Annotated in this window: 101 protein-coding genes, 1 tRNA gene and 1 pseudogene (2 of these 103 cut by a window edge); 63 read left to right on the forward strand and 40 right to left on the reverse strand. The window is 66.5% G+C overall.

Annotation, left to right across the window (positions count from 1 at the left end; genetic code table 11):
* From rsmB to AC5P9L_RS04040, 3 genes are all read left to right on the forward strand, one after another.
* Nucleotides 1-185, forward strand: the 3' end of a protein-coding gene (gene rsmB, locus AC5P9L_RS04030; RefSeq protein ID WP_133050273.1) for a 16S rRNA (cytosine(967)-C(5))-methyltransferase RsmB. Its footprint begins 1,147 nt before the window's first position; 185 of the gene's 1,332 nt are visible here — the last part of the coding sequence; the start codon falls outside the window, past its left edge; it ends in the stop codon at nt 183-185.
* 23 nt (nt 186-208) lie between these two features.
* Nucleotides 209-1,930: an ArnT family glycosyltransferase gene (locus tag AC5P9L_RS04035; protein WP_133050274.1), complete on the forward strand. Its 1,722-nt coding sequence runs from the start codon at nt 209-211 to the stop codon at nt 1,928-1,930.
* Nucleotides 1,931-2,062: 132 nt separating this feature from the next.
* Nucleotides 2,063-3,337: an O-antigen ligase family protein gene (locus AC5P9L_RS04040; protein WP_199801545.1), complete on the forward strand. Its 1,275-nt coding sequence runs from the start codon at nt 2,063-2,065 to the stop codon at nt 3,335-3,337.
* On the opposite strand, the gene AC5P9L_RS04045 is transcribed toward AC5P9L_RS04040, so the two are convergent.
* Both AC5P9L_RS04045 and AC5P9L_RS04050 read right to left on the reverse strand, forming a co-directional pair.
* Nucleotides 3,310-4,431 carry a glycosyltransferase family 4 protein gene (locus AC5P9L_RS04045; protein WP_133050275.1) on the reverse strand — a complete coding sequence of 374 codons (1,122 nt, stop codon included), beginning with the start codon at nt 4,429-4,431 and terminating at the stop codon, nt 3,310-3,312. The two genes, AC5P9L_RS04040 and AC5P9L_RS04045, sit on opposite strands and share 28 nt — an antisense overlap.
* Nucleotides 4,432-4,474: 43 nt before the next feature.
* Complete coding sequence (locus AC5P9L_RS04050; protein WP_005414597.1) at nt 4,475-5,293, reverse strand: glycosyltransferase family 2 protein; 819 nt, start codon at nt 5,291-5,293, stop codon at nt 4,475-4,477.
* On the opposite strand from AC5P9L_RS04050, the gene AC5P9L_RS04055 reads away from it, so the two are divergent.
* On the forward strand, nt 5,292-6,350 hold the full coding sequence (locus AC5P9L_RS04055) for a CDP-glycerol glycerophosphotransferase family protein (RefSeq protein WP_088431972.1): 1,059 nt from the start codon (nt 5,292-5,294) through the stop codon (nt 6,348-6,350). The two genes, AC5P9L_RS04050 and AC5P9L_RS04055, sit on opposite strands and share 2 nt — an antisense overlap.
* A 114-nt stretch (nt 6,351-6,464) precedes the next feature.
* Here AC5P9L_RS04055 and AC5P9L_RS04060 read toward each other — a convergent pair whose 3' ends face one another.
* From AC5P9L_RS04060 to AC5P9L_RS04075, 4 genes are all read right to left on the reverse strand, one after another.
* Complete coding sequence (locus AC5P9L_RS04060; RefSeq protein WP_165711080.1) at nt 6,465-8,003, reverse strand: PH domain-containing protein; 1,539 nt, start codon at nt 8,001-8,003, stop codon at nt 6,465-6,467.
* Nucleotides 8,000-8,500, reverse strand: a complete 501-nt coding sequence (locus tag AC5P9L_RS04065; protein ID WP_005411183.1) for a PH domain-containing protein — start codon at nt 8,498-8,500, stop codon at nt 8,000-8,002. Before AC5P9L_RS04065 ends, AC5P9L_RS04060 begins: the two co-directional genes overlap by 4 nt.
* A gap of 75 nt (nt 8,501-8,575) precedes the next feature.
* Nucleotides 8,576-9,712 (reverse strand): GTP cyclohydrolase II RibA, encoded by a 1,137-nt coding sequence (ribA, locus tag AC5P9L_RS04070; RefSeq protein ID WP_033834003.1) that lies wholly within the window; start codon nt 9,710-9,712, stop codon nt 8,576-8,578.
* A gap of 65 nt (nt 9,713-9,777) precedes the next feature.
* Nucleotides 9,778-10,698 (reverse strand): lauroyl acyltransferase, encoded by a 921-nt coding sequence (locus AC5P9L_RS04075; protein WP_005411181.1) that lies wholly within the window; start codon nt 10,696-10,698, stop codon nt 9,778-9,780.
* A 61-nt stretch (nt 10,699-10,759) separates the two neighbouring features.
* Between AC5P9L_RS04075 and dtd the strand changes: the two genes are divergently transcribed.
* The 5 genes from dtd to AC5P9L_RS04100 all read left to right on the forward strand — a co-directional run bounded on the left by dtd (nt 10,760) and on the right by AC5P9L_RS04100 (nt 16,236).
* Nucleotides 10,760-11,200, forward strand: coding sequence for a D-aminoacyl-tRNA deacylase (gene dtd / locus AC5P9L_RS04080; protein ID WP_005411180.1), 441 nt, complete (start codon nt 10,760-10,762; stop codon nt 11,198-11,200).
* An 89-nt stretch (nt 11,201-11,289) separates the two neighbouring features.
* Entirely contained in the window at nt 11,290-13,143 is a 1,854-nt protein-coding gene (gene rpoD, locus AC5P9L_RS04085; RefSeq protein ID WP_005411179.1) for an RNA polymerase sigma factor RpoD, read from the forward strand.
* Nucleotides 13,144-13,591: 448 nt separating this feature from the next.
* Nucleotides 13,592-13,667: transfer RNA gene (locus AC5P9L_RS04090), tRNA-Ile, on the forward strand.
* A gap of 90 nt (nt 13,668-13,757) precedes the next feature.
* Nucleotides 13,758-14,399 (forward strand): hypothetical protein, encoded by a 642-nt coding sequence (locus tag AC5P9L_RS04095; protein WP_111188971.1) that lies wholly within the window; start codon nt 13,758-13,760, stop codon nt 14,397-14,399.
* Between the two features lie 61 nt (nt 14,400-14,460).
* Entirely contained in the window at nt 14,461-16,236 is a 1,776-nt protein-coding gene (locus tag AC5P9L_RS04100; RefSeq protein WP_495230541.1) for a serine hydrolase domain-containing protein, read from the forward strand.
* Nucleotides 16,237-16,252: 16 nt separating this feature from the next.
* Here AC5P9L_RS04100 and AC5P9L_RS04105 read toward each other — a convergent pair whose 3' ends face one another.
* Complete coding sequence (locus AC5P9L_RS04105; protein WP_005411176.1) at nt 16,253-16,645, reverse strand: DoxX family protein; 393 nt, start codon at nt 16,643-16,645, stop codon at nt 16,253-16,255.
* 118 nt (nt 16,646-16,763) lie between these two features.
* On the opposite strand from AC5P9L_RS04105, the gene AC5P9L_RS04110 reads away from it, so the two are divergent.
* A complete protein-coding gene (locus AC5P9L_RS04110; protein WP_005411175.1) occupies nt 16,764-17,183 on the forward strand; it encodes an H-NS histone family protein in 420 nt (139 codons plus the stop codon).
* A 49-nt stretch (nt 17,184-17,232) separates the two neighbouring features.
* Nucleotides 17,233-17,640, forward strand: coding sequence for a hypothetical protein (locus tag AC5P9L_RS04115; protein ID WP_005411174.1), 408 nt, complete (start codon nt 17,233-17,235; stop codon nt 17,638-17,640).
* Nucleotides 17,641-17,663: 23 nt separating this feature from the next.
* Here AC5P9L_RS04115 and AC5P9L_RS04120 read toward each other — a convergent pair whose 3' ends face one another.
* Nucleotides 17,664-18,305, reverse strand: coding sequence for a glutathione S-transferase family protein (locus AC5P9L_RS04120; protein WP_024957910.1), 642 nt, complete (start codon nt 18,303-18,305; stop codon nt 17,664-17,666).
* An 85-nt stretch (nt 18,306-18,390) separates the two neighbouring features.
* Complete coding sequence (locus AC5P9L_RS04125) at nt 18,391-19,194, reverse strand: AraC family transcriptional regulator (RefSeq protein WP_133050292.1); 804 nt, start codon at nt 19,192-19,194, stop codon at nt 18,391-18,393.
* 7 nt (nt 19,195-19,201) lie between these two features.
* Between AC5P9L_RS04125 and AC5P9L_RS04130 the strand changes: the two genes are divergently transcribed.
* Complete coding sequence (locus AC5P9L_RS04130; protein ID WP_172961848.1) at nt 19,202-20,152, forward strand: DMT family transporter; 951 nt, start codon at nt 19,202-19,204, stop codon at nt 20,150-20,152.
* Nucleotides 20,153-20,179: 27 nt separating this feature from the next.
* Here the strand turns inward: AC5P9L_RS04130 and AC5P9L_RS04135 are convergent, their stop codons facing one another.
* Together AC5P9L_RS04135 and AC5P9L_RS04140 are read right to left on the reverse strand one after the other, a co-directional pair.
* Nucleotides 20,180-21,208: a hypothetical protein gene (locus AC5P9L_RS04135; RefSeq protein ID WP_005411170.1), complete on the reverse strand. Its 1,029-nt coding sequence runs from the start codon at nt 21,206-21,208 to the stop codon at nt 20,180-20,182.
* Nucleotides 21,209-21,468: 260 nt separating this feature from the next.
* Nucleotides 21,469-24,303 (reverse strand): TonB-dependent receptor, encoded by a 2,835-nt coding sequence (locus AC5P9L_RS04140; RefSeq protein ID WP_052504352.1) that lies wholly within the window; start codon nt 24,301-24,303, stop codon nt 21,469-21,471.
* A 554-nt stretch (nt 24,304-24,857) separates the two neighbouring features.
* Here AC5P9L_RS04140 and AC5P9L_RS04145 point away from each other — a divergent pair.
* The 4 genes from AC5P9L_RS04145 (at nt 24,858) to AC5P9L_RS04160 (ending at nt 28,991) form a co-directional block, all read left to right on the forward strand.
* Nucleotides 24,858-25,310, forward strand: a complete 453-nt coding sequence (locus AC5P9L_RS04145; RefSeq protein ID WP_005411167.1) for a PA2169 family four-helix-bundle protein — start codon at nt 24,858-24,860, stop codon at nt 25,308-25,310.
* Nucleotides 25,311-25,655: 345 nt separating this feature from the next.
* Entirely contained in the window at nt 25,656-28,157 is a 2,502-nt protein-coding gene (locus tag AC5P9L_RS04150; RefSeq protein ID WP_233489876.1) for an RHS repeat domain-containing protein, read from the forward strand.
* Nucleotides 28,158-28,223: 66 nt separating this feature from the next.
* Nucleotides 28,224-28,604 (forward strand): hypothetical protein, encoded by a 381-nt coding sequence (locus tag AC5P9L_RS04155; RefSeq protein ID WP_005411165.1) that lies wholly within the window; start codon nt 28,224-28,226, stop codon nt 28,602-28,604.
* A 24-nt stretch (nt 28,605-28,628) separates the two neighbouring features.
* Nucleotides 28,629-28,991: a hypothetical protein gene (locus tag AC5P9L_RS04160; protein WP_032967009.1), complete on the forward strand. Its 363-nt coding sequence runs from the start codon at nt 28,629-28,631 to the stop codon at nt 28,989-28,991.
* Nucleotides 28,992-29,107: 116 nt separating this feature from the next.
* Here the strand turns inward: AC5P9L_RS04160 and AC5P9L_RS04165 are convergent, their stop codons facing one another.
* Nucleotides 29,108-32,464 (reverse strand): autotransporter domain-containing protein, encoded by a 3,357-nt coding sequence (locus AC5P9L_RS04165; RefSeq protein ID WP_043034585.1) that lies wholly within the window; start codon nt 32,462-32,464, stop codon nt 29,108-29,110.
* 188 nt (nt 32,465-32,652) lie between these two features.
* Between AC5P9L_RS04165 and AC5P9L_RS04170 the strand changes: the two genes are divergently transcribed.
* Both AC5P9L_RS04170 and AC5P9L_RS04175 read left to right on the forward strand, forming a co-directional pair.
* Nucleotides 32,653-32,853 carry a hypothetical protein gene (locus tag AC5P9L_RS04170; RefSeq protein ID WP_005411162.1) on the forward strand — a complete coding sequence of 67 codons (201 nt, stop codon included), beginning with the start codon at nt 32,653-32,655 and terminating at the stop codon, nt 32,851-32,853.
* Between the two features lie 157 nt (nt 32,854-33,010).
* Nucleotides 33,011-33,361, forward strand: coding sequence for a VOC family protein (locus tag AC5P9L_RS04175; RefSeq protein ID WP_005411161.1), 351 nt, complete (start codon nt 33,011-33,013; stop codon nt 33,359-33,361).
* A 15-nt stretch (nt 33,362-33,376) separates the two neighbouring features.
* Here the strand turns inward: AC5P9L_RS04175 and AC5P9L_RS04180 are convergent, their stop codons facing one another.
* Nucleotides 33,377-34,006 (reverse strand): TetR/AcrR family transcriptional regulator, encoded by a 630-nt coding sequence (locus tag AC5P9L_RS04180; RefSeq protein WP_005414565.1) that lies wholly within the window; start codon nt 34,004-34,006, stop codon nt 33,377-33,379.
* A gap of 126 nt (nt 34,007-34,132) precedes the next feature.
* Between AC5P9L_RS04180 and AC5P9L_RS04185 the strand changes: the two genes are divergently transcribed.
* Nucleotides 34,133-35,605, forward strand: coding sequence for an MFS transporter (locus AC5P9L_RS04185; protein ID WP_043034586.1), 1,473 nt, complete (start codon nt 34,133-34,135; stop codon nt 35,603-35,605).
* A gap of 10 nt (nt 35,606-35,615) precedes the next feature.
* Here the strand turns inward: AC5P9L_RS04185 and AC5P9L_RS04190 are convergent, their stop codons facing one another.
* Nucleotides 35,616-35,921, reverse strand: a complete 306-nt coding sequence (locus AC5P9L_RS04190) for a KGG domain-containing protein (protein WP_005411158.1) — start codon at nt 35,919-35,921, stop codon at nt 35,616-35,618.
* Nucleotides 35,922-36,042: 121 nt separating this feature from the next.
* Between AC5P9L_RS04190 and AC5P9L_RS04195 the strand changes: the two are divergent.
* The 3 genes and pseudogenes from AC5P9L_RS04195 to AC5P9L_RS04205 all read left to right on the forward strand — a co-directional run.
* A pseudogene (locus AC5P9L_RS04195) lies at nt 36,043-36,323 on the forward strand (S41 family peptidase); the annotation flags it as partial.
* A 98-nt stretch (nt 36,324-36,421) separates the two neighbouring features.
* Nucleotides 36,422-37,315: an NAD-dependent epimerase/dehydratase family protein gene (locus tag AC5P9L_RS04200; RefSeq protein ID WP_043034587.1), complete on the forward strand. Its 894-nt coding sequence runs from the start codon at nt 36,422-36,424 to the stop codon at nt 37,313-37,315.
* Nucleotides 37,316-37,524: 209 nt separating this feature from the next.
* A complete protein-coding gene (locus tag AC5P9L_RS04205) occupies nt 37,525-40,056 on the forward strand; it encodes a methyl-accepting chemotaxis protein (protein ID WP_043034588.1) in 2,532 nt (843 codons plus the stop codon).
* Nucleotides 40,057-40,133: 77 nt separating this feature from the next.
* Here AC5P9L_RS04205 and AC5P9L_RS04210 read toward each other — a convergent pair whose 3' ends face one another.
* Entirely contained in the window at nt 40,134-40,520 is a 387-nt protein-coding gene (locus AC5P9L_RS04210) for a DUF2628 domain-containing protein (RefSeq protein WP_024957921.1), read from the reverse strand.
* Nucleotides 40,521-40,736: 216 nt separating this feature from the next.
* Between AC5P9L_RS04210 and AC5P9L_RS04215 the strand changes: the two genes are divergently transcribed.
* Nucleotides 40,737-40,910: a hypothetical protein gene (locus AC5P9L_RS04215; RefSeq protein ID WP_005411154.1), complete on the forward strand. Its 174-nt coding sequence runs from the start codon at nt 40,737-40,739 to the stop codon at nt 40,908-40,910.
* A gap of 60 nt (nt 40,911-40,970) precedes the next feature.
* On the opposite strand, the gene AC5P9L_RS04220 is transcribed toward AC5P9L_RS04215, so the two are convergent.
* Nucleotides 40,971-43,016 carry a TonB-dependent receptor domain-containing protein gene (locus AC5P9L_RS04220; RefSeq protein ID WP_495230542.1) on the reverse strand — a complete coding sequence of 682 codons (2,046 nt, stop codon included), beginning with the start codon at nt 43,014-43,016 and terminating at the stop codon, nt 40,971-40,973.
* A gap of 495 nt (nt 43,017-43,511) precedes the next feature.
* On the opposite strand from AC5P9L_RS04220, the gene mdoH reads away from it, so the two are divergent.
* The 5 genes from mdoH to hemC all read left to right on the forward strand — a co-directional run bounded on the left by mdoH (nt 43,512) and on the right by hemC (nt 49,421).
* A complete protein-coding gene (gene mdoH / locus AC5P9L_RS04225) occupies nt 43,512-45,437 on the forward strand; it encodes a glucans biosynthesis glucosyltransferase MdoH (protein ID WP_005414555.1) in 1,926 nt (641 codons plus the stop codon).
* Nucleotides 45,438-45,487: 50 nt separating this feature from the next.
* Entirely contained in the window at nt 45,488-46,147 is a 660-nt protein-coding gene (locus AC5P9L_RS04230; protein ID WP_012481332.1) for an alpha/beta hydrolase, read from the forward strand.
* Between the two features lie 3 nt (nt 46,148-46,150).
* On the forward strand, nt 46,151-47,194 hold the full coding sequence (locus AC5P9L_RS04235; RefSeq protein WP_024957924.1) for a sensor histidine kinase: 1,044 nt from the start codon (nt 46,151-46,153) through the stop codon (nt 47,192-47,194).
* 10 nt (nt 47,195-47,204) lie between these two features.
* Entirely contained in the window at nt 47,205-47,936 is a 732-nt protein-coding gene (locus tag AC5P9L_RS04240; RefSeq protein ID WP_012481330.1) for a LytR/AlgR family response regulator transcription factor, read from the forward strand.
* A gap of 573 nt (nt 47,937-48,509) precedes the next feature.
* On the forward strand, nt 48,510-49,421 hold the full coding sequence (gene hemC, locus AC5P9L_RS04245; RefSeq protein ID WP_012481329.1) for a hydroxymethylbilane synthase: 912 nt from the start codon (nt 48,510-48,512) through the stop codon (nt 49,419-49,421).
* A gap of 115 nt (nt 49,422-49,536) precedes the next feature.
* On the opposite strand, the gene AC5P9L_RS04250 is transcribed toward hemC, so the two are convergent.
* Both AC5P9L_RS04250 and AC5P9L_RS04255 read right to left on the reverse strand, forming a co-directional pair.
* Complete coding sequence (locus AC5P9L_RS04250) at nt 49,537-50,313, reverse strand: DUF481 domain-containing protein (RefSeq protein WP_005411146.1); 777 nt, start codon at nt 50,311-50,313, stop codon at nt 49,537-49,539.
* Nucleotides 50,314-50,419: 106 nt separating this feature from the next.
* A complete protein-coding gene (locus tag AC5P9L_RS04255) occupies nt 50,420-51,022 on the reverse strand; it encodes a LolA-like protein (protein ID WP_049397489.1) in 603 nt (200 codons plus the stop codon).
* 81 nt (nt 51,023-51,103) lie between these two features.
* Between AC5P9L_RS04255 and AC5P9L_RS04260 the strand changes: the two genes are divergently transcribed.
* Both AC5P9L_RS04260 and AC5P9L_RS04265 read left to right on the forward strand, forming a co-directional pair.
* The gene (locus AC5P9L_RS04260; protein ID WP_005411144.1) at nt 51,104-52,075 is read left to right on the forward strand and encodes a helix-turn-helix transcriptional regulator; all 972 of its coding nucleotides are present in this window, start codon (nt 51,104-51,106) and stop codon (nt 52,073-52,075) included.
* A gap of 26 nt (nt 52,076-52,101) precedes the next feature.
* Nucleotides 52,102-52,896 (forward strand): MetQ/NlpA family ABC transporter substrate-binding protein, encoded by a 795-nt coding sequence (locus AC5P9L_RS04265; RefSeq protein WP_012481327.1) that lies wholly within the window; start codon nt 52,102-52,104, stop codon nt 52,894-52,896.
* Nucleotides 52,897-53,002: 106 nt separating this feature from the next.
* On the opposite strand, the gene glpK is transcribed toward AC5P9L_RS04265, so the two are convergent.
* From glpK to AC5P9L_RS04280, 3 genes are all read right to left on the reverse strand, one after another.
* Nucleotides 53,003-54,502, reverse strand: a complete 1,500-nt coding sequence (glpK, locus tag AC5P9L_RS04270; protein ID WP_171968443.1) for a glycerol kinase GlpK — start codon at nt 54,500-54,502, stop codon at nt 53,003-53,005.
* 105 nt (nt 54,503-54,607) lie between these two features.
* Nucleotides 54,608-56,113, reverse strand: a complete 1,506-nt coding sequence (gene glpD / locus AC5P9L_RS04275) for a glycerol-3-phosphate dehydrogenase (protein ID WP_279915972.1) — start codon at nt 56,111-56,113, stop codon at nt 54,608-54,610.
* A gap of 188 nt (nt 56,114-56,301) precedes the next feature.
* Nucleotides 56,302-56,937, reverse strand: coding sequence for an OmpW/AlkL family protein (locus AC5P9L_RS04280; protein ID WP_005411140.1), 636 nt, complete (start codon nt 56,935-56,937; stop codon nt 56,302-56,304).
* 186 nt (nt 56,938-57,123) lie between these two features.
* Between AC5P9L_RS04280 and AC5P9L_RS04285 the strand changes: the two genes are divergently transcribed.
* The 3 genes from AC5P9L_RS04285 (at nt 57,124) to lpdA (ending at nt 61,460) form a co-directional block, all read left to right on the forward strand.
* Nucleotides 57,124-57,639 (forward strand): DNA-deoxyinosine glycosylase, encoded by a 516-nt coding sequence (locus AC5P9L_RS04285; RefSeq protein ID WP_005411139.1) that lies wholly within the window; start codon nt 57,124-57,126, stop codon nt 57,637-57,639.
* Between the two features lie 167 nt (nt 57,640-57,806).
* Nucleotides 57,807-59,531: a dihydrolipoyllysine-residue acetyltransferase gene (gene aceF / locus AC5P9L_RS04290; protein ID WP_171968441.1), complete on the forward strand. Its 1,725-nt coding sequence runs from the start codon at nt 57,807-57,809 to the stop codon at nt 59,529-59,531.
* Between the two features lie 108 nt (nt 59,532-59,639).
* A complete protein-coding gene (gene lpdA, locus AC5P9L_RS04295) occupies nt 59,640-61,460 on the forward strand; it encodes a dihydrolipoyl dehydrogenase (RefSeq protein ID WP_171968440.1) in 1,821 nt (606 codons plus the stop codon).
* Between the two features lie 454 nt (nt 61,461-61,914).
* On the opposite strand, the gene AC5P9L_RS04300 is transcribed toward lpdA, so the two are convergent.
* A complete protein-coding gene (locus AC5P9L_RS04300) occupies nt 61,915-62,733 on the reverse strand; it encodes a hypothetical protein (protein ID WP_032965966.1) in 819 nt (272 codons plus the stop codon).
* A gap of 457 nt (nt 62,734-63,190) precedes the next feature.
* On the opposite strand from AC5P9L_RS04300, the gene AC5P9L_RS04305 reads away from it, so the two are divergent.
* The 9 genes from AC5P9L_RS04305 (at nt 63,191) to AC5P9L_RS04345 (ending at nt 70,407) form a co-directional block, all read left to right on the forward strand.
* On the forward strand, nt 63,191-63,556 hold the full coding sequence (locus AC5P9L_RS04305) for a hypothetical protein (protein WP_006394654.1): 366 nt from the start codon (nt 63,191-63,193) through the stop codon (nt 63,554-63,556).
* A gap of 31 nt (nt 63,557-63,587) precedes the next feature.
* Nucleotides 63,588-64,388: a F0F1 ATP synthase subunit A gene (atpB, locus tag AC5P9L_RS04310; RefSeq protein WP_005411134.1), complete on the forward strand. Its 801-nt coding sequence runs from the start codon at nt 63,588-63,590 to the stop codon at nt 64,386-64,388.
* Between the two features lie 73 nt (nt 64,389-64,461).
* Entirely contained in the window at nt 64,462-64,767 is a 306-nt protein-coding gene (gene atpE, locus AC5P9L_RS04315) for a F0F1 ATP synthase subunit C (RefSeq protein ID WP_005411133.1), read from the forward strand.
* Nucleotides 64,768-64,873: 106 nt separating this feature from the next.
* Nucleotides 64,874-65,344 (forward strand): F0F1 ATP synthase subunit B, encoded by a 471-nt coding sequence (locus tag AC5P9L_RS04320; RefSeq protein WP_005419512.1) that lies wholly within the window; start codon nt 64,874-64,876, stop codon nt 65,342-65,344.
* A 2-nt stretch (nt 65,345-65,346) separates the two neighbouring features.
* Entirely contained in the window at nt 65,347-65,874 is a 528-nt protein-coding gene (locus AC5P9L_RS04325; RefSeq protein ID WP_171968439.1) for a F0F1 ATP synthase subunit delta, read from the forward strand.
* 44 nt (nt 65,875-65,918) lie between these two features.
* On the forward strand, nt 65,919-67,466 hold the full coding sequence (atpA, locus tag AC5P9L_RS04330) for a F0F1 ATP synthase subunit alpha (protein ID WP_005411130.1): 1,548 nt from the start codon (nt 65,919-65,921) through the stop codon (nt 67,464-67,466).
* A gap of 97 nt (nt 67,467-67,563) precedes the next feature.
* A complete protein-coding gene (gene atpG / locus AC5P9L_RS04335) occupies nt 67,564-68,427 on the forward strand; it encodes a F0F1 ATP synthase subunit gamma (RefSeq protein WP_005411129.1) in 864 nt (287 codons plus the stop codon).
* A gap of 37 nt (nt 68,428-68,464) precedes the next feature.
* A complete protein-coding gene (atpD, locus tag AC5P9L_RS04340) occupies nt 68,465-69,871 on the forward strand; it encodes a F0F1 ATP synthase subunit beta (protein ID WP_005411128.1) in 1,407 nt (468 codons plus the stop codon).
* Between the two features lie 113 nt (nt 69,872-69,984).
* A complete protein-coding gene (locus tag AC5P9L_RS04345; protein ID WP_005411127.1) occupies nt 69,985-70,407 on the forward strand; it encodes a F0F1 ATP synthase subunit epsilon in 423 nt (140 codons plus the stop codon).
* A 323-nt stretch (nt 70,408-70,730) separates the two neighbouring features.
* Here the strand turns inward: AC5P9L_RS04345 and AC5P9L_RS04350 are convergent, their stop codons facing one another.
* A complete protein-coding gene (locus tag AC5P9L_RS04350; RefSeq protein WP_114618233.1) occupies nt 70,731-71,114 on the reverse strand; it encodes a GtrA family protein in 384 nt (127 codons plus the stop codon).
* Nucleotides 71,115-71,198: 84 nt separating this feature from the next.
* On the opposite strand from AC5P9L_RS04350, the gene glmU reads away from it, so the two are divergent.
* On the forward strand, nt 71,199-72,566 hold the full coding sequence (gene glmU, locus AC5P9L_RS04355; RefSeq protein ID WP_111172865.1) for a bifunctional UDP-N-acetylglucosamine diphosphorylase/glucosamine-1-phosphate N-acetyltransferase GlmU: 1,368 nt from the start codon (nt 71,199-71,201) through the stop codon (nt 72,564-72,566).
* On the forward strand, nt 72,535-73,068 hold the full coding sequence (locus AC5P9L_RS04360; protein WP_111196809.1) for a GNAT family N-acetyltransferase: 534 nt from the start codon (nt 72,535-72,537) through the stop codon (nt 73,066-73,068). Before glmU ends, AC5P9L_RS04360 begins: the two co-directional genes overlap by 32 nt.
* Nucleotides 73,069-73,124: 56 nt before the next feature.
* Here AC5P9L_RS04360 and AC5P9L_RS04365 read toward each other — a convergent pair whose 3' ends face one another.
* From AC5P9L_RS04365 to AC5P9L_RS04395, 7 genes are all read right to left on the reverse strand, one after another.
* Nucleotides 73,125-74,477, reverse strand: coding sequence for a sensor histidine kinase (locus AC5P9L_RS04365; protein WP_005414539.1), 1,353 nt, complete (start codon nt 74,475-74,477; stop codon nt 73,125-73,127).
* On the reverse strand, nt 74,474-75,820 hold the full coding sequence (locus AC5P9L_RS04370; protein WP_111196812.1) for a sigma-54-dependent transcriptional regulator: 1,347 nt from the start codon (nt 75,818-75,820) through the stop codon (nt 74,474-74,476). The genes AC5P9L_RS04365 and AC5P9L_RS04370 overlap by 4 nt, the downstream gene beginning before the upstream one ends.
* A gap of 123 nt (nt 75,821-75,943) precedes the next feature.
* Nucleotides 75,944-76,321, reverse strand: a complete 378-nt coding sequence (locus tag AC5P9L_RS04375) for a PDZ domain-containing protein (RefSeq protein ID WP_024957071.1) — start codon at nt 76,319-76,321, stop codon at nt 75,944-75,946.
* Nucleotides 76,322-76,337: 16 nt separating this feature from the next.
* The gene (locus AC5P9L_RS04380) at nt 76,338-77,555 is read right to left on the reverse strand and encodes an ABC transporter permease (protein ID WP_005411120.1); all 1,218 of its coding nucleotides are present in this window, start codon (nt 77,553-77,555) and stop codon (nt 76,338-76,340) included.
* A gap of 20 nt (nt 77,556-77,575) precedes the next feature.
* Nucleotides 77,576-78,874: an ABC transporter permease gene (locus AC5P9L_RS04385; protein ID WP_005411119.1), complete on the reverse strand. Its 1,299-nt coding sequence runs from the start codon at nt 78,872-78,874 to the stop codon at nt 77,576-77,578.
* A 10-nt stretch (nt 78,875-78,884) separates the two neighbouring features.
* Nucleotides 78,885-79,610, reverse strand: coding sequence for an ABC transporter ATP-binding protein (locus AC5P9L_RS04390; protein ID WP_005411118.1), 726 nt, complete (start codon nt 79,608-79,610; stop codon nt 78,885-78,887).
* Nucleotides 79,611-79,638: 28 nt separating this feature from the next.
* Nucleotides 79,639-80,916, reverse strand: coding sequence for an efflux RND transporter periplasmic adaptor subunit (locus AC5P9L_RS04395; protein ID WP_227860085.1), 1,278 nt, complete (start codon nt 80,914-80,916; stop codon nt 79,639-79,641).
* Between the two features lie 203 nt (nt 80,917-81,119).
* Between AC5P9L_RS04395 and glmS the strand changes: the two genes are divergently transcribed.
* Nucleotides 81,120-82,958, forward strand: a complete 1,839-nt coding sequence (gene glmS / locus AC5P9L_RS04400) for a glutamine--fructose-6-phosphate transaminase (isomerizing) (RefSeq protein WP_106550946.1) — start codon at nt 81,120-81,122, stop codon at nt 82,956-82,958.
* 447 nt (nt 82,959-83,405) lie between these two features.
* Complete coding sequence (locus AC5P9L_RS04405; RefSeq protein WP_005411115.1) at nt 83,406-83,837, forward strand: CBS domain-containing protein; 432 nt, start codon at nt 83,406-83,408, stop codon at nt 83,835-83,837.
* A gap of 67 nt (nt 83,838-83,904) precedes the next feature.
* On the opposite strand, the gene AC5P9L_RS04410 is transcribed toward AC5P9L_RS04405, so the two are convergent.
* A complete protein-coding gene (locus AC5P9L_RS04410; RefSeq protein ID WP_164225395.1) occupies nt 83,905-84,333 on the reverse strand; it encodes a VOC family protein in 429 nt (142 codons plus the stop codon).
* 94 nt (nt 84,334-84,427) lie between these two features.
* Complete coding sequence (gloA, locus tag AC5P9L_RS04415) at nt 84,428-84,946, reverse strand: lactoylglutathione lyase (RefSeq protein ID WP_005414533.1); 519 nt, start codon at nt 84,944-84,946, stop codon at nt 84,428-84,430.
* 126 nt (nt 84,947-85,072) lie between these two features.
* Here gloA and AC5P9L_RS04420 point away from each other — a divergent pair, with 126 nt between their 5' ends.
* On the forward strand, nt 85,073-86,185 hold the full coding sequence (locus AC5P9L_RS04420; protein WP_005411112.1) for a PLP-dependent cysteine synthase family protein: 1,113 nt from the start codon (nt 85,073-85,075) through the stop codon (nt 86,183-86,185).
* A 138-nt stretch (nt 86,186-86,323) separates the two neighbouring features.
* Here the strand turns inward: AC5P9L_RS04420 and AC5P9L_RS04425 are convergent, their stop codons facing one another.
* Nucleotides 86,324-86,728 (reverse strand): hypothetical protein, encoded by a 405-nt coding sequence (locus tag AC5P9L_RS04425; RefSeq protein ID WP_049461475.1) that lies wholly within the window; start codon nt 86,726-86,728, stop codon nt 86,324-86,326.
* Nucleotides 86,729-86,898: 170 nt separating this feature from the next.
* Here AC5P9L_RS04425 and AC5P9L_RS04430 point away from each other — a divergent pair, with 170 nt between their 5' ends.
* The gene (locus AC5P9L_RS04430) at nt 86,899-88,929 is read left to right on the forward strand and encodes a M3 family metallopeptidase (RefSeq protein ID WP_043035531.1); all 2,031 of its coding nucleotides are present in this window, start codon (nt 86,899-86,901) and stop codon (nt 88,927-88,929) included.
* A gap of 103 nt (nt 88,930-89,032) precedes the next feature.
* On the opposite strand, the gene AC5P9L_RS04435 is transcribed toward AC5P9L_RS04430, so the two are convergent.
* From AC5P9L_RS04435 to AC5P9L_RS04445, 3 genes are all read right to left on the reverse strand, one after another.
* A complete protein-coding gene (locus tag AC5P9L_RS04435; RefSeq protein WP_012481308.1) occupies nt 89,033-89,836 on the reverse strand; it encodes an SDR family oxidoreductase in 804 nt (267 codons plus the stop codon).
* Nucleotides 89,833-90,399 carry a DUF1415 domain-containing protein gene (locus AC5P9L_RS04440; RefSeq protein WP_164225394.1) on the reverse strand — a complete coding sequence of 189 codons (567 nt, stop codon included), beginning with the start codon at nt 90,397-90,399 and terminating at the stop codon, nt 89,833-89,835. The genes AC5P9L_RS04435 and AC5P9L_RS04440 overlap by 4 nt, the downstream gene beginning before the upstream one ends.
* A 101-nt stretch (nt 90,400-90,500) precedes the next feature.
* A complete protein-coding gene (locus tag AC5P9L_RS04445; protein ID WP_005411107.1) occupies nt 90,501-90,983 on the reverse strand; it encodes a YajQ family cyclic di-GMP-binding protein in 483 nt (160 codons plus the stop codon).
* 126 nt (nt 90,984-91,109) lie between these two features.
* Here AC5P9L_RS04445 and AC5P9L_RS04450 point away from each other — a divergent pair, with 126 nt between their 5' ends.
* From AC5P9L_RS04450 to AC5P9L_RS04460, 3 genes are all read left to right on the forward strand, one after another.
* Nucleotides 91,110-92,006: a DMT family transporter gene (locus AC5P9L_RS04450; RefSeq protein WP_076739054.1), complete on the forward strand. Its 897-nt coding sequence runs from the start codon at nt 91,110-91,112 to the stop codon at nt 92,004-92,006.
* A 201-nt stretch (nt 92,007-92,207) separates the two neighbouring features.
* Nucleotides 92,208-93,215, forward strand: coding sequence for a methionine ABC transporter ATP-binding protein (locus AC5P9L_RS04455; RefSeq protein WP_005411105.1), 1,008 nt, complete (start codon nt 92,208-92,210; stop codon nt 93,213-93,215).
* On the forward strand, nt 93,212-93,901 hold the full coding sequence (locus AC5P9L_RS04460; RefSeq protein ID WP_005411104.1) for a methionine ABC transporter permease: 690 nt from the start codon (nt 93,212-93,214) through the stop codon (nt 93,899-93,901). Before AC5P9L_RS04455 ends, AC5P9L_RS04460 begins: the two co-directional genes overlap by 4 nt.
* A gap of 70 nt (nt 93,902-93,971) precedes the next feature.
* On the opposite strand, the gene AC5P9L_RS04465 is transcribed toward AC5P9L_RS04460, so the two are convergent.
* Complete coding sequence (locus AC5P9L_RS04465) at nt 93,972-94,574, reverse strand: lipocalin family protein (protein ID WP_005411103.1); 603 nt, start codon at nt 94,572-94,574, stop codon at nt 93,972-93,974.
* Between the two features lie 128 nt (nt 94,575-94,702).
* On the opposite strand from AC5P9L_RS04465, the gene AC5P9L_RS04470 reads away from it, so the two are divergent.
* Nucleotides 94,703-95,023 carry a hypothetical protein gene (locus AC5P9L_RS04470; RefSeq protein ID WP_076739052.1) on the forward strand — a complete coding sequence of 107 codons (321 nt, stop codon included), beginning with the start codon at nt 94,703-94,705 and terminating at the stop codon, nt 95,021-95,023.
* 69 nt (nt 95,024-95,092) lie between these two features.
* Nucleotides 95,093-97,189, forward strand: coding sequence for a prolyl oligopeptidase family serine peptidase (locus AC5P9L_RS04475; protein WP_076739051.1), 2,097 nt, complete (start codon nt 95,093-95,095; stop codon nt 97,187-97,189).
* A 127-nt stretch (nt 97,190-97,316) separates the two neighbouring features.
* On the opposite strand, the gene AC5P9L_RS04480 is transcribed toward AC5P9L_RS04475, so the two are convergent.
* Nucleotides 97,317-98,510: a pyridoxal phosphate-dependent aminotransferase gene (locus AC5P9L_RS04480; protein WP_172476267.1), complete on the reverse strand. Its 1,194-nt coding sequence runs from the start codon at nt 98,508-98,510 to the stop codon at nt 97,317-97,319.
* A 220-nt stretch (nt 98,511-98,730) separates the two neighbouring features.
* Between AC5P9L_RS04480 and AC5P9L_RS04485 the strand changes: the two genes are divergently transcribed.
* From AC5P9L_RS04485 to hslU, 8 genes are all read left to right on the forward strand, one after another.
* Nucleotides 98,731-100,842 carry a S9 family peptidase gene (locus AC5P9L_RS04485; protein ID WP_076739049.1) on the forward strand — a complete coding sequence of 704 codons (2,112 nt, stop codon included), beginning with the start codon at nt 98,731-98,733 and terminating at the stop codon, nt 100,840-100,842.
* 54 nt (nt 100,843-100,896) lie between these two features.
* Nucleotides 100,897-101,322, forward strand: coding sequence for a YbaN family protein (locus AC5P9L_RS04490; protein WP_100438140.1), 426 nt, complete (start codon nt 100,897-100,899; stop codon nt 101,320-101,322).
* 82 nt (nt 101,323-101,404) lie between these two features.
* Nucleotides 101,405-101,677, forward strand: coding sequence for an LPS translocon maturation chaperone LptM (lptM, locus tag AC5P9L_RS04495; protein WP_005411097.1), 273 nt, complete (start codon nt 101,405-101,407; stop codon nt 101,675-101,677).
* A complete protein-coding gene (gene dapF, locus AC5P9L_RS04500; RefSeq protein ID WP_005411096.1) occupies nt 101,670-102,521 on the forward strand; it encodes a diaminopimelate epimerase in 852 nt (283 codons plus the stop codon). Before lptM ends, dapF begins: the two co-directional genes overlap by 8 nt.
* Entirely contained in the window at nt 102,518-103,192 is a 675-nt protein-coding gene (locus tag AC5P9L_RS04505; RefSeq protein ID WP_005411095.1) for a DUF484 family protein, read from the forward strand. The genes dapF and AC5P9L_RS04505 overlap by 4 nt, the downstream gene beginning before the upstream one ends.
* A gap of 13 nt (nt 103,193-103,205) precedes the next feature.
* Nucleotides 103,206-104,102, forward strand: a complete 897-nt coding sequence (xerC, locus tag AC5P9L_RS04510; protein WP_005411094.1) for a tyrosine recombinase XerC — start codon at nt 103,206-103,208, stop codon at nt 104,100-104,102.
* 85 nt (nt 104,103-104,187) lie between these two features.
* Entirely contained in the window at nt 104,188-104,739 is a 552-nt protein-coding gene (gene hslV / locus AC5P9L_RS04515; RefSeq protein ID WP_005411093.1) for an ATP-dependent protease subunit HslV, read from the forward strand.
* Between the two features lie 103 nt (nt 104,740-104,842).
* Nucleotides 104,843-106,216 carry an ATP-dependent protease ATPase subunit HslU gene (gene hslU / locus AC5P9L_RS04520; protein ID WP_005414521.1) on the forward strand — a complete coding sequence of 458 codons (1,374 nt, stop codon included), beginning with the start codon at nt 104,843-104,845 and terminating at the stop codon, nt 106,214-106,216.
* 96 nt (nt 106,217-106,312) lie between these two features.
* Here the strand turns inward: hslU and AC5P9L_RS04525 are convergent, their stop codons facing one another.
* The gene (locus tag AC5P9L_RS04525) at nt 106,313-107,305 is read right to left on the reverse strand and encodes a Gfo/Idh/MocA family protein (protein ID WP_495230543.1); all 993 of its coding nucleotides are present in this window, start codon (nt 107,303-107,305) and stop codon (nt 106,313-106,315) included.
* Nucleotides 107,306-107,350: 45 nt separating this feature from the next.
* Nucleotides 107,351-108,010, reverse strand: coding sequence for an efflux transporter SmeDEF transcriptional repressor SmeT (gene smeT / locus AC5P9L_RS04530; protein ID WP_005411090.1), 660 nt, complete (start codon nt 108,008-108,010; stop codon nt 107,351-107,353).
* Between the two features lie 224 nt (nt 108,011-108,234).
* Here smeT and smeD point away from each other — a divergent pair, with 224 nt between their 5' ends.
* Nucleotides 108,235-109,419 carry a multidrug efflux RND transporter periplasmic adaptor subunit SmeD gene (gene smeD, locus AC5P9L_RS04535; RefSeq protein ID WP_164225391.1) on the forward strand — a complete coding sequence of 395 codons (1,185 nt, stop codon included), beginning with the start codon at nt 108,235-108,237 and terminating at the stop codon, nt 109,417-109,419.
* 12 nt (nt 109,420-109,431) lie between these two features.
* Nucleotides 109,432-112,519, forward strand: the 5' portion of a protein-coding gene (smeE, locus tag AC5P9L_RS04540) for a multidrug efflux RND transporter permease subunit SmeE (protein ID WP_005411088.1). The gene runs 35 nt beyond the window's last position; the window shows 3,088 of its 3,123 coding nt (coding positions 1-3,088); the start codon lies at nt 109,432-109,434; the stop codon falls past the right edge of the window.

Genomic DNA, 112,519 nt, shown 5'->3' on the forward strand with positions numbered 1-112,519 from the left:
GTTCGATCCTGCGCGCCGAGAACATCGATCAGGTGCGTGCGTTCCTGAAGTGGCATCCGAACGCGGTGGCGCAGCCGCTGGGCGATGCGTTCGGCGTGGATTGCGAAGGCGTGGCACGCCAGCGACTGCCTGGTGACAACGATGCTGACGGTTTCTTCTACGCGCGTCTGATAAAAGCAGCCTGACCCCCGCTGCCGTTTCGAGTCCCATGCTGAAGACCCACGCGTCGCGCCAGACGTGGTTGTTCGTGGTGGTGGCCCTGCTGGTGCTGGGGGCCGGGCTCGGTCTCCGCGATCCGTGGCCCTCTGACGAACCACGCTTCGCGCTGGTGGCCAGGCAGATGGTCGACAGCGGTTACTGGTTGTTCCCGCATCGCGGTACCGAGCTGTATTCGGACAAGCCGCCGATGCTGATGTGGTGGCAGGCCTCGCTGTATGGCCTGGTTGGCCACTGGCGCGTGGCCTTCCTGCTGCCCTCGCTGCTGGCCGCATTGGGCACGCTGTGGTGCGTGGTCGATCTGGGGCGCCGGCTGTGGACGCGGCAGGTCGGGCTCTGCGCGGGGTGGGCACTGCTGTTCGCGCTGCAGTTCACCTTCCAGGCGAAGAAGGCGCAGATCGATCCGCTGCTGGTGCTGTTCATCACCCTGGCCAACTATGGCCTGCTGCGCCACCTGCTGCTGGGCCCGGCCTGGCGCTGGTGGTGGCTGGGCTGGTTCTTTGCCGGTATCGGGGTGATCACCAAGGGCGTGGGCATGCTGGCGCTGCTGATGATCGTGCCGGCGGCCATCGCTGCAGCCCTGCAGTGGCCCCGTGTTTCCCTGCACGCGCGCGATGGCCGCTTCTGGCTGGCACCGCTGGCCTTCCTGCTGGCGATATCGCTGTGGCTGGCGCCGATGCTGCTGGCCGCGCTGGGCACCGGATCGGACGAGTACCGCGGCTACATCAACGACATCCTGGTGCGGCAGACGGCCCGCCGCTACACGCAGTCCTGGGACCATCACCAGCCGTGGTGGTACTTCTTCGGCGTCATGCCAACGATGTGGATACCCGCGTTCCTGGCGCTGCCATGGGCGATCCCGGCGTGGCGGCGGCGCCTGTGCCGCCGCGATCCACGCTACCTGCTGCCGCTGGCGTGGTGGTTGCTGGTCGTGCTGTTCTTCTCGATTCCCCAGGGCAAGCGTGATGTCTACATCCTGCCGGCGCTGCCGATGTTCTGCCTGGCGCTGGCGCCGCTGCTGCCCGGGCTGCTGAAGCGGCGCGATGTGCAGCGCGTGCTGGGAGGGTTTGCCGCGTTGCTGGCACTGGGATTGAGCCTGGTCGGGGCGCTCGCGTTGCTGGGTGATCCGCGCTTCGAGGTGAACCTTGCCCATGGACGCGGATTGACGCCGGGCGCGACCGATGCACTGGCGTGGACGATCCTGGCGATGGGGCTCTGGGGTGGCTTGAGCCTGGTGGTGACCGGCTGGCGTCGAAGCCATGTGGCGCTGCTATCGACCCTGGCCGTGGCCTGGGTGCTTTACGGCCTGTTCGGCTACCCGTTGCTGAATGATTCAAGCTCTGCGCGTGGTCTGATGCGTGACGTCGGCGCGCGTCTCGGGCCCGGCGCGGAACTGGGGCTGGTGGCCTGGAAGGAACAGAATCTGCTGATGGCGGACCGCCGCGCGGCGACCTTTGGATTCGAGAACCGCTGGCATGAACAGCTGCAGGCGGCCGTGCGCTGGCAGCGCTTGTCCCCCCGGCATCGCTGGTTGCTGGTGAATGACGATGCCATGCAGGAGTGCATTGATCGTTCGCAGGCGCAGATGGCCGGCATATCCAACCGCCGTCGCTGGTGGCTGGTTCCCGCCGGGGCGGTGTCCGGGGCCTGCGTGCCTGACCTGAAGGAGCTCGAGCGCGAGTACCGGCTGCAGGGGCCACCGGATGCGGACTGAACGAATGAGCGGCGGACATGGCCAGTCTGCCTCAACCAGCGGCCTGCTCTGTCCTAGAATGAGGGCCGCTCCCGGCACCGCGCCGGTCTATCGCCATCGACCTGCCGACCGCACCACGTGACCCCGCTTTCCTTGCCTACTTCCCGCACGACGGGCTTCCTGGCCGGCGCCTACGCCGTGGTGCTGGGGGCGTTGCCGACGCTGCTGATGATCACCATGGAGGGCGGCAGCGCGGGGTTCTACCTGGCGATCCTGCTGTCGATCGTCCTGCTGCTGGTGCCCTCGGCCGCTCCGCGCCTGCTGCCCGGTTCCGCCCGGCGCTATGCATGGATGGGCATCGGCATGGGCGTGATGCTGGTCGGCGTGCTGATCAGCCTGGGCGTGCATGGCATCTGGAAGGGATCGGAGGTCGAAAAGGCCGCACGCCTGTTGTCGATGCTGCTGATCCTGTTCGCCGCGCTGCGGGTGCCGCGCAGGATCCTTGCGCGGGCGATGCTGGGCACCCTGCCTGCGGTGTGGTCGGCAGCAGCCATCATTGGCTGGTTGGCGCTGGAGACCGGCGTGCGGCCTGCCACCCAGCAGTTCAATGCGGTGACCTACGGCGACCTGACCCTGTTGTTCGGTGTGCTGAGCCTGATGTCGCTGGGCCTGCCGGTAACCCGTTTCACCCGCATCGAAGCCACGCTGAAGCTGCTGACCGGCATCCTTGGCCTGGTCGCATTCCTGTGGACGCAGACCCGCGGTGGCCTGCTGGCGATTCCCTGCTTCCTGCTGATCGGCCTGCTGGTGATGGGGCGCCGGCTTGGCCGGATGAAGATCCTGCTGGGCCTGGTACTCGCGGCCGGCGTCGGCATCGTCGCCACCCATGATGGTGCGTTGCGCGATCGCATCGATGCGGGCGTGAGCGAGTATGGCGATTGCAGTGCCGACCACCTGGCAGATACCTCGGTCTGCATCCGCCTTCAGTTGTGGACCGCGGCTGGCTACATGATCCGCGAGCAGCCGGTGTTCGGTGTCGGTGGTGGCGACCGCTTCCGCCAGGAACTGGAACGACTTGCCGGACAGGGAAAGGTGTCGGCGATGGTCGCGCGTGATTTCGGCGAGACCCACAACGACCTGCTGTATTTCCTGGCCACCTACGGCGTGCTGGGGGGACTTGGCCTGGTACTGGTGTACGTGGCCCCGGCGCTGGTGTTCGTGCCACGCCTGTGGCGTGGCGACGAACGGTCGCGGTTGCATGCCGCGGCAGGGTTGAGCATCTGCGTGGCATTCGCCGTCTTCGGGGTTACCGAAATGATGCTGCGTGACATGCGGACCGCCTCGTTCTATGCCGCCTGGGTTGCCCTGCTGCTGGCCCTGTCCGAGCCGCGCCGGTCAGATCAGGCTGAGGCCAGCACCGCTTCGTAGCTGGCCAGGGTCGCCCCGGCGAAGGTCTGCAGGCCGAACTCACGCTCTGCATGGCGGCGGGCGGCCATGCCCATCGCCGTCAGCGCCTGGCGTTGTTCATACATCGCCTGCACCTGTGCGGCGATGGCGGCCACGTTGCGGGTGGGCACGACCCAGCCGTCGACTCCCTGCTCGATGTTTTCCGGCAGCCCCGCGTAGTCGCTGACCAGCATCGGCCTGGCGCTGGCCATCATTTCGCGGCAGGCGAAGGAAATTGTCTCGATGTCGTTGGACAGCACGAAGCCGACATCGCCGGCGGCGATCAGTGGGCGCGTATCGGCCAGCAGTCCGGTGAAGTGGACCTGCGCGGCGACATCGCCGAGGGCCTGCACCTGCGCGCGTTGCTGCGCGTTGGGCAGGTGACCTGCGACCGCCATGTGTACGTGCGGCCGGATCGCGTCGGGGAGCAGGGCAATGGCCTGCGCAAGGTCGATCCAGCCCTTGTAGTCATCGGTGCCGGCGTTGCTGACCAGCAGCAGCGCATCCGGATCCTGCGTCCATTGCTGCCGCATTGCCTGGCCGGCGTCGACCGGCAGCGGCGCGAAGCGGTCCAGGTCGACGCCGTTGCGGACCACATCGATCGGGCAGCGCCGGTACGGGCCCTGCTCCAGCAGGCGCCCGGTGTGTGCCGAAACCGCAATCACGCGGTCGGTGGCCCAGCGGGCCCTGAAGGCATTGCCAAGCGTACGGGTGGGCTTGCTGTTGTGCTTGGTCAGGATGATCGGCGGGCGGCGCATGCCGAGCAGTCCCTGCATCACGAAGCGGTGATCACGAGCACCGTTGACGTGGACCAGGTCGATGCCCTCGTCCCGCACCAGCAGGCGCAGCGCATGCTGTTCGGCCAGTTGTCGTGGCAAGGTCGGCAGGCCGCTGCCAAAGGCCATCGGCAGCGGGGTGGCGATTCCTTCCTCGGCCACCGTGCGCAGCAGGCGGCTGTCGGCGGGGGCTGCGACATGGAGCGTGTGCTGGCCATGCAGGGCGCGCGCCAGGGACACGATGTACGTGGTGTGGCCGCCACCGTCGCCATAGTGGAAGTTGGTGTACAGGATTTTCATGGGGGATCTTCAGGCAACGCGCGGCAAGTGTGACACAGCCGGCTCAGGGCCGTTCCACAGGGGCTGGAGGATCGGCCACCGCCTGGCCGTTGCCCAGCATCCAGAGCATGATGGTCTTCTGCCGTACGTAGTTGGCGCGCACATAGGCATAGACCAGGCCGTGCCAGCCGTCGCGGAAGCCGCCGCGGAACAGGAAGCCACGCCAGAACCGCCAGGCCGGCGCCAGCACCAGCTTGCCCAGCGTGGCGCGCTTGCCACGCGCGAACTCGTGCTCGGCCATCATCCGCGCATACTTCTCGGTCTTGGCCAGCTGCTGCTGCAACGATCGATAGGGATAGTGGATGAGATCGCCGCGCAGGGTGCCGACGCTGCCGTCGACGCTGGCCGCCTCGTGGATCTCGCGCTTGCCGCGCCAGCCGCCCTGGCGGCGGTCGAACAGGCGCATCACCCGGTCCGGGTAGGCATTGCCGTGGCGCAGGAACCTGCCAAAGTACTCAGACAGGCGGGCGAAGCGGTAGCCGGCGTGGCCGGCGAAGCCGCCGTCACGGGCCTGTTCGATGGCCGCACGCAGCTCGGGGCTGATGCGCTCGTCGGCATCCAGGCACAGTACCCAGTCGTGGCTGGCCTGCTCGACGCAGAACGCCTTCTGGCTGCGGAAGCCCTCGAACCGACGCTGCAGCACGCGGGCACCGGCAGCCTCGGCGATGGCCACGGTCGCATCGGTGGACTGCGAGTCCACCACCACGATCTCATCGCAGAAGGCCAGCGAGGCCAGGCAGTCGCCGATGCGCCCGGCCTCGTTGAACGCGATAATGCACGCCGAGATGCGAGGCCGTTCGATGGGAGCGGTCGTGGAGGACATGATGGCCGGGTACCTGTTGTTTGCGACGGAGCGCTATGCGCTGCCTATTCTCGCCCCGTTGGCGCAGGCGTTGCACGCGTCCGGGCAGGAGGTTGCGGCCTGGTTAGAAGGCGGCGCGGCCGGCAGCAGCCTGCCGGGGGTGGCCAACGTCGGCCTGAAGCAGGCACTGGCAATGCGCCCGCGGGCGGTGTTCAGCGCGGCCAATTGGGTGCCGACCTTCCTTTCGGGGGCCAAGGTGCAGCTGTTCCATGGCTTCAACGTGGAAAAGCGCGACAGCGCGCGCGGCCACTTCCGGGTGCGCGGCATGTTCGACCTGTACTGCACGCAGGGGCCGGCCACCACCACACCGTTCCGCGAGATCGCGGCCCAGCAGGGCCATTTCGCGGTGGCCGAGACCGGCTGGCCGAAGCTGGACCCGCTGTTCCGCGATGACGGTGGCGAGAGCGCCGCACTGCGCGCGCCGGCCGGCGATCGCCCGGTGATCCTGTTTGGTTCCACCTTCACCGAGCGGCTGAGTGCGGCACCGCACCTGCATGCGCAGATCGCCGCCGATATCGCTGCCGGTGGACGTTACTGGCTGCTGACCCTGCATCCCAAATGTCCGCCGGAACTGTTCGAGCGCTACCGCGCGCTGGCCGGTGCCAATGCCCGCTTCATCGAGCCGGAGCAGGTGATGGCCGCGCAGCGCGCCGCCGATGTGCTGGTGTCGGACACCTCGTCGATCGTTTCGGAGTTCATCGTCCAGCACAAGCCGGTGGTGACCTTCCGCAACCGCGTGCCGAAGCCGCACATGATTGATTTCGACGACCCGGCACAGCTGCCGGCGATGCTGCAGCGCGCGCTGCATCCGGATGCCGCGCTGCAGGCGGAAATCGTGCGTTACGCCGATGCCATCCATCCGTACCGCGACGGCCTGTCCAGCGAGCGGGTAATCGCGGCCACCGAGGATTTCCTGTCCGGTGAAATGGGTGCGCTGCGCCGCAAGCCTCTCGGCAGCTGGGTGCGCGATCTGCAGATCCGAAGGGACCTGGGCTATTGGGGCCCCTCGCAGCGATGATGCCTCGCTGACCCTGCTTTCGGTCGTGCCGGCCGCTGGCCGGCAAACCGGGGGATGTGCAGTTGCCGGCCAGCGGCCGGCACGACCTGATTCAGGCCGGGATCCGACCCCGCATCACCAGCGCAGTTTGCGCCGCGCCAGCGTGGCCGCCAGTTGATCCATCGCCTGCTGTGCCTGTGCCTGCGGCAGATGGTGCAGGGTGAGTGCCACGTCGCCATGCGCACCGGCGGTGTCCAGTTGCAGGCTGCTGGTGCCCAGCACCTTGTCCAGCGGTGAACGCTGCAGGCGCAGGCCCTGCACCTTGTCCAGCTCGGCCCAGCGCCACCAGCGTTTCCACCAGCCGCCGCGCACGGCCACATAGTGCTCGTCCAGATACCAGCCCATGCGTGCCATCTGCCGGTGTGCGACCAACAACGCGACCGGCAGCCAGGCCAGCACGACCAGGCCCCATGGGCCCCAGCGCCAGTACGCGGCGGCGGCCAGCAGCGGCACCAGCAGCAGCGCGCCCAGGCACAGCCGCCACCAGCCACGTTGCGGGATGGACTGCCATTGCGCCGGTGGCCAGTGCAGCTGGGGGAGCAGGTGCTGCACCAATTGCGTGCAATGCTCGCGGGTTGCCAGCGGCGCCAGTTCGCGCAGGGCGCGGTCCTCATCACGCGAAGGGCCACCGGCGGCACTGTCGATGCGCAGCTGGCGCAGCCCGAACCAGCGCTGCAGGGTGCCTTCGCGCAGCGTCCAGGCCTGGATGCGGCGACGTGCCACGCTGCTGCGGGTGCGGCTGAGCATCCCGGCCGACACCGTCAGGCGGCGGTCCTGCTCGACGAGGGTGAAGCCGTGGTAACGCAACAGGGTCAGCACCACTGACAGCACGCGCAGCGCCAGCCATCCCAGCAGCAGGGCCGCCGCCGCTAGCAGCAACGCGCCGGTCACGCCGGGATGCAGGTGGCTGGCATAGCCGAAGGCCTCGCGGCCGCCGCGCTGGATGGCATCGTCCATCACCGGCCGCGGCACTGTCTGGAACAGGACGCCGAACGCGGCGACTGCCAGTGCCCAGCCGCGGTTGGAGAGCAGTCCCATGCGCACCACGTCCCAGCTGGACAGTCGCAGCAGTACGCGTTCGCTGTCGACGTCGGCAATGGGCGGTGCATCGACGGCGTCGTTGGCCTGCGGCGCCTGCCCGCGCTGGCGGACCAGCCGTTCCAGCGCCAGTGCCTGGTCCAGCTTCAGCACCCGCATCTCCGCTTCAGGGCGCACACCGCCGGCCGATTCCAGGCGCAGCTCGGCCACGCCGAACAGGCGGTGCAGCGGGTTCTGTCGCACTTCCACGTTGTGGATGCGGGCGAACGGGATCTCGCGGCGGTTGCGCGCCAACAGGCCACTGCGCACGGTGATCGCATCGCTGCCGATGCGGTAGCGGTAGCTGAGGTACTGCAGCACCGACACCAGGACCAGGGCGGCAATTGCCGTCAGCGGAATCAGCTGCGCCCACATCGGATCGCGGTCGCCGCGCTGGCCGAACACCAGCAGCGCGACCAGTGGCAGGAAGTAGTGGCGCAGCTGCATCAGCAGCACGAACAGCCACGACCACGGGTGCAGGCGGTGGTCCTCGGTACCGGCGGGCGGCGGTGCAGGCAGGGGCGGCGGCAGGCTCACAGGGCGTCGGCGTCCTGGTCGAGCTGGTGGGACAGGGTGTCGCGCAGGCGCTCGGCATCCGCCTCGTCCAGGCCGCTCACGGTCACCGCGCTCATGCGGGTGCCGGCGGTGTGCACGATCAGCGTGGCCAGGCCGGCACGGCGCTCCAGCGGGCCCCGGCGCAGATCGAGATGCTGCACTCGCGAAAGCGGGATGCGCGTCTCCAGCTGCCACATGAGGTCGCGGCGCAGGCCCAGGCCCTGTGCGTCCAGCCGCCAACGGGTGCGGACCAGGCGTCGACGGCCCAGCCACGCACCAAAAGCCACACCCATCAGCAGCCCGGCTGCAGCGGTCCACAGGCCACCGGGCAGATCGAAGAACCACGCCGCCGCCGCCAGTGGCAGGCCCGGGACGAACAGGCCGCCAAAGGCACCTTCCAGTGCGGCCAGGCGGGCTGCGCGTTGCGGCAGTGACTGCCAGTCGGTGGCGGGTGGTGCAGGAATCGTGGCGTCGGTCACGCGGGCTCCGTCAGGCAGCAGGGCGGGCGGTAGCGGCCGTGGCCGCACCGCGCAGACGGTAGCAGGTCGGCTGCGTTACTGGGCAGCCTGGATCAACGCATCGACATCCAGCAGGTGGCCGGCACGGTCGGCCTTGGTGCGCAGGTAGTTCTCGTTCTCGGCAGTGATCTCGCCGGTGACCGGAATGCAGTCCAGCACTTCGATGCCGGCATTGCGCAGGCGCTGTGCCTTGGTCGGGTTGTTGCTGAGCAGCGCCACGCGCGAAATGCCCAGGCCACGCAGCATCGCCACCGCGCTGCCGTAGCGCCGCTCGTCGGCACCGAAGCCCAGCTGCGCATCGGCGTCGATGGTATCCAGGCCGTCGTGCTGGTAGCCATAGGCGCGCATCTTGGCGGCGATGCCGGTGCCGCGGCCCTCCTGGTCCAGGTACAGCAGCACGCCACCACCCAGGTCCTTCAGCTTGCGCAGGCCACGCCGCAGCTGGTCGCCGCAGTCGCACTTGAGTGAACCGAACAGATCGCCGGTCAGGCACGAAGAATGCACGCGTACCGGCACCACTGCCGACAGGTCCGGCTCGCCGACGATGATCGCGACCTGGTCGCGCTGCGCCACGCCGCCGCGGAAGACTGCAAAGGTGGTCATGCCGACGTCGCGCAGCGGAACCGGCGAACGCGCCACCAGTTCGTAGTCGTGGGCCGCATGTGCTGCGCCTTCGGCCAGGTCGCACAGGGCCACCTCGGCCGCACCGTCGAAAGTGTGGTCATCGACGTCCAGGCGCACCGCGACCATCGCTGGCAGCAGCAGACCCAGGCGGGCAAGCTCCACCGCGCCGGCATCGAAGGCGTCGCCGGCGCTCCAGCTTTCGGGCATCGGCCCGGGTTCGCGCAGGTAGCCCAGCGAGGGCAGGGCCTCGAAGGCCACGCCGCTCAGCGGCAGGCGCGCGCCCTGTGGTGCCTCCACGCCGAGCACGCGGGCGCGGGTGGCGGTCAGGAACAGGTAATGGCGCTCGCGGGCGGCAGCGGCGAAGGCGGCGAAGCTGCTGGTCGTGGCGCTGTCCAGCGCGATCACCGCCAGGCGCTGGCCCTGGCCATCGTGGAGCAGCACCGGGCGACCGGCGCGCAGTTCGGCCACCGCGCGTTCGCAGCGGATCGCGGCCGGGTCGCCGAACAGGGAAGAAGCAGCAGGCATGGCAGGACCGGGGGAGGCGGACATCGCAGTCTCTATGGGGGCGCCGGCGTCGTATTCAACGTGGTGCGGCCAGTGGTCGCAGGCGGCCGTCAGTGGGGGTGTTCCTCAGTTGCGTACGGGTCTTCCTCGCTACTGCCCGGTGGCCGCAGCGTATAGCGCTTGTAGGTCCACTGGTACTGCGCCGGGTCGCGGCGGGCGATGCGTTCGATGCCGGCGTTGAGGGCGGTGGCCGCCACCAGCGGGTCCGGATCGGCCACGGCCGGGTCGGTCGGCTCGATGTGCAGCGCGAACTCCATGTCCGGCCCGATGCGTTCGCACCAGCCATAGAGCACGGTGGCACCCGTGCGTTCGGCCAGCCGGTTGACCAGGGTCATGGTCAGCGCCTGCACGCCGAAGAACGGCACGAACACGCCGTCGCCGGCCTTGGGCTGCTGGTCGGGCAGGATGCCGGTGGCGCCGCCGTCCTTGAGCACCTTGAACAGCTGGCGCACGGCCGGGCCTTCGGCGCGCACTTGCTGTACGTTCTGGCCGCCGCGCACCAGCTGCAGGAAGGCATCGCTGGCCTCGTCCTCCGGCGGCTTGTAGACGATGGCGATCTGCCCGCGCGAGGCCAGCCACTGGTTCAGCAGCTCCCAGTTGCCGAAGTGTGGCGCGGCCACGATCACGCCCTTGCCGCTGGCCAGGGCGGCGTCGTACAGGGCCTCGCCATGGCGCTGCTTCAGGTGCAGGCGCAGGTTGTCGGCCGGCGCCTGGCTCCACAGCCGCAGGGTTTCGATGGCCTGCAGCGCGGTGGAGCGCAGCAGATCACGGTGCAGGCGGTCGCGCGCGGCGCCATCCAGTTCCGGGTAGGCCAGTTCCAGGTTGCGCCGGGTGACGCGGCTCTCACGGGCATTGAGGGCGATCCACGCCCACGCCAGGGCGCGCGCGAACGCCCGCAGCAGCGGCCAGGGCAGGCGGGCGAACAGGGTGGTGGCGCGGTAGACCAGCCGGGCTTTGCGTTGCGGATTCATCGGCGCCAGTTTAGCCAAGGGCGCTGCTATCGTGGCCGGCCCTGTTCATTGGAAGCCCACGATGCTCGTCCTGATCCAGCGTGTCAGCCAGGCCGCCGTCCATGTCGACGATGAGGCCGTGGGGCAGATCGGCCCTGGCCTGTTGGCCCTGGTCGGCATGGAGCCGGGCGATACCGAGGCCCAGTTGCGGCGGATGGCCGAGCGCCTGCTGGGCTACCGGGTATTCGCCGACGAGGCCGGGAAGATGAACCGCTCGCTGCGCGATACCGGCGGCGGCCTGCTGCTGGTCAGCCAGTTCACCCTGGCCGCCGACACCCGTTCGGGCATGCGGCCGAGCTTCACCACGGCCGCGCCGCCGGAAGAGGCTGAACGCGGGTTCAACCGTTTTGTTGAGATCTGTCGTGAAAATCACGCGCCAGGGGTGGAAACGGGCCGATTTGGTGCCCATATGGTCGTCAGCCTGGTCAATGACGGTCCCGTGACCTTCCTTCTCCGGCCCTGAGCCTGCGGGACCACCGCCCGGCAGGCAGGGCCCCGGGCTGGTATAATGCTACGTTCCCTATTTCTCCCTGCCGGTGGCGCGAGCACTACATGGCCAACGAACGTCCTGCCCAATCCGAAATCAAGCAACTGATCAGCAAGGGCCTGGAACAGGGCTACCTGACCTACGCCGAAGTCAATGACCATCTGCCGGACGACATGGTCGACCCGGAACAGATCGAAGACATCATCGGCATGATCAACGGCATGGGCATCGATGTCCATGAAGTTGCGCCGGATGTGGAAACCCTGCTTCTCAACGATGGCAACACCGGCAACCGCGAAGTCGATGACACCGCGGCTGAAGAAGCTGCCGCCGCGCTGAGCGCGCTCGACACCGAAGGTGGCCGTACCACCGACCCGGTGCGCATGTACATGCGCGAAATGGGCACCGTCGAGCTGCTGACCCGCGAAGGCGAAATCGCCATCGCCAAGCGCATCGAGGAAGGCCTTTCGCAGGTCCAGGCGGCCCTGGGCCAGTTCCCGGTTTCGGTCGAGTCGCTGCTGAACGACTACGAAGCCCACAAGGAAGGCAAGAAGCGCCTGGCCGAAGTGATCGTCGGCTTCAACGACCTGGTCGACGAAGAGCCGGCGCCGCCGGCGGTCGCTGCCGATGACAGCGCCGATGCGGACGCCGAAGGCGACGAGGACGAGGACGACGATGTCGACGGTGGCGATGAAGAAGCCGCACCGACCGGTCCGGATCCGGAGGAAGTCGCCGCGCGCATGCAGGCGCTGAGCGATGCCTTCAACGCCTTCAAGAAGGCCGCGACCAAGGGCGACAAGAAGAACCTGCCGCGCCTGCGCGAAGAAATGTCGGCGGTGTTCGTCACCCTGAAGCTGCCGCTGCCGCTGACCGACGTGCTGACCAAGCAGCTGCGCGACACCATGGCATCGATCAAGGCCCATGAGCGCCGCGTGCTGAACCTGGCGACCGTTACCGCCCGCATGCCGCGCAAGGACTTCATCCGTTCCTGGGAAGGCAACCAGACCAACCTGGAGTGGGTGGAAGACGCGCTGAAGCGCAAGCAGAAGTGGTCCTCGGCGCTGCGCGAAGTGAAGGACCAGATCATTGCCGAACAGCAGGCGACGATCGACATCGAGACGCTGACCCAGCTGGACCTGGAAGAGCTGAAGGAAATCAGCCGTGCCATGGCCTACGGTGAAGCCAAGGCGCGCAAGGCCAAGAAGGAAATGGTCGAGGCCAACCTGCGCCTGGTCATCTCCATCGCCAAGAAGTACACCAACCGTGGCCTGCAGTTCCTCGACCTGATCCAGGAAGGCAACATCGGCCTGATGAAGGCCGTGGACAAGTTCGAGTACCGCCGCGGTTACAAGTTCTCGACCTACGCCACCTGGTGGATCCGCCAGGCGATCACCCGCTCGATCGCCGACCAGGCACGCACCATCCGTATTCCGGTGCACATGATCGAGACGATCAACAAGTTGAACCGCATTTCCCGCCAGATGCTCCAGCAGTACGGCCGCGAGGCTACGCCGGAGGAGCTGGCCAAGGAAATGGACATGCCGGAAGACAAGATCCGCAAGGTGATGAAGATCGCCAAGGAGCCGATCTCGATGGAAACCCCGATCGGCGACGACGAGGATTCCCATCTGGGCGACTTCATCGAGGACACCAACGTGGAGTCCCCGATCGAGAACACCACCAACATCAATCTGTCTGAAACCGTGCGCGACGTGCTGGCCGGCCTCACCCCGAGGGAAGCCAAGGTACTGCGCATGCGCTTCGGCATCGACATGAACACCGACCACACGCTGGAAGAGGTCGGCAAGCAGTTCGACGTGACCCGCGAGCGCATCCGCCAGATCGAAGCGAAGGCCCTGCGCAAGCTGCGTCACCCGAGCCGCTCGGAGCAGCTGCGCAGCTTCCTGGATATCGATTGATTTCCAGCGGCTGTTGAAGCGTTGAGAGAAACCCCGCCTGGTGCGGGGTTTTTCTTTTTGGGGTGTGTGTGCTTTCTGTAGAGCCGTGCCAGCTGCTGTTTGCGATGACGTATCCAGCAGGTCTTCTCAACGGCTGCGCGTTTGCGCCGCTATTGGATTGGGAAGATGTGATGCGCGACGAGCGCGAGGATTCACTGGGATTCGCCCGAAGAGCGACGCTGGCGTTGCTGACGCAGTCTGGTGCTGGATTATTTGCTGGCTTCGGCGGCGGACAACCAGAAGGGGCTGGAAGAGACCAGGAGGACTGTGGCGCTGTTCCACGCGCACCTGCGGCGGCAGGTGTGGTTTGCGGAAGTGGCGGAGAAGCGGTTGGGGCATGTGGCTGAGGCTCTTGCTGCTGCCGGGTAGCCGATCGAGCGCGGCCTCCACTACACTGTGAGGCTGCGCCGGGCCTATAGCTCAACGGTTAGAGCAGGGGACTCATAATCCCTTGGTTCCAGGTTCGAATCCTGGTGGGCCCACCAACCGACCTCGCCTGACCGGTCGCAGGTCTCATCGCTCCCCAGCGCGACCTGCAGCGTCGGTACCATCTGATCCGCACACAGGGATCGACCATGGCCAGCACCGATACGCCGGTGGAAGACTTCACCAACGAAATCGAAGACAGCCGGCACCTGTTTGCCTGGTGCCTGGTCCACTATGGACAGGTGCCCGAGGCGCTGGCACTTGAACAGGCACGCCAACGCTATCCCGACCAGAGCCCCGGCCGCGATTACGAGCACGCGCTGATCTTCCACGACGAGCCCTGGCATTGGGCGATGCTGCAGGTGGAAGGGGAAGGTTATTGGCACCGGCGCCCGGAACTGGCGCAGCCATCGCTGGACTATGAAGCCGAATCGGACGCACTGTGCCTGGCCCGCAGTGAGCGGGTCCCACTGCTGGATGAGGACGAGTACCTTGGCGCGCTCGCGCATGCGCGCCACATGCGTGCATGGACGCTGGTCCATCAGACAGGTCGTTCGCCGGATGAAGCGCGCCAGGAGGCGCTCGGCCACTACGCATATCATCCGCGCCATCATCGCGGTCGATTTCAGGTTCATGATCCGCGTGATGGCTGGCGTCATGTGATGAGCGTATTGCATGGCGACGATTACTGGGCGCGACCAGAGTTGCGGGAACCGCCACAGGCCTATTGGAGCGAGTCCCGCGCCTTTGTTTCGGCGCAGGGAATCCGCTTGCCGGACCCTCCGGGCTGAGGCCTGCTCGGCCGGCGAAGGCGCAGCACCGTCGATCACCGCACTCTGTGCCGAATGACACATGCCCCGCCATTTCTGCTGGCGGGAAGATGGCGGCATCCCGAAGTGGAGTGTTCTGATGCCTGGTACGCTCAGTCGTCGCGCCTTCCTGGCCAATGTCGCGGCTGTTCCGGCGGCCACGCTCATGCCCACCGGTGTTGCCACGGCGGCGCAGCCCACCGTCACCACCGGGAACCTGATCGAAGCGGAGCGCAGCGTGATCCGCTCCGCCATGCAAGGCAGCGGCATCGGTGCCGCTGCCGTCTGCCTGGTCGAAGGCGGGCAGGTGCGCTGGCTCGAGGGCTTCGGGTACGCGTCGGGTCACGGTAGTGCAGCAGTAGACGCCAGCACGATGTTCAGCATCCAGTCCACCTCGAAGAATTTCGCGGCGGTGGCGGTGCTGTTGGCCGTGCAGGACGGCATTCTTGATCTGGATGCGCCCATTACCCGCTATCTGCCGTCGTTCACCGTGCGCAGTCGCTTCGAGCATTCCCCGCAGGAGCGCATCACCCTGCGCCTGCTGCTTGCCAACCGCGCGGGATTCACGCACGAGGCGCCGCTGGGCAACAATTACGAACCGGCGTCACCGGGCTTTGATGCGCACGTCCGCAGCATCTCGCAGACATGGCTGCGCTTTCCGGTGGGTACGCGCTATCGCTATTCCAACCTGGGCTTCGACCTTGCCGGTCATGTCCTTGAGCAGGTTGCGGGCATTGGCTATCCGGCATGGCTGCAACGCCGGATCTTCGAGCCGCTGGGAATGCACGACAGTATGGCCGATGCGTCGGTCTACCTGGCAAGCAAGGGTCGGGCACTGGGAACCCAGGAGGGCTATGCGCAGGTGCCGCCAGTGACACCGCTGGTGGTGTCGGGAGGCGTCTGGACCAGTGCCGCCGACATGGCGAAGTATCTTGGCTTCCTGCTCGGTGGCGGCCGATCCGGTGCGCAGCAACTGCTTGAGCCCCGTCTCTGGGACCAGATGCATGGTTTCGGCCTGGGCGGTGACTACGGGCTCGGTGTAATGCGCAGCGAACGCCTCTACGGCAGTACGCCGGTGCGGCTGCTTCACCATCGCGGCGGAGGCTTCGGATTCGGGTGCGTGTTCACCTACTGCAGGCAGGCCAACGCTGGATTTGCCGCGATGTTCAACCGCGCGACGTCCGCGGGGTACGGCATCGGCGAGCGTCTGCTCGATCAATTGCTGTCGGCGCGTTTCGGGCCCCGTCAGCCGCGTGTGCCGCTATCGTCCCTGGCGCCGATCAGGTTGAACCAGGACCAGATGCAGCGGATGGCGGGAGACTGGATAGGGCGCAGCGGCAAGGCGAAGATCGTGGTTGCCGGAAGCGGTGAACTGCAACTGCATCGTGGGGCGCAAGCTGTGGGCAGACGGTTTGCGGCCATCGACGGCGACCAGCTGTTCACCGCGGACACCGATGGAGAGGTTGCGACGTACCGTTACCATGCGGCGACGGAGAGGCTGCCGGCGCACCTGGAATGTACGAACGGCGAGGATGGCCTGGATCAGAACGATCCCATCGATGGGGCCACAGGGCCGCAGGCGTCCCATTGGCGACCCTGGCTGGGGCGCTATCGCATCGACCAATGGGGGAAACCGTCGATGTCCGTTGTGCTGGAGCAGCGACAGGGCTGGCTGTACATCGATGGCATCCGCCTGGTCACTGAAGTGGAGCCAGGCCTGCTGTTCACCAGCGATGGCGAAGCGGTGGATTTCCGCAGCTCCCAGCCGACATGGCGCAACCTGCGTCTGCAGCGCGTCCAGCCCGTGGGCCAGGGATGATGGCGGCATGCCGCCATCATCCGCGCCGCCCACGCCCATCGATGCTGTAGCGCCCCGCCCCGGTGCAGGCCAGCAGCAGGAAGCCACCGGCCAGCCCCAGGTTCTTCAGGAACATGATCTGCTGGGTGGGGTCGCCAACGTTGTGGTGGAAGATGAAGGCGGTGACCAGGCTGAAGCCTGCCAGCACGATCGATACCAGCCGGGTCTGGAAGCCCAGCAGGATGCACAGGCCGCTGCCGATCTCAAAGGCGATGGTAGGCCACAGCAGGATGCCGGGTACCCCCATCGCTTCCATGTAGCCCTGGGTACCGCTGAGGTCGCCGAGCTTGCCGATGCCGGACACCAGGAACAGTGCCATCAGCAGGATGCGCGCAAGCAGGTAGGCGAGCGAATGCGATGAGTTGCTCACGTCGAAGTCCTCGGAGATGGCTGCCGAAGGCGATCGGAGCCCACCGGCAGTGAAGCCCGTGTCTACGTACCGGGCAAGGCGGCTTGACAGCTGGCCGGCCGCAGGACACCTTTCCATCATGATGATCGATATTGAATCGCTCAGCCTTCGGGAGCTGGGCGCCTTGGTGGTTGCCGCTGAACAGCGGAAACAGCTCATTTCCAGCCGCCGTCCGGCCAGCGCGGTGCGGCGGATGTTGAAGGCTGCCGCGGCCGAAGCCGGCTACACCCTCGAAGAACTCTTCGGTGGCGAAGCTTCGGAAACACCTGCGCCCGCCCGCAAACCCACCCGCCGTAAATCCGGCAAAGTCGCGCCCAAGTATCGCGACCCGGAATACAAGCGCCTGACCTGGACCGGTCGCGGGCGCATGCCGCGCTGGCTGGCGTCCAAGGTGTCGATGGGCCATAAGGCCACCGATTTCCTGATTCCTGGCTTGGCCAGGCCGACCGCTGGCAAGACCAGCACCATCGGCAAGCGGACTGTCATCAAGAAGGGATGAGGCTGCAGCACTGCTACCCTGCCCGGGTCTTTCAACCAAGGAGCACCGGATGGCACACGAGGGTGGCATGACGATCACGCCGAAAGTCCTGTACACAGCCGCAGGCGTGGCCGTGCTGGTCAGCCTGTTGGCCTGGGCGGTGGAGTGGAGCGGGATGGCCTATGTCTGCCCATACTGCCGCGTACAACGCACTGTCATCGGTGTGCTGGGCGTGCTGACATTGTTCGCGCGGCCGGGGAGCCTCATCGTGCCCTGGTTGTCGTACACAGCGGGCGGCTTCGCGTTCGTGGTTGCAGCGATGCAGCACTTCAACGGCTGGAAGCGCATTTCCGCCGGTGATTTCAGTTTCAACGCGCAGTGGTACATCGACCCGTGGCTGCTGTCAGGCGGCGCGATGCTGATCCTGGTAGCGCAGCTGATGCTGGTGCAGGCTGCCTGCCGGCGCAGCCTGCGCTGAGTGTTTCCACCCATGGCGTGGAACTACCCGTTCTGGAATACCGCCAACTGCGCAGCAAACGCGCGCTGATAGGCGGGACGCTGCGTCGCCCGTGCCACATAGGCCACCAGCAGCGGGTACTCGTCGAGCAGGCCACTGCTCTTCAGGCGCAGCAGCACCGAGACCATCATCAGGTCGCCCACGCTGAACCCGCCGTCCAGCCACGCCGCCGCGCCCAACCACGCGGACAGTTGTGAGAGACGCATCCGCACGCGCTCGTCCAGCATCACCAATCGCCGTGCATACCAGGGCTGTTCGCGCTCCAGCACCCAGGCCATCGAGCGCTCGACGATGGGTGGCTCCACCGTATTCAACGCAGCGAACACCCACATGACTGCGCGCATGCGCGCATCCGGACCGACGGGGAGCAGGCCGGCATGCTGTTCGGCCAGGTGCAGGACGATCGCGCCGGATTCGAACAGGACCTGGTCGCCCTCCTGCCAGGTGGGAATCTGTCCGAAGGGATTCCGCGCCAGGTGGGCAGGTTGCTTCATTTCGGCGAAGGTCAGCAGCTGCACGTCATAGGGCACGCCCAGTTCCTCCAGCGCCCAGCGCACGCGCATGTCACGGGCCAGGCCCTGGCCGCGGTCGGGGGAGGTGGCAAAGGCGGTGAGGATGGGGGACATCGCGGCGCTCCTGCAGGCGGGAAGGCCTGGCTCTTCTGTTCCGACGAACGACGAGGGCGGAAATCGACATCCCTCGATGCGCTCTTCACCCCGCCCGATGCAGTTTCCGGTACTGGTCCGGCGTGCAGTGCGCGTGCCGCTTGAACATCTCTGCGAAGGCGCTGACGCCGGAGTAGCCCAGCTCCTCGGCAATCCGGCTGATCGGCCGGCGTGTGCACAGCGCTTCGGTGGCGCGCACGAACTTAACCCGACCGCGCCAGTCACCAAGTGACATGCCCAGCTCGCTGCGTGCCATGCGCTCCAGCTTGCGTACGCTCATGTGGTGCCGCTGCGCGATATCGGCGACCGACTCGGCTGCGGACAGGTGCTTCTCGATGTACGCCATCACCTGTTTCAGGGCATCGCTGCTGGCGATCGGCAGGAAGCTGGGCAGCACTGCGGCATTGAGGATCTGGTCGATCACCACGGCGGCCATGCGCCGCTGGGCCGGCGTCCGCGGATCGGTCACGCCCTGTCGCGCCAGCTCGTGCAGCAGCTCGCGCAGCAATGGGCTGACTTCCAGTGCGCGGCATTGATCGGGCAGCCGGCGCGACAAGGCCGGTGACAGGTAGGCAGAGCGATAGGCCAGCTGCGAGCGGTTGCGCGAATAGTGCGCCATTCCGGGCGGAATCCAGATCGCGTAGTGGGGCGGGGACACCATCCACTCACCGTCGATCTTCATTTCCATCACGCCCTGCGCGACGAAGTTGAACTGGCCCCAAGGATGGCTGTGCGTGCCCCAGTCGGTGGGCTCCATCGCACCCTGCCGGAAGTAGACCGGACCGGGCAGCTGGCGGAAGGTGGGGATGGGCTCCATCGGTTGCCGCAACCCGGGGTCGGAGTGACGCATTTTCAGGATGTCCTTGATATGCGCCAAGCGTACGCTGGCTATTCCCCCACGTACACCCACGCTCTTGAACTACCTCTTCCCAATCCTTGCCTGCCTGCTGTGGGGCGCGAATACCATCGTGACCAAGCTGGCCTCGGGCGCGGTCGGTCCCATCGATATTGGTTTCTTCCGCTGGCTGGTGGCGGCCATTGTCCTGTTGCCCTTCGCGCTGCCGCGGCTGCGCAACAACCTGCAGACCGTGCGTGCCAACCTTGGCCGCTTCCTGCTGCTGGGGTGCCTGGGCGGGGTGATGTACCAGTGCCTTGCGTACTATGCGGCGCACTTCACCTCGGCCACCAACATGGGCGTGATCCAGGCATTGATTCCATTGCTCGCATTGGCGTTGTCACGCGTGTTCATGGGCCATCCGGTGCGCGGTACCTCCATTGCCGGTGCGGTGATTTCCACCGTCGGGGTGGCGGCGGTGGTCTCGCAGGGCGACCTGGCACGATTGGCCGCTCAGGGCGTGAACCGCGGTGATGCGATCATGCTGATCGGTGCGTTGGCCTTTGCCGCCTACAACGTGCTGATGCAGCGCTGGAAGATCCCGCTGACGGTGCTGGAATCGTTGTTCCTGCAGGCCACCGCCGCGTCGCTGATCCTGTTGCCGGCGCAGCTGCTGGTCGGTACCGGGGTGAACAATCTCACCGCGGTCGGCTGCATCGGGTTTGCGGCAGTATGCGCGTCGATCCTGGCCCCACTGACCTGGATGACCGGATTGTCACGGTTGGGCGCAGCGCGTGTCTCCGGCTTCTTCAACCTGGTGCCGATCGTGACCGCCGCACTGGCCGTGCTGCTGCTGGGTGAATCGCTCAGTGGCTGGGTACTGGCAGGGGGCGTGCTGGCGGTATCCGGTGTGGTCTTCGCCGAGTACGCAGCGAAGCGCGCGACGATGGCGAGTGGGGGCGAAGCGTCCTGACGCGGTCGGGCCGGACCCGCGCGGACCTCAGCCGTGGCGTGTCGTCCCGCACAGCGCCTGCTCCACCTCCTGCTCCAGCGCGTCGGCGTCGTAGCCGCGCTTGCCCTGCAGGCTCAGGTACAGCGACAGCGGGTCCACGCGGTCACCGCTACCGGTGAAGGCAGGCGGATACGACCATATCTGCAACGTTCCGCTGCGCGTGCAGTCGCGGCCGGCTGCAGGCAGTGCCCCCAGCTTCCGCCAGGCATCGATGTACAGGGCGCGCGTGATGCCGTGGTCTTTCGACGGCACCGCAAGCATTGCTTCCGTCCCTGCCTGGGGGGCGGATTGAGCATGTCGGGCCAGAACGTCGGCGACCTGTTCCCAGCAGACCTCCACTTCCTTCAGCACGGGGGAGCGCAGGAACGGCTGCGCTCTCGCCCAGACCTCGCCGCGGCTGCCGGCGAGTCTCAGGAAGCGTTCGCGTCCGCCGGTGGAGCGTTCGGCCAGTCCGCGACCGACCAGTTCAGCGGAGAGCCTCGACGCGGTCATCGAGGTGTATCCGGCAGCACGGCTGACCTCACGCGGCGACCACCAGCGTACCTGGCCGGACAGGAGTACGTGGATGAGCACGGCCTGCGCCGAAGGCAGCAGCGAAATCGCTTTCTTCTCGTGGTCGGGCGCATCGCGGAACTCGATCGCCAGGCTGGGGGCGTACAGCTGGTTGTGCGGTACCACGAAGTCGATATGGTTCTCGACCAGGAACCTGCGCTGGGTGGGGGTGAGGTACGGCGAGACATACAGCACCATGGCCTTTGCCGCTGAGCGCAGCACTTTCACATCCTGGATGACGCGGCTGCTGGATTCGCCCGGGACGCGTGGAACTGCCAGCATCGCCGGCGTTTCACCATAGAGGGTCAGCTCGGCGATGTGATAGCGCGAGGCCATGGTCTGCGGGATGAAGCGGGCCGCAGCCACGGGGCCGACCACCGAGGCCAGGCCGGGCAGGATCCGGCGCAGGTAGCGCTGCGCATCCATGACCAGATCGGTCAAGCCACTGTGTACTGCCGTTGTCATCGCTTGCTTCCCTTGGACCAGCCTCATCCCCGCAGCGGGGAGGGGGTGGTCCATCGCATTCAGTGGTGAATCCGGAGAGGTCGGGCGAGGTGGATGCCGCGCGGGCGATCCTCGCTTGCCTGCTCCATCTGCTGCCGTTGCGCCAGTGTTGCCGGGGATGTTGGAGATTGGGTCGAAGTAGCGTGGAGATTGGGTGGAGGTTGTGTGCGGCGTGGCCGGCGGAACTCCCCTTCCGCCGGCCACGTGCACGGACGCTACGGTCAGAAGCGCTGCGAGTACTTCACGTACACCGTGCGGCCGATGTCGAAGCCGCCGTAGTAGGGGAAGGAACTCTCCGGCTTGGAGAACATGATCGGGCCGCGATGGTCGAACACATTGTTCGAGCCCACTGCCACGGTGCCATCCCAGGGCAGCCTGTAGCTGACCTGGATGTCGTGGAACGCATTCGAGCCGACCCTGCGCACGGCATCCGGTTCGCCGTTGGCGATGCGTTCGGGCGCGGTGCAGGGCCGGTTTGGCATGCAGCCTTCCATCATCCCGGAGTAGTAGCGGACCGTGTACTGGGCCGAGAGGTTGCCCAGCTGCCAGTTGACGCCGAGATTGGACCGCAGGCGGAACACCCCAGGGCGTCCAATACGACCGTCCATGATGGTGTCACCGGCCGAGTTCTGCTTCTCCTCGTCGTACTTGGAGACGTAGCTGTTCTGCAGGTCAAGGGTGAAGCGACCGAACGCGTACTCCGGCAGGCGGTAACGGATGCCCAGGTCCCAGCCCTCGGTCTTCATCGCGCCGAGGTTGGTCAGGCCGTAGAACATGCTGGTGATGTGGCCATCAGCGGCACGCTTGACGCTGCCGCAGCGCGAGGCATTGCCCAGCACGTAGCAGTCACGGAGGATGCGATCGACGTTGTCCTCGATGATCATGTTGGCGATCTTGTAGCTGTACCAGTCCAGGTTGATGTCCAGACCGTTGACCCAGCGCGGGCTCCAGACCACACCGACGGTCTTGCTCTTGGACTCTTCCGGGCGCAGGTTCGGGTTCGAGCCCGTGGTGAATTCGTTCGGGGTGGCGCACGGGTAGCTGGTGCAGGGCTTCAGGCCCTGGGCCAGCTGCTCGTAGCCACGCGGAACACCGGCGGCGTTGCAGGCCGCGTTGCCGTTGACGCTGTTGGTGGCGCCGATGCCGCAGGGGTCCACGTAGGTTTCGAAGCTGGTGCCCAGGCCGCCATACAGGTCGGAGATGCTGGGAGCACGGAAGCCCTCGGCGAAGGTGCCGCGCACCATCAGCTCCTCGACCGGGCGCCAGGCGAAGCTGGCCTTGGTGTTGGTGGTGCTGCCGAAGTTGCTGTAGTCGGAATAGCGTGCCGCAACGTTGACGGTCAGCTCCTTGGCGAACGGAAGGTCACGCAGCACCGGCACATTCACTTCGGCGAAGACTTCATTGAGGCTGTAACCGCCTGCAGTGGTCTGTGCCCCCAGTGCAGTGCTCTGGCGCGACTGGGCAAAGGCGTCGGGAACGTAGCGTCCTTCTTCCTTGCGGTACTGGTAGCCCATCGCCACCGAGAGCTCGCCCGCCGGCAGTTCCAGCACCGGGCCGGAGATGTTGGCGAAGTAGCTTCGGGTCTTGGTGATGCCGGTATCGGTGAACGTGGGGAACAGGAAGCGCTGCAGTTCCGGGTCGGCAAGCGAGCCGGCGCCAGCAACGCCGTACGGCAGCAGCGGATTCCAGGCCAGGCAGCCGGCGATCGGTGCACCTGCGCTGCCACAGCGTGCTACACCGTTGCCATCAACAAAGGACTGTCCCAGCGCTTGGCGCGAGGCGATCAGGCTCATGTCACCACGGCCGGTCTTGGTCACCTCGTTGCGGTTGAACAGCGCGCCCACCTCCCAGTCGAACGTTTTGCTGGCCAGTTCGAAGTAGCCCGACAGCGTCGGTGCCACGCGCAGCGACTTCAGCTTGCTTTCGGTCGTGCGCGGAAGCTCCCACAGGCGGCGGTTGAAGGCGATGTCATGGCCGACCGGGTTGAACGCACTGTTGCCGGCCAGAGGCGTCCCGAACTTGGTCGATTCGTAGGGGTAGCCGGCAATCTGCTGGTCCGAGATGCGCTCGTTGTAGCCGATATCGGTGGTGAAGGTGATCTGGTCACTCAGTGCATAGTCGGAGCTGAGGAACAGCGACCGGCGCTCGATGCCGGTCTGCACATGCATCTGCTCGTTGCCGTTGGAATACTCGGCCGGCGTGATCGGATGGTAATCGTTCGGGTTCTTCGGGTCGCCACCACGATTGAGTGTCTTGAATACGGAATTTCCGGTGGCACAGTCGTAAAGCGCCGGGTCACACCAGGAGCCGTTCTGGCTGAGGTCGCTCCAGCCCGCGCGCGGATAACCCGGCCCCGAACCACCATGCTTGGAGAACCAGCGGTCGCGGGCGAACACCGGGTCGGCCTTCTGGTATTCCAGGGCCAAGGTGTAGCCACCTCGCTCGCCGCGCGCGCCGGTAACGAGCGAGAACGTGCTGTCCTTGCCGTCGCCCTGGCTGAACTGGCCATGCTGCGCCGAAAGCTCCAGCCCCTCGACGCTCTTGCGGGTAATGATGTTGATGACACCGGCGATGGCGTCGGATCCGTAGAGCACCGAGGCGCCATCCTTGAGCACGTCGATGCGCTCGACCGCGCTCATCGGAATCTGGCTCAGGTCCTGCAGGCCGCTGGTGCTGGCGCCCAGGCGCTTGCCGTTCACCAGCACCAGGGTGCGGGTGGCGCCGAGGTTGCGGATGTTTGCGTAGCTGCCGCCGACGTCTTCGCCGGACGACAGCGTGCGCGAACGTGAGAGCGCTGGTGCGCCGGCCGACGTGAGGTTCTGCAGGACGTCGGCGATGGTGGTGAAGCCCTGCTGCTCGATCATCTTGCGCGAGATGGCAAGCACCGGCTGCTGGGTTTCCACATCCACGCTGCGTATCGCCGATCCCGTCACCTGGATGCGGTCCAGGTTCTTCGGAGACTTCGCAGCATCGTCCTGTGCATTGGCAGCCGGCGAGAAAACGGCAGCCAACACGGCGCCGATCCCTGCCGAAAGCAGAGTGTATTTGTAGTGCATTGTTTCTCTCTCCAAATCCGTTGTGTGGTCGCAATGCGCGCGGCGCTACGACCGGTCTGCATTCCGTTACCCGGAATCGAGAGGAACCTAACATCCCGCTCACATTTGAACTGCGTTATGGACGCGTTATCTTCGCGCGCCCTTGGCCGCTGTCCTGCACGGGGAGTGCACGTCGCGTCGACGTTGTGCAATGTCGTTTCGCTTCAGTCTGGCAGCTCCTTTCCCGGCATACACAGGAGGCCGCCGATGAATACGCCTGGCAAGCCGAAACCCAGCTGGAAGCAATGGCATGTGCTGCTGGTGATTCTGGCAATTGCGCTGCTGATCAGTGTGATCATCGTCATCGCGCCATGGTAAGGCAGGCATCGCATGCTTGTTTTCCGTGAACATTCAATGATGCCGGCAATGAAGAAGTCAGCACGTGTTCCGCATGGTGATGTGTACATCAATTCGTACTCACCCGGCCGGCACACGAGGACGATGATAGTGAGGTCGAAGGCAGTGCCGACGCGCTGCCATTCTCCACTGACTTTCGAGCACACAGGAGCGACGCCATGAGCACCCAGTCCACCATCGAACATCGCCTCAACGACCTGATCGAGATCGCCCGTGATGGCAAGTCCTTCTATGAGGAAGCCGCAACGAAGGTAAAGGATGCCGAACTGTCGGCACTGTTCACCCGTATCGCCGGGGTGAAGGCGCGGATCGTCGCGGCGCTCAGCGGTTCGGTTGCCGCCAGCGGCGGCAAGCCGGCCGAGCACGGCACCATGGTCGGTTCGATGCAGCAGTTCTACGGCAAGGTGCGCGCCGCGTTTGGTGATACCAACTACGGCTACGTGGCCGAACTGGAAGAATCCGAAGACCGCCTGCTGGGCGCGTTCAAGGATGTGCTGCAGGACAACGATCTGCCGCCGGCGGTGCGCCAGGAAGTGACCCAGCTGCTGCCGGATGTGCAGGAGTGCCACAACGTCATGCGGGCACGCAAGCACGCCATGAAGGCCGCCTGACGTCCCGCGCCGGGCGGCCGATCGCGGCCGTCGAGCCCCGGAGGCGCGTCATGCCCCGGGAACCTTCGCAGCCCGGCAGGGCTGCGAAGGACCGGGCGTCCCGCCCCCGTTTCCATGGTTATACTTGGCCGAGTCCAGGGAACAGGCGCGGCATGACGAAGGGGGCTTCGTCCAGCATCAACGTCAATCGCCAACCGGATGCAGTCGCGTCCGGTTTTGTGCGTGTGCGCGGTTTGCTGTGATGTGCGCTTCGCCGGTCTTTCCGTTGCCTGGTCCTGGTTGTCCCATCGCCATCCATTGCGAACAGGCCCACTGACGATGCGTCGAGTCAATGCACTTTCCGCGATGATGTTGCTGGGCACGGTTGTGGGAAGTGCGGGGGCGCAGTCCTACAGCAAGACCAACGTCATCACCTATCACGATGATCTGTCGAAGTGGGTGCTTGGCCAGGTCCGGACGTCGGTCAACCAGGACACGGGCCGGACCGAGTCCCAGGTGGATTATGACCCGGCCACCGCGAAGCCCCAGCGGATCCATGCCTTCGGCCAGCTCCAGCAGACCATTCACTACAACAGCGACGGTACCGTTCGCGCCGTGGTGGACGGGCGTGGCAATACGGTGAGCCTGTCCGGCTGGAAGCGCGGCATCCCCGGGAACATCCAGTATGCGGATGGTTCGACCCAGTCTGCCGGCGTGGATGACAATGGCTGGATACGCTGGATCACCGATGGCCGGGGCAACACCACGCGTTACGACTACGACGCGATGGGGCGCATGTCGCTGGTCGACTACCCCGACGGCGATACGGTGGACTGGGCGTCCACCACGACACAGTTTGCCCAGGTGGGCGGCGCCGAGTACGGCATTCCTGCCGGTCATTGGCGGCAGACGGTCAGCACCGGCAATGCGCGCAAGGTCACCTACTACGATGCGCTGTGGCGCCCATTGCTGGTGCGCGAGTACGACGCGGGCAATGAAGCCGGCACGCAGCGGGCCTCGGTGACCGCCTATGACACGGCAGGGCGGGTCACCTTCCAGTCCTATCCTGTCGCGGGGGTCGGTACGGTCCAGGACGCCGGAACTGGCGTCCGTACGACGTACGACGCACTTGGGCGGGTGGTCCAGGTCAGCCAGGATTCCGAGATTGGCGCGTTGGTCAGCACAACCGAGTACCTGCCGGGGCGGCGCGTGCGCACGACCAATGCCAGGGGTATCCCGACCGTCGTGACCTACACCGGTGCAGATGCCGCGAAGCTTGACTGGCCGGTACGTATCGAACTGGCCGAGGGAGCCGTGCTGGATATCCCGCGGGACGTCTTCGGCAAGCCGACGTCGATCATCCGCAGGGCCAGCAATGGCTCGGTGACGTCGACCCGGCGCTATGTCTACGATGCGGCGCAGCGGTTGTGCAAGACGATCGAACCGGAAACCGGCGCCACCGTAATTGACTACGACGCCGCATCGAACCCGGTTGGAAGCGCGCAGGGGTTGGACCTGTCCGATGCAGGCAACTGCAACCAGGACATTGCCGCGGCGAGCGGGCGCCGGGTGGTGCGTTCCTATGACGCACGCAACCGGCTCGCATCACTGCAGTTCCCCGACGGCAATGGCAACCAGCGCTGGAGCTACTGGCCCGATGGCCTGGTCAAGCAGGTCACCACGTTGAACGCCGGGGTGGAGACGCACAACAGCTATGCGTACAACCGTCGCGGGCTGCTCATCGGTGAGGTGCAGAGCCCCACCGATGGCGAAGCGCTGGCGATGGGGTATGCCTACGACGCACTGGGCAACCTGTCCGCGCATCGCTATCCCTCCGGCAACGTGGTCGCGTATGCGCCCAACGCACTGGGACAGGCCGGGCAGGCGGGCTCCTACGCCGCTGGCGTGGTCTATTACCCCAACGGGGCGATTCGTCAGTTCACCTATGGCAACGGTATTGTCCACACGATGGTGCAGAACGCGCGCCAGTTGCCGGATGAAAGCCAGGACACGCTTGGCGCAACCCGGATCCTCAGCGACGGCTACGACTACGATGCGGTCGGCAATGTGATGGCAATCACTGACGGTGCCACGGGCCGCAACCAGCGTGGCAACCGCAATCTGGGCTATGACGCGCTGGATCGGCTCGTTTCGGCTTCCTCGCCCATGTTCGGCTCGGCGAGCTACAGCTATGACGCGTTGGACAACCTCACGCGGGTGACGATTCTCGGCCGTGACCATCACTACTGCTATGACAACGCCTGGCGCTTGACCAACGTGAAGGTCAACGGGTGCGGAGGGTCAACCGTGGTCGGCCTGGCCTACGATGCGCAGGGCAATCTGCGGGCGAAGAACGGGCAGCCGTTCGCCTTCGACTTCGGCAACCGGCTGCGTGCGGCGGCAGGTTCCGAGAGCTACCGTTACGACGCTGACGGTCGCCGCACACAGACAGATTCATCGTTCGGACGGATCACCTCGATGTACGACCACGCCGGCGTCCTCCGCTACCAGGCGAGCGAGCGCGAGGACAAACGGACCGATTACATCACGCTGGGCGGAAGCCTGGTCGCCAAGGCAGCGGTGCCGATGCGGCGTTCGCCGGCCGCGAAGGACTTCGTTGGGTGGTCGCCTGTGGCCTCTGCCGTCCGCTACGTCGTCGAGGAAAGCGTGGACGGGGTGACCTGGACCACGGTCTACGAAGGCAACGCCGCGAACTGGACGTCGGCCGCACGCCCTGCCACCAGCTATGCGTATCGCGTGCTTGCCTGTGGCGCCACGGGGAGCTGCACGCCGGTGTCCGATGTCTCACATGTCCAGCGTCCGCAGGGTGACATCGTGCCCCTGCTGTACCAGCTGCTGCTGGGCTGAGCGTAGCGGGCTGCACCGGCGGCGGTGCACCGTCAACCGGTTATTCATGACAGGGGAAGGAAGAACATGGCTGGAGTACGTGCTGTATCGCGCCCGCGTGGCGCCATCGGCGGCAAGGTCCTGCTGGCGGTGGTGGCAGTGCTGGGAACTGGCCTGGCCTCAACGGCAAATGCTGAGCCTTACAATCTGGAAGGCCATCGGATCGTATCCGTCGCAACTGGCTGGGGCGGGGAAGGGTTCTACCTGGTGACGCAAGGTGTGCTTCCAGCGGGCTCGGATTGTGGGGGTGGCAATCGCTTCATTCTCCTCAATGATCATCCGATGCAGAGGGAGATGGTCTCGATGCTGCTCATCGCCTGGCAGAACAAGCTGCGTGTCGGATTGCGTGTCGACGGCTGCACCTCCGGGGTAATGCAGCTGAGGGCAGTGACGATGCCTGAGGCCTGATGTCTGAATCCACAGGGGAACTACATGATGATGAGTGACGCGACGCCGGGCTTCCGCAGGAGGTTGGGAGCGGGGTTGGCCTTGACGTTGGCCTTGTGCCTGTCTGCACCACTGAAGGCGGAGCCAACCAGCGATCAGATGACGATTCTGTCGCTGCGGCCGTACATGGACGGCCCGGCGGGAATTGTGTACGTGCATGTTTCGAGTACGGCTTTCTGCAATACCGATACCTTTGCAATCGACATGTCCCGGCCGGGAGCCAAGGAAGCCTACGCGGCGGCGTTGGCAGCGCTGACATCGGGGAAGAATGTCCGGCTCGAGGCGTTCAACTCCACCGGGTGCAATGGCTGGGCGACCCGGCTCCAGTCGATCTTCATTCACGCGTAACGCTCCACGGATGGATCCAGGACGCGATGATCCTGGGGTATCGCGCATGGCCTTGGGGCGTGAATAAAAAGGGGGGCGGCCCTGAGGCCGCCCCAAACCGTCAGGAGAACACGCGTCTAGAAGCGAACCGACCAGCGCATGTTGGCGCTGTGGTCGCGGCTTTCACTGCCGTACTGGCCGCTGTAACCCAGCTCCAGCTGCTGGCGCGGGGTCAGCCAGGCCGACAGCCCCAGCTCGGCCACAACGGCGCTGTCGGCAATCGGGGCGCCTTCGACCGCGAAGGTGGTGGTGCTGTTGGCGAATGCGAGGTCGGCCAGCTGGCTGCGGTCACCCGAGGCACGGCGGTAGCCCACGCCCCCATGCAGGTGCAGCCAGCTGTCCTGCTGGAACGATGCCTTCAGGCCCTTGTCGAAGCGCAGGCCAGCGGTGGCGATCGTGGTGCCGGTGTCGTCCACCTTGCCGTACAGGGCGGCTGCACCACCGCGCTCGTTGATCTGCTTCAGGTCCACCTCCACGCGCGCGACCTGCAGGTAGGGTTCCAGCCCGGCCTCCGGACCACCAAAGCGGTAGCCGGCTTCGATGAAGGCCTGGCGGGTATGCGCGTTGTAGCGGGCGCTCAGGCTGTCGCTGAACCCTGCGAAGTCGACATCGCGGGTGCTCTTCACCTTGTGCTTGCTCCAGGCGACGCCGCCACGCAGGCCGAGGCCGCCCCAGTTGTGACTGGCATATGCACCGAAGTGGGTGTTGTCGATCTTCGACTTGGCACGAAGCGCCTGCTGCTTGACGTCGGTGCGGCCGGTGCCAGCCAGCACGCCGACCTGCCAGCCAGAGAACTCGTGGTCGATACCGGCCAGCAGGCCGTTGCTGTTGGCTTCGGTGCGGGCGGTATTGCTGTTGCCGTCCAGCCTGCTGTTGCCGCCCAGAGCCTGCACCCAGGCGCCGGTGGCGTCGCCCGCATCGGCGCCTGGCGCGACTGCACCTGCACGGCGGGACAGCGCGGCATCGCGTACGTAGCGGCTGCCTTCCACCAGTGCGAGCGGCGTGGCTGCGTGCAGTTCGCCGCTGAGGGCGTCGAGCACGCCGCCGACCTGCTGCGGGAACAGCTGGGTCAGCGGCTTGGGCAGGCCCTGGTTGATTGCCAGCAGGTCCGCCGCGGCGGCCACCGCGCGCTGGTTCGGGGTGGTGGCGGCGCTGGCCAGCGAGGCACCGCGTGCCACGTCGATACGGGTGCCATTGGTGCCGTAGGCGAGGCTGAACTGCAGGAACGGCGAGAACGCGCTGAAGTCGGTTTTCGCGAACTGGCCGTTGATGCCACCGTCGGCGCGGATGAAGTTGAACTGCTCGCCGAGATAGTAGATGCCTGGTTCCGGCAACGCGACCAGCGTGCCGCCGAGGGTGGCGGTACCGGTCACGTGCAACTGGTCGCTGTGCCCGCCAGGCGCGAGTTCGGCGGCGTAGACGCCGGTCGCGCCCTGCACGTAGTCGCCGTTGATGGTCAGCGTGCCGATCGAATTGCCGGGCGCGATGGTGCCGTCCACTCGGGTGCTGCCCAACGTGCCGATACCCTTCAGCAGGCCGTTGCTGCCGACCGTGGTGGTGCCGCCGGTCTGCATGCCATTGAAGGACACCACGCCGCCATTGACGGTCAGGTTCCCGTCCTTCAGAACGCCGCTGGCGCTGACCGTGCTGACGCCACCGGTGGTGGTGAGTGCGGTGGAGACCAGGCTGCCGTTGAGCAGGAACCGGCCGCCTTGCACATCGACCGCCGAGGTGAGGGTGTTGCTGCCGTTCAACTCCAGCGTGCCCTCGCGCAGCACCGCGCCGTTGAAGCTGTTGTCGCCGCTCAGGCGCAGCCAACCGATGCCGGATTTGGTCAGCGTGCCGGGGCCGCCGATGTCATTGGTCCAGTCGTCCCAGGCATCGCCCTCCCACACCTTCAGGCCGCCGGCCCTCTGGTTCATCACCACGTTGGTATCCACGCGCAGCGAGCCATAGCCCTCGATGGCCCTGCGCAGGTCAACCATGCCCCAGCCGTAGATCGGGTCGACGCCTGCCGCACCGAGATCGCGCGCGGTGGTCAGCAGGACGTCGCGCACCTGGGCGTTGTCCAGGTAGGGGAAGCGCTCCATCAACAGGCCGAGTGCGCCGGTGATATGGGGGGCGGCCATGGACGTGCCGGTCTTCAGGCCGTAGTCGTACGTGGGATTCTGGCTGTCGATGAGAAGACGGACGTAGTCTGCGGTCTTCTCCAGCCGTCCCTGGATGTCACCGGAAACGATGGTGCTGAGGATTGCCGTGCCGGGTGCGGAAATGCACCAGTTGGCGGCAGCGCCACAGATGCTCGAGCCTGCGTTGATCACGTAGTCGGTTTCACCATTGGCTGTATTGGGCTGGCGAACGTTGGCGACGGCCAGCCAGTAGGGCTCGATCTCCGGCTTCCAGCGCGGCAGGGCCGCGGTGATACCGGCGACGGCGCCGCTGCCATTGCCGGCCGACCAGACCTGGATCAACTGCGAAGCGGGCGCGTTCGCACTGTCCTTGTAGATGCTTCCGTATACGTCGTAGCCGGCACCGATGCGTGCGTACTGGGCATCCAGTGCGGCCACGGTCATGTTGCGGGTGGAGATGCCCCAGCTGTGATTGATGGCACGCACGCCTTGTGCCTGCAGCTGCGCGTACATGTCCAGCCTTGCGGCACCATCGGGATCCGTCCGTTCCACGGCTTCAGGCAGGTAGCCTCCGCTCGCCTGGCGCCTCCATTCGTAGTAAGTGTCACCAAATACACGGGCGGTCGTCAGATCGGCACCGAAGGCGACGCCGTGCATCCCCGTGCCATTGCGGTTGGCGCCAATGGTTCCGAGGACATGCGTGCCGTGATCGGCATAGCGGAAACCCCATTCACGGCCTGCGGCAATGATGTTGGCCTGCAGGGAAGCAGGCACGCCCGCGCCGAGCGTGTAGTAGTTGATACCCGGTTGATCACCCTGTGTCTGGCTGCACGCGCCGGTACCGCCGACGGTTCCCGGTGACGCACAGTTCGGGCCGATGGTGATGCTGGAGGTGTTGCGGCCGGCGAATTCGGGGTGAGCCAGTGCCGAGCCGGTGTCGAACAGCGCCAGGCGCACGCCCTTGCCGGTCAGGCCGCGGGCATACGCGTGGTCGGCCCCCATCGCACCCAGGCCCCAGTCGGCGTTGAATTCATCGCTGCGCCAGCTGGCGGCATCGCCCGGAATGCCGAGCAGGGCGGTGGCGGTTGCCGCGGGCGTGGCGGCCGTCGATGCTGCAGGCGCGCTGACGGCGGGCTGTGCCCACGCCGCCTGCAGCTGGCGCTGTTGCTGCCATGCGTCGAGCGCCTCGCCGGCCATGGCGGGCGCGGCAGCGGCAAGCAACAGAGAGCTGGACACGGCCAGCGCGAGGCGGCTGTGCAGCGGGGAGCGGGAGTGGGACGAACGGCCGTGCAGCGGGTGATTCATCGGGCAACTTCCTTGGTGGACGGGCAACAAGGCCGTTAACGCCAATCCGTGGCGACATCCCCCATGCATGTGAAAGGAAAATTGTGAACAGGTTAAGTGTGCGTGACAGTGGGCTTCACTTCGTCTCCCCGTGTCCTCGCTAACGTGGGCCGGCCTGGGCTCACCAGGCTTATCAAGGAGTGATGGCGATGCGTGTTGTCAGGAAGGTGATCGCAGTGGCGGTATTCGCGTTGGCGTGTACCGGTTCGGTGGCAGTGGCAGGGCCGGTCGAGCCCTGCGACCAGCCGTGCTGGCGGGCTTATCAGATGTGCCTGGCCAGTGGCACCGATGCCGGTGAATGCCAGCAGGCGTACAACACCTGCGTGGTCGATCTGTGCATGGGCGTGTGAGTCGCGCCGTTTGAGCCGTACGCGGAGCCCCCGTCATCGACGGGGCTCTTCTGTTCCAGCGATCGCCTCAGGTGGCGATGCGGGCATCTGGCCTGAGCCCGCTTGCGGGCCATGCACGCAGCGGCGAGGATGTGAAATCGCACCGGAGCCGCTGCACATGGCCGTCAAACGCATTGTCGCCAACATCGCCACGCCCGACCCGGCGCGTGCCGCAGCGTTCTATGGCGGGCTGCTGGGCATGCCGGTGGTGATGGATCATGGCTGGATCGTCACCCATGGCGGGCAGGGCAGTGCGCTGGCGCAGGTGAGCTTTGCCAGCGAAGGGGGTTCCGGCACCGCGGTGCCCGATCTGTCGATCGAAGTGGACGACCTGCAGCAGGTGCTGGAGCGCATGCACGCGGCCGGCATCCCGCTGGAGTATGGCCCTGCCGACGAGCCGTGGGGAGTGCGTCGTTTCTTCGTCCGCGACCCGTTCGGGCGGCTGTTGAACATTCTCGCCCACACCTGAGCGGGAAGCGTTGCGTCAGCGGCGTCTGCCGCTGCGCGTCGGCGCTGCCGGAACGCCGACCATGCGCAGGCAATCCGCTTCCACAGCGGCGATGAAGGCATCGGCATCCTGTGCGGGTGTGGCGATCAGGTCGTCGGTGGCACCGTGCACGCCGGCATAGATCAACGAGGCGGTGACCTGTGGAGCAGGCAGCTGCCACAGTCCGGCTGCGTTGCCCGCTTCGAGGATGCCCAGCAGCTGCTGCTGGATCGCATTGCGCTCGGCATTGCCCCGCTGGTGGTGGTGATGGTTGGCGTACACCACGTCATGCAACGCGTGGGTGCGCGCGTAGATCTCGATGTTGGCGCGGATCCAGGCGCGCAGGCGCGCTGCGCCATCACCGGCAGGGTGCTGCTGCACTGCCTGCTCGACCTCGTCCATGAACTGCCGCGTGTAGCGCTGCGCCAGCGCCTGCAGGATCTCGGTGCGGGAGGCGAAATAGGTATAGAAAGTGCCCTTGGCCACGTCGGCCGCGGCGACGATGTCGCTGATGGTGGTGGCGTCCACACCCTGCGAAAGGAACAACGCCTGCGCGGCGTCCATCAGTTCCTCCTGGCGGGTTTCGGCGGGCTTGGTGCGAGGCCTGGCGACAGCTGGGGTCTGCATGGTGGGCGGTATCCGGGTGTGACGGACGCCATTCTAGCTGCCCCTTCGCACTGACTGACCGCCGGTCATTGACCGACGGTCAGTCAGTGGATAGGATGCGCGCACATCCTCCCCCCGGATCCACGCATGAGACGCCTCCAACGGCCCGCCCTGGTGCTGGCGGCCTACCTCGGTACATTTCTCGCTTCGCTGGACATCAGCATCGTCAACGTGGCCCTGCCAACCCTGCAGCAGGCGCTGCAGACCGACATGGCGGGCCTGCAATGGGTGATCAACGCCTATGCGATCGCACTGTCGGCGCTGATGCTGTCGGCCGGTCCGTTGGGGGATCGCTACGGTCATCGGCGGATGTGGCTGCTGAGCGTCGCCACCTTCACCATGGGCTCGCTGCTGTGCGCCTGCGCCAACGACCTTTCGACCCTGGTCGCCGGGCGCGCGGTGCAGGGCGTGGCAGGTGCGCTGTTGATTCCCAGTGCGATGCCGATCCTGAGTCACGCATTTCCCGATCCGGGCCAGCGTGCACGCGTGATCGGTGGCTGGTCCGCCTTCAGCGCGCTGGCCCTGGTGCTTGGCCCGTTGCTCGGCGGTGCGCTGGTGCAGCGGGCCGGCTGGCCCAGCATCTTCCTGATCAACCTGCCTTTGGGGCTGCTGGCGTTTGTGCTTGGCGCCTGGAGTATCGCCGAGCGACGGCACCCGCAGCACGCCGCGCTGGATCCGGCCGGGCAGCTGCTCAGCATCGGTGCACTGGGCGCGCTGTGCTATGGCCTGATCGCGATCGGCGAGCAGGGCCTGCTGGCCCCGGTGACGCTTCTGGCGCTGGGCGCCGCAATTGCGGGGCTGATCCTGTTCGGCATCGTCGAGCGGCGGGTGGCACGGCCACTGCTGCCGCTGGACCTGTTCGCCGACGGTCGCTTCCGCATGCTCAACCTGGCCTCGTTCGTGCTGGGCTTCACCGCCTACGCGAGCCTGTTCTTCCTGTCGCTTTTCTTCCAGCAGGCACAGGGGCACAGCGCCGCGCTGGCAGGCTCGCAGCTGGCTCCCCAGTTCCTGTTGATGGGTGTTGTCTCGCTGTTGTTCGGGCGCCTGGTTGCCCGCCTCGGGCTGCATGCCGCGCTGGTGCTGGGCTACCTCCTGGCCGGTGTGGCGCTATGCGCAATGGCCACGTTCGAACCGGCTACTTCGCGCGCTCATGCCACTGCCGTGCTGATGCTGCTTGGCATTGGAATGGGGCTGGCAGTGCCAGCGACCGGCATGGCGATCATGGCCAACGCACCGGCCGAACGCGCAGGTATCGCGTCAGCCACGATGAACGCGCTGCGCCAGGCAGGCATGAGCCTGGGCATCGCGCTGATGGGCAGCCTGATGGGCCAGCGTGCCGTACAGCAGTTCACCGCCTGCGCACAGGCCGCAGGGCAGCAGCGGCTTGTTGCGCAGGCGCGTGAACTGATCCTGCACCCGGGCTCGATGCACGCCACGCCGCAGGTGCTGACCTGGTACCGCAGTGCGATGGCCAGTGGGTTCGGTTGGGCGATGGCGGTGGCGGGTGCGCTGGCCCTGCTTGCGGCGCTTGGGCTGCATCGGCAGCGTGCATCGGCTTGACGCGCAGCATTCAGCCCTGCTGGCGTTGCGGGTCCTCTGTCGTGCGTTCGATCGCCTGAGGCTGTTGTTGCTGCTGGCGCGCGTTGGCGTGGCGTGCGTGTCCACCTTCGCGTCCGATCGTGGCCATGTGCTGGCGGTCGCGGCTGATCGCTTCGCCGCCCTTGCGGCCTGCGACACGTGCTTCGGCCGGACTGAATTCGTGCGCATTGCCGGAGGCATGTGCCGCGCGCCCGCCCTTGGCGGCGATCGCGCGCTGTTTGTCCTGGTCCATCGAGGCGAAGCCCCGGTTGGAGCTGCGCGGGTTCTGCTCAGTCATGTGAAATCTCCTGCAGTGTGGACGCCGCCTTCGTGGACGACGGCGTCCATGCTTGGCCATCGCACGCTAAGTCCAGGTCGCCATCTTCGCCCCGGTTTTCACGCGCCCTGCGCACCGGGATGATCACGCAGCCGGCCCGGCGGCCGCATTCGTCGCGTATTCACTGCCGGCCCTCGGATGTGCGGCAACGCCGGCGGCCGCAGTGGCGGTGCCGCACATATGTTCGATGATCCTGTGCTGCTGCCCGATGGCTATCAGATAAACGTTCCGGACCGGCAACCGATCAAACTGCGCACCGGTGGCAACTGCTAACGGACCGGTGTCGCGCCCCACGCGGCAGGCGGCAACGATCCACTCTCCATCGCGCGTCAACTGCTGGCTCCGCCGAAGTCGTCAGGATGAACGCACAGTTGCGCGGTCGTCCTATCGCAGATGTTCCGTTGCATGCCTAGAATCGAAGCATCCCGGTAGTTCCCGGGCGCTTCGAGTGAATGGACTCAATGAAGATTTTGTTGACCGGCAGTTCCGGGCGGATCGGGCGCGCGATCTTCGGCGCGCTGGCGGCTGCCCATGAAGTGGTGGGTCTGGACCGCAGTCCGTTTGCCACCACGCGCATCATTGCCGATGTCACCGATCATCAAGCCGTCGTGCGCGCGGTGCAGGGCGTCGACGCGGTCATCCATACCGCGGCCCTGCATGCGCCACACGTCGGCCTGGTACCGGACGCGGTGTTCCAGCAGATCAACGTGGACGCGACTGCGCACCTGCTGCAGGCGGCGCGAGAGGCAGGCGCGCGGCGGTTCGTGTTGACCAGTACCACCGCGCTGTACGGCCACGCGGTGGTGGCAGGGGGATGCCGCTGGATCGATGAGGATACCGAGCCGCTGCCGCGAACGATCTACCACCGCAGCAAGCTGCAGGCCGAGGCCCTGGCTGAAGCTGCCGCCGCACCGGACTTCGGGGTGCGCGTGCTGCGGATGGGGCGCTGCTTCCCGGAACCGCCGGAACGGATGGCGATGTTCCGGTTGCATCGTGGGATCGACGCCCGTGACGTGGCCAGTGCCCATGCCGCGCTGCTGCTGGATGAGGGGCCGGCCTTCGCCCGCTACATCGCCTGCGCCGCGACCCCGTTCCGGCGCGAGGATTGCCTGGAACTGGCCTCCCAGCCGCGCAATGTACTGGCCCGGCGCGTACCGCAGCTGCTGGCCGAGTTCGAGCGCCGCGGCTGGCCATTGCCGCTGAGCGTCGACCGCGTCTACGACAGCGCCCGCATCCGCAGGGAGCTGGGGTGGCAGCCGCGTTTCGGGCCGGACGCCGTGCTGCAGCAGTACGCCGCAGGCAGCATCGAGGTGTTGCCACGCGCGGAGTGGATCAAGGATCGGGTGGCCGAATAGGGGAAGCGGGGACGGATCCCTGTCCCGTCCCTGAGTGGATTCAGGAATGTGTAGGCCGGTCGCCTCAACCTCGTTGGCAGGCGGCCGCTAACCCGGTGCGCTTCCTGCGCCGGGCGGGTCCCGGCGGCCGGTGGCCTGCGCGACGGATCGCGCGCCTGCGCGGTGCCCTCCCGGTGCCGGTCGTCCTGAACTGCCTTGCGGACCCCTCCATGCCTTCTTCCCGTTCCGCCGCTGCCCGCCGCCCGGGCAGCATCGCCCACAAGCTGATGCTGGGCACCGCCGTCATCGCGCTGCTGTGCTTCGGCCTGACGGCGTTCCTGATCTATCGCCAGGCCAGTGCCAGCCTGATCGATGCCTCGCGCCAGACCATGACCAGCGAGGCCAACGCTGAAGCGCGCCAGGTCGCCGCCGATCTGGGCACGGCGTTTGCCAGCAACGATGCCATGGTCGAAGCCGTGCTCGCCCAGCGTGCGCGGGGTGACGTGCCCGATCGCGCCAGCCTGGCTGCCGTGCTGGGCGAGCAGCTGCGCACCCACCCGGAGTGGCTGGGCAAGAGCACCATGTGGGAGGCCGATGCCTTCGATGGCAAGGATGCCGAGTTCGCCAATACCGCGATGCACGATGCCAGCGGCCGCTACATGAGCTACTGGGCCTGGCATGACGGCAAGCCGCAGCAGTCGACCATGACCGACTACACCGAAGCCGCCGACGGCTCGGCCGACTGGTATGTGGTACCCAGCCGCGACAAGCTGCCCAAGGTCAGCGAGCCCTATGCCTACGACATCGCCGGCCAGCAGGTGCTGATGAGCACGTTGAGCTCGCCGATCGTCGAAAACGGTACCTTCCTCGGCGTGTTCACCGTCGACTTCTCGCTGGCGGCGCTGCAGAAGCACCTGGCGACGCTGACGCCGATGGGCGCAGGCCGCGTCGAGCTGCTTTCGCCCAACGGCGTGGTGCTGGCCTCGGCGAATGCCGCCGAGATCGGCAAGCCGCGCACCGACGCATTGACCCGCAGCATGCTGGCCGACATCGCCGCCGACCGCCGGTTCGAAGCCTTCACGCCCGATGCAGCCGGCAACGTGCGCGTCTACGTGCCGCTACGCGTGGGCAATGCCCCGCAGCGCTTCGCGCTGGGCGTGGTGATGCCGCACGCGGTGATCGTGGCCGAGGCGCGCCAGCTGCTGTGGTTGACGCTGCTGGTGGGCGTGGTGGCCGCGCTGACGCTGAGTGCCGGCGTCTATGTGCTGCTGCGCCGCCTGGCGATCCGCCCGTTGGCCGAAGCGGTGCGGGTGGCGGGTGACGTCGCCGCCGGCAAGCTCGACAGCACCTTGCCTGCGCGCAGCAACGATGAAGTGGGCCGCCTGCTGGACGCGATGCAGGGCATGCGCGGGCAGCTGCAGGCGGTGATGGCGGCGCAGGCGGAAATGGCGCGCCGCCACGATGCTGGCGAGCTGAGCTACCGCATGGACGCCACTGCCTTCCCCGGCGAGTACGGCCGCATGGTGGCCGACAGCAACCAGCTGGTGGCTTCCAGCAATGCGGTCACCCAGCGCCTGGTCGAGGTGATGCAGCGTTACGCGGTGGGTGACCTCAGCGTGGACATGGAAGCGCTGCCGGGCGAGAAGGCGGTGTTCACCGCAGCGATGGCCACCACCAAGAGCAACCTGGCCGCGATCAACGAGCAGATCCAGCAGCTGGCCGCCGCCGCGGCGGCCGGCGACTTCGCTGTACGCGGTGATGCCCAGCGCTTCGACCACGATTTCCGCCGCATGGTGGAGACCCTCAACATCATGATGCAGGTCAGCGATCACAACCTGGCTGAGCTTTCGACGCTGCTTCGCGCGATTGCCGCCGGCGACCTCAGCGCACGCATGCGCGGTGATTTCCATGGCGTGTTCGCGGTGATGCGCGACGATGCCAACAGCACCGTGCAGCAGTTGACCCAGATCGTCGGCCAGATCCAGCAGTCGGCCGCCAGCATCCGCCTGGCGGCGGGTGAGATCGCTGCGGGCAACAGCGATCTCTCGCGTCGTACCGAGCAGCAGGCCGCCAACCTCGAAGAAACCGCCGCCTCGATGGAGGAGCTGACCTCCACCGTGCGCCAGAACGCCGACCACGCGCTGCAGGCCAATACCCTGGCAGGATCCGCCGCTGACGTTGCCAGCGAGGGCGGGGAAGTGGTCAACCAGGTGGTGCAGACCATGGAGCAGATCGAGGCCTCCTCGCAGCGCATCGCCGAGATCATTTCGGTGATCGACGGCATCGCCTTCCAGACCAACATCCTGGCGTTGAATGCGGCGGTGGAAGCGGCGCGGGCCGGTGAGCAGGGCCGCGGCTTCGCGGTGGTCGCCAGCGAAGTGCGCGCGCTGGCGCAACGCTCGGCGGGCGCAGCGAAGGAGATCAAGGAACTGATCGACGCATCCGTGGCGCAGGTCGGTGCCGGTGCGCAGCTGGTGCACGGTGCGGGCCGTACCATGCAGGCCATCGTCGGCCAGGTGGGGCGCGTCAACGAGATCATGGCCGAGATCTCGGCTGCGTCGCGCGAACAGTCCGCCGGCATCGAGCAGGTCAACCAGACCGTGGTGCAGATGGATGAGACCACCCAGCAGAATGCCGCGCTGGTGGAGGAAGCCAGCGCCGCGGCGCGGGCTATGGAGGAGCAGGCCGAGCAGCTGGCCGTGGCGGTCTCGCGCTTCCGCCTGCAGGCCGAACCGGAGGCCATGGCCCGCCGCGCGGCCTGATCCCGGAAACGAAGACGCCCGGCGGGGGCCGGGCGTCGGTTGCATCCTTGCCGCGCATCCTGCGCAGGTCTGATGGCTCAGAACATTCCTTCAAACGGGTTCCAGCTGGTACGTCCTTCCACCTTCTCCAGGTAGTAGCTGTAGTTGGTGCTGGAGGCGACCAGCAGGTTCATGGCGATGAACAGCATGCGCCCGACGACGTCCGGAAGGAACATGGTGATGATGGCCAGCGCGATGTTGATGCCGATCACCACCAGTGCCTTGCGCCACATGCCAAGAATCAGCAGGTAGATGGCACCGAAGAACAACGCGAAGAAGTTCAGGTTGATCTTCAGGCGGTCACCAAAGGACAGCGCCTTCCAGGCCTGCTTGAAGCCGGGGTTCTTGGGGGCGCCGTGCTGGCGGAAGAAGTTGAAGCGGAACTGCCACTTCGGGCTGAACTGGGACAGGTCAGTGGTATTCATTGGGGGAGACATCCCTGTGAGAAAACGTTTTCATGATAGGACAAGTCCTATTCAGGATCCAAGCGTCACCGTCAAAAATGTGACGCCTGCCTTGTTCCGGCTGCTGCGGCAGGGGCGCGCACCGTCACCCGCCCGCCTTGTTTTTAGGATAGGGTGCGCAGTTCCGCTGCCGCACCAGCTGAATCCGTGCGGCGGCGGGATGTCCATGGAGGTTGCATGACCACACCTGCTACACCGGAAAACGCACCGGGACCGGTGCTCCTGCCGACACCTGAAGTGGTGCAGGCACAACAGCTGCTCGCACGCCAGCAACTGGCGGTGGCGATGGACCGTGCACGCACGGCGGCTACGCAGAGCGCGGCGCCCGCCGCCGCATTGGAAAGCGAGTAATCCGCAACACCGCCGATCGCGCTGGCCCGTCGCCAGCGCGATCGCGGCGGACGCTCTTGGTCAGAACCGCGCGGTCATGCTGAGGAAGTAGCTGCGCCCGGCCACGAAGTAATCGGTGGAGCCTTCCGCATACAGCTTCTTGTCGGCCGGGTTGCTGACGCCGCCACGCAGGGTCAGTACCTCATTGACGTTCCAGGCGGCGGTCAGGTCATACAGCGTGTAGGCCTTGAGGAAGGTCGTCGCCGTGCCGGCCTGCCTGCCGGTGTACTGCGCCGACAGGCTGCTGGAAAACACCGCGTCGGGCGTCCAGTCCAGCGACGAATAGCCCGAGAATTCGGGGGTATCGATCAGGTTGCGGCCGGTGGTCAGGTTCCTGGCTTCCTTCATCCATGTCGCCGAGGTGCGCCAGCGCCAGTGCTCGCCGAAGCGGACATTGAAGCTGCCTTCCATGCCGCTGGTGCGTGCGCGCTGCACGTTGCTCATCCGCGTCCACCAGATGCCGTTGAACCTGCCCAGCGGTGCGTACTCGATCTTGTTCCTGAAGTCGGTGTGGAAGTAGGTCAGGCCGGCATCGACCAGATCGTTGTCGAAGCTGATGCCGATTTCGCGGTTGGTGCTGGTTTCCGGGTCCAGGTCCGGGTTGCCGGCCATGTAGCAGCCGCCGCGGGTATAGCCCAGCGGAATCAGCGAGGTGCAGCCACGGCCACCGGACTGGGTGGCGGCGCTGGCGGAGTTCTCGGTCAGGCTGGGGGCGCGGAAGCCCTTGGAAACGCCACCGCGGATGGTCCATTGCTCGGCCGGATGCCAGACCAGGTAGGCGCGCGGGCTGACGTGGCCACCGAACGTCTCATGGTGGTCCAGGCGCGCGCCCAGGGTCAGTGCCAGGGTGCGGTGCAGCTTCACTTCGTCTTCGACGAACAGGGCCCAGGTATCCACTTCCAGATCGGAGCCGCTGACGGCATTGCCGGCATAGTCGATCGGCGCGCGGCCGATGGTGTCGGTGTTGGTCAGCTCCTGGCGCTTCCACTGGCCGCCCACGGCGAACTGGTGTTCAACGCCGAGGGTGAACGGCGTGGTCAGGCTGCCCTCGATGATCGTATCGGTGGCTTCGGAACGGCCGGTAGCACCGATGTCGTTCCTGTACTCGGTCCAGTACGCACTGATCTTCGAATTGCCGAAGCTCCACTTGCCATCGTGGTTGAGCGCCAGCGAGCTGCGCTTGAGTTCGCTGGCACCCCAGGCGCCTTCATCCTGCTTTTCCAGCGAAGCGTCGATGAAGGCCTGCTGCACGCCATGGCCGGCTTCGAGCGACAGTTCCTGCGCGTCGCTCAGTTTCCACTGCAGCAGCGCATCGACATTGCGGTCCTTCTCGCCTGCATACGCGTTGCCGTAGACACCACCATTGGAGCGATCCGAATCGCGGCGCATGCTGTTGGCACCGATGCGCAGGCCGAAGCGCTCGCCGAGCGGGCCGGAGAACGTCGCGCCGATCTGCTGGGTGTCGCCGCGCTTGCCGTCGCCCGGGCGGGTATAGCTGTGGGTGGCGCTGCCGCTCCAGTCATCACCGATGCGCCGGGTGATGATGTTGATCACGCCGCCCATGGCGTCGGAGCCATACAGCGACGACATCGGTCCGCGCACCACTTCGATGCGCTCGATCTGGTCGGGCGAGATCCAGTTCAGGTCCTGGCGGCCCAGGTCCGGCCGGTAGTTGGTCGAGGCCGAGCTGCCCATGCGCTTGCCGTCCACCAGCACCAGCGTGTAGTTCGACGGCATGCCGCGCAGCTTGATCTTGGACTGCTCGCCAACCGCACTGAGGCCACCGGTCACGCCGGGCACGCGGCTGAGCAGGGTGGCCAGGTCGTGCACCGGCTGGCGCGCGATGTCCTCGCGGCTGATCACGCTGATGCTGGCCGGCGCATCCTTGATCCATTGCTGGTTGCCCGAGGCGGTGACCACCACGGTATCCAGGTCCTTGGTGGAGGCATCGGCGCTGGCCTCTGCAGCGGCCACGCCGGGCAGGGCCAGCAGGCAGGCGGTGGCCAGGGCACTGGCCAGGCGGGTGCGCGGCAGGCGCGCGGAACGGGAGCGGAACGGCTGGGACATGACGGCTTCCATCGAATGAGGGGGGACCGGATGGAAGCAGCGGGCACACGCAGACAAGCAGGCAGGCCCCCTTCCATGGGTCGTAGGGCGCACGGTTCGGGCCGGCGCAGCTGGGTGGGTCTCGGCCGTACGGAAGACGGCGACCTGCCTGGTTAATGAAATGATAACCGTTCGCGTTTGTTACGATCCAGTACCCGGTGCCACGAAGCGACATTCCGCTGCGCGGTCCGCCATCGCCTGCTGTTTGCTGAATGGGGATAAATCCCGGCGTAGACCTTCGCACTCGGCTTACATCCGGCGCCCTAGACTGGGCCGCATTTTCGATTCCGCCCCGTTGGAGATCGTGTGGGTTCCGGTAGTGACAGACAGCGACTGTGCGGCCAAGGGCCGGTACAGCCAGGACAAGTGCGGGCGCCGGGAAGGCGCGCCGGGAACCTTCGCGCATGCAGCCCGGCCGGGACGGCCGGCCATGCCGATCGTGGGGAGTAAGCGGTGATGGGGGGTCAAACCATCCACGCGGAAGCGGATGCGCCCCGGCTCGACGCCGGCTGGGCGCTGCTGCCGGCCGAATCTCCGCTGCCGATGCCCGAACAGACCCTGCGCGAAGGCAAGCTGAAGGTCCGTCGGCACCGTACCTCGCCACGCCTGATCGGCCTGCGCCGGTTCTACATCTTCGGCGGCACCCTGGCCATGACCGCCATCGCCACCCGCATGATGTGGCGGGTGCTGTCGGCCAATGGCATCAGCGTGCTGGAAGCCTGCCTGCTGGTGCTGTTCGTCGGCCTGTTTGCCTGGATCGCGCTGTCCTTCGCCAGCGCCGTGGCCGGCTTCCTGACCGCCGTGTTCGACCGTGGCTATCGCCTTGGCATCGACCCGGACAAGCCGCTGCCGACCGTGCACAGCCGCACCGCGCTGCTGATGCCGACCTACAACGAGGATCCGCGCCGACTGCTGGCGGGCCTGCAGGCGATCTACGAGTCGGTGGCCGCCACCGGCCAGCTCGAACGCTTCGACTTCTTCGTGCTCAGCGATACCCGGCGCGAGGACATCGCACGCGCCGAGGAGCAGGTATTCGCCGAACTGCGCGAGCGCGTGCCGGACGGCCAGACGCGGCTGTTCTACCGCCGCCGTGGCGACAACAGCGGGCGCAAGGCCGGCAACATCGCCGACTGGGTGCGCCGCTTCGGTGGCGCTTACCCGCAGATGCTGATCCTGGACGCCGACAGCCTGATGACCGGCGACAGCATCGTGCGCCTGGTGGCCGGCATGGAACACAACGCCGATGTCGGCCTGATCCAGACCCTGCCCTCGGTGATCGGTGGCCGCACCCTGTTCGCACGCATGCAGCAGTTCGGCGGTCGCGTGTACGGCCCGGTGATTGCCCGTGGCGTGGCCTGGTGGCATGGCGCCGAGAGCAACTACTGGGGCCACAACGCCATCATCCGCACCCGTGCCTTCGCCGACCACGCCGGCTTGCCAGCGCTGCCGGGGCGCAAGCCGTTCGGCGGCCACGTGCTCAGCCACGATTTCGTCGAAGCGGCGCTGATGCGCCGTGGCGGCTGGGCCGCGCACATGGTGCCGTACCTGGGGGGCAGCTACGAAGAAGGCCCGCCGACCCTGACCGACCTGCTGGTGCGCGACCGTCGCTGGTGCCAGGGCAACCTGCAGCACGGCAAGGTGGTCGGCAGCCGTGGCCTGCACTGGATCAGCCGCACTCACATGCTGATCGGCATCGGCCATTACTTCACCGCGCCGATGTGGGCGATGCTGATGCTGATCGGCATTGCGATCCCGCTGTTCCAGGAAGGCATCGATTTCAACGCCCTGCTGCACCTGTCACCCAGCGTGTACTGGCGGGCCCAGGACGAGGAGCAGGTGGTGCGCCTGTTCGCCGCCACCATGGCGGTGCTGCTGCTGCCCAAGGTGCTGGGCTATCTGGCGATGCTGCTGGACCCTGTCGACCGCCGCGGTTGCGGCGGTGCGATCCGTGCGTTCGTGTCGATGCTGGTGGAGACCGTGCTGGCCGCACTGATGGCACCGGTGGTGATGTACGTGCAGTCGCGCGGCGTGGCCGAAGTGCTGTCCGGCCGCGATTCCGGCTGGGACGCACAGCAGCGTGACGATGGTGGCATCTCGTGGATGGCCTTGATCCGTGGCTACGGCGGGCTGGGTGTGTTTGGTGCGTTCATGGGTGTGCTGGCGTGGGCGGTGTCGCCGTCGCTGGCAGCCTGGATGGCGCCGGTGGTGATCGGCATGGTGCTGGCCGTTCCGGTGGTGGCGCTGACCTCCTCGCGCGGCCCGGGTGCCTTCCTGCATCGCCTCGGCCTGCTCGACATCCCCGAAGAGAACATTCCGCCACCGGTGCTGGTGCGCGCCGCGCAGCTGCGCCGGGAAGCCGCCGAGCAACCGCCGCTGTACTGATGGCCCTGCACCAGCGGCATAATGCGGCTCGAACTTGAAGGAGCCGCATCATGCTGCAAACGGTGGAACAGGAAACCGGCGCCTCGCCACAGTGGTCGGTAATCTGGCTGCACGGGCTTGGCGCCGACGGCCACGACTTCGCGCCGATCGTGCCGGAACTGGTGCGTCCGCACTGGCCGGCGCTGCGCTTCGTGTTCCCGCACGCACCGGTGCGGCCGATCACGATCAACAACGGCGTGCCGATGCGCGGCTGGTACGACATCGTCGGAATGGACTTCCGGTCGCGTGCCGACATGGCCGGCGTGCAGGAGTCGGTGCTGCAGCTGGACGCGCTGATCGCACGTGAGATCGAGCGCGGCGTCGCGCCGGAGAAGATCTTCCTGGCCGGCTTCTCGCAGGGCGGGGCGATCATCCTCACCGCTGCACTGTCGCGCACCGCGCCACTGGCCGGCCTGATCGCACTGTCCACTTACCTGCCGGAAGCCGAGAGCGCCAGGCGCGTTGACGGTGCGGTGCAGGTGCCGGCGTTCATGGCCCATGGCAGCAGCGACCCGGTGATTCCGCAGGCGGTGGCCGTACACAGCGCGCAGGCCCTGCAGGCGCTGGGCCTGGAGGTGGAGTGGCACAGCTATCCGATGGCCCACCAGGTCTGCGCCGAAGAGATCCAGGCGCTGGGTGACTGGCTGCAGGAACGGTTGGGCGCTGCCTGAGCCATGCCCCCGGCCAGCACATCGCCGTGGATGCCGGAACTGTGCCGCCTGCCGCGGCTGGCGGCGATGCTCGGCCTGGCCCAGCTGGTGGTGGTGGTGCTGGCGCTGGCGCCCGATGGCAGCCGCCACTGGACCTTCGGCGAGCTGCTGTCGGCCAGCGGCTTCGCGCTGTGGCTGGCGCTGGCGGTGACCGCCAGCCTGTGCCTCCTGCGGCAGGCTCTGTCGAGGCTGCCGCCGGTGCTGGGCGCTGTCGCGGCGATCGTGCTGGCGACCCTGATCGCGGTGGTCTGTGCCGGCATCGTGCATGCACTGTACGCGGTACTGGGCGACAACTTCGCCCGCGGCATCAGCTTCTGGCGCTTCACCCTGGGCAGTGCGGCAACCACGGCACTGATCGCCGCGCTTGCCCTGCGCTACTTCTATGTGAGCGATCGCTGGGCCGCGCAGGTGCAGGCCAACGCGCGTGCCCAGGCCGACGCGCTGCAGGCGCGGATCCGGCCGCACTTCCTGTTCAACAGCATGAACCTGATTGCCAGCCTGCTGCATCGCGATCCGGCGGTGGCCGAACGCGCGGTGCTGGATCTGTCCGATCTGTTCCGTGCTGCCCTGGGCGCGGGCGAGGGCGACTCCACCCTGCGTGACGAATGCGAGCTGGCCGAGCGCTATCTGTCGATAGAGTCGCTGCGCCTCGGCGAGCGTCTGCAGGTGCGCTGGCAGCGCGATGAGCCGCTGCCGTGGGACCTGCCACTGCCGAGGCTGGTACTGCAGCCGCTGGTGGAAAACGCAGTGCTGCATGGCATTTCGCGGCTGCCCGAGGGCGGCACCATCGAATTGCAGCTGGTGCGCGAGGGCAAGGAGCTGCAGATCTGCGTGCGCAATCCCGCACCCGATCCGCAGGCGCCGGGGTTGGCGCTGGCGCGTGGTGCCGGCCATGCCCAGCACAGCATCGCTCATCGGCTGGCCTGGCGCTTCGGCGCCGCCGCGCGGATGACGGCTGGCTGGAGCGAGGGCTACTATGCCTGCCAGGTGACAGTGCCGATCCAGTGAGGGGACGACCGTGAGGGTAGTCATCGCCGATGACGAACCGCTGGCGCGGGAACGCCTGCGCAGCCTGCTGGCGGCGCAGGACGGGGTGGACGTGGTGGCCGAGGCCGGGAACGGCGAGCAGGCCCTGCATGCGTGCGCGGAGCTGCAGCCGGACCTGGTCCTGCTGGATATCGCCATGCCCGGGCTGGACGGCCTGGAAGCCGCCCGCCACCTGGCCAGCTTCGAGCCGCGCCCGGCGGTGGTGTTCTGCACGGCTTATGACGCGCATGCGCTGTCGGCGTTCGAGGCGGCGGCCATCGATTACCTGATGAAGCCGGTCCGCGCCGAGCGCCTTGCCGCAGCGATCGCACGTGCACGCACGTTCCTGGCCGGCCGCGATGGCCAGCCGCAGGACAGCGGCGGGCAGCAGGCCCGCAGCATGCTGTGCGCACGCCTGCGTGGCAGCCTGCGGCTGATCCCGCTGGACGACATCCACTACCTGCAGGCGGAAGAGAAGTACGTGGTGGTGCACCATGCGCGCGGCGAGGACCTGATCGAGGAGTCGCTGAAGTCGCTGGAGGAAGAGTTCGCCAGCCGCTTCATCCGCATCCATCGCAACTGCCTGGTGGCGCGCCACGAGCTGGTGGAGCTGCGTCGAGGCACGGGTGGTCAAGTGCAGGCGGTGCTGCGGCATGGCAAGCAGCCGCTGGAAGTCAGCCGCCGCTGCGTGGCGACGCTGAAGCAGGAACTGCGGCATCTGTGAGTGGTCCGCGCGGCCTGCGGCCGCGACTGCTTACGAGCAACGTCTGGAGCAACGGCAACTGCAACTGCAACGGCAACTGCAACGGCGGTTGGTCGGCTCGTTGGTGCTACGTACTGGGTCGGGCCGGGGTGGGGTGGCGGGACACGCTGCAAGTACATCCCTGTAGCTCGATGGCGCCATCCATGGCGCCAACGGTCCCGCCACCCCACCCCGGCCCAACCCTCTCGTTTTTCCCGCGTCGGACGGCAAAGGCATTGTTGTTATCGGGTGGGGAAAGAGGGGTCAGATCCCTTTTCCTGCGGAAAAGGGATCTGACCCCGGAAGCAATCGGCTTTTGATTCTTTCTTTTGATCTTCCGTGGCTGATGCACACGGAAACTGTCAGAGGCCGGGCGGGGCGGGTTCGCGGGGGTGTCCGCGGCATGGATGCCGCGGCCAAGCCTCCACGGACGGATTCACGGCGTCCCCCGCGAACCCGCCCCGCCCGGCCTAGTGCAATGATCCAGCAGTTCGCTCCAGCCACGAGGGGCTCCGCCGTTGGCCGTATCCGCGCCGGAGGCGCGATAATGACCGGATGGAAACCGTCCGCATCGCCACCCGCAAGAGCCCGCTCGCCCTCTGGCAGAGCGAACACGTCGCCGACCGCCTGCGCCAGGCCCATCCCGGCTTGCATGTGGAACTGGTGCCGATGAGCACCCGCGGCGACGAAGTGCTCGACCGTTCGCTGGCCGCCATCGGTGGCAAGGGCCTGTTCCTGAAGGAGCTGGAGCTGGCCATGCTGCGCGGTGAGGCCGACTGCGCGGTGCACTCGCTGAAGGACGTGCCGATGGAACTGGACCCGCCGTTCGCGTTGCCGGCAATGCTGACCCGCCACGATCCCGCCGATGGCTTCGTCTCCAACCTGTACGCCTCGCTGGACGCGCTGCCGATCGGTGCGCGGGTCGGGACCTCGTCGCTGCGTCGCCAGGCGCAGCTGCGCGCGCTGCGACCGGACCTGGAACTGCTCGACCTGCGCGGTAACGTCAACACCCGGCTGGCCAAACTCGACAACGGTGGCTACGACGCCATCGTGCTGGCCGTGGCCGGCCTGGAGCGTCTGGGTCTGGGCGAGCGCATCGTCGCGCGCCTGCAACCGCCGCAGTGGCTGCCGGCCCCGGCGCAGGGCGCGGTGGCGGTGGAGTGCGATGGTGGCAATGCGCGTCTGATGGCGTTGTTCGCCCCGCTTGATGACGCGGCCACGCGTGCCTGCGTGGAAGCCGAGCGGGCGATGAACCGTGCGTTGCATGGCAGCTGCCACGTGCCGGTGGCGGCCATCGCGCAGTGGCAGGGCGATGACCTGCACCTGCAGGGCCTGGTTGGCAGCGCCAGCGACGGCCGTGCGGTGCGCGCCGAAGCCGTGGGCCCCGCCAATGACCCGGAAGGCCTGGGCCAGCGCGTGGCGAAGCTGCTGCTGGACGATGGCGCCGGCGAACTGCTGAACGTCTGAGCCACCGCGGGTAGTGCCGGCCGCTGGCCGGCAACCTCGTGCCCCAGTTGAATGCAGTTGCCGGCCAGCGGCCGGCACTACCGGAAGAAGAACGGGCGCCCTTGGCGCCCGTTTCTTACTTGAACTTGTAGACCACGTTCATCGTGGTCAGCGTATCGGTCTTGCGCTTGTCCTCGGCCACGTCACTGTTGTAACGCGCCTGCCAGCCGGCCTTCAGCGCCAGGTGCTCGTTCATGCTCACCGACACGCCGAAGTCGTTCTGGCCGAAGGTGTTGTACGAACCGGATTCGACCAGCAGGGTGTTGACCAGGTCGGTGTTGTCGGTCAGCGAGTACTTCATGTCGAACAGGCCGCGGCCGATCATGCCGGTGCGGGTGCGGTCGTCCTCGGTGCTGTGGGTGCGGCGCACACCGGGGCCGATCTGCGCGTCGAACGAGAAGCGCTCGGTGTTCCACAGGCGGGTGCCGTAACCCAGACCGAACGAGCTCTGGCGGTCGTAGGTGGCGAAGTCGTCGCGCTCTGTACGCACCGTGGCCGTCAGCTGGCGGTGCTCGCCCAGCTGCAGCGCGCTGCCGGCACTGCCGGTGTAGCGGTTGGCGGTGGTGTTGTTGCGGCGGGTAGTGGTGCCGTCGTCGCGGGTCTCGGTCACCTTGGAGCTGGAACGCAGGCCGGCCAGGTCCATGCTGTGCACCCAGTCGCCGTCGGTGTAGCGCAGGCGCAGGCGGCCGTTGAAGCTCTCGGTGCTGCTGTTGCCGCGTGCCGAGGCGAAGCCGAGCTCGCCGCCACTGCCGCTCCACGGCGAAGACATCGCCGCCAGTTCGGAGGCATCCTGTGCATACGCGAGCGGCGCGCACAGCAGCAGGGGGATCAGCAGGGACACGCGCAGGGACATCGGGGCTTCTCCGAAGCGGTTGACAGCCGGTGATGATACTGGAAGCGTGATGGCGGTCAGAATCGATCCAAGGCGCGCTTCAGCAGACGTTGCCGCGGACGCCTATTCAGGGCAAATCGATACGCAATGCCGGGTCGTTGAAGCGCGAATAGCGCAGGCGCAGCTGGAAATTGCGGCCGTTGCTGCTGCCGCTGCGCACGATCTGCCGTGGCAGGCCCTGGGCGTCCACCCAGTACTCCAGGCGTTCGCCGGCCTGCGCGCCGCGCAGGCGGTAGTGACGGGTCTCGACTCCATCCAGCGATTGGCTGCCCAGGTCTTCGGCCTGCAGTTCGGCAGGCAGGGCGTCGGCCGGCAAGGGATTGCGCCACTGCTCCAGCAGGCCCGGCGGGGTGGGAGCCTGGCGGATCGCACCGTCGGCCTGCAGGAACATGGTGTCGCCAATGATCGTCTGCGACCCGCCCGGGGTCTGTACCCGGAAGCGGTCGGGGGCGACGAAGTCCATGGCGCTGCGCACCGGCTGCGGTGCGCCCAGCACCTCCAGCTCGGCATGGAAACTGCCCAGGGCCGCAAAGCGTTGGCTGGCGCCCAGTACGGCCTGGGCCGGATCGGCCGCGGGCACGGGGGCTTCGGTCCTGGCCGGCGCCGGTGCGCGATCGCAGGCAGCCAGCAGCAGGCAGGCCAGCAGGGACAGGGCGGGCAACCGGCGCATCGGGCATTCCATGGGGGTGGGGGCGACCACGATAGCCCAAACGTCCCACACAAGACCCGCGACTCGGACATAATCGGGGGTATGGACCGATACGAACGCATCACCGCCCTGCATCGTCTGCTCAAGTCCGCGCGCTATCCGGTGACGGTGGCGACCCTGCAGGACAAGCTCGGTTGTTCCCGTGCCACCGTCTACCGCGACCTGGCCTTCCTGCGCGATGCGCTGATGGCACCGATCGAGGGCGACGGCGAGGCCGGCTTCCGCTACCAGGCCGACGAGAGCGACCGCTTCGAACTGCCTGGCCTGTGGCTCAGCTCGGAGGAGCTGCACGCCCTGCTGGCCTCGCAGCACCTGCTGGCGCGTACCGGCGGCGGCGTGCTGTCCTCGGTGCTGGCGCCGCTGCAGCAGCGTATCGAGAGCCTGCTGGCTGCGCAGGCCGGTGTCTCCAACTGGCCGGTGGATCGTGTGCGGGTAATCCCGCACCGCGGCCGCAAGTTCGATGAAGGCAGCTTCCGCAGCGTGGCCTCGGCGGTGCTGGAGCGCCGCCAGCTGGCGTTCGAGTACCGTGCCCGTTCCACCGACGAGCCGACCAAGCGCACCGTCTCGCCGCAGCGCCTGACCCATTACCGCGACAACTGGTACCTGGATGCCTGGGACCATGACCGCGAAGCCCTGCGCAGCTTCGCCGTGGACCGCATCCACAAGGCGCGCGTGGTCGACAGCACTGCCCGTGACGTCGCCGACAGCGAGCTGGACGAGCAGCTGGGTGCCAGCTACGGCATCTTCTCCGGTGCGCCGAAGGGCTGGGCGACCATCCTGTTCAGTGCCAAGGCCGCGCGCTGGGTGGCCGACGAGCATTGGCACTCCAAGCAGCAGGGCCGCTTCCTGGCCGATGGCCGCTATGAACTGAAGGTGCCGTACAGCGTCTCCCGCGAGCTGCTGATGGACGTGCTGCACTACGGCTCGGATGCCGAGATCGTCGAGCCGGTGATGCTGCGCGAGCAGGCCAAGGCGCTGCTTGAGCTGGCCCTGAGCAACTACGAAAAATCCTGACACTCCCCCCGAGAACTCCTCCGCCCATGAAGAAGACCCTGTTGCTGCCCCTGCTCGCCGCTGCGCTGGCCCTGACCGCCTGCGGCAAGTCCGGCGAGCCCTCGCAGAAGCTGGTGGTGGCCGCCACGGCCGTGCCGCATGCCGAGATCCTTGAGGTGGTCAAGCCGATCCTCAAGCAGGAAGGCGTGGACCTGGACGTGCGCGTGTTCAACGACTACGTGCAGCCCAACGACCAGCTGGTGCAGAAGCAGGTGGACGCCAACTACTTCCAGACCGAGCCGTACCTGGATGCCTACAACCGCGATCGCAAGACCGATCTGGTGAAGGTGATCGGCGTGCATATCGAGCCGTTCGGTGCCTATTCGCGCAAGGTCAAGTCGCTGGCCGAGCTGCGCGACGGTGCCGACGTGGTGATCCCGAACGACCCGAGCAACAACAGCCGCGCGCTGATCCTGCTGCACAAGGCCGGCGTGATCGAGCTGAAGGATCCGGCCAACGCGCTGTCGACCCTGCGTGACATCACCGCCAACCCGAAGAACCTGAAGTTCCGCGAGCTGGACTCGGCGATGCTGCCGCGCGTGCTGGACCAGGTCGACCTGGCCCTGATCAACACCAACTACGCGCTGGATGCGGGCCTCAACCCGACCAAGGATGCACTGGCGATCGAGAGCAAGGACTCGCCGTACGTGAACTTCCTGGTCGCGCGGCCGGACAACAAGGACGACGCCCGCGTGCAGAAGCTGGCCAAGGCCCTGACCAGCCCGCAGGTGAAGGCTTTCATCGAGACCAGGTACAAGGGCGCGGTGCTGCCGGCGTTCTGACCGGCGCTGCGGGCGTTCTGGCCATGCGGTCGTGCCGGCCGCTGGCCGGCAATCTGCAAACGCCGCCAAGGATCATGGGGTTGCCGGCCAGCGGCCGGCACGACCTTCAGTCTACGTGGAAGGCGAGGGTGGCCGCCACGGCCTGCTGCCAGCCTGCATAGAGTTTCTCGCGCCGCGCCACTTCCATCTGTGGCTCGAAGCGCCGGTCCAGGCCCCATTGCGCGGCGATCTGCTCGCGGCTGGACCAGAACCCGACGGCCAGACCGGCCAGGTAGGCCGCGCCCAGCGCGGTGGTCTCGGTCAGCCGCGGCCGCAGCAGTGGCACCCCAAGGATGTCGGCCTGGAAGCCGGCCAGGAAGTCGTTGCCGATCGCACCACCGTCGGCGCGCAGTTCGGTCAGCGCGATGCCCGCATCGGACTGCATCGCATCAAGCACGTCGCGGGTCTGGTAGGCCATCGCCTCCAGCGCGGCACGCACGAAGTGTGCCTTGCGGGTGCCACGGGTCAGGCCGAACATCGCGCCGCGCACATCGCTGCGCCAGTAGGGCGCGCCCAGGCCGACGAATGCCGGCACCAGATACGCGCCGCCGCTGTCCGGCACCTGCGCGGCCAGTGCCTGGCTGTCGCTGGCACGCTCGATCATGCGCAGGCCGTCACGCAGCCACTGCACCACCGAGCCGGCGATGAAGATCGAGCCTTCGAGTGCATATTCCACGCGCCCGTCCAGGCCCCAGGCAATGGTCGTCAGCAGGCCGTTGCGCGAGCGCACCGCCTGCGTGCCGGTGTGCATCAGCATGAAGCAGCCGGTGCCATAGGTGTTCTTGACCATGCCCGGCTGGAAGCAGGCCTGGCCGAACAGCGCCGCCTGCTGGTCTCCGGCGATGCCGGCGATCGGGATCGGGTGGTCGAAGAAGAACTGCGGCCGGGTGTGCGCATACACCGTGCTGGAATCGCGCACCTGCGGCAGCATCGCGCGGGGTATGTCCAGCAGCGCCAGGAGGTCGTCATCCCAGTCCAGCGTGTGGATGTTGAACAACAGGGTGCGTGCGGCGTTGCTGTAGTCGGTCACATGCGCCTGGCCGCCACTGAGGTTCCATACCAGCCAGCTGTCGATGGTGCCGAACAGCAGCTCGCCACGCTCGGCGCGTTGCTGCGCACCTTCCACGTGGTCGAGGATCCAGCGCACCTTGGTGGCGGAAAAATAGGCGTCGATCAGCAGGCCGGTGCGTTCGCGGACCAGTGCCTCATGCCCGTCGCACTTCAGTCGCTCGCAGATGGCATGGCTCTGCCGCGACTGCCAGACGATGGCATTGTGGATCGGCTGGCCGGTGGCGTGGTCCCAGACCACGGTGGTCTCGCGCTGGTTGGTGATGCCCAGCGCGGCGATATGACGCGGGTCGATCTGTTCGCGGCTGAGCAGTTCGGTCAGCGTGGCATAGACACTAGTGAGGATCTCGCGCGGGTCATGCTCGACCCAGCCGGGTTGCGGGAAGATCTGCGCGAACTCGCGCTGCGCACTGCCGACGATGTCGCCAGCACGGTCGAACAGGATCGCGCGCGAACTGGTGGTGCCCTGGTCGATGGCCAGCACGTAGCGGGGCGTCATGCAGCGTCTCCGGTGGCGATGGGGAAATCCTAATGCATCGATCGCGTCGCGCGCGGCCACCCTGGTAGCTGCCAACCTTGGTTGGCACACGTGGCAACACGGGGGTCAGAGCCCTTTCCCTGGGAAAGGGATCCGACCCCCCATCCACGCCTGCAGCCGCGCCACCTGCGCCGCATCCAGCCGCAGCCCCAGCTTGCTCCGCCGCCACAGCACGTCCTCGGCGCTACGCGCCCATTCGTGGTCGCGCAGGAAAGCCACTTCCCGCGCATGCAGGCCGCCGCCAAAGTCCTCGCCAAGATCGTTCATACCCCGCAGGCCCTGCAGCAGCTCCGCGCTGCGGCTGCCGTAGGCGCCGGCCCAGCGGCGCGCAATCTCTGCGGGCAGCCACGGTGCCAGTGCCTGCAGGCGCGAGCACGCCTGCGTGGCGTCGCCCCAGTCGCTGCCCGGCAGTGGGTGGCCCGTTGCCGTCCATGCCGGTCCCATCTGCGGCAGGGCGGGGCGCAGCAGGTCCAGCGCTTCTTCGGCCAGCACGCGGTACGTGGTCAGCTTGCCGCCCAGCACATGCAGCGCGGGCGCCGGGCCGGACTGCAACTGCAGGCGGTAGTCACGGCTCAGCTTCGCTGCACGCGGATCTGGATCGGCAAGTAGCGGGCGTACCCCTGCGAACTGCCAGACCACGTCCTGCGGGGTGATCGGCTCGCGCAGGTAGTGGTTGGCGGCCTCGCACAGGTAAGCCACCTCCGAAGGCAGCACGCTGCACCGGGCCGGGTCGCCGCGGTAGTCGGTGTCGGTGGTGCCGACCAGCAGGTGGTCGTGGGCGAACGGCAGCAGGAACACCACGCGGCCATCGGGCTGCTGAAGCAGGCAGGCGCTGTCGTCGGGCCAGGGCCGGCGCAGCACGATGTGGCTGCCCTGTACCAGGCGCAGGGCGGGGCCGCCATCGCGCGCCTGCATACGTTCCAGCAGGCCTCCTGCCCAAGGGCCGGCTGCATTGGCAACGGCCTGGGCGATCACCGTTTGCTGCCGGCCGTCGGTGGCTTCCAGCGTGGCCTGCCAACGGCCCAGCACAGGGCGCAGTTCAATGCAGCGGCTACGCACATGTACCCGTGCGCCACGCCGGGCGGCGTCCAGCGCATTGAGCAGTACCAGCCGCGCGTCATCGACCTGCGCATCGGCGTAGCTGAAGGTCTGCCGCAGCGCCGGGGAGAGCCAGGGGCCGAGCGGGTCGCGTTGCAGGTCCAGTGCGCGCGAGGCGGGAAAACTCGGGCTGCGCCGGCCGAGATGGTCATACAGCCACAGGCCCGCGCGCAGCATCCAGCGCGGTCGCAGGTGGGGTTCCCATGGCAGCACGAAGCGCAACGGACGGACCAGATGGGGGGCCTGCCGCCGCACCACTTCGCGTTCACCCAGTGCCTTGCGCACCAGTCCGAACTCGCCCTGTTCAAGGTAGCGCAGGCCGCCGTGGATCAGTTTGCTGCTGGCGCTGGAGGTGTGCGCGGCCAGGTCATCCTGCTCGCACAACAGCACCCGCAGGCCGCGGCCGGCCGCATCACGGGCGATGCCGGCGCCGTTGATGCCGCCACCGATCACCAGCAGGTCGACGTCGTCCATCGCGTCTCCGTGTCCTGTGTGTGCGTAGAGTCGACTGTCAGTTGACTGCCTTTTGTAGAGTCGAGCCATGCTCGACTTTTGAAAGAGCAGTCGACTGACAGTCGACTCTACAGAACGCGGGTGACGGAAACGACGACGGGCCCCGCAGGGCCCGTCGCGTTACATCGGTGAAGCCGGTGCTGCCTGGATCAGAAGCGGGCACCGATGCCGAAGCCGACGGTCCACGGATCCATCTTGGCTTCGCCGATCTTCTCGCCGCCGACCTTCACGTCCGGACGCGAACGCATGTAGCGGGCATCGGCACGGGCGAACCAGGTGGAGTTGATGTTCATGTCCACGCCGACGGTGCCGATCACGCCCTTGGCGTCCTTGAGGCGGATGTCGGAGCTGCTGCCGTCGGCCAGCGTTTCATTGCTGAAGCTGGACTGGTAGTAGCCCACGCCCACGAACGGACGGAACACGTTGTCAGCCTGGCCGAAGTGGTACTGGCCGCTCAGCGCGACCGGCTGCTGCTCGACGTTGCCCAGGCGGGCATTGTTCGGGCCCTTCACCTTGTGGTCGAACTTGTCGGCGGCGCCCCACAGTTCAACGGCCCAGTTGTCGTTGATGTAGTAGCTGAAGCTGACGGTCGGCGCCGGGCCACCATCGACCTTCTTGATGCCGTCGATCGGATCATTCTTCGGCTGCAGCAGCGCGACGCCGCCAACCACGGCAAAATGCTTGCCCGAAGCGGTATCGGTGGAGCTGCTGTCCTGGGCGAAAGCAGCCGGCGCGAAGGCGGCGGAGGTCAGCAGGGCGAGACTCAGGATACGGATGGAGCGCATGGGGGTATCTCCTAATGTTTCTTGTTTTGGGCCCCCGGTTGCGGGGCGAGCACACCGTAGTCGCCTCAACATGAATCGAATCCGACGCGCGTTAAAAAATAGTTTTCCTTGTTCAGCGATCAGCGCGAAAAGCCTGTATCCATGGGGTTTCTGGTCGTCAGTTGCATTCATTCAGTTGGAGAAGATGTGAGCGCGGCAACGCTGTGCGTCGGCCTGCAAGCGCAGGTGAACGTGGATTGCAGGGTGCTGCTGCTGGGTTCGATGCCAGGCGTGGCATCCCTCCAGGAGCAGCGTTACTACGCGCATCCGCGCAACCGCTTCTGGCCGCTGATGGCCGATATCTGCGGTTTCGACGCGGCTCTGCCCTATGTGCAACGGCTGCAGGCGTTGAACGCCGCGGGCATCGGCCTGTGGGATGTGATCGGCCGCTGCGAGCGGCGCGGCAGCCTGGATGCCGACATCGTGCGTGGCACGGAAGTGGCCAATGCGCTGCCGGAACTGATCGCCACGCTGCCTGAGCTGAAGCTGATCGGCTGCAATGGTGGTGCCTCGCTGCAGGCATTCCAGCGCTGGGTGCTGCCACGGCTGGAAACCCCGCCGAAGCTGGTCGCATTGCCGTCGACCAGCCCTGCCAATGCGGCGTGGTCGTTGCCGCGCCTGCGGCAGGCCTGGCAGCCGGTGGCCGACGCGCGGGCGACATGAAGCGGACATCGTCCGGACAATACGCTACCGACTGGTCGCGGCCGCGACCCATGGGCAACAGCCTGTCCCGGCTGCGTGCGTACTGAAAACACCTGTAACGGTTGGCGCTGGCCCCCGCTGGCCGCACAATAGACGTTTCCCTACACCAGATTGCCGGAGTTATCCCCATGGCCGAAATCAAGGAAGCACTTGTCCCCGATATCGGTGACTACAGCGATATCCCGGTAATCGAGGTGCTTGTCGCCGTCGGCGACACGGTCAAGAAGGACCAGGGCCTGGTGACGCTGGAAAGCGACAAGGCGACCATGGAAGTGCCGTCCTCGGTGGCTGGCGTGGTCAAGGAACTGAAGGTCAAGGTCGGCGACAGCCTGTCCGAAGGCAAGGTCGTGGCCCTGATCGAAGTGGCCGCAGGCGAAGCCGAAGCCGAAGCCGCCAAGCCGGCGGCTGCCGCGCCGGCACCGGCCAAGGCCGCTGCCCCGGCTGCCGCCACCCAGAGCGCACCGGCCCCGGCCGCAGCTGCGCCGGCCGCCCCGGCTGCCAGCGGTGGTGCGGTTGAAGCGCTGGTGCCGGATATCGGCGACTACGCCGGCATTCCGGTCATCGAAGTGCTGGTCGCCGTCGGCGACACGGTCAAGAAGGACCAGGGCCTGGTCACGCTGGAAAGCGACAAGGCCACCATGGAAGTGCCGTCGTCGGTGGCCGGCGTGGTCAAGGAGATCAAGGTCAAGGTCGGCGACACTCTGTCGCAGGGCAATGTGGTCGCCATCATCGAGGCCGAGGGCGCTGCCGCGCCGGCGCCGACCAAGGCGGCCGCTGCGGCCGCTCCGGCTGCCGCCGAGACCGCCACCAAGGTCGAGCCGGTCGCTGTGCCGGTGCAGCCGGACAAGCTGGCGGCCCGCGAGATCGCCTCGGCCGGTACCCCGTCCAGCCCGCCGGTACAGTTCAACGCCGATGGCGTGCTGCCCGCCAAGGTGCCGTATGCCACCCCGGCGGTGCGTGTGTTCGCCCGCGAACTGGGCGTGGACCTGCTGCAGATCAACGGCACCGAGAAGGGTGGCCGCATCACCAAGGGTGACGTGCAGAAGTTCGTCAAGGCCGCGCTCAGTGGTGGCGTGCCGGCTGCCGGCGGTGCTGCTGTCGCTGCCGGTGGTGGCCTGAACCTGCTGCCGTGGCCGAAGGTCGACTTCAGCAAGTTCGGCGAGACCGAAGTCCAGCCGCTGTCGCGCATCAAGAAGATCTCGGGCGCAAACCTGGCCCGCAACTGGGCGATGATCCCGCACGTCACCCAGTTCGAGCAGGCCGACATCACCGACCTGGAAGGCCTGCGCGTGGCGCTGAACAAGGAGAACGAGAAGGCCGGCATCAAGCTGACCATGCTCGCCTTCCTGATCAAGGCCAGCGCCGCAGCGCTGAAGAAGTTCCCGGAATTCAACGCCTCGCTCGATGCCAGCGGCGAAAACCTGACCCTGAAGAAGTACTTCCACATCGGCTTCGCCGCCGACACGCCGAACGGCCTGGTCGTGCCGGTGATCCGCGACGTGGACAAGAAGGGCGTGGTGCAGATCGCGCAGGAAACCGGCGAACTGGCCAAGAAGGCGCGCGACGGCAAGCTCGGCCCGGCCGACATGAGCGGCGGCTGCTTCTCGATCAGCTCGCTGGGCGGCATCGGTGGCACCGCGTTCACCCCGATCGTCAATGCACCGGAAGTGGCCATCCTCGGTGTCTCCAAGTCGTCCATCCAGCCGGTCTGGAACGGCAAGGAATTCGCACCGAAGCTGATGCTGCCGCTGTCGCTGAGCTACGACCACCGCGTCATCGACGGCGCCCTGGCCGCACGCTTCACCACGTACCTGTCCCAGGTACTGGCCGACATGCGCCGCGTGCTGCTGTAAGGCACCCGCTTCGCCCCCACCGTGCGGCCGCAGCCCCTGGCGCGGCCGCGTGAACAGATGCAGTGACAGCCCACCGGCCATGCCGGGCGGGCATGAGGAAAACCCACCATGGCCACGATTGAAGTCAAGGTTCCCGACATCGGCGATTACAGCGATGTGCCGGTGATCGAAGTGTTGGTCGCCGTCGGCGACACGGTGAAGAAGGACCAGGGTCTGGTGACCCTGGAATCGGACAAGGCCACCCTGGAAGTGCCGTCCTCGGCTGCCGGCGTGGTCAAGGAAATCAAGGTCAAGCTGGGCGACACCCTGTCCGAAGGCGCCGTGGTCGTGGTGCTGGACGCTGAAGGCGCCGCCGAAGCCCCGGCCAAGGCCGCTGCGCCGGCTCCGGCTCCGGCTGCAGCCGCAGCCGCTCCGGCCAGCAAGCCGCCGGTGACCCCGTCGCACCGCGCCCCGGCCGAACCGGCTGCGCCGAAGCCGGCGCTGTCCAGCGGCAAGCCGGCCGACATCGAATGCGAGATGGTCGTGCTGGGCTCGGGCCCGGGCGGCTACACCGCCGCCTTCCGCGCTGCCGACGTCGGACTGGATACGGTGCTGGTCGAACGCTACGCCAGCCTCGGCGGCGTCTGCCTCAACGTGGGTTGCATTCCGTCCAAGGCGCTGCTGCACGCCGCAGCGGTCATCGACGAAGTGGCCCATGCCGGTGATTTCGGCGTCGAGTTCGGCAAGCCGACCATCACCCTGGACAAGCTGCGCCAGTACAAGGAAAAGGTCGTCAACCAGCTGACCAAGGGCCTGGCTGGCATGGCCAAGCAGCGCAAGGTCCGCAACGTGCAGGGCGTCGGCAAGTTCATCTCGGCCAACGAGCTGGAAATCACCGCTGCTGACGGCAGCACCCAGCTGCTGCGCTTCCAGAAGTGCATCATCGCCGCCGGTTCGCAGGCGGTGAAGCTTCCGAACTTCCCGTGGGACGACAAGCGCGTGATGGATTCCACCGACGCGCTGGAGCTGGCCGAAGTGCCGGGCTCGCTGCTGGTCGTCGGCGGCGGCATCATCGGCCTGGAAATGGCCACCGTGTACAGCGCGCTGGGCAGCAAGGTCACCGTGGTCGAGTTCATGGACCAGCTGATGCCGGGCGCCGACAAGGACCTGGTCAAGCCGCTGGCCGACCGCCTGAAGAAGCAGGGCATCGAAGTGCACCTGAAGACCAAGGCCTCGGGCGTCACCGCCGATGCCAAGGGCATCACCGTCACCTTCGACGCCGCCGAGGAAGGCCAGGCCCCTGCGCTGGCGCAGGGCACCTTCGACCGCGTGCTGGTGGCCGTGGGCCGTTCGCCGAACGGCAAGAAGATCGATGCCGAGAAGGCCGGCGTGCAGGTCACCGACCGTGGCTTCATCCCGGTCGACCGCCAGATGCGCACCAACGTGCCGCACATCTTTGCCATCGGCGACATCGTCGGCAACCCGATGCTGGCCCACAAGGCCACGCATGAGGGCAAGCTGGCCGCCGAAGTGGCTGCTGGGCACAAGAAGGAATGGGTGGCCCGCGTGATTCCGTCGGTGGCCTATACCAACCCGGAAATCGCCTGGGTTGGCGTGACCGAGACCGAAGCCAAGGCCAAGGGCCTGAAGGTCGGCGTGGCCAAGTTCCCGTGGGCCGCCAGTGGCCGCGCGATCGGCATCGGCCGCACCGAGGGCTTCACCAAGCTGATCTTCGACGAAGAAACCCACCGCATCATCGGCGGTGCGATCGTCGGCGTGCACGCCGGTGACCTGCTGGCCGAGATCGGCCTGGCGATCGAGATGGGTGCGGAGGCGGAAGACATCGGCCACACCATCCATGCCCACCCGACGCTGAGCGAGTCGGTGGCGATGGCGTCGGAAATCTACGACGGCACGATCACCGATCTGTACATGCCGAAGAAGAAGTAAGGCGCCCGCGCCGTTCCGAACGAAAAGCCCCGGTTTCTACCGGGGTTTTTTGTTGGCTGCAGGAATGTCTTCGGCTGTTGTCATCGCGAGGGTCCGGGCCACTGCGCGGGTGGCAGGCATTTCGACAAATGTCCCCCGTCGCCCGCCTGTGGCGGTCGCCTCCTCCTTTACTTTGTCGAAACGCCCGCCACCCGCGCAGTGGCTCGGCTTGCGGATAGTCAGAGCCAGTGCCAAAGCCGCCCGGATTCCTGACACGCGGGGGGAGAGGGGCTTGTGTGCGAAGTAAAGGAGGAGGCGTCGGGCGTAGGCCGGCGCCGGGGGACATTCGCACGCAAGCCCCTCTCCCCCCGCGCTCGACCAACCTGCTTCTCTGCTCGACGATGCCACAAAAAACGCGGCCCCGATGTTCCGGAGGCCGCGCCAGGAGAGAGAGTGCCGTGGAAGGGGCGGGGGATCAGAACACGAAGCTGATACCGGCCACCGGGCCCTTGAATTCCTGCTTCAGGCCGACAGTACCGTCGCTGCCCTTCTTGTCCACGTCCAGCTTGAACCAGTCGTAGCCGGCGAACACGCCGAAGTTCTTGGTGAAGCGGTAATCGACGATGGCATTGGCGCGGCTCAGGTCGCCCTTGTAGTCATCGAAGCTGCCCCAGCGCGTGTTGAGGTACTGGCCCTGCAGCGTGATCATCCAGCGCTCGGACGGCGTGAAGGTCATGCGGGCGCCCACCACAGGTGCCACGCCATCGGCCTTCTCGTCGAGGAACTGGCCTTCGTACACCGTGCCCAGGTCGGCGTAGCCCTTGGTGCTGACCTTGGCGTACTCGCCACCGATCTGCAGGCCGAGGTCGAAGGTGTCGGTATCAACCACCGAGTAGTCATAGACCAGGCTGGCCACCTGGTACTTCAGCTCACCCTTCACGAAGCTGCCGGCCGGGACGTTCTCACCGCCGAAGGAAATGCCCTGGTCGAGGGTCTCGCGGCGGTCCTTGTCGTACTTGAAGTAGTTGAACAGGAGGCGCTGACGGTTGCTGATGCGGAACATGCCGTCGATGCGCGGCTCCCATTCCTTGCCACCCAGCTTGAAGTCCTGGTTCAGGGAGATGTCCTGGCCGGCCACGGTGGTGCTGCCGCGGAGGGTGTTGTCCGAATCGATGTTCATCGCACCCAGACGGATGGCAAAGCGGTCATCGCCTTCGGCGGCGTGGGCCGCATTGGCGAACGAGGCGCCGGCAGCGAGCAGGGAGAGGGCGAACAGGGTGGGTACGGGGCGCATCGAAGAGTCCTTGCAGTGGTTCATCAGAATGAAGGCCACTGTGCCGGACAGGCCCGTCCACCATGCGTGAACGTATGGTCCATGGCATGTGTACGGTTCAGTGCTGTCGCGACGATGCAAAAAGATGGCCCCGGAGCCGGGCTTCGGGGCCATCGTGGGACCTGCGGGGCGGAGCCGACGAGGATGCTGCAGGCAGGTCGAATGATCGGACCGGCATGTCTGACGAAAGTTCCGCAGCCTGCGACCAAAGTTCAATAGTGCGTCGCAACATGGTGCGGACGTCATTGTCCCCCTGGTGGCACGCAAAAATGTAACCGTTACCGCAACTTGCGGCTCCCAGGGATGAACAGGGAGCGGTTGTCTCGCAAATTGTCCCATTGCTATAATTTGGCGGCTCGATGAGGCCCCCCTGCTGTAGCCGCCTCAGCCCTCCACTTGCAACCACGCGGGACGTCCTGTGCTGAACTCCGTTGATGCGGGTCGGCGACTGATGCTGCGCGCCGCGGTCTACCCGCTGGCCGCAGTGGCTGTCCTGGCCCTGGCCTTCCTGCTGGTAGGTCCGAAATACGCCCTCGGCGCGCTGGCGTCCGGTGTGGCCATTTCGGCCGGTGGCTGGGTGGCGGCACGGATGGCACTGGGCGGTGGGGCACTGGCCGCAGGATCGGCGATGGCTCGCCTGATCATTGCGATCGTGGCCAAGTGGGTCGTGGTTTTCGGCGTCCTGCTGGTGGGGTTCCTGGTCTTCAAGCTGCCTGCATTGGCGCTGTTGGCCGGTATCGCCGTCGGCTTGATGTTCCAGGTCCTGGCGATGGCCAGGCGTTGACAGAATTCAATTAACTGAAGGTTCCGGACACATGGCGGGCGAGGCTCTAACCCCTACCAGCTACATCCAGCATCACCTGCACAACCTGACCGCGCCGGTCGGCAAGGGTGAGGGTATGTTCTGGCATATCCACGTCGATACCTTCCTCACCGCGGTCCTGATGGGCCTGGTGATCGTTGTCGCGTTCTGGCTGGGCACACGCAAGGCCACCGCCGGCGTGCCGGGCAAGTGGCAGGCCTTCGTTGAAATCTGCCTGGAGTTCGTCGACCGCCAGGCCAAGGACACCTACCACGGCAAGAGCAAGCTGGTCACGCCGATCGCCATCACCATCTTCTTCTGGATTCTGCTGATGAATCTGCTGAAGATGATCCCGGCCGATTTCATCGCCAAGCCGCTGGAATGGGCGGGCGTGCACTACTGGAAGCCGGTGCCGACCGCTGACGTCAATGCCACCCTGGGCATGGCCATCAGCGTGTTCTTCCTGATGCTGTTCTTCGCGCTCAAGTCCAAGGGCCTGGGCGGCTTCATCAAGGAATTCCTGACGGCCCCGTTCGGCAAGTGGATGATGCCGTTCAACCTGATCCTCAACATCGTCGAGTGGCTGAGCAAGCCGATCTCGCTGGCGATGCGACTGTTCGGCAACATGTTCGGCGGCGAAATCGTGTTCCTGCTGATCTGGGTGCTGGGTGGTGCCGGTTTCTTCGGTGCCATTGCCGGTGGTGTGTTCGGCCTCGGCTGGATGCTGTTCCACCTGCTGGTGATCCCGCTGCAGGCCTTCATCTTCATGATGCTGTCGATCGTGTACCTGAGCCTGTCGGAAGACGCTCACTGAGTTTCAAGCTTCAACGCGTTTCAACCTTCATCCGTTTCATCACCCTTAGCAACTTAAGTTCCTGGAGATAACCATGTACTTCGCCGTCCTGACCAACTTCGCGCAGATTCAGAGCTCCACCGCCCTTGCCGTCGGCATCATGATCGGCCTGGCCGCGCTGGGCGCCGGTCTGGGTCTGGCCATCATGGCTGGTAAGTTCCTGGAGTCGGCCGCCCGCCAGCCGGAACTGATCCCGGTCCTGCAGGTCCGCATGTTCATCACCGCCGGCCTGATCGACGCCGCGTTCATCATCTCGGTCGCCGTTGGCCTGCTGCTGGCCTTCGCCAACCCGCTGTCGGCTGCCTTCGCTGGCGCCGTCACCAAGGCTCTGGCCGGCTGATACAGCGGTTTGAGACGACCGGGTGCTGATGCACCCGGTTTCGGATGAAGGCCGGATGTGCCGCTACGGCGGCGCGTCCACCCCGAAACCAGCGATCGAGCTAACCATGAATATCAATTTCACCCTTCTTGCGCAGGCGCTGGCCTTCGCTGGTCTGATCTGGATCATCGCGACCAAGATCTGGCCGCCGCTGATGAACGCGATCGAAGAGCGCCAGCAGAAGATTGCTGAAGGCCTCGCTGCTGCCGACCGCAGCCAGAAAGATCTGGCCCAGGCGCAGGAGAAGGTCAACGAAGCGCTGAAGGAAGCACGCACCAAGGCCAACGAGATCATCGATCAGGCCCACGCGCGTGCCAACCAGATCGTTGATGCTGCCCGTAACGAAGCGATCACCGAAGCCACCCGTCAGAAGGAACTGGCCCAGGCTGAAATCGACGCCGCCGCCAACCGTGCCCGTGAAGATCTGCGCAAGCAGGTGTCCGCGCTGGCCGTGACCGGTGCCGAAAAGCTGCTCAAGCGCGAAATCGACGCCAACGCCCACAAGGCGCTGCTCGACGAGCTGGCCTCGGAGATCTAAGGATGAGCCAGGCCCTCACGCTTGCCCGCCCGTACGCCCGCGCCGCGTTCGCGACCGCGCGCGACGAAGGCGCGTTCGCGCCGTGGTCGGACGCCCTGGCGTTCTCCGCCCACGTCGCCGCCGACCCGCGCGTGGCGGCCCTGCTCGCCAACCCGGAGCTGGGTCGTGACGACGCCGTCGCCCTGCTGGCGCCGGTGTCCCACGGCGAGACCTACTCGCGCTTCCTGGCCATCCTGGCCGAATCGCATCGTCTGCCGCTGCTGCCGGAGATTTCCGGCATGTTCGACGCCCTGCGCGCCGAAGCCGAGCACGTGGTCAAGGCCATCGTCACCTCGGCCGCCGAACTGTCGGCCGGTGAGCTGGACGCGATCAAGGTCGCGCTGCGCAAGCGCTTCAACCGCGAGGTCGACGTGACCACCGCGGTCGATGCCTCGCTGATCGGCGGCGCCGTGATCGACGCCGGCGACGTGGTCATCGATGGTTCGCTGAAGGGCAAGCTGGCCCGTCTGCAGACCGCGCTCGCTAACTGAATTCATTTAACGTCCGGCCCCGCTGCCGGCACTAGGACTTGACGATGGCAACCACGCTCAACCCCTCCGAAATCAGCGAACTGATCAAGAACCGCATCGAGAAGGTCAAGCTGGCCGCGGAATCGCGCAACGAAGGCACCGTGACCAGCGTGTCCGACGGCATCGTGCGCATCTTCGGTCTGGCCGACGTGATGCAGGGCGAAATGATCGAACTGCCGAACAACACCTTCGCCCTGGCCCTGAACCTGGAGCGCGACTCGGTCGGCGCCGTGGTGCTGGGTGACTACGAGCACCTGCGCGAAGGCGACGTCGCCAAGACCACCGGCCGCATCCTGGAAGTGCCGGTCGGTCCGGAACTGCTGGGCCGCGTCGTGAACGCGCTGGGCGAGCCGATCGACGGCAAGGGCCCGCTGGGCACCGACCTGACCGCTCCGGTGGAGCGTGTTGCGCCGGGCGTGATCTGGCGCAAGTCGGTCGACCAGCCGGTGCAGACCGGCTACAAGTCGGTCGACTCGATGATCCCGATCGGCCGTGGCCAGCGTGAGCTGATCATCGGTGACCGCCAGACCGGCAAGACCGCGATGGCGATCGATGCCGTGATCAACCAGAAGGGCACCGGCATCAAGTGCGTGTACGTTGCGATCGGCCAGAAGGCTTCGACCATCGCCAACATCGTGCGCAAGCTGGAAGAGAACGGCGCGCTGGCCCACACCATCGTGGTGGCCGCGACCGCTTCCGAATCGGCTGCCATGCAGTACATCAGCGCCTACTCGGGCTGCACCATGGGTGAGTACTTCATGGACCGCGGCGAAGACGCGCTGATCGTGTACGACGATCTGTCCAAGCAGGCTGTCGCCTACCGCCAGATCTCGCTGCTGCTGAAGCGCCCGCCGGGCCGTGAAGCCTACCCGGGTGACGTGTTCTACCTGCACTCCCGTCTGCTCGAGCGCGCTGCCCGCGTGTCCGAGGAATACGTCGAGAAGTTCACCGAAGGCAAGGTCACCGGCAAGACCGGTTCGCTGACCGCGCTGCCGATCATCGAAACCCAGGCCGGCGACGTGTCCGCCTTCGTTCCGACCAACGTGATCTCGATCACCGACGGCCAGATCTTCCTGGAAACCGATCTGTTCAACGCCGGCATCCGCCCGGCCGTGAACGCCGGTATCTCGGTGTCGCGCGTCGGTGGCTCGGCCCAGACCAAGATCATCAAGAAGCTGTCCGGCGGCATCCGTATCTCGCTGGCCCAGTACCGCGAGCTGGCTGCGTTCGCGCAGTTCGCCTCGGACCTGGACGAAGCGACCCGCAAGCAGCTGGAGCGTGGCCAGCGCGTCACCGAGCTGATGAAGCAGAAGCAGTACGCGCCGATGTCGATCGCCAACCAGGCACTGTCGATCTACGCCGTCAACGAGGGTTACCTCGACGACGTGCCGGTCAACAAGCTGCTGGCGTTCGAAGAAGGCCTGCACGCCCACTTCGCCAACACCCAGGGCGAGCTGGTCAGCAAGGTCAACGCCACCGGCGGTTGGGACAACGACATCGAAGGTGCCTTCAAGAAGGGCATCGCCGAGTTCAAGACCACCGGCAGCTGGTAATCGCGGTCCTGTAGAGCGGAGCCGCTGGCTCCGCTGGACCAGATGACAAACGGTTGAACAACGCGGGGCAGCAGCCCCGCGCCACGGGAAACAAGAGATGGCAAGCGGACGCGAAATCAAAACCAAGATCAAGAGCGTGCAGAACACCCGCAAGGTGACGCGCGCCCTGGAAATGGTCTCGGCCTCCAAGATCCGCAAGGCGCAGGATCGGATGAAGACCTCGCGTCCGTACGCGCAGGCGATGAAGCAGGTGATCGGTCACCTGGCCCAGGCCAGCACCGACTACCAGCATCCGTTCCTGGTCGAGCGCGAGCAGGTCAAGCGGGTCGGCTTCATCGTGATCTCCTCCGATCGCGGCCTGGCCGGCGGCCTGAACAACAACCTGTTCCGCAAGATGCTGGGCGAAGCCAAGGCATGGCAGGACAAGGGTGCGGAAGTGGACCTGGTGACCATCGGCCAGAAGGCTTCGACCTTCTTCCGCCGCGTGAAGGTCAACATGGTCGGCAGCGTGACCCACATCGGCGACGTGCCGAAGCTGGAATCGCTGATCGGTGTGATCAAGGTCATGCTCGACGCCTTCACCGAAGGCAAGATCGACCGCGTGTACCTGGTCTACAACCGCTTCGTGAACACCATGGTGCAGAAGGCCAGCTTCGATCAGCTGCTGCCGCTGCCGCCGGCTGAGAAGCAGGTCGCTCACCACGACTGGGACTACCTGTACGAACCCGATGCCGCGACCGTGCTCGAGCACGTGATGACGCGTTACATCGAGTCGCTGGTGTACCAGGCACTGCTGGAAAACGTCGCCTCCGAGCATGCGGCACGCATGGTTGCGATGAAGGCGGCGAGCGACAACGCCAACAAGCTGATCGGCACCCTGCAGCTCGTCTACAACAAGGCGCGCCAGGCAGCGATCACCCAGGAAATCTCCGAAATCGTCGGCGGCGCGGCAGCAGTCTGACCGCGTTCGTTCAAAGCACACATTAGAGGATGCAGCAATGAGTCAGGGCAAGATCGTTCAGATCATCGGCGCGGTCGTCGACGTCGAATTCCCGCGTGAATCGGTGCCGAAGGTGTACGACGCACTGAAGGTGGAAAACACCGAGATCACCCTCGAAGTCCAGCAGCAGCTGGGCGACGGCGTGGTGCGTACCATCGCCCTCGGTTCCACCGACGGCCTGAAGCGCAACCTGGTTGCCGTCAACACCGGCCGTGGCATCTCGGTGCCGGTCGGCGCCGGCACCCTGGGCCGCATCATGGACGTGCTCGGCCGTCCGATCGACGAAGCCGGCCCGGTGGCCGCCAGCGACAGCTGGGAAATCCACCGTGCGGCCCCGTCGTACGAAGACCAGTCCCCGGCCACCGAACTGCTGGAAACCGGCATCAAGGTCATCGACCTGATGTGCCCGTTCGCCAAGGGCGGCAAGGTCGGCCTGTTCGGCGGCGCCGGCGTCGGCAAGACCGTCAACATGATGGAGCTGATCAACAACATCGCCAAGGCGCACAGCGGTCTGTCCGTGTTCGCCGGCGTGGGTGAGCGTACCCGTGAGGGCAACGACTTCTACCACGAAATGAAGGACTCCAACGTCCTCGACAAGGTGGCGATGGTGTACGGCCAGATGAACGAGCCGCCGGGCAACCGCCTGCGCGTCGCCCTGACCGGCCTGACCATGGCCGAGTACTTCCGCGACGAGAAGGACGAAAACGGCAAGGGCAAGGACGTCCTGCTGTTCGTCGACAACATCTACCGCTACACCCTGGCCGGTACCGAAGTGTCGGCACTGCTGGGCCGCATGCCGTCCGCCGTGGGTTACCAGCCGACCCTGGCCGAGGAAATGGGCGTCCTGCAGGAGCGCATCACCTCGACCAAGAACGGTTCGATCACCTCGATCCAGGCCGTCTACGTTCCCGCGGACGACCTGACCGACCCGTCGCCGGCAACCACCTTCGCCCACCTGGACTCGACCGTTACCCTGTCGCGTTCGATCGCCTCGCTGGGTATCTACCCGGCCGTCGATCCGCTGGACTCCACCAGCCGCCAGATGGACCCGCTGGTCATCGGCCACGAGCACTACGACACCGCCCAGCGCGTCCAGCAGACCCTGCAGAAGTACAAGGAACTGAAGGACATCATCGCGATCCTGGGCATGGACGAACTGTCCGAAGAGGACAAGCAGGCCGTGTCGCGCGCCCGTAAGATCGAGCGCTTCTTCAGCCAGCCGTTCCACGTGGCCGAAGTGTTCACCGGTTCGCCGGGCAAGTACGTGCCGCTGAAGGACACCATCCGTGGCTTCAAGGCCATCGTCGATGGCGAGTACGACCACCTGCCGGAGCAGGCGTTCTACATGGTTGGCGGCATCGAAGAAGCGGTCGAGAAGGCCAAGAAGATGGCCGAGAAGGCCTGATCCGGGGCGGGCGGGAGCGATCCTGCCCGACCTGACGCCGGCGCCGGGCAACCGCCCGCGCCGGTGGACCCCCACGGTGGCATTGCGCCGCCGCGAACAGCGAAGAGATTTGCATGAGCACGATCCGTTGCGACATCGTCAGCGCCGAGCAGGAAATCTTCCGTGGCGAAGCGACCCTGGTCGTGGCCACCGGTGAGCTGGGCGAACTGGGCATCGCGCCCAAGCACGCGCCGCTGATCACCCGCCTGAAGCCGGGCAAGGTGGTGGTGACCACGCCGAATGGCGAGCAGCTGGATTTCGCCATTTCCGGCGGCATCCTGGAAGTGCAGCCGCAGGTGGTGACCGTGCTGGCCGACACCGCGATCCGCGCGCAGGACATCGACGAAGCCTCGGTCCGCAAGGCCAAGGAAGAAGCCGAGCGCATCCTGGCCAACCGCGGTGAAGCCATGGAAGTGGCCGAAGCCCAGCAGAAGCTGGCCGAAGCCGTCGTCCAGCTGCAGGCCCTGGAACGCCTGCGCAAGACCCTCAAGCACTGAGGTTCCGCGCTGCATCCACGAAAACGCCGGCCCTGCGCCGGCGTTTTTGTTCGGGTGGCTGGGTAGAGTCGACCGGGTGGATTCGACCGGGTAGAGTCGACTGGGTAGAGTCGACTGTTAGTCGACTGCTCTACGTTCAGGCCGCGAAAATCCCGCGCTGCGCGCGTTAGTCGACTACCAGTCGACTCTACCAGTCCCGGTCCCCAGTCCCGATCCCGATCCCGATCACCGATCCCGATCACCGATCACCGATCACCGATCCCGGTCCCCGATCCCGGTCCCCGATCCCGGTCCCCGATCCCGATCCCGATCCTGGTGCCGTCTCAGCGATACACCACGTACCGCATCAGCAGGAACGACACACACGCCAGGCCGCCTTCCACCAGCGGTTTGGCAAGCCAGGTGTACTGCAGGCCCAGCGCATGGTCCACCAGGCTCACCAGCAATGTGCTCGCCACGGTGAGCAGCAGCCATAGACTGAAAAAGCGTGCAAATCGCTTCCATCCCAGCTTGCGGGTGCCGGCCTCGGCAAAGGTGTAGCGGCCGTTGAGCCAGAAGCCCAGCAGCATGCCGGCCAGGCGCCCGGCGATGTTGGCCGGCGCCACGGGCATGCCCAGTGCGGTGGTGACCACGAACACGAGCCAGTCGAGCAGCAGCTGCACGAGCCCGATGACGAGGTAGGCGCTTCCCTGGCGGACGAGGCTCATCGGCATGGCGAAGGGAGGAGGGATGCCCATGTTAACGGCGCACGCTCTAGAATCACCGGCAACGAACCACGGACCGCCGTTCCCATGACCCAACCCCTGCACGTCATCATCCTCGCCGCCGGCGCAGGCAAGCGCATGAAGTCGGTGCTGCCGAAGGTGCTGCAGCCGATCGCGGGCCAGCCGATGCTGGCGCACGTGATCGACGCGGCCCGTGAGCTCCAGCCGGCGGCGATCCACGTGGTCCATGGCCATGGCGGCGAGGCGGTGCGCCAGTACTTCGCCGGCCAGCCCGACCTGCAATGGGCCGAACAGGCTCAGCAGCTCGGCACCGGCCATGCGGTAGCGCAGGCGATGCCCCAGGTTCCCGACCTGGCGCAGGTGCTGGTCCTGTACGGCGACGTGCCGCTGATCCGTGCGCAGACCCTGCGCGACCTGCTCGCACAGCCGGGCCGGCTGGCGGTACTGGTGGCCGATGTCGATGACCCGACCGGATATGGCCGCGTGCTGCGCGATGCCGAGGGCAAGGTTGGCGCGATCATCGAGCAGAAGGACGCCACCGATGACCAGCTGCGCGTGCGCACGATCAATACCGGCATCATCGCCGCCGAATCGACTGCGCTGCGCCGTTGGCTGTCGCAGCTTTCCAACAGCAATGCACAGGGCGAGTACTACCTCACCGATGTCTTTGCGTTTGCCGCCCATGAATACACGCCGGCCGAAATGGCGCTGGTGGCCGACGCGCAGGAGGCCGAAGGGGCAAACGACCCCTGGCAGCTCTCGCAGCTGGAGCGCGCCTGGCAGCGTCGTGCGGTACGGGCCTTGTGCGCACAGGGGGCGCGCGTGCGCGATCCGGCCCGGCTCGACATCCGCGGCACTGTCACCGTGGGCAGCGACGTGCTGATCGACGTCGATGTCGTGCTCGAGGGCAACGTGGTGCTCGGCGACGGCGTCACCGTCGGTCCGTTCAACCGTTTGAAGGACGTCAACCTTGGGCCGGGCACCGAAGTGCGTGCGCACTGCGACCTGGAGGGCGTGGTTACCGAGGGCGCCGCGCAGATCGGCCCATTCGCGCGCCTGCGACCGGGCACCGTGCTGGCCGATGGCGTGCACGTCGGCAACTTCGTCGAGACCAAGAAGGTCACGCTGGGTGTCGGTAGCAAGGCCAATCACCTCACCTACCTGGGCGATGCGGTGATCGGCAGCAAGGTGAACATCGGCGCTGGCACCATCACCTGCAACTACGATGGCGTGAACAAGTCGACCACCACCATTGGCGACAACGCGTTCATCGGCTCCAACAGCTCGCTGGTGGCACCGGTGACCATTGGCGACGGCGCGACCATTGCCGCCGGTTCGGTCATCACCCGCAACGCGCCGGACGGCAAGCTGACACTGGCGCGTGTCCGACAGGAAACCATCGATGGCTGGAAGCGCCCGCTCAAGAAGTCCTGAGCCCCGCATTCCCCGCGCCGATGAACTCGGTGTGCTGCCCGGCATCGAGCAGCGCGCCGGCGAGGTGTTGAGGGGCCATGAGGCCTATCCGGTGTTCGCCGGGCATGGCCTGGACCTGCCGACACTACAGGATGGCCTTGAACGCGGGCAGCTGTGGGTGGTGGATGCGGCAGACGGTGGCATCGCCGGCTATCTGCTTGCCGGCGAACTGGCAGGTGAGTTCCACGTGCTGCAGATGGATGTGGATCCTGCACACGCGCGGCAAGGTCATGGGCGCACGTTGTTGCGCCATGCATTGGTACAGGCCCGGGCGGCGGGCTATCGCTCGGCCGTGCTGACCACGTTGTCCGACGTGCCGTGGAATGCGGCCTTCTATGCCAGTGAAGGGTTCGTCGCCGCACCGGAGGCGGAGTGGGGTGCAGGGCTGCAGGCGGTGATGGCCGAAGAGGCCGCGCTGGGGTTTCCGATGCATCTACGCGTGGCGATGCGGCAGGCCTGGTAGGTACCGACCTCGGTCGGCATATCCACGCATCGCGTGGATCTACCCGATCGGTCCGCTCAACCCACCGGCAGCAGGATCGACACGCACAACCCGCCATCGCCGCGGTTCTGCAGTGACACCCGTCCGCCGTGGGCCTCCACGATCTCCCGCGTCAGCGCCAGCCCCAGCCCGGTGCCATTGCGCTTGGTCGAATAGAACGGCATCAGTGCGTTCTGCAGCACCTGCTCGTTCATGCCCTTGCCGCGGTCAAGCACGTCCAGGCGCAGCCACTGCGGCAGCCGGGTCAGCTGTACCTGCACATCGTCGTTGGGCGGCTCGGCTTCAGCGCAGGCTTCGTGCGCATTCTTCAGCAGGTTCAACAACGCCTGCCCGAACTGCGCGATGTCGATGCGGCTGCTCAGCTCCTCGTCCGGCTCACGTTCCATGCCGAACGGGATCTGCTGGCGCAGGCTGGACAGGAACGGCGCCCAGTGCACGGTCTGCAGCTGCGGCTGTGGCAGCTTGGCAAAGCGCGCATAGCCACGGATGAAGCCTTCCAGGTGGCGTGCGCGGTCCTCGATGGTGGTGAAGATCTCGGGCAGCCGGTCAAAGCGCTCACGCTGCACCAGCACGCCGCCGGAATGGGCGAGCGAAGCAATCGGCGCCAGTGAGTTGTTGAGCTCGTGGCTGATCACCCGGATCACCTTCTTCCAGGTCTGCACTTCCTGGCGGCGCAGCTCGGCGGTCAACAGGCGCACCAGCAGCAGGTCGTGCGGACGACCGTTGAGCTGGAAGGCACGCCGCGAGAGGTGATAGACCTGCTCGTCATCCTCATCGCCGTCCTCCCCCTCGGCGTGCACCGCGAACAGGCTGTCACCGCCACGGGCGATGGCATCGCGCAGTTCCACCGGCACCTGTTCCAGCACGTCTTCCAGGCGCTGGCCTTCCAGCTTCCAACCGCCGTGCAGCAGCTTGCGCGCGGCCAGGTTGGAGAACACCACGCGGGCGATGCCATCACCGCCGGAGGCGATCAACAGCATCGCAACCGGCGTATTCTGCACCATGGTGTCCAGCAGCAGCTCACGTTGCACCAGGCCCTGCCGCTGCTCACGCAGTACATCACCCAGCTCCCGGTGTGCCTGCACCAGGTCGCCGAGCTCGTCATTGCCGGGCCAGTGCACGCCGAAGTTGTATTCGCCGTCGCGATAGCTGCTGGTGGTGCCCGCCAGGGCCCGCATCAGTGACCGCACCGGGGCGGTAGCCCGACGCAGCGTCCACCACATCAGCGACAGCAGGATCAGCGCCGACACCGTGGTCACCACCCAGCCATGGTCCATCCAGTAGGCCAGCAGCCACGGCAGTGCCGCAGCCAGTGCCAGCACCGGCAGCAGGCGCAGGAACAGGCGGAAAGTGAACGAGCGCCGCTTCATTCGCGTGGAATACCGTGGCGGTCCATGCGCCGGTACAGCGCCTGGCGGCTCAGGCCGAGCTCGGCGGCAGCCTGGGCGATGACGCCATGGTTGCGCGCCAGCACATCCTCGATGCGTGTGCGGTCGGGATCATTGCCTGCGCTGGGTGCCGGTCGTGGTACGACGGCTGCGCGCGGCAGGTTGAGATCGGCCACTTCGATGCGGTTGCCGGTGGCCAGCAGTTCGGCACGCTGGATCACGTTGCGCAGCTCGCGCACGTTGCCTGGCCAGGGGTGCCGCTGCAGTGCTGCGGTGGCGGCGCTGGACAGCGGCTTGCCAGCGGTCAGGAATCGCTCGGCCAGCGGCACGATGTCGCCCGGGCGTTCGGCCAGCGGCGGCAGCACCAGTTCCACCGTGTTGAGGCGGTAATAGAGATCTTCGCGGAAGGTACCGTCGCGGATCATCGCCGGCAGGTCGGCATTGGTCGCGCTGACCACGCGGACCTTGACCTGGCGCTCGCGGTTGGAACCCAGGCGCTCGAAGCGGCCGGTTTCCAGCACGCGCAGCAGCTTCATCTGCCCGCCGAGCGACAGGTTGCCGATCTCATCCAGGAACAGGGTGCCACCATCGGCGGCCTCGAACTTGCCTTCGCGCGCCTTGTTGGCGCCGGTATACGCACCGGCCTCGGCACCGAACAGTTCGGCTTCGATCAGTTCCGAGGGCAGCGCGCCACAGTTGACCGCCACGAACGGGCCCTTGGCCACCAGCGAATTGGCCTGGATGATCTGCGCGATCTTCTCCTTGCCGGCACCGTTCGCACCGGTGATCAGTACCGGCAGTTCCGAGCGTGCGACCTGGCAGGCGAGGGCGATGACGCGCTCGCTGGCGGGGTCGGCGAAGACCGCGCCGCACAGGTCGTACTTCTCTTCCAGCGCGTTGCGCTGGTGCAGTTCACGGCTGCGGCGCCGGTCCAGTTCGCGGCGTGCCTCGGACAGTTCCAGCAGGTTGTTGACCGTGGTCATCAGCTTGCGGTCGTCCCAGGGCTTGGCCAGGTAGTCGGCCGCACCGGCCTTGACCAGGTCCACCGCACTGCTCAGGTGGGTCCAAGCGGTCAGCAGGATCACCGGCAGGTCCGGATGGCGCGCACGGATCTGCGCGAACAACGCTTCGCCCTCCTCACCGGAGGTGGTGTCCTCGCTGAAGTTCATGTCCTGGATCACCAGATCGACCGGCTGCGACTCGAGCAGGGCCAGCCCATCGGCGGGCGTGTGCGCCTGCAGGGTGTCGATGTCGTGCAGGGAGAACAGCACGTCCAGCGCAGTACCCACGCTGGCGTTGTCGTCGATGATCAGGATCGCAGGCATCAAGCGGTTCTGCAGAAAGGGATGGGCGGCGCCGATGGAGCCGTTCGTGTCCACGCACCGGGAGAGCCCGACGCCACCCATCAAGCATAGCCAAACCTGTGGCCGTGCAGGAGCGGATGATGCTCAGCGCCCGGGTGGGGCTGGCGGAGGTGGTGGCGCGGGTGGTGGCGGGACCTCCAATGCCTGTCGCCACGCAGCGGCGTTGACCGCCACCGTCAGTTCGCGCTTGTCGCGGCGCAGCAACAGATAGGCGCTGGCCGCGTGGGAATGGCGCAGTGCCTCGGCCAGATGTTCAACCCGGCGCACCGCCGTGTCGTCCACGCGGAGGATGCGATCGCCACTGCGCACGCCGAAGCGCACTTCCGGGCTGGCGGCCTCCACATGCACCTGGCCTTCGGTCGAGCGCAGCGACAGCCGCGCTCCATCGCGGCGCCATTCCAGCGTCTGTGCGCTGCCACCACCGGCCAGCGCCGGCAGGGGCAGGAGCAGCATCAGGCACATCGCGCAGGCACGCATCTCACGCGCCCCGCGTGGCGACCGCAGGCGGTACCGCCGCCGCACGCCGTGCCGGACCGAACACCGCAATCTGGCCCAGTATCCACAGCAGCAGCGCACCCAGCGGCAGGTAGTACAGCGGCATGCGCGGCAGCTCGTACAGGTTCATCAGGGCCAGGTTGATCGCGTACGCCGCCAGCATGCCCAGCACGATGCCCAGCGAGGCCAGCAGGAAGTTCTCGGTCTGGAAGTAGCGCAGGATCTGCCCGCGGGTGGCGCCCAGCGCACGGCGGATACCGATCTGCTTGCTGCGCTGCTGCACCCAGAAGCTGGCCAGGCCGATGATGCCCAGCGCAGTGACCACCAGCAGCGAGATGCTGACGGTGATCAGCAGGCCGACCATCGCGCGGTCGTTCTTGAAGAAGTCCTTGCGCTGGTCTTCATAGGTCAGCTTGTCGCGCATCAGGCGGTTGGGGTCGTTGCGCTCCAGCGCGGCGGCACCGGCATCGAGCACCTCCTGGCGGCGTTCCGGCGAAGTGCGCAACACGTAGGTACCACCCTTGTCGAAGCTGACCCGGATCGGCAGCAGCATCGAGTTGGTCCAGTTGTCATTCCAGCCATTGGGCGTGCTGAGCGTGTCGACGATGCCGACCACATGCAGCGACTGCTTGCCCATGTAGTAGGTCTTGCCCAGGGCGCTGCCGTTGGGCTCCATCTTGGCGGCGGTGGCCTGGGTGAGGATGACCGGGATGGCCTTTTCCTTGGCGCCACCCTTGCTGACGTCTTCGAAGTTCTGGTACTCGTCGGGCAGGAAATCGCGGCCGGCGATCAGATTGATGCCCATCGTGGCCAGCCCGTTCTCGGACAGGGTGTACATCGAAGCGTTGGTGGTCGGCCGTTCCTGGTCGATCACCCGCGAGATGCTGCTGCTGGAGGAGCCGTTGCGGAAGGGAACCTGGTTGATGATGGTGACGTTGCTGACGCCGGGAATCGCGCGCAGCGATGCCAGGTCCTCGCGGGTGCGGGACATGGCGTCGGTCTGCTTGCCGATGCCGCTGACGCGCAGCATCACCAGTTCGCTCTCGGCGATGCCGCTGGGCATGCTGATCTTTTCCACGCGCTGGCTGACCAGGAACAGCGCGTTGCAGACGATGGCGCAGGTCAGTGCGACTTCCAGCACGATCAGGGCGGCAGCGGTCTTGTGCCGGCGCAGCGTGCTGAGGATGGGGCGGATGTCCATGGGAGTCCTCGTTCGGGTGCTTACTGCGACTTGAGCTGGATGGCCGGGGTGACCTGCATCGCGCGCCAGGCGGGCAGGAATCCGGCGGCGAGGCTGGCGAACAGGGTCAGGCCCAGCGCGAGCAGCAGCATGTTGCCGTCCAGGTGGGCCAGCTTTGCGTATTCCACCGGCTGCTGGCGCACCGCGAACAGGCCAAGCAGGGCCAGGCCGATACCCAGCACGCCACCGACCACGCCCACCGCGCCGGCTTCCACCAGGCACTGCAGGAAGATCTGGCCACGGCTGGCACCGAGTGCACGGCGCACGCCGATCTCACCACTGCGGCGCAGGAACTTGGCCAGCAGCAGGCCTACCGTGTTGACCAGGCAGACACCGAGGAAGCCCAGCGCCAGCCACAGCTGCAGGCGCACGTCGCTGGGCACTGCACCATTGAAGTCCAGCCATTCCATCACGGTGCGCAGGCGCACGTTCGGTGGGTGCTTGAAGCGGCCGGCCTCGCGCTGCTGGGTCGAATAGTTCTCCAGGTAGCGGCGGTAGTCGCCGGCCTTGGCCGGGTCCATTTCCACCCAGTACTGCAGCCACGCGCACGGTGCATTGAGCGAGTAGCTGTTGCCGTCGGGGTTTTCGCCGAAGCAGTTCATGTTGCCGTTGTTGCCGAGCTTCAGGTCCAACGAGGTGGAGATCGGCAGCAGCAGGTCTTCGTTCTTGCCGTAGCTGCCGGTGGTCAGGTCGTAGAAGTGCGGCTCCGGGCTCCATTCCTTCATCACGCCGACGATGCGGTAACTCTGGCCTTCCATGCGCAGGTCGCGGCCCACGCTGTTGGCGCCCTGGTACAGCTTGTCGTTGAGCGCCTTGGAGATGACCACCACGCGTGCGCGGCCTTCATCGTCCTCGCGCGTCCAGGGGCGGCCGTACTGCATGGGCACCTCGAACATCGGGAAGAAGTCGGCCGAGGTCCAGCGGGTGTCGATGCTGAAGGGCTTGAGCGTGCTGTTGTCCGGTTCGATGGTGCCGCCGCCGCCGCTCATCAGCGCCTGGCGCTCGCCCTTGGCCTCGCGCAGCAGCGCTTCACCGTCGAAGCGGGTCAGCTGGGTTTCCGGTTCCTCGCCGGCGACATAGGCGCCGGTCGCGGCATCGAGCTGCACGTAGAACAGGCGGTCACTCTTGCCCGGAATCGGGTCGCCGGACAGCACGTGGAATACGGTCAACGTGGTCATCGAGGCACCGATGCCGAGCGCGATGGCGATCACCATCAGCGCGGTCAGGACCTTGTTGCGGCGGAAACTGCGCGCCGCCAATCGGGCATAGTAGGCGAACATGGTCGGGCCCTCACTCGTTGACGGCGACGATGTGGCGCAACGGCGTGGCCAGCACCGGCTCGCGCACCAGGTCGGTCACCTGGCCATCGACGATGTGCACGTTGCGCTGCGCACGCGCGGCCAGTTCCGGGTCGTGGGTGACCATCACGATGGTGGTGCCGGCGGCGTTGATCTCCTCCAGCAGCTCCATCACGCCCCGGGCCATCTGCGTATCCAGATTGCCGGTCGGTTCGTCGGCCAGCAGCAGGCGCGGGCTGCCGGCCAGCGCACGCGCGATGGCCGCGCGCTGCTGCTGGCCACCCGACAGTTCATTCGGATAGTGCTTCATGCGCGAGCCCAGGCCGACCTGGGTCAGTGCCTTCTCGATGCGTTCGCGGCGCTCGTTGGCGCTCATCCTGCGATAGCGCAGCGGAACGTCGACGTTGTCGAACAGGTTCAGGTCGGGGATCAGGTTGAAGCCCTGGAAGATGAAGCCGATCTTCTGGTTGCGCAGGCGGCTGCGGGCGTCGTCGCCCAGCGTGCTCACGTCCTGGCCGTCCAGCATGTAGGTACCGCTGGTGAAGGTTTCCAGCAGGCCGGCGATGTTGAGGAAGGTGGTCTTGCCGGAGCCGGACGGGCCGGTGACCGCGACGAACTCACCTTCCTTGACCTGCAGTTCCAGCGAGCGCAGTGCGTGGGTTTCCACCTGTTCGGTGCGGAAGACCTTGGCGACCGAACGCATTTCGAGCATGTACATGGGGTGTCCTCTCTCCAGGATTCAGGTATCAGTTGACGGAGACGCGTTCGGCGTCCTTGAACAGGTCGCTGCCGGAGACCACGATGCGGTCGCCCGGCTGCACACCCGACTTGATTTCCACTTCGCCCAGGCTGCTGACGCCCAGTTCCACCGGACGGCGCACGGCGGTGCGGCCATCCATCACGTAGGCCATACCGTTGCCCTGTTCGACGAACGGGCCACGCTCGACCTTCAGCACGTTCTTGCGGGTATCGAGCAGCACGCGCACCGACATCCGTTGGCTCTGGCGCAGGCCTTCCGGCTGCGCGCTGGCAAAGCGCACGCGCGCGTTGACCTCACCGTTGACCACTTCCGGCGACACCGCGCTGATCTCGCCCGGGAAGGGCTGGCCGTTGCCACCGGTCAGCTGTGCGGGCATGCCGATCGCCAGGTCGCGGGCGAAGCTCTCCGGCACCTTGATCTCGACTTCGAACTTGGACAGGTCGACCACGCCCAGCACCGGGGCATTGGCGGCCAGGTTGGTGGACTGCACCGCCTGCACCTGGCCGACCTGGCCATCGAACGGGGCACGCAGCGTCAGCGCATCGACCTGGCGCTGCACTTCGGCCACCACCGCCTTCTGGCGATCGGCCAGCAGGCGCTTGTTGCGGGCATCCAGGTCGGCGCCCTGGCTCTGCAGGCGCGCATCGGTGGTGGCGTTGGCCAGGGTGATGTCGGCCTTCTTCAACGAGTCCTTGGCCTTGGCCAGGTCGATCTGCGGCACCGCACCGCCGTCGTAGCCGCGCTGGTAGCGCTGCAGGTCGCGGTCGGCGGCCTGCCGTTCGATGGTGGCCTGGTCGGTCTCCTTGCGCGACTTGGCGCGGGCCAGGGTGGCGTCCAGCGCGGCACGGCTGGCCTCGGCCTCCAGGCCGGCCAGGGTGGCCTGTTCCTGGGCCAGCTTGCTGCGCAGTTCGGGGCTGTCGATGACCGCCAGCTCCTGCCCCTTCTTCACCACGTCACCGGCGACCACCTTCAGGTCCACGGTGCCCGCAGAGATGGCATACAGGATCGGGCTGTTGGCGGCGATCACGCGGCCGTCGGCGGCGATGTCACGGACCAGGTCGCCCCGCTTCACTTCGGCGATGCGCACGCGGCTGCTGTCGAAGGAGCGGCTGGCGTTGGACCAGGCGTGCACGGCCCAGCCGATGCCGGCGAGCAGGGCGATCGTGCCCAGCGCCGGCCAACGGTAACGGAGCCAGTTGGCGCGCGGGGCGCTGGCCGGGGCGGAGGAAACGATCTGGTCCTGGGCGGAAGTGTCGCGGATCATCGGGTGCGTGCCTGACGGTGGTAGCCAGTACCAAGCACGTAGCGTGCCAACTTTATTTCCTTTTCCATCAATGAGTTGGGTGGGCGTCTGAAGTGTCCGGGTGTCCGCGGACACCTTTCCGGACACTTTCATTAAGCGGACAGGAGGGGGAAGCCGGACGCGCAGGCTAGAATGCGACGATCGTCTTCAAGGAAACGCGTGACATGTGTGGAATCGTGGGTGCGATCGCTGATCGCGACGTAGTGCCGGTGCTGATCGAGGGTCTGAAGCGCCTTGAGTACCGTGGTTACGATTCCTCGGGTATCGCGGTGATCGACCATGCCGAGCGGTCGGAGGTGCGTCGCGTGCGTCGTACCGGCCGAGTGTCGGAAATGGCCACGGCGGCCGAGGCCGAGGGTTTCAACGCGGTGCTCGGCATCGGTCATACCCGCTGGGCCACCCACGGTGGTGTCACCGAGGCCAATGCGCATCCGCATATCAGCCAGGGCGTGGCGCTGGTGCACAACGGCATCATCGAGAACCACGAAGAGCAGCGCGAGAAGCTGCGCGCGATGGGCTACACCTTCGAGTCGCAGACCGATACCGAAGTCATCGCACACCTGATCCACCACCACCTGAAGGATGGCGACGACCTGCTGGTGGCGCTGCAGCACACGGTGAAGGAACTGACCGGCGCCTACGCGCTGGCCGTGGTCAGCCGCGCCGAGCCGGAGCGCTTCGTCTGCGCGCGCATGGGCTGCCCGCTGCTGATCGGCCTGGGCGAAGGCGAGAACTTCGTCGCCTCCGACGTCTCGGCCGTGATCTCGGCCACGCGCAAGGTGATCTTCCTGGAAGAGGGCGACACCGCCGAAATCCGCCGCGACGGCGTGCGCGTCTTCGACGAGCACGACCAGCCGGTCGAGCGCGACGTGCATCTGTCCGACGTGTCGCTGGCATCGCTGGAGCTGGGCCCGTACCGCCACTTCATGCAGAAGGAAATCCACGAGCAGCCGCGCGCGCTGGGCGACACCATCGAGGCGGCGATCGACGCCGGTGGTTTCCCGGCCGAGCTGTTCGGCAAGAACGCCGAGGCGGTGTTGTCGGGCATCGAGGGCGTGCAGATCATCGCCTGCGGTACCAGCTACTACGCCGGCCTGACTGCACGCTACTGGGTCGAGGCCATCGCCGGCCTGCCGTGCAGCGTGGAGATCGCCAGCGAGTACCGCTACCGCGCCGCGTATGCCAACCCGAAGCACCTGATCGTCACCATTTCCCAGTCCGGCGAAACGCTGGATACGATGGAAGCGCTGAAGTACGCCAAGTCGCTGGGGCACAAGCACACGCTGTCGATCTGCAACGTGCCGGAAAGTGCGATTCCGCGGGCCAGCGAACTGGTCTGCTACACCCGTGCCGGTGCCGAGATCGGCGTCGCTTCGACCAAGGCCTTCACCACCCAGCTGGCGGCACTGTTCCAGCTGACCGTGGTGCTGGGCAAGCTGCATGGCCGCATCGACGCGGCACAGGAAGCGGACTACCTGGAGCAGCTGCGCTTCCTGCCGGGTAGCGTGCAGCACGCGTTGAACATGGAGCCGCAGATCGCTGCGTGGGCCGAGCGTTTCGCGCGCAAGAGCAGCGCGTTGTTCCTGGGCCGCGGCCTGCACTACCCGATCGCGCTGGAAGGCGCGCTCAAGCTCAAGGAAATCTCCTACATCCACGCCGAGGCCTACCCGGCGGGCGAGCTGAAGCATGGCCCGCTGGCGCTGGTGGATGAGGACATGCCGGTGGTGGTGATCGCGCCGAACGACAGCCTGCTGGAAAAGGTGAAGTCGAACATGCAGGAAGTGCGCGCCCGTGGTGGCGAGCTGTTCGTGTTCGCCGACCAGGACAGCAACTTCAACGAGTCCGAAGGCGTGCACGTGATTCGTACACCGCGCCATGCCGGCGTGCTCAGCCCGATCGTGCACACCATTCCGGTGCAGTTGCTGGCGTACCACACCGCGCTGGCGCGTGGCACCGACGTGGACAAGCCGCGCAACCTGGCCAAGAGCGTGACAGTGGAGTAACACCCGTCGGCTCTGTTGGATGCTGCAAGCGAAGGGGGCCCCAGTGGCCCCCTTTCGTTTGTGCCGGAGTCCGTGCGAAGTGGGACAGCCTCAGGGTGTTCTGTCCGCCGTCGGCAGCCATCAATCAATCTTTAACACGCGGCATCGCGTGTATTCAGCGGCGGTTTCAGCCGCGGTGCCATTCTCTGGATCGTCGGTTGGTTCCCACGACGAACTGTCCCATCGATGCCGGTAGTGACCGATGGTCGCAGTCGTAGAATCAAGTTGACCGAGGTCCAGGGTGAGCGGTTGAACCCACCTCGTTCGCGTTGCAGCACGATGCCTGCCGATCCATCTCCCAAGGCCGGCGTGTGCGCCAGACGTGCGCTGAAAGGTCTGTTCCCGGGGAGGGGGCGTATCGGAAGAGCACACTTTTTTGACTTCAGTGACCTGCACCAGGAAACAAGAATGAACGTCCGCGAACTCCTGCAATCCAAGAAAGAAGCTGTCATCACCATCGACGCCGAAGACACCATCGGTGCCGCCGCCCACAAGATGAGCGCGAACAGGATCGCTGCGCTGGTGGTGATGAAGGACGATGCCCCGGTCGGCATCATTTCCGAAAAGGACATCGTGCGCACCTTGGCCGACGACGGCCCGCAGGCCGGCCGCCGGGTGATTTCCAGCCTGCCGTCCACCGGCCTGGAAGGCATCGCCCCGGAGGCCACCCTGAAGCAGGCCATGTCGTTGATGACGTACTCGCGGCGCCGTCATCTGATGGTCACCGAAGGCACCCGCCTGGTCGGCATCCTCAGCCTGGGCGACATCGTGAAGAACCTGCTGGGCGAGCTGGAGCTGGAAAAGGCCGTGCTGCAGGACATCTACATGGCCGCCCACTGAGGGCCACACCGTCGGAAGCAGAGAAGCCGGGCATTGCCCGGCTTCTTCGTTCACGGCATCGGTGAAATCAGAAAGTGACCTTCACCGAGTCGGCGCTGTAGTTGGCCGGGCCGTGGTAGACCACTTCAATGTTGTTGCCATCGGGATCGAGCACGAACGCGCCGTAATAGCCCGGGTGGTAGGGGCGTTCGCCGGGCGCGCCGTTGTCGGTGCCGCCGGCGGCAATGGCGGCGCTGTGGAAGGCATCGACAGTGGCGGTGTCGCGGGCCTGGAATGCCAGGTGGTGGCGTCCGGTCAGCTGGCCAGCGGCGGCCTCGCTGCTGGCGCTGGAAATGAACAGCTCGTCGGCCCAGAAGTAGTCATCGCCTTCACCGGCCACCGGGATGCCGATGGTGTCGAACACCGCCTGGTAGAAGCGGCGGCTGGCCGCCAGGTCGTGCACTACCAGCTGGATGTGGTCGATCAGGCGGCCACGGTGCAGTTCCATCGTTTCCATACCAACCTCGCAGAAAAAGGGGACGGAGGGGATTAAGTCGCTTCCAGCCCAATAATGCCAGAAACGACTTAATCCCCTCCGTCCCCTTTTCGGGTCAGACGTTGGCGATGATCTCGACCCAGTAGCCGTCCGGGTCCTTGATGAAAGCCAGGTTCTTCATGCGGCCGTCGGTCAGGCGCTTCTGGAAGGTCACGCCCAGATCCTCGAAGCGCTGGCAGGCGGCCTCGATGTCCGGCACCGACACGCAGATGTGGCCGAAGCCGCGCGGGTCGCTGTTGCCGTCGTGGTAGACCGCGCCGTCCTGGGTTTCGGTGCCGTGGTTGTGGGTCAGTTCCAGCACGCCCGGCAGCCCGGCCATCCACAGGCGGCGGGCGTTGTCATCTTCCGGCACCGTGACGCCAGCGGGCACGTAGGCCAGGAAGTACAGGCTGAACTGGGCCTCGGGGAAGTCGCGCTTGTCGATCAGCTGGTAGCCGAGCACGCGGGTGTAGAAGTCCAGCGAAGCGGCAATGTCCTTCACGCGCAGCATGGTGTGGTTGAACACGAAGCCGGTGGTTTCGGCCGGGGCCTGGGCGGCGACGCCGGGAACATCGCGCAGGGCGGGAATGGTCATGGGGGGAGGTCCTTCAGACAGGGCCGTTGCCGGCCGGATTGAGCCATTCTACCGGCCAGCACCTGACGGCACTGCGACGTACAATGGCCGGATCGCACCGTTCCGTCCTGACAACGATTGCCCGCCATGTCGCAGCGTGAATGGGTGGCTGCCGCCATCCGCAAGATCGAAGCTGATTTCAACCGTTCCGCCGATACCCACCTGATTCCGCTGGCGCTGCCAGGGTTCGAGGGCATCGACCTGTACCTGAAGGATGAGTCGAGCCATCCCACCGGCAGCCTGAAGCACCGGCTGGCGCGCTCGCTGTTCCTGTATGCGCTGGCCAATGGCTGGTTGCGTGAAGGGCGTCCGGTGATCGAGGCCTCCAGCGGCTCGACCGCCGTGTCCGAAGCCTATTTCGCGCGGCTGCTCGGCCTGCCGTTCATTGCGGTGATCCCGGCCTCCACCTCGCCTGAAAAGATCGCCGCGATCGAGTTCCACGGCGGCCGTTGCCACCTGGTCGAACGTGCCTGCGACCTCAACTGTGATTCGGAAAAGCTGGCCCGTGAAACCGGCGGCCACTTCATGGACCAGTTCACCTATGCCGAGCGCGCCACCGACTGGCGTGCCAACAACAACATCGCCGAGTCCATCTTCAAGCAGATGGCCGAGGAGCCCAGCCCGGTTCCGGAATGGATCGTGTGCAGCCCCGGTACCGGCGGTACCGCAGCGACGCTGGGCCGCTATGTCAGCTATCGCCGGCATGACACCCGCATCCTCTGTGCGGACCCGGAAGTGTCGGTGTTCTTCGATGGCTACAAAGCCGCCGTGGCCGGTGAGCAGGACTGGCGCGGCCTGACCTGCAGCGGTGGCTCGCGCGTGGAAGGCATCGGCCGGCCGCGGGTAGAGGCGAGCTTCATCCCGACCAGTGTCGATGCGATGGTGAAGGTGCCCGATGCGCTGAGCCTGGCCGCGATGCGCCATGTCAGCCGCCAGCTGGGCCGCCGTGTCGGTGGCTCCACCGGCACCAACTTCATCGGTGTGCTGCAGGCGGCGCAGTGGATGCGCGAGGCGGGCCACCAGGGCAGCATCGTCAGCATCCTGTGCGACAGCGGCGAGCGCTACGCGCAGAGCTACTACGATCCATCGTGGTATGCGCGCCAGGGCATCGATGTCGACGGCGCCGATGCGCAACTGGCGGCGGCGGTGGCCGGGCAGGGACTGCCCGAATTGCCGTGGTGCAGCCTGGAAGCGTTGTAACGCGGCAACGCACGGCCGGCTGTGCGTCGGCTGGGGAGAGTCGACTGTTAGTCGACTGCTCCAGGTTCAGGTCGCGAAAATCCCGCGCTGCGCGCGAAAGTCGACTAACAGTCGACTCTACCCGGTCGCCGGGGCGTCTCAATATCCCGCTGCAGTGAACGCGTCCAGCACCGCGTCGCGCAGTGCATCGGGCAAGGCCTCGATGTCCATCGCGCGATCATCCAGATGCAGGCTCGGGTCCAGGATGCTCGCTCGGCCCTGGGCCAGCGCCTGCAGCCACAGCAGCACGCAGATCGCGAACTCGCGCTCATGGCCCAGCCGCAGCTGGCTGGCGCCGCGTTCGATCACCTCGAACGGGTACCACTCCTGCGCATCGTTGAACGTGCCGCCCTGCTGCAGCACTGCCTGCAACTGCTGCAGATGGCGCGGGGCGTCATCGCCGGCATCGCACAATGCGGCGATCCAGGTCAGTTCGGCCGGGCTGGCGGACAATGCCAGTGACCGGGCCGGTGAGGCGGATGCAACTGCAGCCAGACCTTCCATGTAGGGCCTCATTCGGTGCGTACCGCTGCGGACTCCCCCGCAGCCAGAGCTTCGGTGCGCGACCGTAAGGCCGACGTGAATGCCGGGCCGTGCCCCCTTGTCAGCCCCGCCTGCCAGCGCCATATCCTGCATGCTGCCCGCCTGCCGGGCCCGTACCCTGGAGATCTGCCGTGACCGTTGCCAACCCCCTGCTCGATTTTTCCGGCCTGCCGCGCTTCGAGGCCATCCGCCCCGAGCACGTGGCGCCGGCGCTGGACGTGCTGCTGGCCGAGGCCGAAGCCGCCGTCAGCGCCGCCGAGCAGCTGCAGCCGGTCACCTGGCAGACCTTCGTTGCCCCGCTGGATGACGCCACCGAGCGCCTGTGGCGCGCCTGGGGTCTGGTCGGCCACCTGCAGGGCGTGGTCAACACCCCGGAACTGCGTGAGGCCTACAACAGCAACCTGCCGCGGGTGACCCGCTTCGCCAGCGCGCTGGGCCAGAACCTGGCGTTGTACCGGCAGTACCAGACGCTGGCCGCCAGTGCCGAGGCGGCGCGCTTCGACGCGGCCCAGCGCAAGGTGCTGGACAACACCCTGCGCGATTTCCGCCTCGGTGGTGCCGAGCTGGCGCCGGAGGCGCAGCAGCGCTTCGCGGCGATCAAGGAAGAACTGTCGGCCCTGTCGGCGAAGTTCTCGCAGAACGTGCTCGACGCTACCGATGCCTGGTCGCTGATCATCGAGGACGAAGCGCGGCTGAAGGGCCTGCCGGAAGACGTGAAGGCCGCCGCGCATGCCGCAGCACAGAAGGACGGCAAGGCCGGCTGGAAACTGACCCTGCAGATGCCGTGCTACCTGCCGGTGCAGACCTGGGGCGAGGACCGCGACCTGCGCGAGATCCTGTACCGCGCCAGCGCACAGCGTGCGTCCGAATTCGGCGATGAGTCCCTGGACAACAGCGGCAACATCGATCGGATCCTCGCCCTGCGCGCTGAACTGGCCGCGCTGCTCGGCTTCGATTCGTATGGCGATTATTCGGTAGCGACCAAGATGGCGCAGGACCCGGCCGAAGTGCTGGGTTTCCTGCGTGACCTGGCCGCGCGCGCCAAGCCGTTCGCGGCCAGGGACCGGGCCGACCTGGAGCAGTTCGCACGCGAGCAGCTGGGCATCGACAGCCTGCAGGCCTGGGACCTGGCGTTCGCCGCCGACCGCCTGAAGCAGGCCCGTTACAGCTATTCCGAACAGGAAGTGAAGCAGTATTTCACCGAACCGAAGGTGCTTGGCGGCCTGTTCTCGGTGATCGAGCAGCTGTACGGCCTGCGCGTGCAGGAGGACAGCGCACCGGTGTGGCATGACGACGTGCGCTTCTTCCGTCTGGTCGATGCGCAGGGCGCGCTGGTTGGCCAGTTCTACCTGGACCTGTACGCGCGCGAAGGCAAGCGCGGTGGCGCGTGGATGGATGATTGCCGCAACCGTCGCGTGCGCGCAGACGGCAGCGTGCAGACACCGCTGGTCTACCTGGTGTGCAACTTCGGCCGCGGTGCCAATGGCAAGCCGGCCACCTTCAGCCATAACGAAGTGACCACGCTGTTCCATGAGATGGGCCACGGCCTGCACCAGCTGCTGACCCGCATCGGCGAACTGGGCGTGGCCGGCATCAACGGCGTGGAATGGGATGCAGTGGAGCTGCCCAGCCAGTTCATGGAGAACTTCTGCTGGGAATGGGACCACCTGCAGGCGATGACCGCGCACGTGGACAGTGGTGAGCCGCTGCCGCGCGCGCTGTACGAACGGATGCTGGCGGCGCGCAACTTCCACAGCGGCATGGCCACCGTGCGCCAGCTGGAGTTCGGCCTGTTCGACATGCTGTTGCACAGCCAGTTCGAACCGGCGCAGGACAGCGTGCTGGCGCTGCTTGATCGCGTGCGCGCGGAAGTGGCGGTGAATCACCCGCCGGTCTGGAATCGCTTCCCGCACCAGTTCAGCCACATCTTTGCTGGCGGCTACGCGGCCGGTTACTACAGCTACAAGTGGGCTGAAGTGCTCAGTGCCGACGCCTATGCGGCGTTCGAGGAAGCGCCGCAGGCACTGGCCGAGACCGGTGCACGCTTCCGCGATGAGATCCTGTCGCGCGGTGGCAGCCGCCCGGCGGCGGAGAACTTCAAGGCCTTCCGTGGGCGCGCGCCGCAGATCGACGCGCTGCTGCGCCACTCGGGCATGGCGTAAACCGTTGTGGTGGGTGCCAACCCTGGTTGGCACTTCACCGCCATCCACGCATGGCGTGGGTCTGCCGGAATGCCGGCCAGCGGCCGGCACTACCGAAGACCGGTCATTCGGCGTAGATCATCTTCCGGGTCATGCCGCCGTCGACGATGAAGTCCTGGCCGGTGCTGAAACCGGACAGCGACGACAGCAGGTACACCGCCAGTGCACCGATATCTTCAGGGCGGCCGACCCGGCCGACCGGATGCTGTGCGTGGTCGATGGCCGAGTACTCTGGTTCATGGCGCCGTGAGGGTGCCTGCCACGCAGTGGTACCGACCCAGCCGGGGCTGATGCTGTTTACCCGCACCGCCGGGCCGGCGCTGATCGCCAGCGCATGGGTGAAGGCCACCAGGCCACCCTTGGCCGCCGCATAGGCCTCGCTGTGCGCTTCGGATTGCCAGGCGCGGGTGGAGGCGATGTTGATGATCGCGCCCGCAGCACTGTCCGTCAGCGCCGGCAGCGCGTGCTTGCTGCACAGGAAGGCGCCATGCAGCGACGACAGCCGGCGTTGCCATTCGTGCCAGTCCATGTCCTGCAGCCGCGTGCCGTGCGGCCCGGCGATGCCGGCATTGTTGACCAGCCCGTCGATGTGGCCGAAACGCTGCAGCGCCTCGGCGATGAAGTCGCGCACGCTGGCTTCGTCGGTGATGTCCAAACGCTGGAACGCGGCATCCTCACCGCGCTGCCATTCGTCCAGGCAGGCCTGGCCGGCCTCCCTATCGAGGTCGCCGATCAGCACGCGTCCGCCGGCACCGAGCACGGCCTGGGCAATACCGCGACCGATGCCGTTGGCGCCGCCGGTGACCAGCACCACCTTGCCCGACAGTGGCGCGGCCGGCCATGCGGCAATCGGCGGCACCGTGCTCACGTCAGGTCTTCGCCGCGCAGGCGACGATGCCAGCCGTCCACGCCGATGCGGTCCAGGGTCTGGATGTTGCGCTCGACGATCACGTCCGGGTCCGGATAGACATCCACCGCGCGCGCCACGCTGTCTTCGCGCAGCAGGTGCAGGGTGGGGAAGGGCGCGCGGTTGGTGTAGTTGCTGGCGTCGTCCGCGGCCACGCCGTCGAACTGGTAGTCCGGGTGGAAGCTGGCCACCTGCAGGATCCCCTGCAGGTCCAGCGCCTCGATCGCCGCATCGGCGTTGTCGAGGAAGTCGTTGTAGTCGAGGAAATCGCTCAGCACCTGCGGATGCACGATCAGCGTCGTGTCGATCTGCTCGGCCGGCGTGTCGCGCAGCAGCACCAGCTCCTCGGCCAGCTGTTCAACCAGCGCTTCCGGTGTGGTCGCATCGCTGAGCACGATGCGGACCTGGTCCTTCACATAGACCGCCTTGGCGAACGGGCACAGGTTCAGGCCGATGACGATGCGCTCCAGCCACAGGCGGGTAGCGGCGATCGGATCATCGGTGGGCAGCGGGGAATCGGTCATGGCGGGCACGTCGGCTGGCGGGGCCGACATTGTAGGCGCGTCGCTGGCAACGCGCCGTCGTACCTGCGGCTGGCAGCGCCGGGGGATTCCCGGCAGGTGGCTCAGTCGCGGAAATTGTTGAACTGCAGCGGCAGCTCGAACTTGCCGGCCTTGAGCACGGCGATGGCGTCCTGCAGGTCATCGCGCTTCTTGCCCTGCACGCGCAGCTTGTCGCCGTTGATCTGGCTTTCCACCTTCAGCTTGGCGTCCTTCAGGGCCGCCGCGATCTTCTTGGCGATCTTCTGCTCGATGCCCTGCTTGACGGTGATCTTCTGCCGGGCCTGGGCCAGGTTGGTCTCGATGTCGCCGAACTCCAGGCTGAGCACGTCGATGCCGCGCGCGGCCAGGCGAGCACGCAGGATGTCGTTCATCTGCTTGAGCTGGAATTCGGTCGGCGCGAACTGATTGATGACATCGCCGTCGCGCTCGAACTTTGCGTCCACGCCCTTGAAGTCGAAGCGGGTGGCCAGTTCGCGGTTGGCCTGGTCGATGGCGTTGGTCAGCTCGTGGGTGTCGACTTCGGACACGACGTCGAAGGAAGGCATGGGCGATGCTCCGCAGGTTTCAGTGGCGATCATTCTATCGTGCCGGCCCGCGTGCCCGCTTTCTGTGGAGCCCGGCCCATGCTCGGCGGCCGCCCTACAATCCGGTGCGGTCGGCGATAATGGGCCATGAACGTGCAACGCTCCCCTTCGCGTGCGGTGGCCTGGATGGTCGCTGCGGTCGCCTGCTTCTCGCTGATGGACGCCGGCATGAAGCAGCTGTCAGCCAGCTATCCCACCCTGGAAGTGACTTTCCTGCGCGGTGCGGCCTCGCTGCCGTTCGTACTGGTGTGGGTGCTGGTCAGCGCCGGGCCGCGCTCGCTGGTGCCGCGCCGCTGGGGCCTGCACCTGCTGCGTGGCGCGCTGGGCTTGGCGATGATCGGCTGCTTCGTGTTCGCCCTGCGCGACCTGCCGCTGTCCACCGCCTACACCATCTATTTCGTCGCTCCGCTGCTGATCGCCGCGCTGTCGGTACCGCTGCTGGGTGAGCGGGTCGGGCCGCGGCGCTGGGTGGCCATCGGTATCGGCCTGATCGGCGTGCTGGTGGTGCTGCGGCCGGGTGTGGACGGCTTCATCTCGGTGCCCGGCCTGATGGTGCTGGCCGCGGCCACCGCCTATGCCGTGGCCGCGATTACCGTCAGCCTGCTGACCCGCACCGATACCTCGCAGTCGATGGTGGTCTGGTTCCTGGTGATCATGGCCATCGGTGCCGGCCTGCTGTCCATTCCCGGCTGGGTGCCGCTGCAGCTGGCACACGCGCCGCTGATCGCTGGCATGGGCCTGGCCGGGGCATTGGGCCAGATCGCCCTGACCCGGGCGTTCCAGCTGGGCGAGGCGTCGATGATCGCGCCGCTGGAGTACAGCGGCCTGGTCTGGGTGATCGGCTGGGACCTGGCCTTCTGGGGCCAGCTGCCGGATGGTTACACCTGGGTGGGCGCCGCGATCATCGTGGCTTCGGGCCTGTACCTGCTGCACCGGGAACGCCTGAACCGGGTGCAGCCGCCGAAGCCGCTGGATCATCCCTGAGCCCGGGGGTAGTGCCGGCCGCTGGCCGGCAACCCCTTGCGCCGGAGGGACCGCTGCAGGTGCCGGCCAGCGGCCGGCACTACCGGGGACAGTTTCTTAGAACCAAAAGGAATAACATTCTGGGCCATGGCGCGGGCGCGCGACCGCCTGCGCTGGTAGGCTGCACGCCCCCTTCCGTCACCCAGCCGGTGAGCCACGCCCGTGATCGAGTTCCAGCGCCTGCACAAATCCTATGCCGTTGCCGGCCGCGAAGTCAGCGCGCTGCAACCGTTGGACCTGACCATCGAGGCCGGTGAGGTGTTCGGCATCATCGGCCATTCCGGCGCCGGCAAGTCGACACTGATCCGCATGATCAACCGCCTGGAAGAACCCAGTGGTGGCCGGCTGCTGATCGGCGGTGAGGATGTCACCGCGCTGGACGCGGACGGCCTGCGCGCGCTGCGCCGGCGCATCGGCATGATCTTCCAGCACTTCAACCTGCTGTCCTCGCGCACGGTGGCCGGCAATGTCGCCTTCCCGCTGGAACTGGCCGGCACGCCGAAGACGGAGATCGACGCGCGCGTGGCCGAGCTGCTGCAGACCGTGGGCCTCGAAGCGCATGCGCAGAAGTATCCGGCGCAGCTGTCCGGTGGCCAGAAACAGCGCGTCGGCATCGCCCGCGCGCTGGCGACCCGCCCGCAGATCCTGCTGTGCGACGAGGCCACCAGTGCGCTCGACCCGCAGACCACCGCTTCGGTGCTGTCGCTGCTGTCGAAGATCAATCGCGAGCTGGGCCTGACCATCGTGCTGATCACCCACGAGATGGACGTGATCCGCCGTGTCTGCGACCGCGTTGCGGTGCTCGATGCCGGCCAGATGGTCGAAACCGGTCCGGTCACCCGGGTGTTCCTGCACCCGCAGCACCCGACCACGCGCCGTTTCGTCAGCGAATCGGAGCATGTGGACGAGGGCACGCTGCACCGCGATTTCGATGCCGTCGGTGGCCGCATCGTGCGCCTGACCTTCCTCGGTGGCGATACCTACGAACCCCTGCTCGGCCGCGTCGCGCGCGAGACCGGGGTTGACTACAACATCCTGTCCGGTCGCATCGACCGGATCAAGGACACCCCGTATGGCCAGCTGGTGGTCGCCCTGGTGGGCGGCGACCAGTCCGCCGCGCAGGCCGCATTCGTGGCCGCCGGCGTGCATGTTGAGGAGCTGCGTCGATGATCATCGCTACTGCCGGCGGATTCTTCCGCCACCTGGACGCGGGCAAGTGGGCCGACATCGGCCAAGCCACCATCGACACCCTGCTGATGCTGCTCGGTTCGCTGCCGCTGACCCTGGCCATCGGCCTGCCGCTGGGCGTGCTGCTGTACCTGTTCGGCGCACCGCAGATGAAGCGCCGGCCATTTGCGTACGGCGTGCTGGCGCTGGTGGTGAACCTGCTGCGTTCAGTGCCCTTCATCATCCTGATGATCGTGCTGATCCCGGTCACCCTGTTCCTGATGGGGACGTCGCTGGGTGTACGCGGTGCGATCGTGCCGCTGGTCATCGGTGCCGCGCCGTTCTACGCGCGCCTGGTCGAGACCGCACTGCGCGAAGTCGACCGTGGCGTGATCGAAGCGACCCAGGCGATGGGTGCCACCACCTGGCAGCTGGTCACCCGCGTGCTGCTGCCGGAAGCGCGCCCGGGCCTGATCGCTGGCGCAACGGTCACCACCGTCGCGCTGATCGGCTTCACCGCGATGGGCGGTGCGATCGGCTCCGGTGGCCTTGGCGACCTGGCCTTCCGCGACGGCTACCAGCGCTCGCACACCGACGTGGCGCTGGTCACCGTGGTCCTGCTGCTGATCCTGGTGCAGCTGCTGCAGATGCTTGGCGACCGCCTGGTCGCGCATTACAGTCGCAGATAACAGAATGCCGGGCGGCGCCCGGCATCTTGTTCGGGTAGTGCCGGCCGCTGGCCGGCAATCCCACGTGCGGTCAACGCACGTTCGGTACTTCGTAACCCAGCTTCCCGACCTGCTCCGGGTGCTGCGGCACGCGCTTGAGCTTGTCGGTGTTCACCCCGTACTCGTCACGCAGGCGCTCGGCCAGCTCCTTGTACAGGGCTTTGTCCATGTCCGGCGTACGCGAGAAGATCCAGGCCATCTCGCGGCCCGGGTAACCGATCAGTGCCCACGAGTAATCCGGTGCCACTTCCAGCACCCGCGAATGGGTAGGCACGACGCGGTAGAACCAGGTGCGCCAGCCGTGGTTGCCGCTGTCCGGGTCGACGCTGGCGCGGGCACGCACTTCCTGCAGCGGTTCGCCGAAGCCATCACGGTAGCGGTAGGTGATGCCGACCTTGTGCTCGTCGCGCAGTTCGTAGTCGTTGACGCTGGCCACATGGCCACGTTCGATGAAGTTCGGCACGCGGCCGATCACGTACCAGGTGCCCATGAAGCGCTTCAGGTCGATCGGCGCATCCGGGTCGGTCGCGCGCGGGGTGCTGGCGCGGGGCGATGGCGGCTCACTGGCGGCCACGGCGGGGCCCGCCAGGGACAGGGCCAACAGCATGGCGCAGAGCGGGCGGATCGAAGTCATGCGGGAGCGGGCTCAGAAGGGCTTTGCCTGAGCATGGTCGACTGAGCGTGCGCGATCCGTCAATGGTGTCGCAACCTGTGAGAAGGGCCTTGCCCAAGCTGGGTTGCATTGTCCACCGGAGAAGCCCCATGAACGCACGTTCCGTCCGCCGCCCTGCAACTGAACGCGTCATCATTGAACGCGCCGATCCGCGCCTGCTGCGCAGCGTGCGGCAGGTGGCCCTGGCCGGCCTGGCGCTGGTACTGGTCTGGCCAGCCGCGCGCGGCAGCAACGCCTGGCTGGGCTGGCTGCCGATGTGGCTGGTGGGCATGCCGCTGGTGGCCTGGTGGGCGCTGCTGCGCTTCCCTGTGCCGCGCCTGTCGTGGCTGCGGCTGGCCCGTCGCACCGGTGGACAGGCACATCGTCGCACCGCCGGGACGCCCCGCCGTCGCCGCCGCGCTACGGCCTGACCTTCGACACGGGGGCGGCTGCAGCGATCCATGCTAGCGTTCCACGGCTTATGACTGCCTGGAGCTGCAATGTCTCGACTCGCTTCCGCCTGCCTGCTGGCTGGCATGATGACCGCTGCCTCGGTGGGGAGCGCCGTGGCTGCTGAAGACACCGATCGCTACGCCTGGCTGGAGGACGTCACCGGCGACAAGCCGCTGTCCTGGGTCAAGGAACAGAACGCCAAGTCCGAGGCGCGCCTGGCGCAGACCCCGGCCTTCAAGCAGATGGAGACCAGCATCCGCGAGGTGCTCGACTCCGATGCCAAGATTCCCGCCGTGCAGAAGATCGGCGACTACTATTACAACTTCTGGAAGGACCAGCAGCACGAGCGTGGCCTGTGGCGCCGCACCACGCTGGCCGAATACCGCAAGGCCTCGCCGCAGTGGGAGACCGTGCTTGACCTCGATGCCCTGAACAAGGCCGAGGGCGAGAACTGGGTCTGGCACGGCGCCGACTGCCTGCGCCCGGATTACAGCCGCTGCCTGATCGCGCTGTCGCGCGGTGGTGCCGACGCCGACGTGACCCGCGAGTTCGACCTGGCCAACAAGACCTGGATCAAGGACGGCTTCTTCCGTCCGGAGTCGAAGGGCGGCCTGAACTGGATCGATCGCGACACTGTATTCGTCTACACCGACTTCGGTGCCGGCTCGATGACCACCTCCGGCTACCCGCGCGTGGCCAAGCTGTGGAAGCGTGGTACGCCGATGGCCTCCGCCAGCGTGGTGTATGAAGGCAAGCCGGAAGACATGTACATCGCGGCGATGCACGATGACACCCCGGGCTTCGAGCGCAACCTGGTCAGCCGCACGCTGGCGTTCTACAACAACGAGATCTACCTGCGTGGCGACGATGGCACGCTGACCAAGATCGATGCGCCGAACTCGGCCGAGAAGGGCCTGCACAAGCAGTGGCTGACCCTGGAGCTGCGTGATCCGTGGACCGTGGGTGGCAAGACCTATGCGTCCGGTTCACTGCTGGCGACCAGGCTGGATGACTTCCTGGCCGGCAAGCGTGAGTTCGACGTGCTGTTCACCCCGACCGCGACCACCTCGCTGGCCAGCGCCACCTGGACCAAGAGCCACCTGGTGCTGAACGTGCTGGATGACGTCAAGAACCGCCTGTCGGTGCTGACCCCGGGCGCCAATGGCTGGCAGACCAGCCGCTTCGTCGGCGCGCCGGCCTTCGGCACACTGGGCGTGGCCGCGGTGGACAGCAACGACAGCGACGCGGTGTGGCTGACCGCCACCGACTACCTGACCCCGACCACCCTGGCGCTGGCCGAGATCGGGCAGGCCCCGGAAACGCTGAAGACCATGCCGGCCTTCTTCGATGCCAAGGGCAAGGTGATCGAGCAGCACTTCGCCACCAGCAAGGACGGCACCCGCGTGCCGTACTTCGTGGTGCACGACAAGGCGATGAAGCTGGACGGTTCCAACCCGACCCTGCTGTACGGTTACGGTGGTTTCGAGATCTCGCTGACCCCGGGCTACTCCGGTGGCATGGGTCGCGCCTGGCTGGAGAAGGGCGGCGTGTACGTGGTTGCCAACATCCGTGGCGGCGGCGAATACGGCCCGCGCTGGCACCAGGCGGCGCTGAAGCAGAACCGCCACAAGGCCTATGAAGACATGGCCGCGGTGGCACGCGATCTGGTCAAGCGCAAGATCACCAGCGCCAGGCACCTGGGCGTGCAGGGCGGCAGCAACGGTGGCCTGCTGACCGGCAACATGCTGACCCAGTACCCGGAACTGTTCGGTGCGGTGGTGGTGCAGGTGCCGCTGCTGGACATGAAGCGCTACAGCCATCTGCTGGCCGGTGCCTCGTGGATGGCCGAGTACGGCAACCCGGATACCAGCGACTGGGCGTTCATCAAGACCTTCTCGCCGTACCACCTGTTCGACGCGAAGAAGAAGTACCCGCCGGTGCTGTTCACCACCTCCACCCGCGATGACCGCGTGCACCCGGGCCACGCCCGCAAGATGGCGGCGAAGATGATCGACGCCGGCAAGGACGTGACCTACTACGAGAACATCGAAGGTGGCCACGGCGGTGCAGCCAACAACGCGCAGGCCGCACACATGTCGGCGCTGGCCTACAGCTTCCTGTGGGAGCGGTTGGGCGGTAAGTAAGCAGACAGGCAGAACGGAAAACGCCGCCCCAGGGCGGCGTTTTTCTTTATCCGCTAGTGCCGGCCGCTGGCCGGCAACCGCATCATTCACGCATTCCCGGGTTGCCGGCCAGCGGCCGGCACTACCGTCAACGTGATCCCTGCCAGCGCTGCAACCCACGCGCGATCCGTGCCACCGCCTCCTGCAACCGCGGCACTTCCTGGGTATAGGCCAGGCGCACGTGCTGGTTGGCGCGATGGAAGCCGAAATCCAGCCCGGGCGTGAATGCCACGTGCTCGGTTTCCAGGAAATGGGCGCAGAACGCCTGTGCGTCATCGGTGAATGCGCTGACATCGGCGTACAGGTAGAACGCACCCTGCGGCTCGACTTCGATGCGGAAGCCCAGCTCGCGCAGCGCGGGCAGCAGGAAGTCGCGGCGCTGGCGGAACGCTTCGCGACGCTGTTCGAAGATCGACATCGCTTCGTCGCTGAAACACGCCAGTGCGGCATGCTGGGCGATGCTCGATGCGCTGATGTACAGGTTCTGCGCGAGTTTCTCCAGGTCCGGCACGGCTGCTGGCGGTGCCACCAGCCAGCCCAGCCGCCAACCGGTCATGCCGAAGTATTTGGAAAAGCTGTTCAGCACGAATGCGCTGTCATCCACCTGCAGCACGCTGGGTGCATCCAGGCCATAGGTGAGGCCGTGGTAGATCTCGTCCACCACCAGGTGACCACCGCGCGCGTGCAGGGTCTTCGACAGGGCGGCCAGTTCGTCGGCGGAGAGCACGGTGCCGGTCGGGTTGGCCGGTGAGGCAACCAGCGCGCCGACGCTGTCGGCACTCCAATGCTGTTCCACCAGCGACGGTGTGAGCTGGTAGGCAGTGTCCGGGCCGACCGGCACCAGCTGTGCGCCGCCTTCAACGAGGCGCAGGAAGTGGCGGTTGCACGGATAACCCGGGTCGGCCAGCAGCCAGTGGCGGGCGGGATCGACCAGCAGGCTGCTGGCCAGCAGCAGCGCACCGGAGCCGCCGGGGGTGACCAGGATGCGTTCGGGGTCGATGTCCAGCCCGTAGTGGCTGCGATAGAAGCCGCTGATCGCCTGGCGCAGGGCTGGCAGGCCACGTGCGGCGGTGTAGCGGGTATGGCCGGCGGCCAATGCGGCCTGGCCAGCACGCACGATCGGTTCGGCGGTGGTGAAGTCCGGTTCGCCGATTTCCAGGTGGATCACGTCGTGGCCGGCCTGTTCCAGCGCCTGCGCGCGGGCCAGCAGGGACATCACGTGGAACGGAGCGATTTCATGGCTGCGCCGGCTGTAGCCCGGCGTATGGGGCAGGGTACTCATGCAGCCCATGGTACGCCGCGCACCGGGGTCACGCGCTCTGGCAGTGCCGGCCGCTGGCCGGCAACCGACCCACCCGCAGGCCGTGAGGGTGCCGGCCAGCGGCCGGCACTACCGGCAGGCATGGCCACCATGACGTTCCGCAGGGTTGCCCACCGTCCTTCCGCAACCCAGACTCGGGCGCAAGGACGCCATTGCATTGCCCCTCAAGGAGCCCTATCTCATGAAATCCACCCTCTGCCTGTTGCTTGCCAGCCTGATGACCACCACTGCCACCGCCGCCACTCCGCCCGTTCCGCCGGATGCCGCCAAGCATCCGCATGTGGTCAAGGCGCCGTTCGGCGCGACCCGCAACGATGACTATTACTGGCTGCGCGACGACAAGCGCGGGAACAAGGACATGCTGGCCTACCTGCAGGCCGAGAATGCCTATGCCGACCAGCTGCTGGCGCCGCTGAAGCCGCTGGAGGACACCCTGTACAAGGAGATCGTCGGCCGCATCAAGCAGGACGATTCCAGCGTGCCGGCGCGCGAGCGTGGCTACTGGTACTACAGCCGCTTCGAAACCGGCCAGGACTACCCGATCCACGCACGCCGCAAGGGCAGCATGGAGGCCGCCGAGGAAATCCTGCTGGACGTCAACGCGATGGCTGCCGGCAAGGGCTATTTCAGCGTCGGCTCGATGGAAGTCAGCCAGGACAACCAGCTGCTGGCCTGGGCCGATGATGATGTCGGCCGCCGCCAGTACACCATCCGCTTCAAGGACCTGGCCACCGGCAAGGTGCTGCCCGATGTGATCACCGGCAGCTCGGGCGACCTGGTCTGGGCCGACGACAACCGCACCGTGCTGTACGTCGAGAACGATCCGGAAACGTTGCTGACCGTGCGCGTGAAGAAGCACGTGCTGGGCACCGCGGCCAGCGCCGACACCATCGTCTACGAAGAGAAGGACGACAGCTTCTACATGGGCATCGGCCGCACCCGCGACGATCGCTTCATCACCATCGGCGTGCACAGCACCGTGTCCTCGGAAGAGCGTTACGCGCCGGCCAGCGACCCGACCCACTTCACTGTGCTGGCGCCGCGCCAGCGCGATGTCGAGTACGACGCCGACCACTACGATGGCCGCTGGGTGATCCGCACCAACGACGGTGCGAAGAATTTCAAGCTGGTCACCGCACCGACCGATGCGACCTCGCGTGCGCAGTGGAAGGACTGGATCGCGCACGACGATGCGGTGTTCATCGAAGGCTTCGAACTGTTCGATGGCTACACCGCCATCGCCGAACGCTCCGAGGGCCTGGAACGCATCCGCCTGCTGTTCAAGGATGGTCGCAGCGACTACGTGAAGGCCGACGAGCCGGCGTACTCGATGGGCCTGGGCGACAACACCGAGGCCGATACGCCCTGGTTGCGCTACGTCTACACCTCGATGACCACCCCCACCACCGTGTTCGAACTGAACACCGCCACCGGTGAGCGCCGCCAGCTGAAGGTGCAGCCGGTGATCGGCTATGACGCGTCGAAGTACGAAACCGACCGCGTCTGGATCACCGCGCGCGATGGCGTGAAGGTGCCGGTGTCGCTGGTCTACCGCAAGGGCTACCAGAAGGATGGCAAGGGCGCGTTGTTCCAGTACGCCTATGGCAGCTACGGCATGTCGATGGACCCGTACTTCAACCAGACCGCGGTGAGCCTGCTCGACCGTGGCGTGGTGTATGCCATCGCCCACATCCGCGGTGGCCAGGAAATGGGCCGCGACTGGTACGAGAACGGCAAGCTGCTGCACAAGCAGAACACCTTCAACGACTTCATCGACGTCACCCGTGGCCTGGTGGCGCAGGGCTGGGCGGCGAAGGACCGCGTGGCGGCATCCGGCGGCAGTGCCGGTGGCCTGCTGATGGGCGCGGTGGCCAACCAGGCGCCGCAGGACTACCGCGTGATGGTGGCCCAGGTGCCGTTCGTCGACGTGGTGACCACCATGCTCGACCCGACCATTCCGTTGACCACCAACGAGTACGACGAGTGGGGCAACCCGGAGCAGAAGCAGTTCTACGACTACATGCTGTCCTACTCGCCCTACGACAACGTCAGCAAGCAGGCCTATCCGGCGCTGTTCGTGGGCACCGGCCTGTGGGATTCGCAGGTGCAGTACTGGGAACCGGCCAAGTGGGTGGCCAAGCTGCGTGACGACAACACCGGCCACTACCCGATCCTGTTCCGCACCAACATGGAAGCCGGCCATGGCGGCAAGTCGGGGCGCTTCCAGCGCTACCGCGAGCTGTCCGAGTCGTACGCATTCGTGCTGCAGCAGCTGGGCATCGCCCAGCCGTGATCGCGACAGGGTGCCGGGCACTGCCTGGCACCCTGAACCGGTATCCTTGCGGCCATGAGCGCGCCAGATCCTTCCGTCCCTCGCGATGCCACCACGCCTCCGCGCGTGGTGCGTTTCCGCTGGGCGTGGTGGCTGCTGGCCTATGTCAGCCTCGGCACCGGCATCGTCGGCATCTTCGTACCGGGCCTGCCGACCACCGTATTCATCCTGATCTCGGCCTGGGCCGCCTCGCGTGGCTCCGAACGCCTGCACAACTGGCTGCTGCAGCATCCACGCTTCGGCCCGGCCATCGCCAACTGGCAGGCACACGGGGCGGTCAGCCGCTACGGCAAGTGGATGGCCGCGATCACCATGGCGGTATGCGCCGGCATCATGCTCTGGTGCGTGCCGATTGCCTGGGTGAAGTGGTTCTCGATCGGCAGCATGACCGTGGTGGCGATCTGGCTGTGGACCCGGCCGTTGCCGCCCACCGCGGATTGAGCACCTGCGGTAGTGCCGGCCGCTGGCCGGCAACCCGATCCCCTGCACCAACCGCTCAGCCGCCAATGGCTATACTCGGGGCATGAAGATCCCCCATCGAAACGCCATCCTGATTCCGCTGGCAGCGGCTTCGCTGCTGTTCCTCGCCGCCTGCGGCAACAAGGGCCCGCTGGTACTGCCGCAGAAGCCGGTGCCGGTGGAAGAAACCGTCGAACCTGTTGCCGAGCCCGCTACCGAAGCGACCCCGGCGCAGACCGAAGGCAGCGGCACCCCGGCCACGACCGTGGAGCCGGCTGCACCGACCACGCAACCGGCGCCTGCGCCTGCGAAGAAGGTGGGCGGCGGGAATGAGTAAGGCCGGTTCCAAGGCCCTGCGCTTCAGCAAGATGCATGGCGCGGGCAATGATTTCGTAGTGATCGACCTGCGTGACGGCACCGCGCCGCCCACGCCTGAACTGGCCGCGCAGCTGGCCGACCGCCACACCGGCGTCGGCTGCGATCAGATCCTGACCATCGAAGCGCCGCGCGCGGAAGGCGCGGTGGCGTCGTACCGCATCTGGAATGCCGACGGCTCCAATTCCGAACAGTGCGGCAATGGCGCGCGCTGCATCGCCGCCTGGCTGGTGCGCGAAGGCAGTGCGCAGGGCGACCGCTTCGTCATCGACAGCCCGCTGGCCAGCCATGAGGTGGAAGTGCTGGGCGATGGCCAGTTCGCGGTGACCATGGGCGTGCCGGCGTTCGAGCCGGCCAACGTGCCGCTGGTGGGTTTCGCCCACGCGCGCGAGGAATACCTGCTGCCGCTGCAGGGCGAAAGCGTGCGTTTCGCTGCGGTGTCGATGGGCAACCCGCATGCGGTGATCGAAGTGGGCCTGATCGATGCTGCACCGGTCGAGCGCGTCGGTGCGCTGCTGCAGCAGCATGCCTCGTTCCCGCGCTCGGTGAACGTGGGCTTCGCCCAGGTGATGGGCCCGGCGCATGCACGTCTGCGTGTGAATGAACGCGGCGTCGGTGAAACCCTGGCCTGCGGCAGTGGCGCCTGCGCCGCTGCGGTGACCCTGATGCAGCGCGGCCGCCTGCAGCGTGATGCACGCATCAGCCTGCCCGGTGGTGACCTGCGCATCCAGTGGCCGGGCGATGGCCAGCCTGTGGTGATGGCCGGCCCGACTGCATTCGTCTTCGAAGGGGAGTGGATGGCATGACCGAAACCGTCGACAAGCTCGGGGCCCACGAAGTCGCTGCCTGGTTGCGGCGACATCCCGGCTTCCTCAAGCAGTTCCCGGACCTGGCCCTGACCCTGGTGGTGCCGCGTGACGACGGCCCGACCGCGTCGCTGGCCAGCTACCAGCTGGAGGTGCTGCGCGAGAAGAACCGCGAGTTGGCACGACGGTTGGCCGACCTGGGCGCGACTGCCCAGGTCAACGAACGCCTGGCGGTGCGCACGCACCAGCTGACCCTGGCGTTGATGAAGCAGGACAACGCCGCCGACACCCTGCGTGCGATGGCGGCCTCGCTGCAGGAAGATTTCGCCGGCGACCTGGTGCGATTGGTGGTGCACACGCCGGTGGCCGGGCTGGAACAGGCCGACTGGTTGCAGGTGATCGCCGCCGATGATCCGCAGCTCGGCCCGTTCCGCGACTGCCTGAAGGACGGCGAGCCGATCTGCGGCCGCCTGCAGCCGGAAAAGAATGCTGTGCTGTATGGCGTGCGCAGCGAGGAAGTGCAGACCACCGCGCTGCTGCCGTTGCCGGGCGTGGGCCTGATTGCGGTGGGCAGCCACGATCCGAACCGTTTCTATCCGGGCATGGGCACGCTGTTCCTGCGCATGATGGGCGACGCCCTGGTCGCCGGCCTGAAGCGCTTCCCGGGCTGAGCAGGACACGACGATGAGCGCGGTACAGGCCTTCCTGCAGCATCTGCAGGTAGAGCGGCGGATGTCGGCGCATACGCTCGATGCCTACCGCCGTGACCTGGACGCGCTGTCGGTCTGGGCCGAGCCGCGCGGTGTTGCGGTGGAGGCACTCGATGCCGACGCGCTGCGCCAGTTCGTCGCCGATGAGCACCGCCGTGGCCTGTCGGCCAAGAGCCTGCAGCGCCGCTTGTCCGCCTGCCGCAGCTTCTATGCCTGGCTGCTCAAGCACGGCCGCATCGAGGTCAGTCCTGCAGCAACGCTGAAGGCGCCGCGCGCGCCGCGCCGGTTGCCACAGGTCCTCGACGCCGATGAGGCCGTGCAGCTGGTCGAGCTGGAGCCGGAAGGTGAACTCGGCCGCCGTGACCGCGCGCTGCTGGAACTTTTTTATTCTTCCGGCCTGCGCCTGAGCGAAGTCTGCGCGCTGACCTGGCGCGATCTGGATTTCGACAGCGGGCTGGTCAACGTGCTGGGCAAGGGCAATCGGCAGCGCCGCGTGCCGTTCGGCCGGCCGGCGCGCGAAGCGCTGCAGGCGTGGCGCGCCGAAAGTGGCGGTGGTCCGGCCTCGCCGGTATTTCCCGGCCGCAACGGACCGATCAGCCAACGCGCGGTGCAGATCCGCATCCGCCAGCTGGCGCAGCGCCAGGGCCTGTTCAAGCACGTGCACCCGCACATGCTGCGGCACAGTTTCGCCAGCCATATCCTGGAATCATCCGGTGATCTGCGCGGCGTGCAGGAGCTGCTGGGCCATGCCGACATCGCCACCACCCAGATCTACACCCACCTGGATTTCCAGCACCTGGCCAAGGTCTACGACGCGGCGCATCCGCGCGCGAAGCGTCGAAGCAGCAGCGAGGGCAGCGGAGAAAGCTGAACGTTGCCCGTGCGGCAGCCGGTCGCGGGTGGCTTGAAGGGCGCAGGGCAGTCCCCACCTCTGGTTCTGTCACCCCGGAGGCATCATGGACCCCAGTCAGAACCCCAACGTTTTCCACGCCACCACCATCGTCTGCGTCCGTCGCGGCGAGCACGTGGCCATTGCCGGCGACGGCCAGGTCACGCTGGGCCACACCGTGATGAAGGGCAATGCGCGCAAGGTGCGCCGCCTCGGTCGTGATGGCCAGGTGCTGGCCGGCTTTGCCGGTGCCGCCGCCGATGCCTTCACCCTGTTCGAGCTGTTCGAGGCCAAGCTGGAAAAGCACGGCCAGTTGCAGCGTGCTGCGGTCGAACTGGCCAAGGATTGGCGCACCGAGCGCCGCCTCGGAAAGCTTGAAGCCCTGTTGGCCGTGGCCGACAAGGAAACCTCGCTGATCATCAGCGGCACCGGCGATGTGATCGAACCGGAGGACGGCATCATCGCCATCGGTTCCGGTGGCTCGTATGCACTGTCGGCCGCCCGTGCGCTGATGGCACACACCGAACTGGATGCGCGCACCATCGCCAGCGAAGCGATCGGCATTGCCGGCGATATCTGCATCTACACCAACCGCAACGTGGTGGTCGAGGAACTCTGAGGGTCGCGCCGGCTGCTGGCCGGCAACCTCATGATCCCCCACACGCGTGCCTGGTTGCCGGCCAGCGGCCGGCACGACCGACAACGAATTCGTGAGCACATCCATGTCGAAGATCGAAGTTTCCTCCGCCACCATGACCCCGCGCGAGATCGTGCAGGAACTGGACCGGCATATCGTGGGCCAGCACGACGCCAAGCGCGCCGTGGCCATCGCCCTGCGCAACCGCTGGCGCCGCATGCAGCTGGTGCCTGAGCTGCGCAATGAAGTGATGCCGAAGAACATCCTGATGATCGGCCCGACCGGCGTCGGCAAGACCGAGATCGCGCGTCGCCTGGCCACGCTGGCCAACGCGCCGTTCGTGAAGGTCGAAGCCACCCGCTTCACCGAAGTCGGATACGTCGGCAAGGACGTCGAGCAGATCATCCGCGACCTCGCCGATACCGCAGTGAAGCTGTACCGCGAACAGGCCAAGGTGCGCGTGCGTACCCAGGCCGAGGAACGCGCCGAAGACCGCATCCTCGATGCGCTGCTGCCGCGCCGCAGCGGTGGCATCGGCTTCGATCCGGAAGTCGCCCGCAACGAACCGTCGGCGCAGGACAACGAGACCCGCATCAAGTTCCGCAAGATGCTGCGCAACGGTGAGCTGGACGAGCGCGAGATCGAACTCGACCTGGCCGCCAATGTCAGCATGGACATCATGACCCCGCCGGGCATGGAGGAAATGGGCCAGCAGCTGAAGTCGATGTTCGCCAACCTTGGCGGCGGCGCGAAGGCACACAAGCGCACGCTGACCATCAAGGCCGCGCGTCCGCTGCTGATCGAGGAAGAGGCCGGCAAGCTGGTCAACGAAGACGATATCCGCACCGCGGCGATCGAAGCCTGCGAGCAGCACGGCATCGTCTTCATCGACGAGATCGACAAGGTCGCCAAGCGTGGCGATAACGTGGGCGGCGGCGATGTCTCCCGCGAAGGCGTGCAGCGCGACCTGCTGCCGCTGGTGGAAGGCTCCAACGTGTCCACCAAGTACGGCACGATCAAGACCGACCACATCCTGTTCATTGCATCCGGTGCGTTCCACCTGGCCAAGCCCAGCGATCTGATTCCGGAGCTGCAGGGTCGCTTCCCGATCCGCGTTGAACTGGGTGCGCTGAGCAAGGGTGATTTCGTGCGCATCCTGACCGAGCCGAAGGCCGCGCTGACCAAGCAGTACGAGGCGCTGCTGGCTACCGAGGGCGTCAAGGTCAGCTTCACCGCCGACGCCATCGAGCGCCTGGCCGAAATCGCCTTCCAGGTGAACGAGCGCCAGGAGAACATCGGTGCCCGTCGCCTGCATACGGTGCTGGAGCGCCTGCTGGATTCGCTCAGCTACGAGGCACCGGACCGCGATGGCGAAAGCCTGGCGATCGACAGCGCCTACGTCGACAAGCACCTGGGTGAGCTGGTGCAGGACCCGGACCTGAGCCGCTACATCCTGTAATGCCCGTTGGAGTCGGATCCCTCGCCCCAGCGAGGGCTCTGACCCCGCCCGCTGCAACAGAAAAGGCCGCCGCAGGGCGGCCATTTTCTTGTGCGGTCAGCGCGATTGCCGGGTGCGGTAGTCCCGCAGCACCTGGTCGATCACCGCACTGGTGCGGGCGGCGCTGATGCTGGTCGAGGGCGAACGGCCGTTGCCGCGCAGCTCGTCCACGAGGGAGACGATCAATGGCTGCTGGACCGATGGCGGGTTCGGGATGTCGAATGCCTGCATGCCCGCTTCGGTCTCCAGAACCACTGGAACGTCCTCGAAGGTGGCAAAGCGCAGCTGCCCGCGGTCGCCGGTGATCTCGACCTCATCCAGGCGCCGGAACGCGCAGAAGCTCCATTGCGCGATGCCGTGCGCCCCGCTGCCGGTACGGAAGCACATCGAGACACTGTCCTCGGCGGCGTAGGCGCCGGTCAGCGAACTGGCCAGGCCACGCACGTCGCTCAGCGGCCCCAATAGATGGTCGAGCAGGTCCAGGGTATGCGAGCCCAGATCGACGAACAGCCCGCCGCCGGCGATCGACGGATTGGTCCGCCAGAAGTCGGGCGATGCGGCATTCGCCGAATGCGGCCGATGCAGGATGGCGCGCACGCTGCGCGGCGTTCCGATCGCGCCGTTGTCCAGCAGCTGCTTCACCTGTGCGAAGCGGGGCAGGGCACGGCGGTAGTAGGCCACGAACACGGGCACGCCGCTGCGGGCGCTGGCCGCGATGATGCGCTGGCACTCGTCGTGGTCCATGGCCATCGGCTTTTCGATGTAGACCGGCTTGCCCGCGGCGATCGCCTGCAGCGCGTAATGCATGTGCGTCGAGGGCGGCGTTGCCACGTAGACCGCGTTCACTTCCGGATCGGCGATGAGTGCGTCGGCGTCCGCGTACCAGCGCGGAATCGCGTGGCGCCGCGCATAATCCTCGGCCAATCCCGCATTGCGGCGCATGACCGCTGCCACCCGTGAGCCGGGTGTGCTGGCCAGGGGGGGGGCGCTCTTCTTCTCGGTGACGCTGCCACAGCCGATGAAGCCCCACACCACGTTGTCCAGGATCACGGGGCTGTCCTCAGATGGGCGCGGCGGTGGCGGCAGCAGCGCCACTCACGCTTCGGGCAGCGGCTCGGGCACAGTGCCCGGCACGAACACGCCGTCCTTCACGTAGGCGGCCAGGGTCATGTCCAGTGCGAGCATGCCGTCGCGCTTGAGGTCCATCAGGTCCGGTTCGACCATCGCCCCGTGCAGCACGCCCAGCACGGTGGCATGCAGCATGCGCGCGGCGATCTTGGGGTCGGCGCCTTCGCGCAGCTGGCCCAGATCGCGGGCGCGGCGCAGGGCACGCTCCATCCGGTCCAGCGCATCGCGGAATCCGGCCTGCTGCATTTCGGTCAGCACCCTGGTGTCGGCCGAGGCATCGCTGCGCAGCATGATCTCCATGGTCTTGCGCAGGCGCTCGTCTTCGGACAGCTCGATGAAGGAGTGGATCATCACCGCGCGCAGGTCGTGCACGGGGGTGTCGCGCTGGTCGGTCGAGGTGCGCTCCAGTTCCTGCATGAAGGGCAGGTGCACCCGTTCGACGATCGCGGCCAGCACCTCGCTCTTGTTCTTGAAGTGCCAGTAGACCGCGCCACGGGTATAGCCGGCGCGGGCGCCGATCATCTCCAGCGTGGTACGGGCCACGCCGTGTTCATGGAAGCAGGCTTCGGCGGCGTCAAGGATGCCTTCCCGGGTTGCCTGGGTGTCCTCTTTGGTCTTGCGGGCCATGTAGGTACGAGTGCGGGTGAAACGTGGCTGAATTGTACCGGTTTACAAACAAACAAGCATGTATGTATATTTCGCTCCCATCATTCCCGTCGTGTGCGTGGCAGGCCGGTCCGGCTCCCGCTCCACCCGGGTGGGCGCTGTTCTCACGGTCTTCACCTTTACCGGTCGAAGGGTCCGCCGTATCAGCGCCGGCTGAGATCCTTTCCTTCAAGAGCCTTTCCGTCATGTTGCTGAGCCGAATCCGACCCTTTGCACTGTCGCTGGCCATCGCCGCAGCCGTGGCTGCCTGCGGCGGCCAACCCCAGGCCCCCGAGCAGGGCCCGGGTGACGTCACCGTGGTCACGCTGAAGTCCGAGACCGTGGGCCTGACCCGCGAACTGCCGGGCCGTACCACCGCCTTCCTGGTCGCCGAAGTGCGCCCGCAGGTCAACGGCATCGTTGCCAAGCGCCTGTTCACCGAAGGCGGCATGGTCAAGGCCGGCGAGCCGCTCTACCAGATCGAGGACGCCAGCTATCGCGCCCAGGCCAACAGCGCCCGCGCCCAGCTGGCCCGCGCCGAAGCCACGGCCAACGCCGCGCGCCTGAGCGCCAAGCGCATCACCGAGCTGGCCAAGGTCGACGCGGTCAGCCAGCAGGACCTGGAAAACGCCGTGGCCGCGCAGAAGCAGGCCGAGGCCGATGTCGGTGCCGCCAAGGCCTCGCTGGACGCGGCCAACGTCACCCTCGGCTATGCCCGCATCACCGCGCCGATCAGCGGCCGCATCGGCAAGTCCAGCGTTACCCAGGGTGCGCTGGTCAGCGCCGGCCAGGCCAATGCACTGGCCACCGTGCAGCAGCTGGACCCGATCTACGTCGATCTGACCCAGTCCTCGGCCGAGCTGCTGCAGCTGCGCCGCGAACTTGCTGCCGGCCGCCTGCAGGACAACCAGACGCTGCCGGTCAGCATCCTGATGGAAGACGGCAGCACCTTCGAGCACAAGGGCACGCTGGAGTTCTCTGAAGTGAGCGTCGATCCAGCCACCGGCAGCTTCGGCCTGCGCGTGAAGGTGGACAACCCGGACGGCCTGCTGATGCCGGGCACCTACGTGCGCGCGGTGATCGGCGGCGGCGTGCGCAGCGATGCGGTGCTGGTACCGATGCAGGGCATCGCCCGCGATCCGAAGGGCGACACGACCGCGATGGTGGTCGGCAAGGACAACAAGGTCGAAGTGCGCCCGGTCAAGGTCAGCCGCACGGTCGGCGACAAGTGGCTGGTCGAGGACGGTCTGAAGGCCGGCGACAAGGTCATTGTCGAAGGCCTGCAGAAGATCGGCCCCGGCATGCCGGTCAAGGCCACCGAGAAGGGCGCTGCTCCGGCCAAGCCGGCAGCGGCCGCCCAGCCTGCCGCCCCGGCCGGCGACGCGAAGTAAGCGGAGAACCCCATGGCACGCTTTTTCATCGATCGACCCATCTTCGCGTGGGTGATCGCCATCATCATCATGCTCGCCGGCGGCCTGGCCCTGTTCAAGCTGCCGGTCTCGATGTACCCCAACGTCGCACCGCCGGCGGTGGAAATCAGCGCCACCTACCCGGGTGCATCGGCCAAGGTGGTCGAGGACTCGGTGACGCAGATCATCGAGCAGAACATGAAGGGCCTTGATGGCCTGATCTACTTCTCCTCCAACAGCTCGTCCAACGGCCAGGCCACCATCACCCTGACCTTCGAGAGCGGTACCAACCCGGACATCGCCCAGGTGCAGGTGCAGAACAAGCTGCAGCTGGCCATGCCGCTGCTGCCGCAGGAAGTTCAGCGGCAGGGCATCAACGTGGCCAAGTCCAGCTCGGGCTTCCTGAACGTCATCGCGTTCGTGTCCGAGAACGGCAGCATGGATGCCAACGACATCGCCGACTACGTCGGTTCCAATGTCGTCGATCGCCTGAGCCGCGTGCCGGGCGTGGGCAACATCCAGGTGTTCGGTGGCAAGTACGCCATGCGCATCTGGCTGGATCCGAACAAGCTGCATACCTATGGCCTTTCGGTTGCGGAAGTGACCGCAGCGATCAAGGCACAGAACGCGCAGGTGGCCATCGGCCAGCTTGGCGGTGCACCGTCGATCAAGGGCCAGCAGCTCAACGCCACCATCAACGCGCAGTCGCGCCTGCAGACCCCGGAACAGTTCCGCAACATCATCGTGCGCGGTGCGCAGGACGGTGCCGAGCTGCGCCTGGGGGATGTCGCCCGCGTCGAGCTGGGTGCCGAGTCCTACGACTTCGTCACCCGCTACAACGGCCAGCCGGCCAGCGGCCTGGCGGTGACCCTGGCCACCGGCGCCAACGCGCTGGATACCGCTGCTGGTGTGAATGCCGCGCTGGAAGACATGAAGAGCTTCTTCCCGGCCGGGCTGAAGGCGGAGGTCCCGTACGACACCACCCCGTTCGTGCGCGTGTCGATCAAGGGCGTGGTGCAGACCCTGATCGAAGCGATCGTGCTGGTGTTCGTGGTGATGTACCTGTTCCTGCAGAACTTCCGCGCCACCCTGATCCCGACCATCGCCGTGCCGGTGGTGCTGCTGGGTACCTTCGGCGTGCTGGCCATGCTCGGCTTCTCGGTGAACATGCTGACCATGTTCGCGATGGTGCTTGCGATCGGCCTGCTGGTGGACGATGCCATCGTGGTGGTGGAGAACGTCGAGCGCATCATGTCCGAGGAAGGACTGTCGCCGCTCGAGGCGACCCGCAAGTCGATGGGCCAGATCACCGGCGCGCTGGTGGGCATCGGCCTGGTGCTGTCGGCGGTGTTCGTGCCGATGGCCTTCATGAGTGGCTCCACCGGCGTGATCTACCGCCAGTTCTCGGCCACGATCGTCTCGGCGATGGCATTGTCGGTGCTGGTCGCGATCGTGCTGACCCCGGCGCTGTGCGCGACCATGCTCAAGCCGCTGAAGAAGGGTGAGCACCACGTCGCCCACCGCGGCCTGGCCGGTCGCTTCTTCAATGGCTTCAACCGTGGATTCGACCGCACCAGCGAAAGCTACCAGCGTGGCGTGCGCGGCATCATCCATCGCCCGTGGCGCTTCATGGGCATCGTGGCGGCGCTGTTCGTGCTGATGGGCGTGTTGTTCGTGCGCCTGCCCAGCTCATTCCTGCCCAACGAAGACCAGGGCGTGTTGATGGCGCTGGTGCAGGCCCCGGTGGGTGCCACCCAGGAACGTACGCTGGAATCGATCGCGGCACTGGAAAACCACTTCCTGCAGAACGAGAAGGATGCGGTGGACTCGGTGTTCTCGGTGCAGGGCTTCAGCTTCGCCGGCATGGGCCAGAACGCCGGCATGGCATTCGTCAAGCTGAAGGACTGGAGCGAGCGTGACGCCAACAATGGCGTGATGCCGATCACCGGACGCGCGATGGCGGCCCTGGGCCAGATCAAGGATGCCTTCATCTTCGCCTTCCCGCCGCCGGCCATCCCGGAACTGGGCACCGCCTCGGGCTATACCTTCTTCCTGAAGGACAACAGCGGCCAGGGCCACGAGGCACTGGTGGCCGCGCGCAACCAGCTGCTCGGCCTCGCCGCCGGCAGCAAGAAGCTGGCCAACGTGCGCCCGAACGGCCAGGAGGACACGCCGCAGTTCCGCATCGACATCGACGCGGCCAAGGCGACCTCGCTGGGGCTGTCAATCGACCAGATCAACGGCACGCTGGCCGCCGCGTGGGGCAGCTCGTACATCGACGACTTCGTCGATCGTGGCCGCGTCAAGCGTGTGTTCGTGCAGGCCGACCAGCCGTTCCGCATGGTGCCGGAGGACTTCGATCTCTGGTCCGTGAAGAACGACAAGGGTGAAATGGTGCCGTTCAGTGCCTTCGCCACCAAGCACTGGGATTACGGTTCGCCGCGCCTGGAACGCTACAACGGTGTGTCGGCCATGGAAATCCAGGGCGAACCGGCCCCGGGTGTCGCCTCCGGTGATGCCATGGCCGAGATCGAACAGCTGGCCAAGCAGCTGCCGGCGGGCTTCGGCATCGAATGGACGGCGATGTCGTACCAGGAGCGCCAGGCTGGCTCGCAGACGCCACTGCTGTACACGCTCTCGCTGATGATCGTATTCCTGTGCCTGGCCGCGATGTACGAAAGCTGGAGCGTGCCGACCGCAGTGCTGCTGGCGGCCCCGCTGGGCATCCTCGGCGCGGTGCTGGCCAATACCTTCAAGGGCCTGGAACGCGATATCTACTTCCAGGTGGCGATGCTGACCACGGTGGGCCTGACCAGCAAGAACGCGATCCTGATCGTGGAGTTCGCCAAAGAGAACCTGGAGAAGGGCGCAGGCCTGATCGAATCGATCATGCATGCCGTGCGCGACCGCCTGCGTCCGATCGTGATGACCTCGCTGGCCTTCGGCATGGGCGTGGTACCGCTGGCGATCTCCACCGGTGCCGGTTCCGGCGCCAAGCAGGCGATCGGCACCGGCGTGCTCGGCGGCATGATCGTCGGCACCGTGCTCGGTGTGTTCTTCGTGCCGCTGTTCTTCGTGGTGG

It is taken from the genome of Stenotrophomonas sp. YJH_SMC_64, from assembly GCF_059371375.1.

Bases quoted from the DNA above. Each gene is read 5' to 3' on its own strand.
- AC5P9L_RS04320 (WP_005419512.1), top strand. From the start codon at position 64,874: ATGAATATCAATTTCACCCTTCTTGCGCAGGCGCTGGCCTTCGCTGGT.
- dtd (WP_005411180.1), top strand. From the start codon at position 10,760: ATGCTCGTCCTGATCCAGCGTGTCAGCCAGGCCGCCGTCCATGTCGAC.
- AC5P9L_RS04145 (WP_005411167.1), top strand. From the start codon at position 24,858: ATGAGCACCCAGTCCACCATCGAACATCGCCTCAACGACCTGATCGAG.
- AC5P9L_RS04265 (WP_012481327.1), top strand. From the start codon at position 52,102: ATGAAGAAGACCCTGTTGCTGCCCCTGCTCGCCGCTGCGCTGGCCCTG.
- AC5P9L_RS04170 (WP_005411162.1), top strand. From the start codon at position 32,653: ATGCGTGTTGTCAGGAAGGTGATCGCAGTGGCGGTATTCGCGTTGGCG.
- AC5P9L_RS04490 (WP_100438140.1), top strand. From the start codon at position 100,897: ATGAGCGCGCCAGATCCTTCCGTCCCTCGCGATGCCACCACGCCTCCG.
- AC5P9L_RS04460 (WP_005411104.1), top strand. From the start codon at position 93,212: ATGATCATCGCTACTGCCGGCGGATTCTTCCGCCACCTGGACGCGGGC.
- AC5P9L_RS04365 (WP_005414539.1), bottom strand. From the start codon at position 74,477: ATGAAGCGGCGCTCGTTCACTTTCCGCCTGTTCCTGCGCCTGCTGCCG.
- atpD (WP_005411128.1), top strand. From the start codon at position 68,465: ATGAGTCAGGGCAAGATCGTTCAGATCATCGGCGCGGTCGTCGACGTC.
- AC5P9L_RS04325 (WP_171968439.1), top strand. From the start codon at position 65,347: ATGAGCCAGGCCCTCACGCTTGCCCGCCCGTACGCCCGCGCCGCGTTC.
- AC5P9L_RS04045 (WP_133050275.1), bottom strand. From the start codon at position 4,431: ATGAAAATCCTGTACACCAACTTCCACTATGGCGACGGTGGCGGCCAC.
- AC5P9L_RS04100 (WP_495230541.1), top strand. From the start codon at position 14,461: ATGCCCCGCCATTTCTGCTGGCGGGAAGATGGCGGCATCCCGAAGTGG.
- AC5P9L_RS04445 (WP_005411107.1), bottom strand. From the start codon at position 90,983: ATGCCTTCCTTCGACGTCGTGTCCGAAGTCGACACCCACGAGCTGACC.
- AC5P9L_RS04470 (WP_076739052.1), top strand. From the start codon at position 94,703: ATGAACGCACGTTCCGTCCGCCGCCCTGCAACTGAACGCGTCATCATT.
- xerC (WP_005411094.1), top strand. From the start codon at position 103,206: ATGAGCGCGGTACAGGCCTTCCTGCAGCATCTGCAGGTAGAGCGGCGG.
- AC5P9L_RS04475 (WP_076739051.1), top strand. From the start codon at position 95,093: ATGTCTCGACTCGCTTCCGCCTGCCTGCTGGCTGGCATGATGACCGCT.
- mdoH (WP_005414555.1), top strand. From the start codon at position 43,512: ATGGGGGGTCAAACCATCCACGCGGAAGCGGATGCGCCCCGGCTCGAC.
- AC5P9L_RS04420 (WP_005411112.1), top strand. From the start codon at position 85,073: ATGTCGCAGCGTGAATGGGTGGCTGCCGCCATCCGCAAGATCGAAGCT.
- glmU (WP_111172865.1), top strand. From the start codon at position 71,199: ATGACCCAACCCCTGCACGTCATCATCCTCGCCGCCGGCGCAGGCAAG.
- glpD (WP_279915972.1), bottom strand. From the start codon at position 56,113: ATGGACGACGTCGACCTGCTGGTGATCGGTGGCGGCATCAACGGCGCC.
- AC5P9L_RS04480 (WP_172476267.1), bottom strand. From the start codon at position 98,510: ATGAGTACCCTGCCCCATACGCCGGGCTACAGCCGGCGCAGCCATGAA.
- AC5P9L_RS04110 (WP_005411175.1), top strand. From the start codon at position 16,764: ATGATGATCGATATTGAATCGCTCAGCCTTCGGGAGCTGGGCGCCTTG.
- AC5P9L_RS04135 (WP_005411170.1), bottom strand. From the start codon at position 21,208: ATGACAACGGCAGTACACAGTGGCTTGACCGATCTGGTCATGGATGCG.
- AC5P9L_RS04300 (WP_032965966.1), bottom strand. From the start codon at position 62,733: ATGCGCCCCGTACCCACCCTGTTCGCCCTCTCCCTGCTCGCTGCCGGC.
- AC5P9L_RS04210 (WP_024957921.1), bottom strand. From the start codon at position 40,520: ATGAATACCACTGACCTGTCCCAGTTCAGCCCGAAGTGGCAGTTCCGC.
- AC5P9L_RS04125 (WP_133050292.1), bottom strand. From the start codon at position 19,194: ATGCGTCACTCCGACCCCGGGTTGCGGCAACCGATGGAGCCCATCCCC.
- AC5P9L_RS04055 (WP_088431972.1), top strand. From the start codon at position 5,292: ATGATGGCCGGGTACCTGTTGTTTGCGACGGAGCGCTATGCGCTGCCT.
- AC5P9L_RS04160 (WP_032967009.1), top strand. From the start codon at position 28,629: ATGATGATGAGTGACGCGACGCCGGGCTTCCGCAGGAGGTTGGGAGCG.
- AC5P9L_RS04150 (WP_233489876.1), top strand. From the start codon at position 25,656: ATGATGTTGCTGGGCACGGTTGTGGGAAGTGCGGGGGCGCAGTCCTAC.
- gloA (WP_005414533.1), bottom strand. From the start codon at position 84,946: ATGACCATTCCCGCCCTGCGCGATGTTCCCGGCGTCGCCGCCCAGGCC.
- AC5P9L_RS04095 (WP_111188971.1), top strand. From the start codon at position 13,758: ATGGCCAGCACCGATACGCCGGTGGAAGACTTCACCAACGAAATCGAA.
- AC5P9L_RS04155 (WP_005411165.1), top strand. From the start codon at position 28,224: ATGGCTGGAGTACGTGCTGTATCGCGCCCGCGTGGCGCCATCGGCGGC.
- AC5P9L_RS04370 (WP_111196812.1), bottom strand. From the start codon at position 75,820: ATGCCTGCGATCCTGATCATCGACGACAACGCCAGCGTGGGTACTGCG.
- AC5P9L_RS04345 (WP_005411127.1), top strand. From the start codon at position 69,985: ATGAGCACGATCCGTTGCGACATCGTCAGCGCCGAGCAGGAAATCTTC.
- AC5P9L_RS04380 (WP_005411120.1), bottom strand. From the start codon at position 77,555: ATGGACATCCGCCCCATCCTCAGCACGCTGCGCCGGCACAAGACCGCT.
- AC5P9L_RS04425 (WP_049461475.1), bottom strand. From the start codon at position 86,728: ATGGAAGGTCTGGCTGCAGTTGCATCCGCCTCACCGGCCCGGTCACTG.
- AC5P9L_RS04190 (WP_005411158.1), bottom strand. From the start codon at position 35,921: ATGACTGAGCAGAACCCGCGCAGCTCCAACCGGGGCTTCGCCTCGATG.
- atpB (WP_005411134.1), top strand. From the start codon at position 63,588: ATGGCGGGCGAGGCTCTAACCCCTACCAGCTACATCCAGCATCACCTG.
- AC5P9L_RS04175 (WP_005411161.1), top strand. From the start codon at position 33,011: ATGGCCGTCAAACGCATTGTCGCCAACATCGCCACGCCCGACCCGGCG.
- AC5P9L_RS04260 (WP_005411144.1), top strand. From the start codon at position 51,104: ATGGACCGATACGAACGCATCACCGCCCTGCATCGTCTGCTCAAGTCC.
- AC5P9L_RS04390 (WP_005411118.1), bottom strand. From the start codon at position 79,610: ATGTACATGCTCGAAATGCGTTCGGTCGCCAAGGTCTTCCGCACCGAA.
- AC5P9L_RS04235 (WP_024957924.1), top strand. From the start codon at position 46,151: ATGCCCCCGGCCAGCACATCGCCGTGGATGCCGGAACTGTGCCGCCTG.
- smeD (WP_164225391.1), top strand. From the start codon at position 108,235: ATGTTGCTGAGCCGAATCCGACCCTTTGCACTGTCGCTGGCCATCGCC.
- atpE (WP_005411133.1), top strand. From the start codon at position 64,462: ATGTACTTCGCCGTCCTGACCAACTTCGCGCAGATTCAGAGCTCCACC.
- AC5P9L_RS04505 (WP_005411095.1), top strand. From the start codon at position 102,518: ATGACCGAAACCGTCGACAAGCTCGGGGCCCACGAAGTCGCTGCCTGG.
- AC5P9L_RS04180 (WP_005414565.1), bottom strand. From the start codon at position 34,006: ATGCAGACCCCAGCTGTCGCCAGGCCTCGCACCAAGCCCGCCGAAACC.
- AC5P9L_RS04185 (WP_043034586.1), top strand. From the start codon at position 34,133: ATGAGACGCCTCCAACGGCCCGCCCTGGTGCTGGCGGCCTACCTCGGT.
- AC5P9L_RS04230 (WP_012481332.1), top strand. From the start codon at position 45,488: ATGCTGCAAACGGTGGAACAGGAAACCGGCGCCTCGCCACAGTGGTCG.
- AC5P9L_RS04200 (WP_043034587.1), top strand. From the start codon at position 36,422: ATGAAGATTTTGTTGACCGGCAGTTCCGGGCGGATCGGGCGCGCGATC.
- AC5P9L_RS04130 (WP_172961848.1), top strand. From the start codon at position 19,202: ATGTCCTTGATATGCGCCAAGCGTACGCTGGCTATTCCCCCACGTACA.
- AC5P9L_RS04220 (WP_495230542.1), bottom strand. From the start codon at position 43,016: ATGTCCCAGCCGTTCCGCTCCCGTTCCGCGCGCCTGCCGCGCACCCGC.
- aceF (WP_171968441.1), top strand. From the start codon at position 57,807: ATGGCCGAAATCAAGGAAGCACTTGTCCCCGATATCGGTGACTACAGC.
- lptM (WP_005411097.1), top strand. From the start codon at position 101,405: ATGAAGATCCCCCATCGAAACGCCATCCTGATTCCGCTGGCAGCGGCT.
- atpA (WP_005411130.1), top strand. From the start codon at position 65,919: ATGGCAACCACGCTCAACCCCTCCGAAATCAGCGAACTGATCAAGAAC.
- AC5P9L_RS04140 (WP_052504352.1), bottom strand. From the start codon at position 24,303: ATGCACTACAAATACACTCTGCTTTCGGCAGGGATCGGCGCCGTGTTG.
- smeT (WP_005411090.1), bottom strand. From the start codon at position 108,010: ATGGCCCGCAAGACCAAAGAGGACACCCAGGCAACCCGGGAAGGCATC.
- AC5P9L_RS04255 (WP_049397489.1), bottom strand. From the start codon at position 51,022: ATGCGCCGGTTGCCCGCCCTGTCCCTGCTGGCCTGCCTGCTGCTGGCT.
- AC5P9L_RS04450 (WP_076739054.1), top strand. From the start codon at position 91,110: ATGAACGTGCAACGCTCCCCTTCGCGTGCGGTGGCCTGGATGGTCGCT.
- rpoD (WP_005411179.1), top strand. From the start codon at position 11,290: ATGGCCAACGAACGTCCTGCCCAATCCGAAATCAAGCAACTGATCAGC.
- AC5P9L_RS04215 (WP_005411154.1), top strand. From the start codon at position 40,737: ATGACCACACCTGCTACACCGGAAAACGCACCGGGACCGGTGCTCCTG.
- AC5P9L_RS04440 (WP_164225394.1), bottom strand. From the start codon at position 90,399: ATGACCGATTCCCCGCTGCCCACCGATGATCCGATCGCCGCTACCCGC.
- hslV (WP_005411093.1), top strand. From the start codon at position 104,188: ATGGACCCCAGTCAGAACCCCAACGTTTTCCACGCCACCACCATCGTC.
- AC5P9L_RS04120 (WP_024957910.1), bottom strand. From the start codon at position 18,305: ATGTCCCCCATCCTCACCGCCTTTGCCACCTCCCCCGACCGCGGCCAG.
- AC5P9L_RS04485 (WP_076739049.1), top strand. From the start codon at position 98,731: ATGAAATCCACCCTCTGCCTGTTGCTTGCCAGCCTGATGACCACCACT.
- atpG (WP_005411129.1), top strand. From the start codon at position 67,564: ATGGCAAGCGGACGCGAAATCAAAACCAAGATCAAGAGCGTGCAGAAC.
- AC5P9L_RS04405 (WP_005411115.1), top strand. From the start codon at position 83,406: ATGAACGTCCGCGAACTCCTGCAATCCAAGAAAGAAGCTGTCATCACC.
- ribA (WP_033834003.1), bottom strand. From the start codon at position 9,712: ATGTCCGCCTCCCCCGGTCCTGCCATGCCTGCTGCTTCTTCCCTGTTC.
- AC5P9L_RS04050 (WP_005414597.1), bottom strand. From the start codon at position 5,293: ATGTCCTCCACGACCGCTCCCATCGAACGGCCTCGCATCTCGGCGTGC.
- AC5P9L_RS04410 (WP_164225395.1), bottom strand. From the start codon at position 84,333: ATGGAAACGATGGAACTGCACCGTGGCCGCCTGATCGACCACATCCAG.
- AC5P9L_RS04360 (WP_111196809.1), top strand. From the start codon at position 72,535: ATGGCTGGAAGCGCCCGCTCAAGAAGTCCTGAGCCCCGCATTCCCCGC.
- AC5P9L_RS04165 (WP_043034585.1), bottom strand. From the start codon at position 32,464: ATGAATCACCCGCTGCACGGCCGTTCGTCCCACTCCCGCTCCCCGCTG.
- hemC (WP_012481329.1), top strand. From the start codon at position 48,510: ATGGAAACCGTCCGCATCGCCACCCGCAAGAGCCCGCTCGCCCTCTGG.
- glmS (WP_106550946.1), top strand. From the start codon at position 81,120: ATGTGTGGAATCGTGGGTGCGATCGCTGATCGCGACGTAGTGCCGGTG.
- AC5P9L_RS04205 (WP_043034588.1), top strand. From the start codon at position 37,525: ATGCCTTCTTCCCGTTCCGCCGCTGCCCGCCGCCCGGGCAGCATCGCC.
- lpdA (WP_171968440.1), top strand. From the start codon at position 59,640: ATGGCCACGATTGAAGTCAAGGTTCCCGACATCGGCGATTACAGCGAT.
- AC5P9L_RS04385 (WP_005411119.1), bottom strand. From the start codon at position 78,874: ATGTTCGCCTACTATGCCCGATTGGCGGCGCGCAGTTTCCGCCGCAAC.
- AC5P9L_RS04250 (WP_005411146.1), bottom strand. From the start codon at position 50,313: ATGTCCCTGCGCGTGTCCCTGCTGATCCCCCTGCTGCTGTGCGCGCCG.
- AC5P9L_RS04375 (WP_024957071.1), bottom strand. From the start codon at position 76,321: ATGTGCCTGATGCTGCTCCTGCCCCTGCCGGCGCTGGCCGGTGGTGGC.
- dapF (WP_005411096.1), top strand. From the start codon at position 101,670: ATGAGTAAGGCCGGTTCCAAGGCCCTGCGCTTCAGCAAGATGCATGGC.
- AC5P9L_RS04465 (WP_005411103.1), bottom strand. From the start codon at position 94,574: ATGACTTCGATCCGCCCGCTCTGCGCCATGCTGTTGGCCCTGTCCCTG.
- AC5P9L_RS04115 (WP_005411174.1), top strand. From the start codon at position 17,233: ATGGCACACGAGGGTGGCATGACGATCACGCCGAAAGTCCTGTACACA.
- glpK (WP_171968443.1), bottom strand. From the start codon at position 54,502: ATGACGCCCCGCTACGTGCTGGCCATCGACCAGGGCACCACCAGTTCG.
- AC5P9L_RS04075 (WP_005411181.1), bottom strand. From the start codon at position 10,698: ATGAATCCGCAACGCAAAGCCCGGCTGGTCTACCGCGCCACCACCCTG.
- AC5P9L_RS04035 (WP_133050274.1), top strand. From the start codon at position 209: ATGCTGAAGACCCACGCGTCGCGCCAGACGTGGTTGTTCGTGGTGGTG.
- AC5P9L_RS04280 (WP_005411140.1), bottom strand. From the start codon at position 56,937: ATGCGCTCCATCCGTATCCTGAGTCTCGCCCTGCTGACCTCCGCCGCC.
- hslU (WP_005414521.1), top strand. From the start codon at position 104,843: ATGTCGAAGATCGAAGTTTCCTCCGCCACCATGACCCCGCGCGAGATC.
- AC5P9L_RS04395 (WP_227860085.1), bottom strand. From the start codon at position 80,916: ATGATCCGCGACACTTCCGCCCAGGACCAGATCGTTTCCTCCGCCCCG.
- AC5P9L_RS04350 (WP_114618233.1), bottom strand. From the start codon at position 71,114: ATGAGCCTCGTCCGCCAGGGAAGCGCCTACCTCGTCATCGGGCTCGTG.